Origin of the sequence: Streptomyces sp. NPDC014676, assembly GCF_043084105.1 — a bacterium.
In the GTDB taxonomy this organism is placed as follows: Bacteria; Actinomycetota; Actinomycetes; order Streptomycetales; family Streptomycetaceae; genus Streptomyces.
Genome location: NZ_JBIBZI010000004.1, coordinates 170,555 through 285,230 on the forward strand (window position 1 = coordinate 170,555; position 114,676 = coordinate 285,230).

General features: G+C 72.1%; 94 protein-coding genes and 1 tRNA gene. 47 read left to right on the plus strand and 48 right to left on the minus strand.

Going from position 1 to position 114,676, the window contains the following annotated elements; translation table 11 throughout:
* Window positions 1-65 precede the first annotated feature (65 nt).
* Together ACF1DX_RS13460 and ACF1DX_RS13465 are read right to left on the minus strand one after the other, a co-directional pair.
* On the minus strand, window positions 66-560 hold the full coding sequence (locus ACF1DX_RS13460; protein WP_391791321.1) for an LURP-one-related/scramblase family protein: 495 nt from the start codon (window positions 558-560) through the stop codon (window positions 66-68).
* Window positions 557-1,561, minus strand: coding sequence for a GlxA family transcriptional regulator (locus ACF1DX_RS13465; RefSeq protein ID WP_391791322.1), 1,005 nt, complete (start codon window positions 1,559-1,561; stop codon window positions 557-559). The genes ACF1DX_RS13460 and ACF1DX_RS13465 overlap by 4 nt, the downstream gene beginning before the upstream one ends.
* A 51-nt stretch (window positions 1,562-1,612) precedes the next feature.
* On the opposite strand from ACF1DX_RS13465, the gene ACF1DX_RS13470 reads away from it, so the two are divergent.
* On the plus strand, window positions 1,613-2,005 hold the full coding sequence (locus ACF1DX_RS13470; protein ID WP_391791323.1) for a cupin domain-containing protein: 393 nt from the start codon (window positions 1,613-1,615) through the stop codon (window positions 2,003-2,005).
* Between the two features lie 16 nt (window positions 2,006-2,021).
* On the opposite strand, the gene ACF1DX_RS13475 is transcribed toward ACF1DX_RS13470, so the two are convergent.
* The 6 genes from ACF1DX_RS13475 to ACF1DX_RS13500 all read right to left on the minus strand — a co-directional run bounded on the left by ACF1DX_RS13475 (window position 2,022) and on the right by ACF1DX_RS13500 (window position 10,422).
* Window positions 2,022-2,510 carry a hypothetical protein gene (locus ACF1DX_RS13475; RefSeq protein WP_391791324.1) on the minus strand — a complete coding sequence of 163 codons (489 nt, stop codon included), beginning with the start codon at window positions 2,508-2,510 and terminating at the stop codon, window positions 2,022-2,024.
* A 421-nt stretch (window positions 2,511-2,931) separates the two neighbouring features.
* Window positions 2,932-5,259 (minus strand): hypothetical protein, encoded by a 2,328-nt coding sequence (locus tag ACF1DX_RS13480; protein WP_391791325.1) that lies wholly within the window; start codon window positions 5,257-5,259, stop codon window positions 2,932-2,934.
* Between the two features lie 1,130 nt (window positions 5,260-6,389).
* Window positions 6,390-6,731 (minus strand): hypothetical protein, encoded by a 342-nt coding sequence (locus ACF1DX_RS13485; RefSeq protein WP_391791326.1) that lies wholly within the window; start codon window positions 6,729-6,731, stop codon window positions 6,390-6,392.
* 97 nt (window positions 6,732-6,828) lie between these two features.
* Window positions 6,829-7,080, minus strand: a complete 252-nt coding sequence (locus tag ACF1DX_RS13490) for a DUF6458 family protein (protein WP_085572917.1) — start codon at window positions 7,078-7,080, stop codon at window positions 6,829-6,831.
* An 88-nt stretch (window positions 7,081-7,168) separates the two neighbouring features.
* Window positions 7,169-8,467: a M18 family aminopeptidase gene (locus ACF1DX_RS13495; protein WP_391791327.1), complete on the minus strand. Its 1,299-nt coding sequence runs from the start codon at window positions 8,465-8,467 to the stop codon at window positions 7,169-7,171.
* 128 nt (window positions 8,468-8,595) lie between these two features.
* Window positions 8,596-10,422, minus strand: coding sequence for an acyl-CoA dehydrogenase (locus tag ACF1DX_RS13500; protein ID WP_391791328.1), 1,827 nt, complete (start codon window positions 10,420-10,422; stop codon window positions 8,596-8,598).
* 172 nt (window positions 10,423-10,594) lie between these two features.
* Here ACF1DX_RS13500 and ACF1DX_RS13505 point away from each other — a divergent pair, with 172 nt between their 5' ends.
* From ACF1DX_RS13505 to ACF1DX_RS13515, 3 genes are all read left to right on the plus strand, one after another.
* On the plus strand, window positions 10,595-11,059 hold the full coding sequence (locus tag ACF1DX_RS13505; protein ID WP_030856883.1) for an SseB family protein: 465 nt from the start codon (window positions 10,595-10,597) through the stop codon (window positions 11,057-11,059).
* Window positions 11,060-11,174: 115 nt separating this feature from the next.
* Window positions 11,175-12,167: a pirin family protein gene (locus ACF1DX_RS13510; protein WP_391791329.1), complete on the plus strand. Its 993-nt coding sequence runs from the start codon at window positions 11,175-11,177 to the stop codon at window positions 12,165-12,167.
* A 47-nt stretch (window positions 12,168-12,214) separates the two neighbouring features.
* Entirely contained in the window at window positions 12,215-12,889 is a 675-nt protein-coding gene (locus ACF1DX_RS13515) for a hypothetical protein (protein WP_391791330.1), read from the plus strand.
* A 7-nt stretch (window positions 12,890-12,896) separates the two neighbouring features.
* On the opposite strand, the gene ACF1DX_RS13520 is transcribed toward ACF1DX_RS13515, so the two are convergent.
* On the minus strand, window positions 12,897-15,020 hold the full coding sequence (locus tag ACF1DX_RS13520; RefSeq protein WP_391791331.1) for a SpoIIE family protein phosphatase: 2,124 nt from the start codon (window positions 15,018-15,020) through the stop codon (window positions 12,897-12,899).
* A 144-nt stretch (window positions 15,021-15,164) separates the two neighbouring features.
* Between ACF1DX_RS13520 and aspS the strand changes: the two genes are divergently transcribed.
* Window positions 15,165-16,928: an aspartate--tRNA ligase gene (aspS, locus tag ACF1DX_RS13525; protein WP_391791332.1), complete on the plus strand. Its 1,764-nt coding sequence runs from the start codon at window positions 15,165-15,167 to the stop codon at window positions 16,926-16,928.
* Between the two features lie 72 nt (window positions 16,929-17,000).
* Here the strand turns inward: aspS and ACF1DX_RS13530 are convergent, their stop codons facing one another.
* Together ACF1DX_RS13530 and ACF1DX_RS13535 are read right to left on the minus strand one after the other, a co-directional pair.
* Window positions 17,001-18,935 carry a glycosyltransferase family 2 protein gene (locus ACF1DX_RS13530; protein ID WP_391791333.1) on the minus strand — a complete coding sequence of 645 codons (1,935 nt, stop codon included), beginning with the start codon at window positions 18,933-18,935 and terminating at the stop codon, window positions 17,001-17,003.
* 77 nt (window positions 18,936-19,012) lie between these two features.
* The gene (locus ACF1DX_RS13535) at window positions 19,013-19,378 is read right to left on the minus strand and encodes a PH domain-containing protein (RefSeq protein ID WP_030856872.1); all 366 of its coding nucleotides are present in this window, start codon (window positions 19,376-19,378) and stop codon (window positions 19,013-19,015) included.
* A 367-nt stretch (window positions 19,379-19,745) separates the two neighbouring features.
* Between ACF1DX_RS13535 and ACF1DX_RS13540 the strand changes: the two genes are divergently transcribed.
* Window positions 19,746-21,086 (plus strand): polysaccharide lyase family 1 protein, encoded by a 1,341-nt coding sequence (locus ACF1DX_RS13540; RefSeq protein WP_391791334.1) that lies wholly within the window; start codon window positions 19,746-19,748, stop codon window positions 21,084-21,086.
* A gap of 558 nt (window positions 21,087-21,644) precedes the next feature.
* Here ACF1DX_RS13540 and ACF1DX_RS13545 read toward each other — a convergent pair.
* A complete protein-coding gene (locus ACF1DX_RS13545; protein WP_391791335.1) occupies window positions 21,645-22,550 on the minus strand; it encodes a helix-turn-helix domain-containing protein in 906 nt (301 codons plus the stop codon).
* Window positions 22,551-23,064: 514 nt separating this feature from the next.
* Here ACF1DX_RS13545 and ACF1DX_RS13550 point away from each other — a divergent pair.
* Window positions 23,065-23,946 (plus strand): helix-turn-helix domain-containing protein, encoded by an 882-nt coding sequence (locus ACF1DX_RS13550; protein ID WP_391791336.1) that lies wholly within the window; start codon window positions 23,065-23,067, stop codon window positions 23,944-23,946.
* Window positions 23,943-24,152 (plus strand): DUF397 domain-containing protein, encoded by a 210-nt coding sequence (locus tag ACF1DX_RS13555; protein ID WP_391791337.1) that lies wholly within the window; start codon window positions 23,943-23,945, stop codon window positions 24,150-24,152. The genes ACF1DX_RS13550 and ACF1DX_RS13555 overlap by 4 nt, the downstream gene beginning before the upstream one ends.
* Before the next feature lie 194 nt (window positions 24,153-24,346).
* Here the strand turns inward: ACF1DX_RS13555 and metG are convergent, their stop codons facing one another.
* Complete coding sequence (gene metG / locus ACF1DX_RS13560; RefSeq protein WP_391791338.1) at window positions 24,347-25,963, minus strand: methionine--tRNA ligase; 1,617 nt, start codon at window positions 25,961-25,963, stop codon at window positions 24,347-24,349.
* 97 nt (window positions 25,964-26,060) lie between these two features.
* Window positions 26,061-27,749: a VWA domain-containing protein gene (locus ACF1DX_RS13565; protein WP_391791339.1), complete on the minus strand. Its 1,689-nt coding sequence runs from the start codon at window positions 27,747-27,749 to the stop codon at window positions 26,061-26,063.
* 253 nt (window positions 27,750-28,002) lie between these two features.
* Between ACF1DX_RS13565 and ACF1DX_RS13570 the strand changes: the two genes are divergently transcribed.
* Window positions 28,003-30,081 carry a PhoX family protein gene (locus ACF1DX_RS13570; RefSeq protein WP_391791340.1) on the plus strand — a complete coding sequence of 693 codons (2,079 nt, stop codon included), beginning with the start codon at window positions 28,003-28,005 and terminating at the stop codon, window positions 30,079-30,081.
* 23 nt (window positions 30,082-30,104) lie between these two features.
* On the opposite strand, the gene ACF1DX_RS13575 is transcribed toward ACF1DX_RS13570, so the two are convergent.
* Complete coding sequence (locus ACF1DX_RS13575; RefSeq protein WP_391791341.1) at window positions 30,105-31,031, minus strand: LysR substrate-binding domain-containing protein; 927 nt, start codon at window positions 31,029-31,031, stop codon at window positions 30,105-30,107.
* 209 nt (window positions 31,032-31,240) lie between these two features.
* Here ACF1DX_RS13575 and snpA point away from each other — a divergent pair, with 209 nt between their 5' ends.
* A complete protein-coding gene (snpA, locus tag ACF1DX_RS13580) occupies window positions 31,241-31,918 on the plus strand; it encodes a snapalysin (protein WP_391791657.1) in 678 nt (225 codons plus the stop codon).
* Between the two features lie 120 nt (window positions 31,919-32,038).
* On the opposite strand, the gene ACF1DX_RS13585 is transcribed toward snpA, so the two are convergent.
* Window positions 32,039-33,034: an endonuclease/exonuclease/phosphatase family protein gene (locus tag ACF1DX_RS13585; RefSeq protein ID WP_391791342.1), complete on the minus strand. Its 996-nt coding sequence runs from the start codon at window positions 33,032-33,034 to the stop codon at window positions 32,039-32,041.
* A 105-nt stretch (window positions 33,035-33,139) separates the two neighbouring features.
* The gene (locus ACF1DX_RS13590) at window positions 33,140-33,583 is read right to left on the minus strand and encodes a hypothetical protein (protein ID WP_391791343.1); all 444 of its coding nucleotides are present in this window, start codon (window positions 33,581-33,583) and stop codon (window positions 33,140-33,142) included.
* Between the two features lie 116 nt (window positions 33,584-33,699).
* Between ACF1DX_RS13590 and ACF1DX_RS13595 the strand changes: the two genes are divergently transcribed.
* Window positions 33,700-34,902 carry a PP2C family protein-serine/threonine phosphatase gene (locus tag ACF1DX_RS13595; RefSeq protein ID WP_391791344.1) on the plus strand — a complete coding sequence of 401 codons (1,203 nt, stop codon included), beginning with the start codon at window positions 33,700-33,702 and terminating at the stop codon, window positions 34,900-34,902.
* Window positions 34,903-34,965: 63 nt separating this feature from the next.
* Window positions 34,966-36,048: a hypothetical protein gene (locus ACF1DX_RS13600; RefSeq protein WP_391791345.1), complete on the plus strand. Its 1,083-nt coding sequence runs from the start codon at window positions 34,966-34,968 to the stop codon at window positions 36,046-36,048.
* Window positions 36,049-36,094: 46 nt separating this feature from the next.
* Here the strand turns inward: ACF1DX_RS13600 and ACF1DX_RS13605 are convergent, their stop codons facing one another.
* Window positions 36,095-36,265, minus strand: coding sequence for a hypothetical protein (locus tag ACF1DX_RS13605; RefSeq protein WP_391791346.1), 171 nt, complete (start codon window positions 36,263-36,265; stop codon window positions 36,095-36,097).
* Between the two features lie 97 nt (window positions 36,266-36,362).
* Here ACF1DX_RS13605 and ACF1DX_RS13610 point away from each other — a divergent pair, with 97 nt between their 5' ends.
* On the plus strand, window positions 36,363-37,706 hold the full coding sequence (locus tag ACF1DX_RS13610) for a tetratricopeptide repeat protein (protein WP_391791347.1): 1,344 nt from the start codon (window positions 36,363-36,365) through the stop codon (window positions 37,704-37,706).
* Between the two features lie 65 nt (window positions 37,707-37,771).
* A complete protein-coding gene (locus ACF1DX_RS13615) occupies window positions 37,772-38,515 on the plus strand; it encodes a GAF and ANTAR domain-containing protein (RefSeq protein WP_391791348.1) in 744 nt (247 codons plus the stop codon).
* Window positions 38,516-38,600: 85 nt separating this feature from the next.
* Here the strand turns inward: ACF1DX_RS13615 and ACF1DX_RS13620 are convergent, their stop codons facing one another.
* Window positions 38,601-39,413: a hypothetical protein gene (locus ACF1DX_RS13620; RefSeq protein WP_391791349.1), complete on the minus strand. Its 813-nt coding sequence runs from the start codon at window positions 39,411-39,413 to the stop codon at window positions 38,601-38,603.
* Between the two features lie 606 nt (window positions 39,414-40,019).
* Between ACF1DX_RS13620 and ACF1DX_RS13625 the strand changes: the two genes are divergently transcribed.
* Window positions 40,020-41,723 (plus strand): alpha-amylase family glycosyl hydrolase, encoded by a 1,704-nt coding sequence (locus ACF1DX_RS13625; protein WP_391791350.1) that lies wholly within the window; start codon window positions 40,020-40,022, stop codon window positions 41,721-41,723.
* A gap of 224 nt (window positions 41,724-41,947) precedes the next feature.
* Window positions 41,948-42,712 (plus strand): Ig-like domain-containing protein, encoded by a 765-nt coding sequence (locus ACF1DX_RS13630; protein ID WP_391791351.1) that lies wholly within the window; start codon window positions 41,948-41,950, stop codon window positions 42,710-42,712.
* Between the two features lie 2 nt (window positions 42,713-42,714).
* On the opposite strand, the gene ACF1DX_RS13635 is transcribed toward ACF1DX_RS13630, so the two are convergent.
* A complete protein-coding gene (locus ACF1DX_RS13635) occupies window positions 42,715-43,086 on the minus strand; it encodes a DUF6479 family protein (RefSeq protein WP_391791352.1) in 372 nt (123 codons plus the stop codon).
* 755 nt (window positions 43,087-43,841) lie between these two features.
* On the opposite strand from ACF1DX_RS13635, the gene ACF1DX_RS13640 reads away from it, so the two are divergent.
* The gene (locus ACF1DX_RS13640) at window positions 43,842-44,222 is read left to right on the plus strand and encodes a MerR family transcriptional regulator (RefSeq protein WP_391791353.1); all 381 of its coding nucleotides are present in this window, start codon (window positions 43,842-43,844) and stop codon (window positions 44,220-44,222) included.
* A gap of 241 nt (window positions 44,223-44,463) precedes the next feature.
* Window positions 44,464-44,667 carry a cold-shock protein gene (locus ACF1DX_RS13645; protein WP_003969786.1) on the plus strand — a complete coding sequence of 68 codons (204 nt, stop codon included), beginning with the start codon at window positions 44,464-44,466 and terminating at the stop codon, window positions 44,665-44,667.
* 127 nt (window positions 44,668-44,794) lie between these two features.
* Here ACF1DX_RS13645 and ACF1DX_RS13650 read toward each other — a convergent pair whose 3' ends face one another.
* Entirely contained in the window at window positions 44,795-45,682 is an 888-nt protein-coding gene (locus ACF1DX_RS13650; RefSeq protein ID WP_391791658.1) for a serine hydrolase, read from the minus strand.
* Window positions 45,679-46,647 (minus strand): LysR family transcriptional regulator, encoded by a 969-nt coding sequence (locus ACF1DX_RS13655; RefSeq protein ID WP_391791354.1) that lies wholly within the window; start codon window positions 46,645-46,647, stop codon window positions 45,679-45,681. Before ACF1DX_RS13655 ends, ACF1DX_RS13650 begins: the two co-directional genes overlap by 4 nt.
* Window positions 46,648-46,732: 85 nt before the next feature.
* Between ACF1DX_RS13655 and bla the strand changes: the two genes are divergently transcribed.
* Window positions 46,733-47,674 (plus strand): class A beta-lactamase, encoded by a 942-nt coding sequence (gene bla / locus ACF1DX_RS13660; protein ID WP_391791355.1) that lies wholly within the window; start codon window positions 46,733-46,735, stop codon window positions 47,672-47,674.
* Between the two features lie 22 nt (window positions 47,675-47,696).
* Here the strand turns inward: bla and ACF1DX_RS13665 are convergent, their stop codons facing one another.
* Both ACF1DX_RS13665 and ACF1DX_RS13670 read right to left on the minus strand, forming a co-directional pair.
* The gene (locus ACF1DX_RS13665; protein ID WP_391791356.1) at window positions 47,697-48,017 is read right to left on the minus strand and encodes an antibiotic biosynthesis monooxygenase family protein; all 321 of its coding nucleotides are present in this window, start codon (window positions 48,015-48,017) and stop codon (window positions 47,697-47,699) included.
* Between the two features lie 79 nt (window positions 48,018-48,096).
* Window positions 48,097-48,921: a hypothetical protein gene (locus tag ACF1DX_RS13670; protein WP_391791357.1), complete on the minus strand. Its 825-nt coding sequence runs from the start codon at window positions 48,919-48,921 to the stop codon at window positions 48,097-48,099.
* Window positions 48,922-49,153: 232 nt separating this feature from the next.
* Between ACF1DX_RS13670 and ACF1DX_RS13675 the strand changes: the two genes are divergently transcribed.
* Complete coding sequence (locus ACF1DX_RS13675; RefSeq protein WP_391791358.1) at window positions 49,154-50,311, plus strand: sugar ABC transporter substrate-binding protein; 1,158 nt, start codon at window positions 49,154-49,156, stop codon at window positions 50,309-50,311.
* A gap of 74 nt (window positions 50,312-50,385) precedes the next feature.
* Here ACF1DX_RS13675 and ACF1DX_RS13680 read toward each other — a convergent pair whose 3' ends face one another.
* The 6 genes from ACF1DX_RS13680 to ACF1DX_RS13705 form a co-directional block, all read right to left on the minus strand.
* Complete coding sequence (locus tag ACF1DX_RS13680; protein WP_391791359.1) at window positions 50,386-52,707, minus strand: esterase-like activity of phytase family protein; 2,322 nt, start codon at window positions 52,705-52,707, stop codon at window positions 50,386-50,388.
* A gap of 304 nt (window positions 52,708-53,011) precedes the next feature.
* On the minus strand, window positions 53,012-54,217 hold the full coding sequence (locus tag ACF1DX_RS13685; protein WP_391791360.1) for an acyltransferase family protein: 1,206 nt from the start codon (window positions 54,215-54,217) through the stop codon (window positions 53,012-53,014).
* 338 nt (window positions 54,218-54,555) lie between these two features.
* Complete coding sequence (locus tag ACF1DX_RS13690) at window positions 54,556-55,935, minus strand: UDP-glucose dehydrogenase family protein (RefSeq protein ID WP_391791361.1); 1,380 nt, start codon at window positions 55,933-55,935, stop codon at window positions 54,556-54,558.
* A gap of 121 nt (window positions 55,936-56,056) precedes the next feature.
* Window positions 56,057-57,223, minus strand: coding sequence for a nitrous oxide reductase family maturation protein NosD (locus tag ACF1DX_RS13695; protein ID WP_391791362.1), 1,167 nt, complete (start codon window positions 57,221-57,223; stop codon window positions 56,057-56,059).
* Window positions 57,220-59,148, minus strand: coding sequence for a right-handed parallel beta-helix repeat-containing protein (locus tag ACF1DX_RS13700; RefSeq protein WP_391791363.1), 1,929 nt, complete (start codon window positions 59,146-59,148; stop codon window positions 57,220-57,222). Before ACF1DX_RS13700 ends, ACF1DX_RS13695 begins: the two co-directional genes overlap by 4 nt.
* 23 nt (window positions 59,149-59,171) lie before the next feature.
* Complete coding sequence (locus ACF1DX_RS13705; RefSeq protein WP_391791364.1) at window positions 59,172-60,548, minus strand: glycosyltransferase family 2 protein; 1,377 nt, start codon at window positions 60,546-60,548, stop codon at window positions 59,172-59,174.
* A 1,095-nt stretch (window positions 60,549-61,643) separates the two neighbouring features.
* Between ACF1DX_RS13705 and ACF1DX_RS13710 the strand changes: the two genes are divergently transcribed.
* The 3 genes from ACF1DX_RS13710 to ACF1DX_RS13720 all read left to right on the plus strand — a co-directional run bounded on the left by ACF1DX_RS13710 (window position 61,644) and on the right by ACF1DX_RS13720 (window position 64,560).
* Window positions 61,644-61,847, plus strand: coding sequence for a cold-shock protein (locus ACF1DX_RS13710; RefSeq protein ID WP_030856788.1), 204 nt, complete (start codon window positions 61,644-61,646; stop codon window positions 61,845-61,847).
* Window positions 61,848-62,078: 231 nt separating this feature from the next.
* Complete coding sequence (locus tag ACF1DX_RS13715; RefSeq protein WP_391791365.1) at window positions 62,079-63,620, plus strand: DEAD/DEAH box helicase; 1,542 nt, start codon at window positions 62,079-62,081, stop codon at window positions 63,618-63,620.
* Between the two features lie 283 nt (window positions 63,621-63,903).
* Window positions 63,904-64,560 carry a DUF1326 domain-containing protein gene (locus ACF1DX_RS13720; RefSeq protein WP_391791366.1) on the plus strand — a complete coding sequence of 219 codons (657 nt, stop codon included), beginning with the start codon at window positions 63,904-63,906 and terminating at the stop codon, window positions 64,558-64,560.
* An 18-nt stretch (window positions 64,561-64,578) separates the two neighbouring features.
* Here ACF1DX_RS13720 and ACF1DX_RS13725 read toward each other — a convergent pair whose 3' ends face one another.
* From ACF1DX_RS13725 to ACF1DX_RS13735, 3 genes are all read right to left on the minus strand, one after another.
* Window positions 64,579-65,403, minus strand: coding sequence for a DUF2182 domain-containing protein (locus tag ACF1DX_RS13725; RefSeq protein WP_391791367.1), 825 nt, complete (start codon window positions 65,401-65,403; stop codon window positions 64,579-64,581).
* A 178-nt stretch (window positions 65,404-65,581) separates the two neighbouring features.
* The gene (locus ACF1DX_RS13730) at window positions 65,582-66,781 is read right to left on the minus strand and encodes an NAD(P)/FAD-dependent oxidoreductase (protein WP_391791368.1); all 1,200 of its coding nucleotides are present in this window, start codon (window positions 66,779-66,781) and stop codon (window positions 65,582-65,584) included.
* A gap of 100 nt (window positions 66,782-66,881) precedes the next feature.
* Window positions 66,882-67,826, minus strand: a complete 945-nt coding sequence (locus tag ACF1DX_RS13735) for an RNA polymerase sigma-70 factor (RefSeq protein WP_391791369.1) — start codon at window positions 67,824-67,826, stop codon at window positions 66,882-66,884.
* A gap of 1,002 nt (window positions 67,827-68,828) precedes the next feature.
* On the opposite strand from ACF1DX_RS13735, the gene ACF1DX_RS13740 reads away from it, so the two are divergent.
* Genes ACF1DX_RS13740 through ACF1DX_RS13750 form a run of 3 tightly spaced genes read left to right on the plus strand, consistent with a single transcriptional unit; the run spans window position 68,829 to window position 73,265 of the window.
* Complete coding sequence (locus ACF1DX_RS13740; protein ID WP_391791370.1) at window positions 68,829-70,868, plus strand: flavin monoamine oxidase family protein; 2,040 nt, start codon at window positions 68,829-68,831, stop codon at window positions 70,866-70,868.
* Entirely contained in the window at window positions 70,865-72,703 is a 1,839-nt protein-coding gene (locus ACF1DX_RS13745) for an alpha-keto acid decarboxylase family protein (RefSeq protein WP_391791371.1), read from the plus strand. Before ACF1DX_RS13740 ends, ACF1DX_RS13745 begins: the two co-directional genes overlap by 4 nt.
* Before the next feature lie 52 nt (window positions 72,704-72,755).
* A complete protein-coding gene (locus ACF1DX_RS13750) occupies window positions 72,756-73,265 on the plus strand; it encodes an inclusion body family protein (RefSeq protein ID WP_391791372.1) in 510 nt (169 codons plus the stop codon).
* A 62-nt stretch (window positions 73,266-73,327) separates the two neighbouring features.
* On the opposite strand, the gene ACF1DX_RS13755 is transcribed toward ACF1DX_RS13750, so the two are convergent.
* Window positions 73,328-74,098: a polysaccharide deacetylase family protein gene (locus ACF1DX_RS13755; RefSeq protein WP_391791373.1), complete on the minus strand. Its 771-nt coding sequence runs from the start codon at window positions 74,096-74,098 to the stop codon at window positions 73,328-73,330.
* 260 nt (window positions 74,099-74,358) lie between these two features.
* Between ACF1DX_RS13755 and ACF1DX_RS13760 the strand changes: the two genes are divergently transcribed.
* From ACF1DX_RS13760 to ACF1DX_RS13785, 6 genes are all read left to right on the plus strand, one after another.
* Entirely contained in the window at window positions 74,359-75,591 is a 1,233-nt protein-coding gene (locus ACF1DX_RS13760) for a sensor histidine kinase (RefSeq protein WP_391791374.1), read from the plus strand.
* 12 nt (window positions 75,592-75,603) lie between these two features.
* A complete protein-coding gene (locus ACF1DX_RS13765; RefSeq protein ID WP_391791375.1) occupies window positions 75,604-76,278 on the plus strand; it encodes a response regulator in 675 nt (224 codons plus the stop codon).
* A 295-nt stretch (window positions 76,279-76,573) separates the two neighbouring features.
* The gene (locus ACF1DX_RS13770; protein ID WP_391791376.1) at window positions 76,574-77,419 is read left to right on the plus strand and encodes an ABC transporter ATP-binding protein; all 846 of its coding nucleotides are present in this window, start codon (window positions 76,574-76,576) and stop codon (window positions 77,417-77,419) included.
* Window positions 77,416-79,980: an FtsX-like permease family protein gene (locus ACF1DX_RS13775; RefSeq protein WP_391791377.1), complete on the plus strand. Its 2,565-nt coding sequence runs from the start codon at window positions 77,416-77,418 to the stop codon at window positions 79,978-79,980. The genes ACF1DX_RS13770 and ACF1DX_RS13775 overlap by 4 nt, the downstream gene beginning before the upstream one ends.
* A 269-nt stretch (window positions 79,981-80,249) precedes the next feature.
* Window positions 80,250-81,647 (plus strand): MFS transporter, encoded by a 1,398-nt coding sequence (locus tag ACF1DX_RS13780; protein WP_391791378.1) that lies wholly within the window; start codon window positions 80,250-80,252, stop codon window positions 81,645-81,647.
* The gene (locus ACF1DX_RS13785) at window positions 81,644-82,864 is read left to right on the plus strand and encodes an FAD-dependent monooxygenase (protein WP_391791379.1); all 1,221 of its coding nucleotides are present in this window, start codon (window positions 81,644-81,646) and stop codon (window positions 82,862-82,864) included. Before ACF1DX_RS13780 ends, ACF1DX_RS13785 begins: the two co-directional genes overlap by 4 nt.
* A 77-nt stretch (window positions 82,865-82,941) precedes the next feature.
* Here ACF1DX_RS13785 and ACF1DX_RS13790 read toward each other — a convergent pair whose 3' ends face one another.
* The 6 genes from ACF1DX_RS13790 to ACF1DX_RS13815 form a co-directional block, all read right to left on the minus strand.
* A complete protein-coding gene (locus ACF1DX_RS13790; RefSeq protein WP_391791380.1) occupies window positions 82,942-83,913 on the minus strand; it encodes a TerC family protein in 972 nt (323 codons plus the stop codon).
* A 174-nt stretch (window positions 83,914-84,087) separates the two neighbouring features.
* Window positions 84,088-85,281 (minus strand): ABC transporter permease, encoded by a 1,194-nt coding sequence (locus ACF1DX_RS13795; protein WP_391791381.1) that lies wholly within the window; start codon window positions 85,279-85,281, stop codon window positions 84,088-84,090.
* A gap of 122 nt (window positions 85,282-85,403) precedes the next feature.
* Window positions 85,404-86,126, minus strand: a complete 723-nt coding sequence (locus ACF1DX_RS13800) for an ABC transporter ATP-binding protein (RefSeq protein WP_391791382.1) — start codon at window positions 86,124-86,126, stop codon at window positions 85,404-85,406.
* On the minus strand, window positions 86,123-87,607 hold the full coding sequence (locus ACF1DX_RS13805; protein ID WP_391791383.1) for a peptidoglycan-binding protein: 1,485 nt from the start codon (window positions 87,605-87,607) through the stop codon (window positions 86,123-86,125). Before ACF1DX_RS13805 ends, ACF1DX_RS13800 begins: the two co-directional genes overlap by 4 nt.
* Complete coding sequence (locus ACF1DX_RS13810) at window positions 87,604-88,512, minus strand: hypothetical protein (protein WP_391791384.1); 909 nt, start codon at window positions 88,510-88,512, stop codon at window positions 87,604-87,606. The genes ACF1DX_RS13805 and ACF1DX_RS13810 overlap by 4 nt, the downstream gene beginning before the upstream one ends.
* Before the next feature lie 191 nt (window positions 88,513-88,703).
* A complete protein-coding gene (locus ACF1DX_RS13815; protein WP_391791385.1) occupies window positions 88,704-89,606 on the minus strand; it encodes a DUF3152 domain-containing protein in 903 nt (300 codons plus the stop codon).
* A gap of 164 nt (window positions 89,607-89,770) precedes the next feature.
* On the opposite strand from ACF1DX_RS13815, the gene ACF1DX_RS13820 reads away from it, so the two are divergent.
* The 4 genes from ACF1DX_RS13820 (at window position 89,771) to ACF1DX_RS13835 (ending at window position 93,685) form a co-directional block, all read left to right on the plus strand.
* On the plus strand, window positions 89,771-90,457 hold the full coding sequence (locus ACF1DX_RS13820) for a response regulator (protein ID WP_391791386.1): 687 nt from the start codon (window positions 89,771-89,773) through the stop codon (window positions 90,455-90,457).
* Window positions 90,454-92,106: a sensor histidine kinase gene (locus ACF1DX_RS13825; protein WP_391791387.1), complete on the plus strand. Its 1,653-nt coding sequence runs from the start codon at window positions 90,454-90,456 to the stop codon at window positions 92,104-92,106. Before ACF1DX_RS13820 ends, ACF1DX_RS13825 begins: the two co-directional genes overlap by 4 nt.
* On the plus strand, window positions 92,103-92,783 hold the full coding sequence (locus tag ACF1DX_RS13830; RefSeq protein ID WP_391791388.1) for a hypothetical protein: 681 nt from the start codon (window positions 92,103-92,105) through the stop codon (window positions 92,781-92,783). The genes ACF1DX_RS13825 and ACF1DX_RS13830 overlap by 4 nt, the downstream gene beginning before the upstream one ends.
* A 230-nt stretch (window positions 92,784-93,013) precedes the next feature.
* Entirely contained in the window at window positions 93,014-93,685 is a 672-nt protein-coding gene (locus ACF1DX_RS13835; protein ID WP_391791389.1) for a LysR substrate-binding domain-containing protein, read from the plus strand.
* Here ACF1DX_RS13835 and ACF1DX_RS13840 read toward each other — a convergent pair.
* Window positions 93,682-93,993, minus strand: coding sequence for an NIPSNAP family protein (locus ACF1DX_RS13840; protein ID WP_391791390.1), 312 nt, complete (start codon window positions 93,991-93,993; stop codon window positions 93,682-93,684). The two genes, ACF1DX_RS13835 and ACF1DX_RS13840, sit on opposite strands and share 4 nt — an antisense overlap.
* Before the next feature lie 881 nt (window positions 93,994-94,874).
* Complete coding sequence (locus ACF1DX_RS13845; protein WP_391791391.1) at window positions 94,875-95,708, minus strand: PIG-L family deacetylase; 834 nt, start codon at window positions 95,706-95,708, stop codon at window positions 94,875-94,877.
* Window positions 95,709-96,296: 588 nt separating this feature from the next.
* Between ACF1DX_RS13845 and ACF1DX_RS13850 the strand changes: the two genes are divergently transcribed.
* Window positions 96,297-96,563 carry a CopG family transcriptional regulator gene (locus ACF1DX_RS13850; protein ID WP_391791392.1) on the plus strand — a complete coding sequence of 89 codons (267 nt, stop codon included), beginning with the start codon at window positions 96,297-96,299 and terminating at the stop codon, window positions 96,561-96,563.
* Complete coding sequence (locus ACF1DX_RS13855) at window positions 96,560-97,003, plus strand: PIN domain-containing protein (RefSeq protein ID WP_391791393.1); 444 nt, start codon at window positions 96,560-96,562, stop codon at window positions 97,001-97,003. The genes ACF1DX_RS13850 and ACF1DX_RS13855 overlap by 4 nt, the downstream gene beginning before the upstream one ends.
* 117 nt (window positions 97,004-97,120) lie before the next feature.
* On the opposite strand, the gene ACF1DX_RS13860 is transcribed toward ACF1DX_RS13855, so the two are convergent.
* Window positions 97,121-97,191 (minus strand) — tRNA-Gly (locus ACF1DX_RS13860).
* A 636-nt stretch (window positions 97,192-97,827) separates the two neighbouring features.
* On the opposite strand from ACF1DX_RS13860, the gene dcd reads away from it, so the two are divergent.
* Both dcd and ACF1DX_RS13870 read left to right on the plus strand, forming a co-directional pair.
* On the plus strand, window positions 97,828-98,403 hold the full coding sequence (dcd, locus tag ACF1DX_RS13865; RefSeq protein WP_391791394.1) for a dCTP deaminase: 576 nt from the start codon (window positions 97,828-97,830) through the stop codon (window positions 98,401-98,403).
* Window positions 98,400-98,897 carry a phosphoribosyltransferase gene (locus ACF1DX_RS13870; RefSeq protein WP_391791395.1) on the plus strand — a complete coding sequence of 166 codons (498 nt, stop codon included), beginning with the start codon at window positions 98,400-98,402 and terminating at the stop codon, window positions 98,895-98,897. The genes dcd and ACF1DX_RS13870 overlap by 4 nt, the downstream gene beginning before the upstream one ends.
* 64 nt (window positions 98,898-98,961) lie before the next feature.
* Here ACF1DX_RS13870 and ACF1DX_RS13875 read toward each other — a convergent pair whose 3' ends face one another.
* From ACF1DX_RS13875 to ACF1DX_RS13890, 4 genes are all read right to left on the minus strand, one after another.
* On the minus strand, window positions 98,962-99,981 hold the full coding sequence (locus ACF1DX_RS13875; protein ID WP_391791396.1) for a Yip1 family protein: 1,020 nt from the start codon (window positions 99,979-99,981) through the stop codon (window positions 98,962-98,964).
* A 118-nt stretch (window positions 99,982-100,099) separates the two neighbouring features.
* Window positions 100,100-101,518 carry a hypothetical protein gene (locus ACF1DX_RS13880; protein ID WP_391791397.1) on the minus strand — a complete coding sequence of 473 codons (1,419 nt, stop codon included), beginning with the start codon at window positions 101,516-101,518 and terminating at the stop codon, window positions 100,100-100,102.
* Window positions 101,519-101,556: 38 nt separating this feature from the next.
* Window positions 101,557-103,008 carry a hypothetical protein gene (locus ACF1DX_RS13885; RefSeq protein WP_391791398.1) on the minus strand — a complete coding sequence of 484 codons (1,452 nt, stop codon included), beginning with the start codon at window positions 103,006-103,008 and terminating at the stop codon, window positions 101,557-101,559.
* Window positions 103,009-103,254: 246 nt separating this feature from the next.
* Window positions 103,255-104,709 (minus strand): FG-GAP-like repeat-containing protein, encoded by a 1,455-nt coding sequence (locus ACF1DX_RS13890; RefSeq protein WP_391791399.1) that lies wholly within the window; start codon window positions 104,707-104,709, stop codon window positions 103,255-103,257.
* Between the two features lie 106 nt (window positions 104,710-104,815).
* On the opposite strand from ACF1DX_RS13890, the gene ACF1DX_RS13895 reads away from it, so the two are divergent.
* On the plus strand, window positions 104,816-105,046 hold the full coding sequence (locus ACF1DX_RS13895) for a hypothetical protein (protein WP_391791400.1): 231 nt from the start codon (window positions 104,816-104,818) through the stop codon (window positions 105,044-105,046).
* A 126-nt stretch (window positions 105,047-105,172) separates the two neighbouring features.
* On the opposite strand, the gene ACF1DX_RS13900 is transcribed toward ACF1DX_RS13895, so the two are convergent.
* Window positions 105,173-107,455, minus strand: a complete 2,283-nt coding sequence (locus ACF1DX_RS13900; RefSeq protein WP_391791401.1) for a heterodisulfide reductase-related iron-sulfur binding cluster — start codon at window positions 107,453-107,455, stop codon at window positions 105,173-105,175.
* 270 nt (window positions 107,456-107,725) lie between these two features.
* Here ACF1DX_RS13900 and ACF1DX_RS13905 point away from each other — a divergent pair, with 270 nt between their 5' ends.
* From ACF1DX_RS13905 to ACF1DX_RS13930, 6 genes are all read left to right on the plus strand, one after another.
* Window positions 107,726-108,763, plus strand: coding sequence for an MraY family glycosyltransferase (locus tag ACF1DX_RS13905; protein WP_391791402.1), 1,038 nt, complete (start codon window positions 107,726-107,728; stop codon window positions 108,761-108,763).
* 93 nt (window positions 108,764-108,856) lie between these two features.
* Window positions 108,857-110,701, plus strand: coding sequence for a molecular chaperone DnaK (dnaK, locus tag ACF1DX_RS13910; protein WP_391791403.1), 1,845 nt, complete (start codon window positions 108,857-108,859; stop codon window positions 110,699-110,701).
* A complete protein-coding gene (gene grpE, locus ACF1DX_RS13915) occupies window positions 110,698-111,366 on the plus strand; it encodes a nucleotide exchange factor GrpE (protein ID WP_391791404.1) in 669 nt (222 codons plus the stop codon). Before dnaK ends, grpE begins: the two co-directional genes overlap by 4 nt.
* A gap of 36 nt (window positions 111,367-111,402) precedes the next feature.
* Entirely contained in the window at window positions 111,403-112,581 is a 1,179-nt protein-coding gene (gene dnaJ, locus ACF1DX_RS13920; RefSeq protein ID WP_391791405.1) for a molecular chaperone DnaJ, read from the plus strand.
* A 6-nt stretch (window positions 112,582-112,587) separates the two neighbouring features.
* Window positions 112,588-113,037 (plus strand): heat shock protein transcriptional repressor HspR, encoded by a 450-nt coding sequence (locus tag ACF1DX_RS13925; RefSeq protein WP_073933147.1) that lies wholly within the window; start codon window positions 112,588-112,590, stop codon window positions 113,035-113,037.
* A 265-nt stretch (window positions 113,038-113,302) separates the two neighbouring features.
* Window positions 113,303-114,418, plus strand: coding sequence for a sugar ABC transporter substrate-binding protein (locus ACF1DX_RS13930; RefSeq protein ID WP_391791406.1), 1,116 nt, complete (start codon window positions 113,303-113,305; stop codon window positions 114,416-114,418).
* Window positions 114,419-114,676: the final 258 nt, after the last annotated feature.

The window sequence follows — 114,676 nt, forward strand, 5'->3', positions numbered from 1 at the left end:
CGATGAATGCCCAGAAGGAGGGCCCGCCGCACCACGGCGGCACCAGCGGCCCCCGTCTTCCCCCGCTACCCCTCCCGTTCCTTTTCCGCCAGATGGATCACGCACACCGCCACCGCGATCAGCAGCGCCGGGTCCGCGTCCTCGCGCACGACGTCGACGGCGTAGGTGTCCCGTACGGTCAGCAGCCGCCGGGAGACCACGGCGAGCAGCTCGCCGTCGTACTCGACGGCGAACTCCCGGTCGAGGATCCGGCCGCTGACGTCCAGCTCGGTGTCACCGTCCGCCAGGGCGACCCGGTAGTGGTTGCGCAGCAGCGACAGCCGCTTGCGCCGGACCGTCGCCAGCGGTTCGCCGCCGCGCTCGATCACCATCGTGTCCCGCAGGGCGAACATCTTCTGCCGGATGTCGATGAGGACGCGCCCCTCGGTGTCCTTCAGCTCGAAGGTGTCCCGCAGCCGCATCGCCTTGCCGTCGACGAGGAAGACCTTGTTCCCGTGGTCGTCCTCGATCCAGTAGTCGTCCCCGATCCCGAGGATCCGGTCCCGCACAAGGAATCTCATGGCACGAGGGCTTCCCCGTCGGGTGTTCCGAAACGCCGCCGGTAGGCCGACGGGCTGAGTCCCGTCTCGCGCCGCAGCCGCGCCCGCAGGTTCGCCGCCGTCCCCAGGCCGCTGCGCGCAGCCACCACGCCCAGCCGCCGCTCCCCCCGCTCGATGAGCCGGCACGCCAGTGCCACGCGCTCACCGGTCAGCCACGCGAGCGGCGTCGTGCCGAGCTGCGCGCGGAACCGCCGGTGCAGGGTGGCCGGGCTCACCGCCGCCCGCGCCGCCAGGTCCGCCACCGTCAGCGGTTCGCCCAGCCGTGCCTGCGCCCACGCCAGCAACGGCCCCAACGACTCGTCCGGCACGGCCGGAACCGGCCGTTCCACGAACTGCCGCTGCCCGCCGTCCCGATGTGCGGCGAACACCAGGCGCCGGGAGACCGCGTTGGCGGTCTCGGCCCCGTGGTCCCGGCGCCACAGGTGCAGCCCCAGGTCCAGGGCGGCCGAGCTGCCCGCGGCGGTGAGGACGTCCCCGTCGTCCACGAACAGCACGTCCGGTTCCAGCAGCACCTTCGGGTGCAGCTCCCGGAAGGCGTCCACCCACATCCAGTGCGTCGCGGCGCGGCGCCCGTCGAGCAGACCCGCCTCGGCGAGGGCGAAAGTGCCGGTGCAGAAGCTGACGAGACGGGCGCCCCGCGCGTGGGTGCGCCGGATCGCGTCGAGGACCGCCTCTCCGCGCGGTACGACGTTGTCCGGCCGCCCGGGCACGACGAGGGTGTCGGCGTCGTCCACGGCGTCCAGTCCGGCCACCCCGGTCATCGTGAAGAAGCCGTGGTTCATGGGCACCTCCGGCGTGGGCGTGCACAACGTCACCCGGTAGGGCGCGTACGGCATCCCCAGTTCGGGGCGGGGCAGTCCGAACAGCTCGGTGGCCACGCCGACCTCGAACGGGTTGGTGCCCTCGTCGACGATCACGGCGACGCGGTGGGTTCCCGGAGACTGAGAGGATTCTTGCGGCATGCGCGATTTCTAGCACTGGCCCGGTGCCGACGCATCGGCGACGCTGACGGCATGGCACAGGAACCCGTCTCCCTCGACCGCGCCCTCGCCTCCTTCACGGAGCGGTGGAGCCCCCGCATCGTCACCGCCGTCAACGACTACGACGTACGCGTCGCCAAGGTGGAGGGCGAGCACGTCTGGCACGTGCACGACCATACTGACGAGTTCTTCCTCGTCCTCGACGGCGAACTGCACATCTTGCTGCGCGAGCCGGCCGGCGAGCGCACGGTCGTCCTCCCGAAGGGCTCCGTGTTCACGGTCCCCCGCGGCACCGAGCACAAGCCGCACGCCCCCGTCCCCACCGCCATCCTCCTCTTCGAGCCCACCGGCACCCTCACCACCGGCGACCGCCACGACGAGGTCCCGGCCCACGTGGACACGACGACGGGGCATGCGCTCGGCTGACCGGCGGTGCGGGGTGTCAGCCGCCGACCTGGTGTTCCACGCGGTGGCGGATGTACGCGTCCGGATGGGACCGGGCGATCCTCACCGCCGCGTCCACCAGGTCGTGCAGCTCCGGCGGATGGGCCGACTTCCACAGGGGCAGTCCGGGAAGGAGACAACGCCGGACGTCCAGGTGCTCGTTGCTCACGAACTCACGCAGCGCGGCCTCCCGCCACTCGGCCGGGATGTCCGCGTCCTCATCGGGTTCCGCCCGCTCGGCGGCATCGGGGTCCTCCGCACGTACGAGAGGCATCCGCGCGGGCAAGGCCGACCAGTACCAGGCCCGCGCGGCACCCGCCCGCTCGGCATTCGTGCCCGTTCGCAGGCAGTCGAGCAGCGCGGCCTGGACGCGGCGCTGCCCGAACGCGTTCAGCGCCGGTTCGACGAACTGACGGTTGAAGCTCGGATCGGGATCGTGGACGGCCGCCTCGATCAGCACGTCGAAAGCATCCTCGGACAGGTTCACGCCTCGGTGGCAGGCTTCACGCAACGCGGTCCGGACGCGGCGCTCCCAAGTCCATCGGTCAGAGGGATCCGGCACCGGGGGGACATCCAGCCCGAGGAGCCGGACCACGTCCGTCAGACGCCTGGAGAACGCTTCCCACTGGTCCTCCGTGCGTCCCGGCAGCGCCTGGAACTCCCGCGCCGTTCCGTCCTCGGTGGTCCCGTTCCCGTTCGCGGTCACCCGTCGCCCCCTTGCCCGTGCCGCACGCGTACGATCCCGGCCCTCGTACTACGGCCGGCAGGTCCGAAGTATGAACGATGCCGTCCTCACGTTCCCACCCTGCCGACGCGTCCGTGTCCGCGCCCGCGCCCGCGCCAGAGTCTCCGGGTCGACCGGCAAGGGCTGCTGGTCCTCATGCGCATGGGCGAGGCACGGCGGGAGCTCATGCCCCCACTTCCTCCGGATCCTCCTCGTCCTCCGGCACCGTCTCTTCCCGGGTGGCCCTCCGGCGCAGGTTCTCCACGTCCGTCTGCAGGCCGATGAGCAGAGTGTGGAGCTCGTCCAGGACGCTCACCGGGACGATGGGGGTGTGGTTGCCGACCTCTGGTTCGAGGAGGAGCAGCCGGTCGAGGGAGTCCCGGGCGCCCGTGATGCTCTGCCGCAGGACCAGCCGGTGTTCGGCGGCGCGCTGGCTGGCGGGGCGGTGCGCCGCGTGCGGTCCGTTCGGGTCCGGGGACGGGGCGCTCGTACCGGGGTCCGTGTCGTCGTGGGCCCCGCCCGGCGTACTCCCGTCTGCCTCCGCGGAACCACTTCCGGCGGCCTCCGGCGCCGAGCCGGTCACCGGGCCCGACGGGCGCGGAACGAGGGGTGTCTTCGGGGGGTGCGCCTTGAGGGCGCGTTCCGGGTTTGAGGCCCAGACGACATCCCACTGGTACAGCGTCACGGGCACCCCGTCGGCATCACGCTCGATCCGGTCGGGGCTGTCCAGGTCGACCTTGAAGTGCACGTACGGCGTGCCGGGATCGCCCTCCGTCTTCTGCTTGTGGATGAGCTGGCGCATCGTCACGGCGTTCTCCGGCAGGGCGTCGCTGCGGAACCGGTTCGCGGCCAGCGCGAGGGTCCACAGTCCCAGCTCGTTGTGCTGCTGGGACAGGTCCTCGACGACCTGGTTGACGTCGGCGCGGAACGGAACGCCGCCCTTCTCCTTGGCGGCCATGAGGGCCGAACCGACGTTCCGGGTGAGGAGCTTGTCGGCGATCAGCGCCACGCCTCCGGCCACGGCCAGGGTGCAGCGCGCGTCGGTGTCACCGGCCAGGGCGGGCTTCACCAGGCTCGTGAAGTCGTCCGTGGGGCACGGCTCCCACTCCTGGATGACGTCGGAGGTCAGGACACCGCCGTTGTTCCAGGCGTTGCGCGCCTGGGTGGTGACGTGCTTCTTGTGCGAGCGCCACGGCAGGTCGATCAGCGGACCGAGCAGTTCCGCGAATCCCTTCAGGCCCATGCGCTTGCCCCCCTTGATGGCCTTGGCCTGGTCTTTCAAGGGCTCCAGCAGCTCCGGTCGGGTCAGGGCGTGCACCAGGTAGACGCTGCGCCACAGGGCGGTGCCGGGAGGCTCGGAGCCTGCGTCGCCGGCGAACACCCTCGGCAGCTCCTCCACGGGGATGCGGCCGACGGCCAGACCGTAGACGGTCTGGAGATCGTCCTTGGGCACCAGGGAGTCACCGAGCTGGATCACGCGCTTGAGGGCACGCGTGGCGACCTCGACGTTCTGGGCGGCCGTGTCCCACTGTTTGAACTCGACGTGCACCGAGGCCAGTACGGAGCGGATCGCGTCGTCGAAGATGTCCTCGGCGGCCAGCAGGTGCCCGGGGTGCCCCTCCGCTCCGACGGCGATCTGGGCCGGGAGAACAGAGGTCTGGGCGATCTGGGCGGTGCGCGTCCCGGGCTGCTGCTCGGCGATGCCCCGGTCGAACTCCTCCCGGAGTGTCCGGCGCCACTTCTCCCGGCTTGCGGCAAGGCGCTGCCCGAACGGGCTGCCGCCCTGCGCCGCCGTTACGGCGATGTTCTTGCCGAAAAGGGAGTCCACCGCGAGCTCGGCGGTCTCCGCCGCGTCCGCGTCCGGCCCGGCGAGGACGGACCAGGCGCTCGCGAGCCGGGTGATGCCGTCCCGTACGACGAGGGCGTGAAAGGACTCGGTGCCGTCCTCGAAGGTGATCTCGACGGGGTGTGCGATGAGGTTGCGGGTGACCTTACGGGCCAGGATGGAGGGTGCGTAGCTGTTGAGCGACAGCGTGCCGTGGATGGTCTGCCACACGTGGTTCCGCAGGTGGGTGGGGTCCTGGTACCGGTAGCGCACGATGGCGCAGGGGTGGTCGGCATCCGTGATCCCCTGGACTTGGGGGTCCGGGATCTCCATGACCTCCATCCCGGTGCGGGGCTGGATGCCAGGGAGCATCTCGCTGAGGTGGACGCGGGTGACGACCGAGCGCAGGGTCGCGCCGTCGACATTCTCCGCCATCAGCAGTCCGGCGGGCTCGGCAGCGGTGGGCCGTAGCTGCACCGCGACGCCGTCGGGGCTGGTCGTGGCGCGGGCGACGGCCTGCCAGGCGGCTTCCGGCAGCAGCGTCATCGGATTGGCCCGGCCCGCCTCGACCACCTTCGTGAGGTCCGCGTCCGCGGTCGCGACCGGCAGCTCGGGCTCGACGTTGGACACCAGTACGGATTCGGAACCCCACTGCACGTTGAAGGAGCGGGGGGCGTGAACGGGCATGGGCAAGACCTCCGGATACGGGAACGGACAGGGCAGGCCGGCGAGGCCAGGGACGGGAAGTGACAGGGGTGGACCGCACAGGCCCACCGCCTGGAGGAAACTCCGGCGCCGGACAGCCGGGGCCGACGCCGGAGTCTCCTCCGGCGTCGGCCCGATGCCCGGCCGGTGACGCTCGTCGAACGCGGCGGGCGTCAGATCCGGAGGGGGCGCAGGGCACCCGGGAGCAGCTCGGAAAACCACTCCCACAGGAACCGGCGGTTGTGGGACCGGGCGTGGTGCTGGTACGCGCAGTACGCGACGAACTCGGCGGCCTCCAGCAGGCCGTCCGCTGCGGCCAGGGCATACGGCGAGCCCTGGAGCAGGTCCGGGGCTGCCGGGGCCGGGCGGGGGGGTGAGCTCGTACCAGTGGGTGACGCTCGTGTGGGCGCGGATGAGCACCAGGGCGGCCGAGCCGTCCTTGCGGTGGCGGGACGACAGCCCTTCGAGGAGGGCCGCGGTCGTCGCGGCGGTACTCATCCCGGCTCCGAGGGCGGTGCCGACCGTGGTCCCGGGCAACCGGGCGATGACCTTCAGCCCGCGCCGCAGGACATGCCGGTAACCCCACTGCTCGGCCCGGCTCGGACCGCGCTGGACCGACGTGAGGCGCGGTCTGCCCTGTCCGGCCGCGAGTTTCCTCGCGCGGAGCGTGTCACCGCGTCTGACGTTCAGCGCGGGGTCCGCGTACAGCTCCTCGCGGAACTCGTCCCAGGTGCTGACCGGGTCCTTCGACTCCAGAGCCTCGTACGACATCTGGAGCCAACCGGCGACGGCCATGTCCGGGCCGCCGGACAGGGCGACGACATAGACGCTTCGGGGTAGGTTATTCGCTTTCGTGAATGTATGGGGTATGTGATCCGTCCCGTCGCCGGCGGCGGGGGCGACAGAGTGCTTCTCGGAAGCGTTCAAGGCTCAACTCCATTGCGTGGCAAAGGATGTCGGGGAGCCTCCGCTGCAACGGCGGTGCTCGCGCGTTGCAGGCGCCTCGCTTCGCGCGCCGATAAAACTACTGATCCGAGGGGGCCTCACCAAGTTGATTCCGACATCTGACCGAACTCCGATTCATATCGGTCAGAAACGATCCAGTCCGGGTGTCAGGGGGTCAACTGGGTGCGCACTTCGGGGTAGTTTTCGAAAAGCCAGGGGAGCGGGTTCTGGCCGAGTCTGTCGAGGGCGGCGAGGGCCGTCGCGACGGCCACGGTCTGGCCGAGAGCGCTGTCCTTCTTGATCACGAATACGAGCGCGTTCTCGGACGTAGGCAGCCGCTGGGGCAGCGTGATGAGCCCGAGCTTGCCGAGCTCCTTCGCGATCTCCTCGCAGAGCTCGGCGCTCAGCCGCTGCCGCTCCGGCGCCGCGTACTTCTTGATGAAGCGCATCGAGAGCCGCTTGATGCCGTCATCTACTTCTACAGCGTGCGCGATAACGGTGAAGTCCATAACTCAGTACATTACTGAGTTACTTGCTGAGATGGCTGGGTGTTTCCTTGAAAACCTTCCTGGGTGGGACGGCCGGGGTGTGCGGGCCGCCGTGGCCCTACACCCCGTACCCGTCGCTGTACCCGTCGCGGGTGCGCGGGCGGGTGGTGTCGTCGACGACCGGCGTGGTGGGCGGTACCACGACCCGCCTGCGCCGGGCGATGCTGCTGAAGGTCGCGACGCCGATCAGACCGACGATCATGAAGATGACGCCGACCAGGTCAAGGTTGACACCCTGCATGTCCCAGTCGGTCGCGAACGTGAGGATTGCTCCCACGGCGATGAGGATGATGCATCCGCCGAGGCCCATGAGTGTCGCCTCCCTGTCCGGTGTTTCCGGTGTGGACCGGGTACCCGGGCGGGCGGCACCCATGCGCCGTCGGCGGCACGGCAGTTGACTAGCCGTCGAGGAACGCCGTCAACGCGTTCGCGAGCAGGAAGGGGTCCTGCGCGCCGCACAGTTCGCGGGCGCTGTGCATCGACAGGATCGCCACGCCGATGTCGACGGTCCGGATGCCGTGCCGGGCCGCGGTGATCGGGCCGATGGTGGTGCCGCACGGCATCGCGTTGTTGGAGACGAAGGACTGGAAGGGGACGCCCGCCTTCTCGCAGGCCGCCGCGAAAACCGCCCGTCCGGAACCGTCCGTGGCGTAGCGGTTGTTGACGTTCACCTTGAGGATGGGGCCGCCGTCGACGCGCGGGTGGTGCGTCGGGTCGTGCCGCTCCGCGTAGTTGGGGTGGACGGCGTGACCGGTGTCGGAGGAGAGGCAGACGCTGCCGGCGAAGGCCCGGGCCCGGTCCTCGTACGATCCTCCGCGCGCGAACACCGAACGCTCCAGGACGCCGCCGAGCAGCGGGCCGTCCGCGCCGGTGTCGGACTGGGAGCCGTTCTCCTCGTGGTCGAAGGCGGCGAGGACGGGGATGTGGGAGAGGCCGGAGCCCCGGCCCGCCACGGCGGCGAGCGCGGCCGTGCCGGCGTGTACCGAGAGCAGGTTGTCCATGCGCGGGCCGGCCACCAGCTCGCGGTCGCGGCCCAGGTAGGCGGGCGCTTCGACGGAGTGCACCATCAGGTCCCAGCCGGTGACCTCGCCGGAGGCGAGCCCGGCGGTCTCCTCCAGGAAGGCGATCAGGTCGCCGTCGCGCACGTCGTCGCCCATGCCCCACACCGGCTGCATGTGCCGCTGCTTGTCGAGCTTGAGGCCGTCGGCGTTGACCGAGCGGTCCAGGTGGATGGCGAGCTGGGGGACCCGCAGCAGGGGGCGGTCGACGTTGACCAGCCGGGTGGAACCGTCGCGCAGGGAGAGCCGGCCGGCCAGGCCCAGGTCGCGGTCGAGCCAGGAGTTGAGCAGCGGCCCGCCGTAGATCTCCACGGCGACCTGGCGCCAGCCGTGCGCCCCGCTGTCGGGCCGGGGCTTGACGCGCAGGTTGGGGGAGTCGGTGTGGGCGCCGACGATCCGGAAGGGGGTGTGCGCGTCCGCGCCCTCGGGGACGTACCAGGCGATGATCGCACCGCCGCGCAGCACGTACTTGCCGCCTGCCGACCCGTCCCAGGCGTCCGTCTCCGCTACCTGCCGGAAGCCCGCCTTCTCCAGCCGCTCGGCGGCGTTCACCACGGCGTGGTACGGCGTGGGGCTCGCCGCCAGGAAGGACATCAGGTCGTCGGTGTGGCCGCGGTCGAAGCGGGAGGGTGCGCTCATGGGTTCACCTTAACGAGGACGAAGGCCCGCTTCCCGGTGCGGGAGCGGGCCCTCGGGCGGGGTCCGGCTGGATCTCGTGGGGTCTGTCCGGGGAGGTCCGGGAGGGTCCCGGGAGGTCCCGGAAGGGGCTAGAAGGCCGCCTCGTCCAGCTCCATCAGGTCCAGCTCGACGCCCTCGGCGACCTTGCGGGCCAGGGTGACGCCGGGCAGGACGTTGGCCGCGAAGAACTTCGCCGCCGCGATCTTGCCGGTGTAGAAGGCGACGTCCTTGGCGGAGGCCGTCGGGAGCTTCTCGGCGGCGATCGCGGCACCGCGCAGCAGCAGGTAGCCGACGATCACGTCACCGGAGGCCATCAGCAGGCGGGTGGTGTTGAGCCCCACCTTGTAGATGTTCCTGACGTCCTGCTCGGTGGCCGCGAGGTCGGTGAGCATCAGGCCGACGATGGCCTCCAGCTCGACGGCCGCCTTGGCCAGGTGCTCGCGGGCCGTGCCGAGCTCCTCGCCGCCCTCGCCGAGCGCCAGGAACTTCTTGATGTCCTCGGCCAGCGAGTTCAGCGCCGCGCCCTGGTTGCGGACGATCTTCCGGAAGAAGAAGTCCTGGCCCTGGATCGCGGTGGTGCCCTCGTACAGGGTGTCGATCTTGGAGTCCCGGATGTACTGCTCGATCGGGTACTCCTGGAGGAAGCCGGAGCCGCCGAAGGTCTGCAGCGACTGGGCGAGCTGCTCGTAGGCCTTCTCGGAGCCGTACCCCTTGACGATCGGCAGGAGCAGGTCGTTCAGCGCGTGCTCGGTGGAGGCGTCCTCGCCGTTCGCCTCCTTGACCTGGATGGCGTCCTGGACGGAGGCGGTGTACATGACGAGGGCGCGCATGCCCTCCGCGTACGCCTTCTGCGTCATGAGGGAGCGGCGGACGTCCGGGTGGTGCGTGATGGTGACCTTGGGGGCCGACTTGTCCATGAAGTCGGCCAGGTCCGGACCCTGGACGCGCTCCTTGGCGTACTCCAGCGCGTTGAGGTAGCCGGTGGAGAGCGTGGAGATCGCCTTCGTGCCGACCATCATGCGGGCGAACTCGATGATGCGGAACATCTGGCGGATGCCGTCGTGCTTGTCGCCGATCAGCCAGCCCTTGGCGGGGTGGCGGTCGCCGAAGGTCATCTCGCAGGTGTTGGAGGCCTTCAGGCCCATCTTGTGCTCGACGTTGGTGGCGTAGACGCCGTTGCGCTCGCCGAGCTCGCCGGTCTCGAAGTCGAACTCGTACTTCGGGACGAGGAAGAGGGACAGGCCCTTGGTGCCGGGTCCGGCGCCCTCGGGGCGGGCGAGCACGTAGTGGAGGATGTTCTCCGACATGTCGTGCTCACCGGAGGTGATGAACCGCTTCACGCCCTCGATGTGCCAGGAGCCGTCCTCCTGCTGCACGGCCTTGGTGCGGCCGGCGCCCACGTCCGAGCCGGCGTCCGGCTCGGTGAGCACCATCGTGGAGCCCCACTGCTTCTCGGTGGCGATCTTCGCGATGTGCTTCTGGACCTCGTTGCCCTCCTCGAAGAGGATGCCGGCGAACGCGGGGCCGGAGGAGTACATCCACACCGCCGGGTTGGCCCCGAGGATGAGCTCGGCGTAGGCCCAGATGAGGGAGCGGGGGGCGGTGGTGCCGCCGATCTCCTCGGGCAGGCCCAGGCGCCAGTACTCGGAGTCCATGAAGGCCTGGTAGCTCTTCTTGAAGGACGCCGGGACCGGCGCGGTGCTGGTCTCCGGGTCGAAGACCGGCGGGTTGCGGTCGGCGTCGGTGAAGGACTCCGCCAGCTCGTTCTCCGAGAGGCGGGTGAGCTCCTCCAGGATGCTCTTCGCGGTCTCGACGTCCATCTCCTCGAACGGACCCGTGCCGTACAGCTTGTCGCGTCCGAGCACCTCGAAGAGGTTGAACTCGATGTCGCGGAGATTCGACTTGTAGTGCCCCATGGCGACGGCTCCGTTGGAGAGGTATCGGCGAGGCGCTGACTCCTCGCGACTGATTCACATGATTCACGTACCGGCAAGTAGCCACGATGATGCTACCCGTCGGTAATAAGAAGCAACCCCGATCCGGACATCTGTGACCCAGCCCTCCCGCCGGATCAGTAGTCTGTGCGGCATGTACGGCTACGACCAGAGCGCGGGGGCGCAGCAGGGTTACGTCCCGCCGCAGCAGCAGATGCAGGGCGGGTACGGGCAGCAGGCGCCGCTGTATCCGGAGCCGTCCGCGCCCTCGCTCGCCGACGCGGTGCGCGCGTTCACCACCGGGCAGATGGCGGCCGAGGACTTCCAGCAGGTCTTCGCCACCTCCAAGGTCTACTGCCCGCGCGGCGACAACCCCGGATTCCTCGCCCTGCACAACACCCAGCAGCCGGTGATCCCGATGTTCACCTCGCTGAAGGAGCTGCGGCGGTACGCGGGCAAGGAGTCCAAGTACTTCGTGATCACCGGCGCCGAGGTGATCGACCTGCTGCCCACGGGGTACGGCTTCGTGCTCGACATGGAGGGCGAGCACCGGATGGTGTTCGACGCCAAGGCCGTGGAGCAGATGGTCGAGTTCGCGATGCGCCGCATGTACGGCTGACCCCTGTCACCCCTGAACGCCGGGCCCGGAGGGAATGTCCTCCGGGCTTTCGTCGTTCGGGGTGGCAGGAAGTTCAATGCTCAACTAAAATGGGTGTACCCGAGGAGGTACCGACATGCCTGCAGTGACCGTCGAGAACCCGTTGACGCTGCCCCGTGTGACCGCGCCCGCCGACGCCGTGGCACGCCCCGTGCTCACCGTCACGACCGCGCCGAGCGGTTTCGAGGGCGAGGGCTTCCCGGTGCGCCGGGCGTTCGCCGGGATCAACTACCGCCATCTCGACCCGTTCATCATGATGGACCAGATGGGCGAGGTGGAGTACGCGCCCGGGGAGCCGAAGGGCACGCCCTGGCACCCGCACCGCGGCTTCGAGACCGTCACCTACATCATCGACGGGATCTTCGACCACCAGGACAGCCACGGTGGTGGCGGCACCATCACCAACGGCGACACCCAGTGGATGACGGCCGGCAGCGGTCTGCTCCACATCGAGGCGCCGCCGGAGCAGCTCGTCATGTCCGGCGGGCTCTTCCACGGGCTCCAGCTCTGGGTGAACCTCCCCGCCAAGGACAAGATGATGGCGCCGCGCTACCAGGACATCCGGGGCGGCAGCGTCCAGCTCCTCACCTCCCCCGACGGCGGCGCGCTGCTGCGCGTCATCGCCGGTGAGCTGGACGGTCACGAGGGTCCGGGCGTCACGCACACGCCGATCACGATGGTGCACGCGACGCTGGCGCCGGGCGCGGAGATCACCCTGCCCTGGCGCGAGGACTTCAACGGCCTGGCGTACGTCATGGCGGGCAAGGGCGCGGTCGGCGCCGAGCGGCGTCCGGTCCGCCTGGGCCAGACGGCGGTCTTCGGGGCCGGCTCCTCGCTGACCGTCCGCGCGGACGAGCGGCAGGACTCCCACACCCCGGACCTGGAGGTCGTCCTGCTGGGCGGCAAGCCGATCCGGGAGCCGATGGCCCACTACGGTCCGTTCGTGATGAACACCCGCGACGAGCTCCAGCAGGCCTTCGAGGACTTCCAGAAGGGCCGGCTCGGCACGGTCCCCGCCGTGCACGGCATGTCGGAGGGCGGACCCGCGGTCGGCAACAACGGCGCCTGAAGACTGCCCGGCCCCGGCAGTGAACCCGGCCGCGTACGGACCCGATGATGTCCGTACGCGGCCGGATCGTCGAGGGGGGCTGGGTACCGATGGGTGAGCGCCGGGTACGGAAGACGCTGCGACAGATGGCGAGTGGGGAGCCCGTTCGGGTCGTCAGCGCCATGGGCTCCATGAAGAAGCTCGCACGGCTCGCCTTCTTCGCCCGGCAGTTCGGATACGAGTACGCGGACGTACGACAGGGGGGCGGGGCCCAGGGCAAGGGGCTCGTGATGCTGCTCGTGCCCGACCCCGGCCCCGCGGCCCGTGAGCGGGCCGCGCGGAACCGGGCGCGGTACCCGAGGGCCGCCGACGGCGGTGAGCTGCCGCGCCCCGTGCCCGAGGAGATCGAGCTGCTCAAGGCCCGCATCGGCTACGACCTCGCCACTCGGTACACCGAGAAGCAGAGGGTGGCGCTGTCGGGTGGCGCCTTCACCGTGCTGGCCCTGGCCGTCGCCGTCAAGGTCGGCGCGCACACCACCGGGCTTGTCGTCGTCGGCACCGTCTGGGCCGCGCTGATGGCCCTCCTGCCCGTGGGGGTCATCGCCAACCGGCGCTACCGGGAGAAGCAGACCGCCGTGCTGCGGGCGGCCGGGCTGACACCGGTGACCGAGCCGGGCGGACGGGTGCGGTACGTGCCGCCGGGCGGCCGGCTGCCCGGGCACGGCGATCCCCTCGCGGGATGAGGGGAGTTCAGCGCGGGCCGGTTCCGTCCTTCTCGTACAGCTCGAACCAGATGCTCTTCCCCCTGCCGCGCGGGTCGACGCCCCAGGTGTGGGCGAGGAGTTCGATCAGGACCAGGCCGCGTCCGGAGGACGCCAGCTCGCCCGGCCGGCGCAGGTGCGGCAGGTCGTCGCCGGCGTCGGTGACCTCGATGCGCATCCGGCGGCCGTCGCCGCCGCCGGTGACCTCGGCGAGCAGCAGGGCGTCGGCGTCGGTGTGCACGAGGACGTTGGTGAGCATCTCCGACAGCAGCAGCACCGCCGAGTCCACCTGGTCCGGCGAGGACCAGTCGTGGAGGAGTTCGCGCAGTTGCTGGCGGGCCACCGAGACCCGCTCGGGCTCGGCCTGCGCCACCGTCAGCGCCGTGCGGCGCACCGGTTGATCCACCGTGTCCGGCCCCACGCCGCAGCCGCAGCCCTCGCCCTCCCGGGACAGCAGCATCATGGCGATGTCGTCCTCGCGGCGGTCGGCGAGCGGGCCGGTGGTGTGGTGGGAGGAGGGGCCGTGCACCGCATGCACCAGGGCGTCGGCCAGTTCCTCCTGGTTGCCCTCGTGCTCCTCGAGGATGCCGCGCAGCCGCTGCCAGCCGGTCTCCAGGTCGTGGCCGCCGGTCTCGATCAGCCCGTCCGTGCAGATCAGCATGGTCTCGCCGGACTCCAGGACGAAGCGGGTGGTCGGATAGTCGGCGTCCGGATCGACGCCCAGTGGCAGTCCGCCCGCCGTCGGCCGGGTCAGCACCGTTCCGTCGGCCATGCGGATCACCGGTTCCGGGTGCCCGGCGCGGGCGGCCTCCAGTATTCCGCTCACCGGGTCGACCTCGACGTACAGGCAGGTCGCGAAGCGCAGTTCGGTGGGGTCCGCCTCGCCGATCCCGTGCAGGAAGCGGGAGGCGCGGGACAGTACGGCGTCGGGGCGGTGCCCCTCCGAGGCGTACGCCCGCAGGGCTATCCGAAGCTGGCCCATCAGCCCCGCGGCCCGCACGTCATGGCCCTGGACGTCCCCGATGACCAGCGCGAACCGTCCGCAGGGCAGTGGGATCACGTCGTACCAGTCGCCGCCGACCTGCAGGCCGCCGCCGGTGGGGACGTAGCGGGCGGCGATGCTCATGCCCGGGATGCCCGGACCGAGCTCGGGCAGCATCGTGCGCTGCAGGCCCTCGCTCAGTTCCCGCTGATTCTCGGCCGTGCCCGCGCGGGACAGCGCCTGGGCCAGCATCCGGGCGACCGTGGTCAGCACGGAACGTTCGTCGGGGGTGAACGCGACCGGGTAGGCGAAGGCCGCCAGCCAGGCGCCCATCGTGCGGCCGGACACGGTCAGCGGCAGGAAGGCCCAGGACTGGCGGCCGAAGCGCCGGGCGAGCGGCCAGGTGAGCGGGTAGCGGGCCTTGTACTGCTCCGGGGAGGAGAGGTAGACCGCGCGGCCCGTGCGCACCACCTCGGCGGCCGGGTAGTCCGTGTCCAGCGGCATGTACGTGAACGGGTTGTCGTCGCCGGGCTCGTGGCCGTGGTGGCCGATGATCGTGAGCCGGTCGCCCTGCACACCGAACACGGCCAGTCCGTCCGGTGAGAAGCCCGGCATCGACAGGTTGGCCGCGACCCGCAGCACCTCCTGTGTCGACCGCGCCTCCGCCAGCGCCCGGCCCGCGTCCAGCAGGAACGCCTCCCGTGAGCGCCGCCAGTCGCCGGTGACCGCGCTGCGCCCGGCGGGCGTGCCCGGGGTGGGCTCGGTGACCTCCTGGAGGCTGCCGGTCAGGACGTACGCCTTGCGGGCGCGGTCGAAGGAGGGTTTGGAGCGGCTGCGCACCACCCGGACAACCCGGTTCTGGTCGTCCATGATCCGGATGCGTACCTCGGCGAGGGTGCCCTCGGCGACGGCGAGCTGGACCACTCCGGTGATCTCGTTCCAGTCGACGGGGTGCAGCCGGGCCCGGATCCGGGCCTCCGTGAGGGTGGCCTGTTCGGCGGGGAGTCCGAGCAGCCGTGCCGCCACGGCGTCGACCGTGACCAGTCCGGACGCGGTGTCCCAGTGCCACAGGCCGGTGTCGAGGGCGGCGAGGACGTCTCCCAGGGCGGGCAAGGGCTCACCAGTGCGCATTGCACCACCTTATGAAGAGGGTGCCGAAAACTGCCACTGTGTCCGGTCGGTAATGACGGAGAAGCGATCTCGGCCCGGCCGGTAGGCTTGGGGGAGTTTCACGTGAAACAACGACCCCGATCCACGAAGGCTGGATGAACGACGATGCATCGGTACAGGTCCCACACCTGCGGCGAGCTCCGCGCCTCTGACGTCGGCACCGACGTCCGGCTGAGCGGCTGGCTGCACAATCGGCGCGACCTGGGCGGCATCCTCTTCATCGATCTGCGCGATCACCACGGCATCACGCAGCTCGTGGCCCGTCCGGGCACCGAGGCGTACGACGCGCTGGACAAGCTCTCCAAGGAGACCGTGGTCCGCGTCGACGGCAAGGTCGTCTCGCGCGGCGCGGAGAACATCAACCCCGAGCTGCCGACCGGCGAGGTCGAGGTCGAGGTCTCCGTGGTCGAGGTGCTGGGCGCCGCCGCCCCGCTCCCCTTCACGATCAACGCCGAGGACGGCGTCAACGAGGAGCGGCGCCTGGAGTACCGCTTCCTGGACCTGCGCCGCGAGCGCATGCACCGCAACATCATGCTGCGTACGCAGGTCATCTCGGCGATCCGCCACAAGATGACCGCGCTGGGCTTCAACGAGATGGCGACGCCGATCCTGAGCGCCACCTCCCCGGAGGGCGCCCGCGACTTCGTGGTCCCGTCCCGTCTGAACCCGGGCAGGTTCTACGCCCTCCCCCAGGCCCCCCAGCAGTTCAAGCAGCTGCTGATGATCTCCGGCTTCGACCGGTACTTCCAGATCGCACCCTGCTTCCGTGACGAGGACGCCCGCGCGGACCGCTCGCCGGGCGAGTTCTACCAGCTCGACGTGGAGATGAGCTTCGTCGAGCAGGAGGACGTCTTCCAGCCGATCGAGAAGCTCATGACCGAGCTGTTCGAGGAGTTCGGCAACGGCCGTCACGTGACGTCCCCGTTCCCGCGGATCCCGTTCCGCGAGGCGATGCTGAAGTACGGCTCCGACAAGCCGGACCTGCGCGCCAAGCTGGAGCTCGTCGACATCACCGACGTCTTCGAGGGCTCGGAGTTCAAGGCCTTCGCCGGCAAGCACGTCCGTGCCCTCGCGGTGCCGGACGTGTCCGGCCAGCCCCGCAAGTTCTTCGACCAGCTCGGCGACTACGCGGTCTCCCAGGGCGCGAAGGGCCTGGCCTGGGTGCGCGTCGGCGAGGACGGCGCGCTGAGCGGCCCGATCGCGAAGTTCCTCACCGAGGAGAACGTCGCGGAGCTGACCAAGCGGCTCTCCCTGGCCCCCGGCCACGCGGTGTTCTTCGGCGCGGGCGAGTTCGACGAGGTCTCCAAGATCATGGGTGCGGTGCGGGTCGAGGCCGCCAAGCGCGCCGGCCAGTTCGAGGAGAACGTCTTCCGCTTCTGCTGGATCGTCGACTTCCCGATGTACGAGAAGGACGAGGAGACCGGCGCGATCGACTTCTCGCACAACCCGTTCTCGATGCCGCAGGGCGGCCTGGAGGCCCTGGAGACCCAGGACCCGCTGGACATCCTCGGCTGGCAGTACGACATCGTCTGCAACGGTGTCGAGCTGTCCTCGGGCGCGATCCGGAACCACGAGCCGGAGATCATGCTCAAGGCGTTCGAGATCGCGGGCTACGACCGCGAGACGGTCGAGGAGAAGTTCGCCGGCATGCTCCGCGCGTTCCGCTTCGGCGCCCCGCCGCACGGCGGCATCGCGCCCGGCGTGGACCGCATCGTCATGCTCCTTGCCGACGAGCCCAACATCCGCGAGACCATCGCCTTCCCGCTCAACGGCAACGCCCAGGACCTGATGATGGGCGCGCCGACGGAGCTGGAGGAGGCCCGGCTGAAGGAGCTGCACCTGACGGTGCGCAAGCCCCAGCCGAAGTAACCCCGGCCACGGCGAAGGGCCCGGAACCGGCACCGGTTCCGGGCCCTTCGCCGTGCGCGCGGCCGGGCGGGGTCAGGGCCGCCGGCCCAGCCGGTTCCGTACGCGCCGGGCCCGGCGGTCGCCCGCGACCGCGTCGAGGAGCCGGCGCCCGGTGCCGGCCGCGTAGGCCGGGCCCTCCAGCCGCAGCAGCTCCCCGTCGCTGACGACGGCGTACGCGACCGGGGTGTCCGCCTTCGGGAAGGCGACCGGGTGGCGTCCGTCCGCGAGGCCGAGGCGGGCGGGGAGGCGCAGCCGCACCGCCGTCCCGTCGGCGGCGGGGACCAGCTCGGCGTTCACCGTCAGCGCGGACACCGCGGCCTTGACGCGCACCGGGCCACCGGACGCCGCCGTCACGTACGGCAGCGGCAGCGACCGTCCGGCGCGCGTGTCGTTGGCGGCGGCGGCCCCGGCCGTGTCGGGGCCGAACCGGCGCTGCCGCTGGTCCAGGTCGAGGGCGAGCTGGCCGCCGGCCGTCCAGTACGGCAGCGCGAGCCGCCCACCGGTCAGCGCCGGGCCCGCGGCCGGGCTGCCCGGGGCGCCGTCACCGGTCACCCGGACCATCCGGTCGACGCCCAGCAACTGGACGAACGCCCACACGTCGTACACCCCGCGCCCCAGGGGCCCGCCGCCGGCCAGCCGCTCCGGGTCGATGCGCAGCCGCCCGGACGCGACCGGCCGGGACCGTCCGTCGCCGGCCGGTTCGAGCCGCACCTCCAGGTCACCCTCCGGGTACCACCAGTCCTCCCGGGCCCGGTCCTTGACCACGATCTCCGCGTACGCCAGCCGGAACGGATCGCGCACCTCGTACCCGTCCTCGGCACCCGGCACGCCGTCCAGCAGCTCCGGGTCCAGCCACCACCTGCCGTCCCGCTCGACCAGGACCAGCGGCTCGCCGTCCCCGCGCAGCAGGTCCAGCGTGATGTCGGCGGCCAGGCAGCCGTCCTCCCACCGCAGCGGGCCGGCCTCACCGCGCGCCTTCACCGCGCCGACGCGCTCGGCGAACGCCCGCGCCCCGTCGAAGTCACCGCTCTCCAGCAGCTCGGCGCGGACCCGCGACACCCCGGGCAGTCCCTCCCGCACGGCCGGCGGGAACTCCTCCAGCGCCACCGCGCGGGCCGCCTCGAAGCGCGGCAGTTGCTCGGCCCGGTCCTCGCGGAGGATCTCGGGCTCCCGGGCCCTGGAGAGGACCTCCACGTGGTACAGGCGGTGCAGCAGCCGGTTCTGCAGCGCGTCGATGTCGTCGGAGGGGGTGGTGCCGTCCTTGATCTGCCGGACGATCGTGCGGCAGTTGGGCCAGAACCCGTGCCGCGGGTTGAACCGGTGCCGGGTGTTGTTGCCGCCGTCGTCCCGCTTCATCCAGTAGTAGCAGGGGTAGTCGGCGAGGACCGAGATGCGCTCCGCCTTCAGGTAGGCGGCGGTGACGAAGGCCAGGTCCTCCAGGATCCACGGCCCCTCCGGGAACCGCAGCCCGTGCTCCTCGACGAAGGCCCGCCGGAACATCTTGTGCGGCGACAGGCTCTGCATCAGCTCGTCGTTCTCGATGGTGCAGGCGTCCACCGTGTGCCGGAACAGCCGCCGGGGGCGGACCATCGTGCTGGACATTTTGCCGATCACCACGTCGGCGTCGTTGCGCTTCGCGTGCGCGTACAGCCGCTCCAGCGCCTCGGTCCCGAGCTTGTCGTCGTGGTCGACGAACTGCACGTACTCGCCCTTGGCGTGCCGCATGCCGAAGTTGCGCGGCGCGCCCGGCCAGCCCGAGTTGGGCCGGGTGTGCACCTGGACGTTCGGGTGTCCTGCCGCGAGCTTCTCCAGCCGGGCCGGCGTGTCGTCCGTCGACCCGTCGTCGACGTAGATCACCTCGTACTCGTCGGCCGGCAGGCTCTGTCCGAGCAGCGACGGCGCGCACTCGTCGACGTACTGACCGGTGTTGTAGACGGGAACGATGACGCTGACCTTGAGTCCTGGCATCCTCCGGACATTACCCGCACCGTGTCCGGGCCCGGACACGGTGGTTCCGGGCCCGCCGGCGCGCGTCGTGCGGGCGGCTACCGCGCCACGAACTGGGTGAGGATCGCCTGGACCTCGTAGATGTCGACGCCCTTGGTGAAGGTCTTCTGGAGGGGGGTCGGGGAACCGGATATCCAGATCTTGAGCTCGGCGTCGAGGTCGAAGGTGCCGGCCGTCTCCACCGCGAAGTGGGTGATGCTGCGGTACGGGACGGAGTGGTACTCCACCTTCTTGCCGGTGATGCCCTGCTTGTCGACCATGATCAGGCGGCGGTCGGTGAACAGGATGGTGTCGCGGATCAGCAGGAACGCGGCGTGCACCTGCTCGCCGTGGCCCAGCAGCCGGGCGTAGTCCTGCTGTGCCTGGGCCGGGTCGACGGTGTGCGCGTTGCCGAAGAGTGCCATCGGAGCGAGTCCCCCATGTGAGTGGCGACGGCCGGATCTCGGCCGTCTTCACATGATCTTCGCAAAAGGCGGGGTCCGGGAGAAGATCTTGTCCTCTCCCGGGCCCCGGCTGTAGCGAGCGTGTTACGCGGCCGGCTCCCCTCCGATACGTGGGGAGAGGGTCGCGCCCGGCGTGGACCGCATCGTCATGCTCGTCGCCGACGAACCCGGCATCGGCGGACCAACGCCTTCCCGCTCAACGGCGACGCCCAGGATCCGATGACGAGGGAAAGGCGGGGAAGAAAAAAATCTCCGCACGCGGCAACCCTTCTCCGAGCGGCGGCCACTGACAGGACGTAACCCCGCTCCTCCCTCGTAAGGAAGCCCCGTGGCTGCTCGTTCCCACCGCCGGTCCCTCCGTTCCCGTCGTGCCGCCGTCGTCTGTGCGGCCGTCGTGGCCGCGGGCGCCGGCGCCGGTGTCTTCGTGATGAACGCCAACGCCGGGACCGTGGACCTGTACCACCAGACGCTCGCCGCGAAGGACGGCTGGGCGTCCTCCGGTACGGGCACCACCGGCGGCACGAAGGCCGACGCCGCCCACACCTTCACCGTCTCCACCCGCGCGCAGCTCGTGAAGGCACTGGGCTCGGTGTCCGACACCACGCCCCGCATCATCAAGGTCAACGGCGTGATCGACGCCAACACCGACGACAGCGGCAAGAAGCTGACCTGCGCCGACTACGCCTCCGGCACCGGCTACTCGCTGTCGGCCTACCTCAAGGCCTACGACCCGGCCACCTACGGCCGCTCCAAGCTGCCCTCCGGCACCCAGGAGAAGGCGCGCGCCGCCGCCCAGGCCAAGCAGGGCAAGAACATCGTCCTCAAGGTCCCCGCCAACACGACGATCGTGGGCGTCCCCGGTACGAACGCCGGTCTCACCGGGGCCATGCTCCAGATCCAGAACGTGGACAACGTCATCGTCCGCAACCTGACCTTCGCCGCCACCGAGGACTGCTTCCCGCAGTGGGACCCGACCGACGGCGACGACGGCAACTGGAACTCCAACTACGACTCGGTGTCCCTGCGCGGCGCGACCCACGTGTGGGCGGACCACAACACGTTCACCGACGCGCCGCACTTCGACAGCGCCAACCCGAAGTACTTCGGCCGCGAGTACCAGATCCACGACGGCGCCCTCGACATCACCAAGGGTTCCGACCTGGTGACCGTCTCGCGCAACCAGTTCACCAACCACGACAAGACGATGCTGATCGGCAGCAGTGACACCGACAGCGTCGGCAAGCTGCGCGTCTCCCTCCACCACAACGTGTGGAAGGGCATCATGCAGCGCGCCCCGCTGGCCCGCATCGGCCAGATCCACATCTACAACAACTACTACGACGTCACGCCCCTCAACGGGTACGCGCCGCAGTACAGCATCAACTCCCGTGCCAAGGCCCAGGTCGTCGCGGAGAACAACTACTGGAAGCTGCCGTCCGGCGCGAAGGCCGCCAAGCTCCTCAGCGGTGACGGCACCGGCTCGGTCAAGGGCTCCGGCAACCTCGTCAACGGCACGGTGACCGACCTCGTCGCCGCCTACAACGCCGCCTCGTCCAAGGACCTGAAGACCACGGTCAACTGGACCCCGGCCCTCACGGCGGGCCTGGAGGCCTCGGCGGGCGACCTGCCGACGTCGCTGGCGACGACGGGGGCGGGCGTGCTCAAGTAGCACCCGAGACGCGCGAGGGCCGGGAGACCACGAGCCCCCGGCCCTCGCGCACCCAATACCGCGCGGTCCGCCGCGCGCCACGGACCGTGAGGGGCCCGGGACGCCTTCCCGGGCCCCTCACGGCGTTCCGAGGACGAGCCTCCCCGACAGGCAGCGCGGGGCGGCCCCCTTGGACAGCCGTGACTACTCGTCTTCGAAGATCTCTTCGGCCGTCGGGACTGTGACGGCACGCCCGAGCCAGTGGCGCAGGATCTCGAGATCGTCGTAGCTGGTGACGCGTTCCTGGACCGCTTTCCGGGATGTCCATGCCGCGCGCTTTCAGGATGTGCAGGACGTCCTCGGCTCGGCCCTCGTCGCGGATTCCCTCGGAGAGGTCGGACTTGTAGAAGGAGAGGTCCACGGCCACCAGTTTCCTCCACAGGTGTGCGGCCGGGTGCTTGCCCAGGCCTTGTGCGATGAGTTCGACGATCGGGTCGGCGATGCTCTGCGGTGTGTCCCGCAGAACGGTCGTCATCGATGTGAGTACGGCTTCGGTGGGGCCGGGTCCTGGCCGGCTCGTCAGGGGGTCGTGGGCGTCGGTCGCCGGAGTGCGAGGCAGCCCTGGCAGTGGTGGGGGTCGGGGCCGCGGTAGGCGTGGTCGCAGGTTTCGCAGTTGCGCAGGGGGTGCCGGACGGGCGCGGGTGGTTCGGGGGCGCGGTACGGCGGGAGGGGCGGCAGTTTGGCCGTCAGGCGGTGCGCCAGGAAGGCGGCGGGCCGGACCAGGGGTTCCAGGGGCAGGCCGGCGGCCAGGGCCTCGCGTACGGCGGTGGGGGGTAGGTCGCGCTCCAGCCAGGCGGCGACGCCGGGGGCGAGGTGTTCGGCGTCGGTGGCGGAGAGCAGCAGGCGGGGGTCCTCGCGGCGGAGGCCGGCGAGGACGTCGGTGGCCGCCCGGAGGAGGTCGGGGGAGGTGTACGCGGGCTTCGGTACGGCGGGGAGGGCGCGGCGGCGTGGGGGTTCCTGCTGCGGAGCGGTGGCCGCACGGCGGGCCGGGGGCTTGGGCTTCTCGCTCGCTTCGGGGGCGGCGTCGCGTCGGCCGGGCTGGTTGCAGGAGACGGTGCGGGTGACGAGGCGGCCGGTCGGGGTGCGTTCGCGGATGCGGCGCAGGTAGCCGTGGGCCTCCAGCTCGTTCAGGGCGGCGGCGATCCGGGTCGGGCCCTCGGGGAAGCGGGCGGCCAGGGTCTTGATGTCGACGGGGGTGCCGGTGGGGAGGGACTGGATGTGGCAGGCCAGTCCGATCGCCAGCAGGGAGAGGTCAGGGTGCTGGGTGAGGTGGTTGCCGATCACCGTGAAGCGGGCGGTGTGGCGGGTGTTGTCGTGGATGACTCCGCCGGGGTGACCCTTCGCGTGGGCGCGTCGGCGGGGGTGGTTTTTCCCGTCGATACGGGACTGGGCGTGCGGGTGCACGCTAGTGTTTTGGGTGTCCATCGGGAAGCCCTTTTCTTCCTTGGTGGTCAGGCCCTCGCGGTGGGAATGGCGTTCCCGGCGGGGGCCGTTTACGTGTCTGGGGCTGTGTGCCGTGCTGCGTTGAGCTGAGCGTAGGGCAGACAACCCGTGGCATATCCACTCCAGTTGGTGATGTTCACCCGCGCGAGTGAGCGTGCGCCGTGGGCGGGAGGGGTGGGGCTTGGTGCGGTTCCTTTCTCTCCCGTGGTTCTTGGGAAAGACCGCCGACGACACCGGAACCCGACCGGGTGTGTTCCGGTTCCGGTGATGTTTTCGCAGGTCAGGATGGTGGTGGATCGAGTTCCGTCCGTACGGTCTTGCGGGGGACTTTTCGCTGTTCGCGTGACCGGGCGTGACCGGACGTGCTTACCGTTGACAGTGACGGCATCAATACAGAGGGTGACTGTCCGCAGCTTGTCGGCCGTTGTCCGGACTGTCGGAAACGGGCCTACGGGTAAGGGCGTTGCGGCACGGCGGTACGACAGAGGGGTGCGGTATGTCGGTGGACGGCGAGGCGGTACGGCTCCGGACCGGGACCGAGGAGGACGAACCGGGGTGGGAGGTGGACCCGGAGGACGAGTGGGGCGTGGCCGTTCTCACCACCGTAGGGCGCCAGTTGAAGCTACGGCGTGAGGCTATGGGCATGCGGGTCACCGACTTCGCGGCGGCGGTCAAGTACGGGGACGACCTGGTCTACAAGATCGAGGGCGGGAAGCGGATTCCCCGGCAGGAGTATCTGTGCAAGGCCGACGAGGTGTTGGGCGCGGGCGGGCTCATCGCGGCGGCGTGGGAGGACGTGAGGAAGGTCCGGTACCCGAAGAGTGTGCGGGCACTGGGGAAGCTGGAGGCGCAGGCGGTGGAGGTGGCGCTGTACAGCAACCACAACATCCACGGTCTGTTGCAGACCGAGGAGCACATGCGGGCGCTCTTCGAAGCGTGGCTTCCTGCCTACTCGGATGAGGAAACGGAGCGCATGGTGGCCGCGCGGATGGCCCGCCGTTCGATCTTCGAGCGATCACCGGCGCCGACGCTGAGTTTTGTCCAGGAAGAGGTGACGCTGCGGCGCCCGGTCGGGGGCAGAATGGCTTGGAGGCGGCAACTCGAACGCCTGTTGGAGCTTGGGCGGTTGCGGAACGTCTCGATTCAGGTGATGCCGACTGAATGCGAGGATCACTTCGGCACGGGCGGACTGATCGAGGTGCTCAAGTTTCCGGACGGCACGGCGGTGGGGCGCACCGAGGGTGCGTTCAGCGGTCGCCCGGTGTCCGATCCGAAGCAGCTCAGGATCCTCGAACTGCGCTATGGCATGATCCGGGCGCAAGCCCTCACGCCCCGGGAGTCGCGGGCCCTCATCGAGCAGATGCTTGGAGAGACATGATCAGCACCTCCACCGGCCACGACGCTTCCGCGCTGGTCTGGTTCAAGAGCAGCTACAGCAGCAGCGGTGACGGCAACGACTGCATCGAGATCGCCGCGGCCCTCGACGTGGTGCACGTTCGCGATTCCAAGAACATAGAGGGCCCTCAACTCGCGCTTACGCGCCATGCGTGGGCCGACTTCGTGGCACACGCGTCGGCAAGCTGACCCTTCACCTGGGCATCGTCCCGCACCCGGCGGCTGCCGGTACGTGCCGTGCAGATGACGATTGGAGCGATTCTCCAGGCGAAACGACGCATATGCGGTGCGTCGCCTGGAGAATCGCTCCAACCAGCGTCCTGTGACGGGGTTCGCCAGCAGCGTCCACGCCGGTTCCGGGGCCTGGACGCGCGTCATACGTCCTACGCGGTCGGCTTCTCCTCGAGACGCGGGAAGAGGACCGCGCCCTTGGTGACCGTGGAGCCGGCGGGGAGCAGGCCCCAGGTGCCGGACTCCTGGACCTTCTGGTCCGCGAGGGCGCCGAGGGAGGCGTCCGCGCCGAGGGAGTCCCAGAGCTTCTGCGAGGTCTCCGGCATGATCGGGTTGAGGAGGACCGCCACCGCGCGCAGGGACTCCGCGGCGGTGTAGAGGATCGTCGCGAGACGCGCCTTGCCCTCCGGCGAGTCGTCCTTCGCGACCTTCCAGGGCTCCTGCTCGGTGATGTAGCCGTTGACCTGCTTCACGAAGTCGAACACCGCCAGGATGCCGCCCTGGAAGTCCAGCTCCTCGCCGATGCGGCGGTCCGCCTCCGTGACGGCCTTCGCCAGGCCGTCGTGGATCGCCTGCTCGGCCTCGCCGTCGGCCGTCGACGCCGGCAGTTCGCCGCCGAAGTACTTGCCGACCATCGCCGCGACGCGGGAGGCGAGGTTGCCGTAGTCGTTGGCCAGCTCGCTGGTGTAGCGGGCGGAGAAGTCCTCCCAGGAGAAGCTGCCGTCCTGGCCGAAGGCGATCGCCCGCAGGAAGTACCAGCGGTACGCGTCCACGCCGAAGTGCGAGGTCAGGTCCTGCGGCTTGATGCCGGTCAGGTTGGACTTCGACATCTTCTCGCCGCCGACCATCAGCCAGCCGTTCGCGGCGACCTTCCCGGGGAGGGGGAGGCCCTGCGCCATCAGCATGGCCGGCCAGATGATCGCGTGGAAGCGGAGGATGTCCTTGCCGACCAGGTGCACGTCGGCGGGGAAGGTGGCCTCGAACTTCTCCGGGTTCTCGTTGTAGCCGACCGCCGTGGCGTAGTTCAGCAGCGCGTCGACCCACACGTAGATGACGTGCTTCTCGTCCCAGGGGATCGGGATGCCCCAGTCGAACGTCGAGCGGGAGATGGAGAGGTCCTGGAGGCCCTGGCGGACGAAGTTCACGACCTCGTTGCGCGCGGACTCGGGCTGGATGAAGCCCGGGTTGGCCTCGTAGTGGGCGAGGAGCTTCTCGCCGTACTCGCTCAGCTTGAAGAAGTAGTTCTCCTCGCTGAGGATCTCCACCGGCTTCTTGTGGATCGGGCACAGCTTCTGGCCCGCGTACTCGCCCTCGCCGTCGAGCAGCTCGCCGGGGAGCTTGTACTCCTCGCAGCCCACGCAGTACGGGCCCTCGTAGCCGCCCTTGTAGATCTCGCCCTTGTCGTACAGGTCCTGCACGAACTCCTGGACGCGGTCGGTGTGCCGCTTCTGCGTGGTGCGGATGAAGTCGTCGTTCGCGATGTCGAGGTGCTCCCACAGGGGCTTCCAGGCCTCCGTGACGAGCTTGTCGGCCCAGGCCTGCGGGGTGACCCCGTTCGCCTCGGCCGTACGCATGATCTTCTGACCGTGCTCGTCCGTGCCGGTGAGGTACCACACCTTCTCACCGCGCTGGCGGTGCCAGCGGGTGAGCACGTCGCCTGCGACGGTCGTATAGGCGTGGCCCAGGTGAGGAGCGTCGTTGACGTAGTAGATGGGGGTCGAGACGTAGTACGCCTTCGCCCCCTGCTTCTCGGATCCAGTGGCCGCCATGGTCGAAATCCTACTGGCCCCGGAGAGATCGGCTCACCTGCGTTTCGGGGGCGGACGGGATGTCCGTCCGCCCCCGGGCGAGGGTGAGGGGGTGCGGCTACGGGCGCCAGGCCGCCAGGACGCCCTCGTAGAGCTCCTTGTCGGTGAGCTCCAGGGGGGTGGGGCCCGCGTGGAAGAAGGCGGTGTTCTCCGTCTTCAGCTTGCGGAGGTAGTCGAAGGCCTTGTTGTCGTGCTCACCGAAGGCGACGAAGGAGAAGAAGACGGCGGGGTGGTTCTTCGCCGCGTCGGTGAGGGCCTGGGTGGCGGGGGTCTTGGCGTCCGGCGCGCCGTCCGTCTGGAAGACCACCAGGGCGGGGGTGCCGGCCGGTTCGTTCGCGTGCTGTGCGAGGACGGCCTCGACGGCCGCGTGGTAGCTGGTACGGCCCATGCGGCCGAGGCCGGCGTGCAGCTCGTCGATCTTGTTCTCGTGGTCGGTGAGGGTCAGCTCGCCGGTGCCGTCCAGTTCGGTGGAGAAGAACGTGACGTGGAGGGTGGCCTCGGTGTCGAGGTGGGCGGCGAGGGCGAGGGTCTGCTCGGCGAGGGCCTGGGCGGAGCCGTCCTTGTAGTACGGGCGCATGCTCGCGGAGCGGTCAAGGACGAGGTAGACCTTGGCGCGGGTGCCGGTGAGGTCGTGGTGTGCGAGGGCGGCGCCGGCTGCTTTGTGGGCGGTGAGGAGGGTGGCGGGGACAGGAGGCTGTTCGGTCTCGGTCTCGGTCTCGGTCTCGGCCTTGGCCTCGGCGGCGGGCTTCTCTTCTGCCGTGGGCTCCGGCTGGGCCGTGGCCTCCGGCTCGGGGTCGGTTTCGGGCTCTGCCTCGACCTCGGGCTCCGGTTCCGGCTCCGGCTGGGGGGCGGCCTCGGCTTCGCCTTCGGCCGGGGATTCGTTCCCACCCGCACCGCCCGTGCCGCTCTCGTCGTCGGGTGCGGGTGGCCCCTGTGGGGCGTCCTCGCCGTCGGCGGTCGCGGGCTCGGTGACAGCCTCGGGCTCGGGTTCGGCTGTGGCCTCCGGCTGGGGGTCGGTTTCGGGCTCCGCCTCGACCTCGGGCTCCGGTTCCGGCTCAGCTTCGGCCTTGGCCTCGGGCTGGGGGGCGGCCTCGGCTTCGCCTTCGGCCGGGGATTCGTTCCCACCCGCACCGCCCGTGCTGCTCTCGTCGTCGGGTGCGGGTGGCCCCTGTGGGGCATCCTCGCCGTCGGCGGCCGCGGGCTCGGTGACAGCCTCGGGCTTCTCTTCCACCGTGGCCTCGGCCTCAGGCTCGGCCTTGGCTGCCGGCTCCGGCTCGGCTTCAGTGGTGACCTTGGCCTCCGGCTCGGGCTCCGCTTCTGGCTCGGGCTCGGCTTCGGCGGTGGCGTCGGGCTTCGCTTCGCTCTCAGGCTCCGGTTCGGTCTCTGCCTTCGGCGCGGCTTCCGGCTCGGTCTCAGGCTCGGCCTTGGCAGCCGGCTTCGGCTCGGGTTCCTGGGTGGAGGCCGGGGGGTCGTCCGAACGGGTGGGCTTGGGGACCGCGATGTTGTCGAAGGCCGCGGAGACCAGGTCGTGTTCCTCACGGGGTTCCGGGACGGAGGCCGTGCGGGGCTCGGGGGACGGGGACGGGATCTTCGGGGCCGCGGCGGGCTCCGGGGCCGGCTCCGTCGGGGCGGGCGATGCCGGGGACGTGCTCGCCGTCCCGGCGGCGTCCGACGCACCCCCCGCTTCGGCGGACCTCGCTTTGCGTGACCGGCCGAACGCGTTCCGCAGGAGAGTGAGAATGCCCATGTGCGCAACCCTTCGCGTGAGTTGATGCCCGTCAATCCCTGGCCAGGACGGACACGTAAGGTTAGCGGCCCGCAAGGGCGATCTTGGGCAGGGTGGGGTTTGCGGAATCGTATATGTCAAGGGTGCGATTCGGCCCGGTGCAACTTCCCAGATGCTGCCGCAGGTTCACGCACCGTTCACCCGGCCGCCCGGCTACCGCACGTATGTACCCCTACGGTCACGCTGACACCACGGGTACCCAAGGAGAGAAAACGTGCGAAAGCTGCTGCCGTTGATCGGAACGCCGTCCGGTTCCCACCCCGGCGGCCGGTCCGCCATGACCTGCCGTTTCCGGTGTGGTGACGCCTGCTTCCACGAGGTGCCCAACACCAGCTCCAACGAGTACGTCGGTGACGTCATCGCCGGCGCCCTCAGCCGCCGCTCCATGATGCGCGCCGCCGCCGTCGTGACGGTGGCCGCCGCCGGTGCCGGGGCGGTCGGCGTCGCCGCCGCCCCCGAGGCGCAGGCCGCGTCCGCCGCCAAGGGCCACGGCCACCACCACGACACACCCAAGGGCGCCCGCGGTCTGCGGTTCACGCCCGTCGCGCCGAACACGAACGACGCCGTGACCGTGCCCGAGGGCTACCGGCAGAACGTCGTCATCCGCTGGGGCGAGCCCATCCTGCGCGGCGCGCCGGCCTTCGACCCGGAGAAGCAGAGCGCCAAGGCGCAGGCCGGGCAGTTCGGGTACAACTGCGACTTCCTCGCCCTGCTGCCGCTGCGCGGTGAGCGCGACCGGCAGCTGCTCGTCGCCAACCACGAGTACACCGACGAAGTCCTGATGTTCCGGGACTACGACGCCGCCAACCCCACCCGCGAGCAGGTCGAGATCGCCTGGGCCGCGCACGGGCTCGCGGTGGTCGCGGTCGAGGAGGAGCGCCGCACCGGCAAGCTGACGCCCGTCAACCGGCACCAGCTCAACCGTCGCCTCACCGCCACCTCCGAGTTCCGGCTCACCGGCCCCGTCGCGGGGTCCGACCTGGTGAAGACCTCCGCCGACCCGAGCGGCACCAAGGTGCTCGGCACCCTCAACAACTGCGCCGGCGGCACCACCCCGTGGGGCACGACCCTGCACGGCGAGGAGAACTTCAACCAGTACTTCGCCAACGGCAGCCGCGCCACCGACAAGCGGTACGGCATCGGCACCGGCGCCACCGAGCGCAAGTGGGAGCGTTTCGACAAGCGGTTCGACGTCTCCCAGGAGCCCAACGAGGTGCACCGCTTCGGGTACGTCGTCGAGCTGGACCCGTACGACCCCGACTCCACCCCGCGCAAGCACACCGCGCTCGGCCGGTTCAAGCACGAGGGCGCGACCGTGCGGCTGACGCACGACGGGCGTCCGGTCGTGTACTCGGGTGACGACGAGCGGTTCGACTACTTCTACAAGTTCGTCGGCAGCAAGAAGATGCGGCACGGCAACAGCCGCTCCGCCCGCGAGCACAACCTCTCCCTGCTCGACGAGGGCACGCTGTACGTCGCCAAGCTCACCGGGGACTCCCCCGCGATCGAGATCGACGGCACGGGCAAGCTGCCGAAGGACGGCGAGTTCGACGGCAGCGGTCAGTGGATCCCGCTGGCCACCGCCACCGCCGACGGTGCCGTCTCGCACGTCGAGGGCATGACCGCCGAGGAGGTCTTCGTCTTCACGCGCCTCGCCGGCGACAAGGTCGGCGCCACCAAGATGGACCGGCCCGAGGACATCGAGCCCAACCCGGTCACCGGCAAGGTGTACGTCGCCCTCACCAACAACTCCAACCGCGGCAAGACCGGTTACGCCGCCGCCGACGAGGCCAACCCGCGCAACGCCAACAAGCACGGCCACGTGCTCGAACTGACCGAGCGCTGGAACCGGCCGGAGAGCACCCGCTTCGCCTGGTCGCTGTTCCTGGTCGCGGGCGACCCGGAGGACCCGGCGACGTACTTCGCCGGGTTCCCGAAGGAGTCCGTCAGCCCGATCTCCTGCCCGGACAACGTCGCCTTCGACGACCACGGCAACCTGTGGATCTCCACCGACGGCAGCGCCCTCGGCTCCCACGACGGCCTCTTCGGCGTCGCCACGCGCGGCGACCGGCGCGGTGAGCTGAAGCAGTTCCTCACCGTGCCCAACGGTGCGGAGACCTGCGGCCCGGTCATCCAGGGCCGGCGGGTGCTGGTCGCCGTACAGCACCCGGGCGAGGTGGACGGGGCGACCGTGGACCAGCCGGCCAGCGCCTGGCCCGACGGGCCCGGCACGTACGTCCGCCCGGCCGTCGTCGCGGTGTGGCGCGCGGACGGCCGCGACATCGGCGTCTGACGTACCCCTCGGAGGTGGCTCGGTCAGGGGCCCGGAACCAGGTCCTGATCCAGCCACTCCCGGTACGCCGGTGCCTGCCGCGCCACCTCCCGGTACGCCTCGGCCAGATCGGGATAGACGCCCTCCAGTTCCGACTCCGTACGCGCCGCCAGCAGCAGCCGTACGCCCAGCGGGTCGCCGTGCAGCCGGCGGACCGCCGTCTCGGGGCGGGAGGGCGAGGTCGGCTGGCACACGGTGACGACCTCGCCGATGGCGACCAGGGACGCCGCCGTGTGGTAGTCCCCGTGCAGCACGCGCGGGCTGATCCCGGCGGCGTGCAGGACCCGTCGTACGGCGTCCCACTCGCCGTCGACCGCCGGGTCGATCATCCAGCGGTCGCCGGCCAGGTCGGACAGGTGGACCACCGGGCGCGCGGCGGCCGGATGGTCGGCCGGGAGCGACACGCACTGCGGTTCGCGCTCGACGAGGACCCGGATGCGCAGGCTCTCGGGGATGCGCAGGGGCGAGCCCTCGACCTCGTGCACGAACGCCACGTCGAGCTGCCCGTCGGCGACCATGCGCAGCAGGGCGTTGGCGGAGACGTCCATGTGCAGGGTGGGCTCCTGCCAGTGCCGGCGCAGCCGTCGCAGCCAGCCGGCCAGGGCCCGGCTGGCGGTGGAGCCGATGCGCAGTTGCCGGCCACCGACGGCGGCGGCACGGGCCTCGGTGACGAGGGACCGCAGTTCGGTGACGAGCGGGCGGGCGCGGCTGAGCACCAGCCGGCCCAGGGGGGTGGGACGGCAGCCGGTACGCGCGCGCACGAACAGGGCACCGCCCAGCTCCTGTTCGATGCGCCGCAACTGCGTGCTCAACGAGGGCTGGGCCACGCCGAGTTGGCGTGCGGCGCGGTGCAGACTGCCGGTGTCGGCGATCGCGCACAGCGCCCTGAGGTGCCTGACCTCAAGCTCCATGCCCTGGGAGGGTAAGGCGGAAGTTCAGCTTTCACCAGACACACAAACCCCGTCCGTTCAGGCGGAGTCGGGCGTACGCGGCCGGGTGGCCGGAGTCGGCCGATAGGCCCGTCCTATCACCGGTTGCCATCATCACAGCCGCCGCACAGGCGCACACACTCCTCGGTGACATGTGACTCGACCCCCACCGCAAGGAGTCATCGATGCGTATGCGCATGCGTGTGCCCATGTCCGTGCTCACCGCCGCCGGCCTGAGCCTCACGGCTCTCGGCCTCGGCACGGCCCCGGCGACGGCGGCCCCCGCGCCCCTCGACGCCGGTTCGTCCGCCTCGTACGCCGCCTACGACGGGTCGTCGGAGGAAGCGGCCGCCAACCGGGCCTTCTTCGAGGCCGTGCTGAAGTCGGCGGCCGAAAAGCGGGCCGCGAACCCGACGAGCGCGGCGGCCGTCACCGTCGTCTACAACGCCTCCCGGGCGCCGTCGTTCGCCTCGCAGATATCCCGCAGCGCGCAGATATGGAACAGCTCGGTATCCAACGTGAGACTCCAGGCCGGCACGTCGGGCGCGGACTTCTCGTACTACGAGGGGAACGACTCGCGCGGCTCGTACGCGTCCACCGACGGGCACGGGCGGGGGTACATCTTCCTCGACTACCGGCAGAACCAGACGTACGACTCGACGCGGGTGACCGCGCACGAGACGGGGCACGTGCTGGGTCTTCCAGACCACTACTCGGGGCCGTGCAGTGAGCTGATGTCCGGGGGCGGCCCGGGTCCGTCCTGCACCAACGCGTACCCCAACTCCGCGGAGCGGTCGCGGGTGAACCAGTTGTGGGCGAACGGGTTCGCCGCGGCGCTGGACAAGGCGTTGCAGAAGTCCTCGCGGTAGTCGGTGACCGGTAGCCGGTAGCCGCACGGTGTGGTGGCGGCCGGGGGGTGTTGCGCAGCCCGGCGTTCGCGGGGTGCTGCCGCGCCCACCCGTGCCGCCCTGCGGCACGACTGCCCGCGGTTACGCGTGCAGTGTGAGGTCGACGAGCAAGGCGCGGTGGTCGGTGTTCGGGAGGTCGAGGAAGCGGGCTCGGGTCGCGGCGAAGTCCTCCGAGACCAGGACGTGGTCGATCTGGGTGCCGAAGGCCGGGGTCGTGCGGGAGGGCCAGGTCGGGGTCCGGTCGGCGCCGGTCAGACGGGCCGCGTCGCGCAGGCCGGTGTCGAGGATGCGGCGGAAGGCCGCGTGGTCCTGGGAGGCGTTGAAGTCCCCGGCGAGCACGGTCGGGGTCTCCCGGCCGGCGGCGGCCACGTCCCGCAGCCGGCCGAGCTCCCGTTGCCACAGGTCCACCTGGCCGGGCAGCGGCGGCATGGGGTGGGCGAGCTGGAGCCGTACGGGGTGCCCGTCGACGTCGGCGACGGCGCCGGGCATGCCCATGGTGCCGGGGACCCCGTCGGTGGCGCGCAGCGGGAAACGGCTGAGGACGACCGAGCCCTCGGAGCCGCCGCCCTCCACCGCCCGCCGGTGCGGATAGGCGTCGGCCAGCTCCCGCTTCAGCGCCGCGTCGCAGGTGTACTCGCACTCCTGGACGAACACGACGTCCGGTTCCGTACGGCGTACGGCGTCGATCAGCGCGTCGGTGGCCTGCCCGAACTCCACGTTCGAGGTCAGCACCCGCAGCTCGGCGACGGGCGGTCCGGCGGGGTCGCCGGTCTTCCCGTACGGCTCGATGAACCAGGCCAGCAGTCCCAGCAGGGCCACGCCCCACACCGCGCCGGTCCACCACCGGGCGACCAGGGTGAACAGCAGCCCGGCGGCCGTGGGCACGAGCAGCCAGGGCAGGAAGGCGAGGAGCTGGGGCACGGGGGTGACGCCGTCGGTGCCGGCGGTCCGGCAGCCGACGACCACGCTCACCCCGGCGAACAGCAGCCCCGCGCACCAGGCGCCGAACCGCCGCCGTCCCCCCGTCCGCCCCGCCCCGTCCCCGGTGACCGTCGGGTCGGCAGTCGCAGTGTCCAACGTTCCGGCCTTCCGCTCGCGGGTGCGATGCCCGGATTCTCCCTCATGGACGAGGGGGCGTGGCGAGCGGTCGTGGGGGGAGGGAGGGGGCGGTGGCGCGAGGGCTTACTTCAAGCGGTGGCCCGTGGCGTCCTCGTGGGTGTAGAAGCGGTAGAACATCGTCAGGAACACTCCCGCCGCGACCACCAGGCCCAGGATCGTGGAGCGCAGGACGCCGGGGCTGGGGGCCTGGATGACCAGGAAGCCGAGCGCGCTGCCGATGAGGGCGGCCCAGAGCACCGCGTGCAGTTCGCGCCGTACCCTCGGGGCCAGGGCGAGGAGCGCCATGAACAGCAGGGAGAACACGAGGCCGGCGAAGAAGCCGTACAGGAAGTTCTCCACGGTGATCGGTCCGCCGTAGCGCCGGTTGGCCGCCACCCAGTAGCCGTACACGACTCCGAGCAGGACGGGCAGGGCGACCTTCGCCAGCCGGTGGGTCCGTGGGCCGAAGACGTCGGTCGTGCCGGCCGGCTCGATCATTCCCCGGGGCCGGGGTGCCGTGTGCGTCATGAGAGCACTCCTCTCTCCTCGCCCCCGTCCCACCAATGCACACCTCCCCGGGCCCGTCGGCAAGTGGAGAGCGGAGACCGGATGCGGGCCGCACGGCGGCGTGTTTCGCTGGGGCCGTGAGTCAGGTCAGCGGGGGACAGGGCCCGCGCGACGTCGTGCACCGGCACGAGACGCTGCGGCTGAGGGGCCGCAGCGTCGCCTGGGTGCCGCCGTTGCTGCTGCTCGTCGTCATCGTGTCCATCGACTACAACACCGGCGGCGAGTTCCGGACCGTCTCCTGGATCGTGCTGGTGCCGGGCATCGCCGCCGCGATCTGCGGGGTGTGGGGAACGGCCCTGTTCGCCGTGCTCGCGATGGCCACGTACACCGCCGTGGACAACGCCTGGCCGCACCAGTTCCAGGCGGGGCTGCCCGACTTCATCCTCGTCGCCACCGGCGGCGTCCTCGCCACGCTGGCCTGCGTGGTGCGGGTGCGCGGGGAGCGCCGCGCGCTGCACATGCGGGACGTCACCGAGACCGTACGGCGCACCGTGCTGCGCCCCCTGCCGCCGGACTGGGGCGGCCTGGAGCACGCCGGGGTCTACCTCACCGCGGACGCCCAGGCCCGCGTCGGCGGCGACTTCTACGACATCCAGCCGGGCCCGCACGGCACCCGGGTGCTCGTCGGTGACGTCCAGGGCAAGGGGCTGGGCGCGGTGGAGACGGCGTCGGTGCTGCTCGGGGCGTTCCGTGAGGCCGGTTACCACGAGGCCGACCTGACGGCCGTCGCGGACCGGCTGGAGACCCGGATGCTGCGGCACCGGGAGTACACCGCCGCCCTCGACCGGGGCGACCGCGACCGCTTCGCCACCGCCGTGCTGCTCGGTTTCCCGGCGGACCGCACCGACGTGGTGGACGCCGTCGTCTTCGGGCACGAGCCCCCGCTGGCCGTCGGCCCCGACGGCGTACGGTCCCTGCCGGCCGGCGGGGGTCTCCCGCTCGGCTGCCGCGACCTCGCCCCCGGCCGGCCACCGGTGTGCCGGGTGCCGGTCGCCGACGGTGAGACGCTGCTGCTGGTCACCGACGGCGTGACCGAGGCCCGGGACGGCGCCGGCGACTTCTACCGGCTCGCCGACGACCTGGCCCGGGCGGTGGCGGCGGACCCGCGGGTCGTCGCGCCGGGCCGGCTGGTCGCCTTCGTACGGGACGGGACGCTGCGGCACAGCCGGGGGCACCTGGCCGACGACACCACGGCCTTCGCGGTACGACGGGTCCGCGCGCCCCGCCTCTCCCGCGCGCCGGGGGGCGAAGGCCCCGAAGGGGGACGTTCACCCTACTGACACCACCCTTCGCGGCCGCAGCGGTTACCGTGCTGCCGTAGGTGATCGACAGGGGAGGGGACCATGCCCGGAACCGTGCTGCTGCTGGCGGCCTCGCCGCTGGGCCGTGGGCGGCTGGTGGACGCGGCGTCCGTGCTCCCGGTCCTCGCGGCGGTACCGCCCGCCGTGCTGTCCGGCGCGGAGACCGCGAACGTCGTCGAACTCGCCGACCCGCTGGAGCCGCAGGCCGTACTGACCCGGCTGCGCGCCGCCGCCGCGGCGCCCGGACCGCTGACCGTGTACGTCACCGGCCAGCTCCAGCTCGACCGCCGCCAGCGGCTGCCGCACCTCGCGCTGGCCCGGACGACCGCGCCCACCGTGCGGTACACCGGGCTGCCGTGGCACTGGTTCCGGGAGGAACTGCGGCTGCGTCCGGCGGGCGCGACGACGCTCTTCCTCGATCTGCACGCCGACCCGGAGACCTGGCAGGCGCTGGGCGCGCCGCGCCCGGCGGGCCCGTCTCCGCTCGACTGCGGCCCCGACAACGCCGTCTACGGCCGGGTCGCGCCCCCGCCGCCGTCCCGTCGCGGGGCCGCGGCACCGGCGTACATGAAGGCGGTCGCGACGATCCTGCGCAGCGGATGGCGTCCGCCGGACGAGGAGCTGCACCAGCAGGCGCTGACGCGGATCGCGCCGGAGAGCACGGGCACGGAGCTGCTGCTGGCCCGGCCCGGCCCGGCGCCGGGCGATCCGCACGCGGCCGTCACCGCCGCCGTGCGCTCCGGCCGGCACGCGGACGCCGACGCGCTCGCCGCGCGGCTGGAGCAGGCGGCCCGTCTGGCGCACGGGCCCGCCTCCGAGGAGGCGCTGCACTGGACGGAGGTCCGGGCGGACCTGGCGATGCTGGCCGGGGACGCGGCGCGCAGCTGCCGTGCCTGGCTGGCCGTCGCGAGCGCCCGGCTGTCCGCCGGGCAGCCGGCGGACGCGCCCGCCGTCGAGACGGCCGTGGACCGGGCGCACCACCAGTGGGGCCGGATCGGCGACCCGGCCCGTGCCCGCGAACTCGGTTCGGTCCTCGCGGAGCTGCGCGGCCGGGTGCCGGGACGGCGCGAGGGCGCCCTGGACCATGTGCGGCGTCAGCTACGGCAGTTGCAGACACAGGGCTGAGCGCCGGACGGTCCGGGGCACGGCGTCCCGGCCGGGGCGGACGTCCCTACCGGGCCGTCTCCGCCTCCGCCACCGGTGTCGTGGTCCGGTGGTCCGGCCCGGGGCCGGTGGCCTTGGCCGGACCCGCGTTGGCCGCCAGGACCAGCGCCGCGACCGCGGCGACGGCCGCGGCGAGGCCACGGGCGTAACGCTCGGTGGTGCGTGTGGGGTCCAGCACGGCGACCTCCCAACAGTGACGGGTTAAGCGTGTTTAATTCACGGTTTAACCTAGGGGCTGTCGGACGCGAACGGCAAGGGGCACTGGGGGAGTTGGCGTGGGGGAGCGGGACGAGCCGGCGACCATCGGGCGGCGGGTGCAGCAGTTGCGGGTGGAGCGCGGGCTGACCCAGAGACAACTGGCGGAGCCGGTGTACACGCCCGCGTACGTCTCCACGCTGGAGGCGGGCCGGGTGCGCCCCTCGGACGACGCGTTACGGCATCTCGCCGACCGTCTCGGAGTCGCGTTCGACGAACTGGCCACCGGACGCTCCGCCCGGCTCGTGACCGAGCTGCACCTGCGGCTGACCGAGGCGCGGCACACGCTCGCCGTCGGTGAGACGGAGGCCGCGGTGGAGCAGTACGCCGGGCTGCTCGCCGAGGCGGAGGCGCAGGACCTGGCCGAGGAACAGGCCGCCGCGCTGCTCGGACTCGGGGAGTGCGCCCTGGAGACCGGCGAACTGACCGAGGGACGCGACTACTTCGAGCGGGCCGAGGCCCGGCTCGCCGAGGCACCGCTGCCCGCCCGGGTGCCGGCGCTGCGCGGACGGGCCGTCGCCCACTACCTCGCGGGCGAACTGCGGTACGCCGTCTACCTCCTCGAGTCCACCATCGACGAGCTGAACCGGGGCGGCCTGCACGACCCGGACGCGCTGCTGCTGCTCTACGCCAGCGCGATCGGCCCGTACATGGACATGGGCGCGCACGCGCGGGCCGCGCAGGCGGCGGAGTTCGCGCTGGCGCTCGCCCCGCAGTCCGGCGACCCGGCGCTGGTGGCGCGCATGCACCGGTCGGTGGCCCGCACCCTGCTCGCCGAGGGCCGGCTCGCCGAGGCGGACGCCTCGCTGGCCAAGGCGGCGGAACTGTACCGCGGGCTGCAGCTCCGCACCGAGCTGGCCAACTGCCACTGGATGCGCGGCTACGTGTACGCGCAGAACGGCGAACTGGAGCGCGCCGAGGAGGAGATGCGCGAGGCGCTGGCGATGCTGTCGGCCAAGCGGGCGTCCCTCTACAGCAGCCAGGTGACCGTCGAACTGGCCGACGTACTGCACCGGCGCGGCAGCTCCGAGGAGGCGGCGGCCCTGCTGGAGGACGTGCTCGGCGGGCTCTCCCCCGAGCGGGGCGCGGTGCACGCGGCGGCCGCGCACCGGCTGCTCGGCATCATCGCCGAGGACGCCCGCGACGCCGAGCGGGCCGAGGAGCACTACGTGCGCGCGATGAGCCTGCTGGAGCGCGCGGGCGCGGCCGGCGACCTGGCCGACCTGTGCCGCCTCCTCGGTGACCTGCTGCGCCGTACCGGCCGCGTGGAGGCGGCCCTGGACGCCTACCGCACCGGCCTGGGCCACCGCACGGCCCCGGGTACGACCACGCTGGGCCCGGCGCCCGCCCAGCCCCCGGTCTGACCGTTTCGGGTGCGGCGGACCGGGTAGTCGGGGCTCACTTCGGGGGCGGACGGCCGAAGGAGGCGGTGGGCGTGCGGCCCGGGGACGACCCTGGGGGCGAGCCGGACAGGGACGACGAGCGGGTGCTCGGCGTGATCGCCGCGGAGCTGCGCGGCGCCGGGCCGGCCGCCGTGCCGGGGCGGCTGTGCGCGGTGGCCGTCGAGCTGCTGCCGGTGGACGGCGCGAGCGTGTCCCTGCGCGGTGACGGCCTGCTGCCCGTGCAGCTCGGCGCCTCCGGTCCGCAGGCCGCGCGTCTGGCCCAGCTCCAGGCCACCCTGGGTGACGGCCCCTGCCGCCATGTCCTGGAGGCCGGCGCGCCGGTCCTCGCCCGCGACCTCGCCGCCGCCGGCTGCGCCGACCGCTGGCCCGTCTTCGCCCAGCAGGCGCTCGGCGCCGGAGTGCGTGCCGTGTACGCGCTTCCCCTCGGCAGCGGCACCGTCTGCGTCGGCTCCCTCGACCTCTACCGCGACACCCCCGGCGGACTCACCGACGGCCAACTGCGGGTGGCCCGGCTCGTCGCCGGCGTCATGACGGTGGCGCTGACGGACCTGCCGTACGGCCTCCAGGGCGACGACGAGCCCTGGCTCAGCGGACTGGCCGCCGACCACGACCGTGTCCACCAGGCCGTCGGCATGATCATGGCCCAGCTCGGCATCGGCGCCGACGAGGCCCTGGCCCGGCTGCGCGCCGACGCCTTCGCCCACGGCCGCACGGCCCTGGAGGTCGCCCTGGACGTGGTCTCCCACCGCCGCCGCTTCGACACGCCCTGACCGCCGCCATGCTCAACAGCGACGCCTGATCCGTCGCCTGGAAGCCGGAAGTCCGGGAAGCCGGGAAACGGGGTCCCGGTGGCCGTCAGACCCGTACCCGTGCCTGCCGGCCGACGTCCGCCAGGCGGTCCGCGCCGAGCTGGGTCATCGCCTGGGTGACCTCGGGGAGGACCGGGCCGAGGCCGCCGTTGGTGAGGGTGATCGTGTCCTCGCCGACCCGGACCGCCGCGAGGTGCACGGTGAGGTACGCCGGGACTCCGCCGGACGCCTCGCCGGTCATCGTCAGCCGCAGTCCCGCCCGCGCGTCACCGGCCTTCGGCAGCGGGAGCTCCGCCACCTCGACGAGCTGGGCACCGGCCCGGGTGGTCGTCGCCTCGAACCGCTCGCACGTCTCCGGCAGCGTCCTCATCCAGTCCAGGACGCGGTCCACGTCGGCGGGCGGGTGCGCGGCGACCTGGTAGCGGAGCTGGGAGTCGTCGGAGGCGTCGTCGAGCAGGGCGGTGGCGCTCGGCCCGGCCGGCGGGCCGAACGGCTCCTCCGTGTAGAGGACGTCGAGCAGCCGGTGGCAGTCGGCGTTCTCCGCCTTCGCCTTGAGCATCCCGTCCCGCCAGGTCGCCACGCCCCGGCTCGCCGTCCACGGCTCCCCCAGGTCCGTCTCCGTGATCAGCGCCGCCCGCAACTGCTCCTCGCTCAGCGCCTGGGCGGAGGGCGAGGGCCGGGCGGCGGGGGAGGCCGCGGGAGCCGCGGGCGCGGACACCGACGGGGGTTCGGACACGCCCGCGGGCAGTGCGCGCGGCACGTCCCGGTCGCCGGCCGCGCACGCCACCGCGGTCAGCAGGGCCGTCACCGACAGCGCGGCGGCGAGGAGGGCGCGGGCGGCGGCCGGGGCATGGGTCATCGGGGTGCCTCCTGGGGGAACCGGACCGTCCACGAACGGCCGTGCTCCTACGGCACCACCGGGCCGCCCGCCCCACCAGCGCGGCGGTCCGTCCGGGTGAGCCGTCCGGAGGAAAACCGGCTCGCCCGCCGCGTGCCCCCTGTCGCCGGGCCCGCGGGCGGAGGTGCCCGGGACCGGCGAGGGCAGCCCCGGCGCCCGGGTCCGCCGGACTCGGCCAGTGCCGTACCAGGCGGTGCTCGGCGCCCGGGAGGCCGGGGGCGGGCTGCCGGCCGTGCGGCCGAGGGAGACGGGAGGCGGCCCGGTGTCCTGCCCGTGGGGGAGGTGCCGCGGCGGATCGCGGAGCGGTCGGCGCGGCGCGGCACCGGTCTCCGGGAATCCGCACAGGGCCACGGCGTGCCCGGGGGAAGGGGCTCCCCTCCGGCCGCCGGTCGAGGACACCCCCGGCTCCACGAGGGCGCCCGGTCACCGGTTCGACTGCGGCAAACGGGGGTGAAAGTGCCGTACGCCACACCCGTCAGGAATGGCTCCCCGCTGCCGGTGTGTTCGCTTTTACGGTGTTCTGGACAGATTCTCTGCCGGTACCCGCACGCACCCAGAGGAGACCGCGTGACCGACCGCACCCTCACGCCCGGCCCCCGGCCGCCGCACCCCGCCCCCGACACCACGCCCGACCTCTCCTCCAGGAACCCCGACTGGTGGCGGCAGGCCGTCGTCTACCAGGTCTACCCCCGCAGCTTCGCCGACGCCGACGGCGACGGCCTCGGTGACCTGCGCGGCATCACCCGGCGCCTCACCCACCTCGCCGCCCTCGGCGTCGACGCCCTGTGGATGAGCCCCTTCTACCCCTCCGAACTCGCCGACGGCGGCTACGACGTCGCCGACCCGCGCGACGTCGACCCGCGCCTGGGCACCCTCGACGACTTCGACGCGCTCGTCGCCGAGGCCCACCGGCTCGGCCTGAAGGTGATCGTCGACATCGTCCCCAACCACAGCTCCCACCAGCACGTCTGGTTCCAGGAGGCGCTGCGCGCCGGCCCCGGCTCCCCCGCCCGCGACCGCTACGTCTTCCGCGACGGCAAGGGGGAACGGGGCGAGCTGCCGCCCACCGACTGGCAGTCCGTGTTCGGCGGCAGCGCCTGGCAGCGGGTCCCGGACGGACAGTGGTACCTGCACCTGTTCGCCGCCGAGCAGCCCGACCTCAACTGGGGCCACCCGGACGTCCGCGCCGACGTCCGCACCACCCTGCGGTTCTGGTCCGACCGGGGTGTGGACGGCTTCCGCGTGGACGTCGCGCACGCCCTCGCCAAGGACCTCGACGAGCCGCTGCGCGACCTCGGATCCCCCGAACTGAGCGGCGAGGCCGCCCTCGCCGACTTCGCGCCGGGCACCCACCCCTTCTACGACCGGGACGAGGTGCACGAGATCTACCGCGACTGGCGCAAGATCCTCGACGCCTACTCCCCGCCCCGGATGGCCGTCGCCGAGGCCTGGGTCCCCGGCGCCCGGCGTGCCCTGTACGCCCGTCCGGACGAACTCGGCCAGGCCTTCAACTTCGAGTACCTCCAGGCCGGGTGGGACGCGGAGGAGCTGCGCCAGGTCATCACGGACTCGCTGGAGACCGCGCACGCCGCCGGCGCCTCGGCGACCTGGGTGCTCTCCAACCACGACGTCGTCCGGCACGCCTCCCGCCTGATGCTGCCGCCGGGCACGGACGAGAACGCCTGGCTGCTGTCCGGCGGCCAGGCCCCCGCCGTCGACCCGGACGCCGGACTGCGCCGGGCCCGCGCCGCCACCCTGCTGATGCTGGCGCTGCCCGGCTCGGCCTACCTCTACCAGGGTGAGGAGCTGGGCCTGCCCGAGGTCGCCGACCTGCCCACCGAGGTCCTCCAGGACCCGATCTGGGAACAGACGGGGCACGTCCGCAAGGGCCGCGACGGGTGCCGGGTGCCGCTGCCGTGGACGACGACCGGTCCGTCGTACGGCTTCGGGGCGGCCGGTGCCTGGCTGCCACAGCCGCCGTCCTTCGCCGCGTACGCCGTCGAGGCGCAGGACGGTGTCGAGGGCTCGACCCTGGAGCTGTACCGCACGGCCCTGCGCACCCGCCGCAAGCTGATCGACGGCGAGACGCTGACCTGGGCGGAGGAGACCCCGGCGGGGGTCCTGCAGTTCGACCGCGGCGACGGCTGGCGCTGCGTGACCAACCTGTCCGCCGGCCCGGTCCCCCTCCCGGCGGGCGAGGTCCTGCTGACCAGCGCGCCCCTGGAGGACGGCCGGCTGGGCCCCGACACCACGGCCTGGCTGGGCCGCTGACCCGCACACCGCCCCGGCCCCGGCCCACCGGAGCCGGGGCGGTCGGGACCGGCCCGTGACCGGCCGGCCCTCCGGCCTCCGCGCCCCTCCCGCCGTCCGGTCCGGAAGCGGGCTCCGCGCCCGCCCCACCCGTACGGCCGTTCAGTACGGGCGGCCCGCGCGGGCACCCCGGCAGAATCGGCTCCGGGGGTGTCCGTGACGGCCGTACAGGGAGCCCGCCGACGATGAACAGGTCCAGCAGGACAGCGGCGGCCGCCGTGCTGACGGCGGCCGGGATCCTCGCGGGCGCGTGGCCGGCGGGCGGGGCGTCCGCCGCCGGGGGCGCCCCGGCGGCACGCGACCGGGTCCTCTGGGACGAGGTGACGATCCCGCCCGGCCGGGACGGCATCGTGGAGGCCGCCGGGCTCACCGGCCCCGCCCTCGGCGCCGGTTCCACACTGACCCTGACCGCCCCCGCCGGGGCCCGGGCGACGGGTGTCCCCCTCGACGACCCCGGCTACCGGGGCGCCGTGGCCGCCGACGGCCGCGGCGCCGTCTACACGGCGGTCTCGGCGGAGCGGCCCTGGCGGGCGGGCACCTTCCCCTTCGTGCTGGCGGTGCCCGCGGACGCGGTGCCCGGGACCCGGCTGAACGGATGCGCCCTGCGGTTCGCGGACGCGGCGGGCACGGTCCGGGCGGCCGGCGGCTGTCAGGTGACGGTGGGGCTGGACGAGCCGGCCCTGACCCGCCCGGAGTCCGGTGTGCCGCTGGGCGCGCGGCCGGTGATCGCCGGTACGGCCCACCCGGGCGCGCGGATCACCGTCTCCGACAAGGACGGCCACGAGGTGTGCGCCGGCACGGCGGGGGCCGACGGCCGCTGGAGCTGCGCCCCCGGTACCGCCCTTCCGGACGGCCCCAACCGGCTCCAGGCCACCGCCGCCCTGAACGGCGTGAGCGCGTCGAGCGAGCAGATCCAGATCACCGTGGGGGACGCCGCCCCGGTCCGGTGACGTCACACGTGTCCGGGGCCTCCGCTGCCGAAGCCGCCGCTGGAGCCGGGCAGCCAGCGCTTGCGCTGCTGGTCCTTGCCCGTCCTGGTCGCGGAGTGATGGAGCTCGTAGGGCATGAGCCGTGAGCCGGTCCGCGACATGTCCGGCATCTCGTCCGGCTCCCGCATCTCCCGCATCTCGCGGACCGCGCCGCCGTCCGGCAGTCTCGGCTGGTCCTCCGGGGCGGGGCGGGGCTCCTCCCGGTCCATGTACCGCATCCCGACACGTACGGCCCAGATCAGCGCACCGGCCACGATCAGCCCGCCGATGAAGGCCGCGAAGACGGCCCACCGGTGCGTGTCCGCGGCCAGAACTACATACGTTGCCGTGTTCATGCTTCCGAGTATGGATGAAGAAATGAGATAAAGCGCCCGGAATGTCCGTCCCTGTCACGCGCGTGGCCCGTCCCGGAGGGCGTCCGTCGGGGCGGCATGACAGATTGCGCCCAGAGGAAGGCCGGGACGGGCCGTCGCGTCCCCACGTGTGCAGCTCGGGGCCCGTTCCCGGCCTTCCCGCCTCCGCGTGCCTTCCCGCCTCCGCGTGCCTTCCCGCCTCCGCGTGCCTTCCCGCCTCCGCGTGCCTTCCCGCCTCCGCGTGCCTTCCCGCCTCCGCGCGCCTTCCGACGTCACCGGCCTCCCGGCGCCGTCGGAATGCCCGGCGCCTTCCTCGCCGGGCGGGGGCTCGATGCCTCGCCGGCCGTCGTCGCCCGCCGGGCCGGCATCGGTGGCGCGACGCTCCACCGCCGCTTCCCCGCCCGCGTCGGCATCGGCGATGCGGCCTTCCGCGACCGGTCGGGGGCACGGCCCCGGCGGCCTCATGACCGCTCACCCGTCCGCACCTGCCGGACGTCGAGGCCTCCGGTCCGGCGGCGGCCCCAACGCCGGCCCGGGCTTCGACCGGGCTTCGGCGGTGTCCCGGCGCAAGGGGTTCCACCGCACCCGCCGGAAGCGGGCGCAGCCGTCGTACGCATCCCGGTGCAGGACATCTGCCGCCGCCGCGGCAGATTTTCCACCGAGCCGACTAGAGTTCCCCCGTGGGGAACCCGTCCCCGCGGCGGACCGTGCCCACCGTGGTCCGCGGAAAGGTGCGTATGACCTCGGAAAGTCAGCCGTACGCCGACGGCCGGCAGCCGGACCAGGACCGGCTCCCCGTCGCCGACCGGCTCGACGACGACCATTTCCCGGCCTACACCATGGGCAGGGCCGCCGAACTGGTCGGAGCCACACCCGCTTTCCTCCGCGCCCTGGGCGAGGCGCGGCTGATCACCCCGACGCGCTCGGAGGGCGGCCACCGCCGCTACTCGCGCCACCAGCTGAGGCTGGCCGTCCGGGCCCGCGAACTGGTCGACCAGGGCACACCGGTCGACGCCGCGTGCCGCATCATCAGCCTCGAGGAACAGCTGGAACAGGCCGAACGCGCCAACGAGGAGCTGCGCCGGAGCGACGTGGGGGCGGTCCACGGACGTCGTTGAAAATCTGTCCCCGCCGAAACAGTATTTCCGCTCCCGCTGAAGAAAATCTCTTTCCCTAAACATACCGCCGGTGTTTTATTCCAGTGATTTTCCTCGCTTGCCGTCGAGTTCTTCCGTGCTAGGCTGACGTCAGTTGCAGTTGTGGTTGCCAGTTTGCTACCGGGTCTCCGGGCAGGTGATCATCGCGACGATGAAGGGATTCGTAAAGTGCGAGTCCCAGCACTGTCTCAGGAGAATTGATATGGCCACCGGTACGGTGAAGTGGTTCAACTCGGAAAAGGGCTTCGGCTTCATCGAGCAGGACGGCGGCGGCGCTGACGTGTTCGCCCACTACTCGAACATCGCCACCTCGGGCTTCCGTGAGCTCCAGGAAGGCCAGAAGGTGAGCTTCGACGTCACGCAGGGCCAGAAGGGCCCGCAGGCGGAGAACATCGTCCCCGCCTGATCACTGGCGCAGGGATCGTAAGGGCAGGGGCCCGCACTTCGGTGCGGGCCCCTGCTCTTTGTTTTTCCGCCGCTTCACGCAGCTCCCCGCCGCTCCTCGTCACTTTTCACTCGCATTTCACCCGGGATCAACGCAACCGCAGCCCTTTCGCCCGCAGCGCGTCCACCGCGATCCGCGCGGCCGTGCCGATCACCGCGTCGGCGGCCGGAAGGGTGGCCGCGGTGTGCGCGGTCCGGGTGAACACGGCGACGGCGTAACGGCCCCCGTCCGGATACTCGACGACACCGACCTCGTTGCGCAGGGTCGGCAGGCTGCCGGTCTTCCCGGCGACGTGCACGTCGTCGAACGGGAAACCCGACGCCAGACGGTGCGGCCACACCTGCAGCCCCAGGATCCGCCGGACGGCCGCGCCGTGCTCCGGCGTACACGCCTCGTCCCGCCACACGGCGGCCAGCAGCCGGGTCATGTCGCGCGGTGTGCTGCGGTTGGTGCGGGCCGGGTCGAGCGCCCGCAACCGGGTGATGACCCGCGGGTCGGCGAGCGCCCGGGCCCCGTCGGGACCGGCGTCCTCCTTGACGGTGGCGAGCATCTCGCCGAAGGAGTGGACGGCGAGCGTCCGCGTGAGGCCGAGCCGGGCCGTCGTCGCGTTGACGGCGTTGAGGCCCACCCGGCGCAGCAGCAGGTCGGCGGCGGCGTTGTCGCTGACCGCCATCATCAGGAACGCCAGGTCGCGCAGGGACATCCGGACCGCGTCCAGCATGGCGGCGACCCCGGTGGGACCCGTGGTGCGCCCGGCGGGCGGGCACTCCACCTGCTCGGTGAGGTCCAGCAGGCCCGCCGCCGCCTGTTCGTGCAGCGTGACCAGGACACACAGCTTGTGGACACTGGCCGTGGGGACCGGCTGGTCCGCCCCGGCGTCGAGCTGCGCCCCGGAGTCGATGTCGAGCGCGTGCAGCCGGCCGGTGACCCCGGCGTCGGCGAAGGCCGCGTGGATGCGGGCGAGGGCGTCGATCACAGCCACCACTCCGATGCGGGGCGCAGGTGCAGCGGGCGGTTCGGTACGTCGGGGGTCGCGCCGGCGGTGGTGCGCAGCGCGTGCGTGGCCGCCTCGGCGAAGGCGTGCACGGCGGCGTCGCCGCGCCCCTTGGACCAGGCGGCGGAGTGCCGCAGCGCCGGCGCCCCGCCGGTCAGCGGACGCCACACGACGTCCGGTTCCCCGCCCTCCGGGGGCGGCGGCAGGGTGTCGCGCGGGCACAGGGCGACGGCCCCGGTGGAGAGCACCAGACCGCGTACGAAGCTGGCGCCCTGGCCGTGACGTACGGCCGCCGGGGTGAAGCCGCCCCGGGCGCAGGTGGTCAGCAGGTCGTCGTAGAGGGCGGGGGCCGCGGCGCGCGGGAACAGGATCAGGTCGTGGCCGGCCAGCGCGACCAGCGGTACCTCGTCGAACCCGGCCGCCCCGGCCGAGCGCGGCAGCAGCACCCCGAGCTCGCGCCGCAGCACCGGGCCCAGCTCCAGACCGGAGACGTCACACGGGTGGTGGACGACACCGACGTCCAGTTCGTGGGCCGCGAGCCGGACGAGCTGCTGCGCGGTGGACAGCTCGTGCAGCTCCAGCTCCAGGCCGTCGTGACGGCGCCCGAAACCGGCGAGCAGGGCGGCGACGGTCTCGCCGGAGAGGTCCGGGGGCAGCGCCGCCCGCAGCAGCCCGGTCTCGCCGTCGCGCACCCGGCGCGCGGTCGCCAGGAACGACTCGGAACGGGCGAGGAGCTCCCGGGCCTCGGCCAGCAGCAGCCGCCCCGCCTCGGTGATCGTCACCTGCCGGCTGGTCCGCTCGAACAGCCGCACGCCCAGCTCCCGTTCCAGCCGCTGGATGCGCTGCGACAGCGGCGGCTGAGCCATCCCCAGACGGGCCGCGGCACGCCCGAAGTGTGACTCTTCTGCAACAGCCACGAAGCACTCCAGGTGCCGCACCAGGTCCACGACCAGTAACGATATCGAGTGCTGATCGATCCGTGATCGATAGCGGTCTTGGACGTACGGCCTTCGCCGCTGCTGTTGTCGGCGCATGAGTCCTTACACCGACTTCCTCCCTGCCGCATCTTCCTCCCGCCGCGCGATCCTGCTGGCCGCGGCCCTCGCCCCCGTGGCGGGATGCGCCACCGGCACCCCGGCGCGCGAGCGCGGCCCGGCGGGCCCGGCACCGAGCCGCACCTCCACGCCCTCCCCGGTGGACCCCCGGAGCCTCACCGACCTGGAGCGCGAGTACGGCGCCCGGCTCGGGGTGTACGCCCTCGCGACCGGGACCGGCGCCACCGTGGTCCACCGCGCCGACGAGCGCTTCGCGCTCTGCTCCACCTTCAAGACGCTCGCGGCGGCCGCGGTCCTGGACCGGCACCCGGTCGCCCGTCTGGACCGGCGCGTCACCTACACCCGGGCCGACCTCGTCGCCTACTCGCCGGTGACCGAGAAGCACGTCGACACCGGCATGTCCCTCCGCGACCTCTGCGACGCGGCCGTACGGTACAGCGACAACACGGCCGCCAACCTGCTGCTGCGCGAGATCGGCGGCCCGCGCGCACTCACCGCACACCTGCGCGGACTCGGCGACCGCGTGAGCCGCCTCGACCACCACGAACCCGAGCTGAACGGCAACCCGCCGGGAGACCCGCGCGACACCACCAGCCCCCGGGCCGTCGCCGCCGACTACCGTGCCCTCGTCCTCGGCGACGCCCTGCCGGCCGCGAAGCGGGAGCTGCTGACGGACTGGCTGGTCCGCAACACCACCGGCGACCTGCGCGTCCGGGCCGGTGTTCCCCGGGACTGGAAGGCCGGCGACAAGACCGGCACCGGCGAGTGGGGCCGGGCCAACGACGTCGCCGTGCTCTGGCCGCCGAGCGGCGCCCCGCTGGTGATCGCCGTCCTGACCGAGCGGCCCGACCGCGAGGCCGCCGCCAGTGACGCCCTGGTCGCCGAGGCCACCCGCCGCGTGCTCGACGTCCTGCGCTGAGCCGAGGGAGCGGCCCGCGGCGTCAGTCCTGCTTGGGCGCGGCCTGCTGGACCACCTCGAAGGACCACAGCGTGGCGTCCGTGGCCGCCGGCCGGGGCTTCTCGCCCTGCGCCCCGCCATGGGCGGCCTGGGCGCGGCCGGCCATCCAGCGCTGGAAGTCCTCCTCGCTCCGCCAGCGGGTGTAGACGAGGTAGGTGTCGGTGCCTTCCACCGGACGCAGCAGCTCGAACCACTCGAACCCGTCCGAGCCCTCCACCGCCCCCGCCCGCGCGGCGAACCGCTGCTCCAGCGTCTCGCGCTGCTCCGCAGGGACCGTGAGTACGTTGATCTTGACGACGCTCATGTCCCGATTGTTCCGCAGGGCCGTTCCGGGACACGCGGCGGGGCGCGGCCCGTGCGGGCGCGGCGCCCCGGCGGGGAGGTCAGCCGAGGCAGATCACCAGGAGGCAGAGCCGCTCGGAGTCCGGCTCGGCCGCCGGTGGCGTGGACGGAGCGGAGGGGGCGGGCCGGGAGCCGTCCCCCTGGTCGGTGCCGCCGTCTCCGTCGCCGCTGCCGGTGGCCGGGGGCGGCGACGTCGACGGCGTGACCGTACCGGAACCGGAGGGGGAACCGGCGCCCGAGACGGATTCCTGTTCCGGCTCCGTGTCCGAGCGCGATCCGGAGCGGGAGACGGAGTCCGGGGAGGCCGTACGCGGCTGTGACGGCGCCGTCGTTTCCGGGACGGCGCCGCCGTCCGTGCGGGTGCCGGAGGGGGTGGTGGGCGCCGGTGCGGTTTCGGTGTCCGTCCGCCCGCGCCTGTCGTCGGCCGAGGGCGACGGGTCCGTACGGTCGGGGGAGGCGGCCGGGTCGTCGTACCGGTCGGCGGGCTCCTCCGCGCCGCCCATGCCCCGGAGGTCGGGTGCCGTGGCGGCCTGGGCGTGGTCCGTGCCGCCCCGGTCCAGGGAGGCGAGGGTCAGCCCGCCGCCGACGAAGGCGACGGCCGTCGCGACCAGGGCCCGCCGCTGGGTCTTCTTCCAGCGGACCAGCTGCCGCCGCCGTGCCGCCCGGCCCGTCCCCGTGGAGGTGGATACGGAGGCCGGCCGCGGGGCCGGGGGAGTGGCGGCGGCCTCGGGCGCGGTCGCCGTCGCCGGTCCGGGGACGGTACGGCCGCCGATGACGGCGGGCGCGATGTCGGGGGCGTAGGCACCGCAGCCCGGGCAGACCAGGGCGCCGTTCAGATGCCGGCGACACGTGGAGCAGTAGTCCATCCGCTGTCTTCCTGAGTTGACGTACCGACGCCGACGCCCGCCGGGCGAGGGATCCGGAGCAGGGGACAGCCACGCTAACGACGCTTCCGGCCCACTGTGTGCAGCCTGTGTGCCGCTCCTGCGTACATTCTCCGCGCAGTCCGCGAGAGTGCCGTGAGCATGGCTGCCGGACCCCCGCACAACGGACACAGTCACCTGGTCGCCCCGCAGCACTCGCCCGGAAGGCCCCCACGTGAACCCCCGCACCACCCCCCGCACCCGCGCCGCCTCCGTACGCCGCCCCGCCCTGCTCCCGACCGCCGGACTGTCGGTCCTGTCGGTCCTGTCGCTCACCGCGTGCGGTGTCGTCGGCGCGGCGGGCGACGACGACGCGTCCGCGTCACCGAGCAGGAGCTACGACATCACCGTGGGCCTGCTGCTGCCCGACAAGGACACGGCGCGCTTCGAGAAGTTCGACCACCCCCTCATCAGGGACCGCGTCTCGTCCCTCACCGACAAGCAGGGCGAGGTCGTCTACGCCAACGCCGAGGGCAGCAAGGACAGGCAGAGCGAGCAGTTCCGGAAGATGGTCGCCGACGAGGTCGACGTGATCGTGGTGAACGCGGTGGACGCCAAGGCCGTCGCGCCGGACGTGGAGAGGGCGAAGGCGGCGGGCATACCCGTCATCGCCTATGACCGTCTCGCCGAGGGCCCGGTCGACGCGTACGTCTCCCACGACAACGAACTCGTCGGCCAGGTGCAGGGCCGCGCCCTCGTGAACGCGCTCGGCGAGAACGCCGAGAACAGCAAGGTCGTCATGGTGAACGGCGCGCCCGCCGATCCGAACACGGCGCTGTTCCGCAAGGGCGCGCTCGGCGAACTGGACGGCAAGGTGGACATCGCCAAGTCGTACGACACCGAGAAGTGGCTGCCCGAGGTCGCCGCGGAGCACATGCGCGAGGCGGTGAAGGAGGTCGGCGCCGGGAACATCGCCGCCGTCTACTCGGCGAACGACGGCATGGCCGGTGCCGTCATCGAGGTGCTCCGGGACGCGGGCGTCACCGACCTGCCGCCGGTGACCGGGCAGGACGCCGATCTGGCGGCGGTGCGGCGGATCGTCTCGGGTGAGCAGTACATGACGGTGTACAAGTCGTTCCTGCTGGAGGCGACGGGGGCCGCGGACATGGCGGTGGCGAAGGTGCAGGAGCGGTCGATCCAGTTCGACGCGCTGGCGCGGGACGTGGTCGACAGCCCCACGCACAAGGACATCCCGGCGATGCTGGTCCCGGTGGTCGCCCTCACGCGGGAGAACATCGAGGCCACGGTGGTCCAGGACGGCGTCTACACCGTCGAGGACATCTGCGCCGGGGCGTACGCGGCGGACTGCGCGGAGATCGGCCTGACGTCGTAGAGGAAGCGGCCGGCCCCCGGGAGGAACCCGGGGGCCGGCCGCTCGGGCGGTGTGCCGTGCGAGGGACGGGGCGGTCAGCCGCGGCCGAACATCCGGTGGCTGCTGCCGAGGTCCAGGAAGACGGTCTCGCCGGTGGAGTCGCTCAGGCCGTCGTTGTCGGTGACGGCGTAGACGCGGCCGTCGCCGGCCACGGTGAGGCCCTCCAGCTTCTCCTGCGTCCAGCCCTTCGTGGCCCGCAGGTCGGGCAGCACGTCGTGGGCGAGCCGCTTCGGCAGGACGGGGAGCGTGCCCGCCGGGGCGGCGGCCTTCGGCAGGGCGACCGTGTAGATCCGCTTGACCTTCGCGGCCGGGCCGTTCAGCTTGTCGCGCTCGATGACGGCGAGCCGGTCGCCGACCACCGTGATCTCGGACAGCCCGATCCAGTCGCCGGCCGTGGTGGTGGTGCCGAGCCGGTAGCCGTACCAGCTCCAGGTGCCGGCCCGGACGTCGTAGCGGCCGAGCCGGACGACACCCGCCGGGTCCGTCTTCGCCTCGCGCTGGAGCGTGGCCCACACGATCTCGTGGCCGCGGGCGTCGGTGGTGGCGGTGACGCCCTCGAAGCCCTGCGAGCCGAGGTTCGCGGCGACGTCCGCCGGCAGCGGGACGACCTGCCGGGTGACACCGGAGCGGTCCAGGCGGACCAGCCGGTTCCCGGCACCCGTCTTGCCCTCCACGGCCAGCCAGAAGCCGCCCTGCGGACGGGCGAAGATCCCCTCGGCGTCGTAGCCGGCCGGGTTGCCGTCGGCGTCCTTGACGGTCAGCTCCCGCTTGACGACGGCCGGCTCGCGCTTGGCGTCGATCGTGAGGACGCGGGTGGTGGCGTACGCGGCGTCGGTGACGGTGTACAGCTCGTCGGAGCGGCCGGGTACGGCCGACAGGGCGCCGAGCGCGCCCCAGGCGATCGGCGCGCCGGCGGAGTCCTCGTCCGAGACGAGGGACGGCTGTGCGGGCGTGCCCTTGCCCAGGCGGAACAGGCTCACCGAGGCCCGTACGCCCGCCTCGGCGTCGTCCACCTCGCTGGAGACCGCGAGCAGGCCGCGCGACGGGACCGGCAGCAGCCCCTCGGGGCCGTTGGTCGTCGGCAGCACCTGCTTGAACACCGGCCGGGTGGGCCTGCCGATGTCGTACACGGCGACGAAGTTGCCGCGCTCGGAGCCGACGAAGGCGTACCGCACGCCGTCGTACGTGGCGATCGCCAGGCCCTCCGGCTCGGTGCCCTTGTTCTCGGAGCGGCCGTCGTCGAGCAGGCCGTGGCGGGCGGCGAGGTGCTCGAAGGTGTTGCCCGCGTCCCAGACGACCTTCCCGGTGCGGCTGTCGAAGACGCTCCAGCCGCGCGTGCCGCCCTTCCAGTCGCCCTCGTTGGCGGTGGCCAGGTAGCGGTCGTCGATCCAGCCGACGGCGTCCGGCTCGCGCGGCACGTCGGTGATCGAGCCGGTCTGGTCGATCACGTCGTCCTCGACGGTGTCGATCCCGTCGACGGAGGCGGTGCCGGCGGTGAACGCCTTGGTGATCCGCCCGGTGGGCAGGTCGACGAGGACGACGCCGTTGTTCTCCTGGAGGGTCACGGCGAGCTGTCCGCGACTGTTGACGGAGACGTACTCCGGCTCCGGGTCGGTGGGTGCGGTGATCTTGGCGGCGGCCAGTACGGGCAGCGCGGACCCGTCGGCCTTCGTCAGCGCGACCTTCCGCAGATCCCACTTGGCCGGCGAGGACCCCTTCAGGTCGACGATCCGCACGAACCCGGCGGGCGCCTGCGGCAGGTCCCCCTCCTCGCCGCCGGCCGGGGCGGCCTCCTCGTCGCGCTCGTTCTCGATGGCGATGGCGGCGTACCGCTTGTCCTTGCTCAGCGCGATCGAGTCGGGCTGCCCGCCGAGGTCGTGACCGGCCACCCGGGTACGGGTGCGCAGCGAGATGACGTCGAGGCGGCCGGAGGGCTCGGTGTAGGAGGCGCTGGTGTTCACCACGACCAGCACGTACTCCCCGACGACCGTCACGGACGTCGGCTCGTCCTCGGCGTCGCCCAGCGAGGCCAGGGACAGCGTGCCCAGGCCCTTGGGCCGGCCGGGGTCGCTGATGTCGAGGAAGCCGATCCGCCGGGCGACGGCGTCCGTGTAGACGAGCGTGCGGCCGTCCTCGCTGGTCGCCGAGATCTCGGCGACGGTCTCGGAGGCGGGGTCCTCACCGGTCGGACGGTTCTGGAAGACGGGGTAGGTCGCGGTGCGCTCGAACGCCACCGGCCGGTGCCGGCCGTGGTCCGCGCCCTTCCCGTGACCCGCGTGCGCCACGCCCGCGCCCGCCAGGGCGCCCGCGGTCACGGCCAGGGCCGCGAGCGCGGCGTGGGTTCTCTTCGGGAGCATCGTTCCTCCGGTGTGATCCACTGCGGAGCCGGATCGTCGCAGCCGGGGGCCAGCGCGGGCCGATGCCCCGGTGAACAACGGGCGAACAGCGGGTACGTCGGAGGCGGTCCGGTGAGCGGACCGGTAACGCGGGCCGTCCCGGGCCGGGGCCCGGTGCGCGCGTACCGTCCGCGTCCCGGCCGAGGGCGGCGGCAGGTGGTCGGATCCGGGCCGGTGCGGGGCGGCGGCAGGTGGTCGGATCCGGGCCGGTGCGGGGCGGCGGCAGGTGGTCGGATCCGGGCCGGTGCGGGGCGGCGGCAGGTGGTCAGATCCGGGCCGGTGCGGGGCGCCGGGCCCGGCGCAGGGACGGTGCCTCGATGGCGTAGTACGACAGCAGGGCCAGCAGGACGGTCAGCAGGGCCGTGGCCGGCAGGAGTCCGTCCGTCATGCCGAGGGAGGCCAGCAGACGTACGACGGGGTAGTGCCACAGGTAGATGCCGTAGCTCAGGTTGCGGCCCACCCAGGTCAGCGGCGTGAGGGAGAGCAGCCGGGAGAGTCCCTGGGCGGGGCGCAGTTCGAGGGCCGTGACCAGGACGGCGGACAGGACCGCCACCAGCAGGAACCCGACGGTGTACCAGCAGGCCGTCCAGGGGCCCGCGCCGGCGGTCACCGGCATCCGCCAGGCCACCAGCGCCAGCAGGCCCAGCGCCGGCCAGACCAGCCGGCCCGCCCAGGTGCGCAGGCCCGCCAGCCGGGGATCGTCGGCGCGCAACCGCGCCAGGACCACGGCGACGAGGGCGCCGGCCAGCAACTGGTCGGCGCGGGTGTCGGTGCCGTTGTAGACGCGGTGGACCGCGTCCGGGTGCCACAGGGCGAAGCGCCACAGCACGGGCAGCGCGCACAGGGCCGCCGTGCAGAGCAGCACCGTGCGGGCACGGGCGTACCGCAGCAGCACCAGCAGGACGAGCGGCCAGAACAGGTAGAACTGCTCCTCCACCCCCAGCGACCAGGTGTGCGCGAGCGGCCCCATCATGTCGCCGTACGGTCCGGACTCCGTGGCCCGCACGACGTTGACCAGGAACAGCGCCGAGAGTCCCGCCGCCGGCAGGGAGTTGTCGAAACCCCACAGCGGCGTGGTCACCGACAGGATCACGCAGACCGCGCACAGGAACAGCAGGGCGGGGACGAGCCGCAGCCAGCGCCGCCGGTAGAAGGGGAGCAGGGCGACGCCGCCGGTGCGGGCGTACTCGGCGAGCAGCAGCCGGGTGATGACGAAGCCGCTGATGGTGAAGAAGAGGTCCACGGCGACCGAGCCGCCCGGCAACGCGTCCGGGGTCACGTGGTAGACGAGCACCAGGGCGACCGCCACCGTCCGCAGCCCGTCCAGGCCGTTCACCCGCCCGCTGCGCGCCACCGCGGACGGGAAGCCCCGGCCTTCCGTGACGGTGGGTCTGGCGCGTCCGCGCGGCTCCGCCGCTTTCGTTCCTGTGCCGGATTCTTCCGCTGTCGCCGGGCCCGCTTCCTGCGCCATGAACGAGATCGCTCCCCGCTGCCGATTACATGGGAGTAACTCGTTCCGCCTGTCCAGAAACCGCGGACGCATGCCTGTTCGGCCCCCGGTCGCCGGGTCGGCGGACCGAAGACCACGCGGGTGGACCACGCGGGACCGCCCCCGCCGTCCCGCGCGCGGGCGCCGCTCCGGGGGAGGCCGACGGCACGGGCGAGCGGGACGGCGGGGGCGGCCGGGGACCACGGGGAGGTGCGCAGGCCCACGGTGCGCCGGGCACGGACCGGCCCCGGGCCACCCGGCCGGGGCCGTTCCTTCGGCTTCCCGGCGCGCCGAGCCCGGGGGCCGGTGCGCTCAGACGCTCACGGGCGGCCGAGGGCGCGGTACTCCCAGCCGGCGGCGCGCCACCGGGCGGGGTCGAGGGCGTGGCGTCCGTCGACGATGCGGCGGTGGTGCACGACGGCGCCCATGGCCTCCGGGGCGATCTGGCGGAACTCGTTCCACTCGGTGAGCAGCACGACGACGTCGGCGCCGGTGGCGGCCGAGATCGCGTCGGTGCCGTAGTCGAGCTGCGGATGACTGCGCCGGGCGTTCTCGGTGGCGGCCGGGTCGACGACGGTGACGTGGGCGCCGAGCCGGTGCAGGGTGGTCGCCACGTCGAGGGCCGGGGCGTCGCGGATGTCGTCGGAGTTGGGCTTGAAGGCGGCGCCGAGGGCGGTCACCCGGACCCCGGTGAGGTCGCCGCCGGCGAGCTCGCGGACGAGGTCGACGGTACGGGCGCGGCGCCGCTTGTTGATGTCGTCCACCTCGCGCAGGAAGCCGACGGCCTGGCCGACCCCCAGCTCCTCGGCGCGGTGCGCGAAGGCCCGGATGTCCTTGGGCAGGCAGCCGCCGCCGAAGCCGAGACCGGGCCTGAGGAAGCGTCCGCCGATCCGGTCGTCGTACGCCAGGGCCTCGGCGAGGCCGGTGACGTCGGCGCCGGTGGCCTCGCAGACCTCGGCCATGGCGTTGATGTACGAGATCTTCGTGGCCAGGTAGGAGTTGGCGGCTACCTTGACCAGTTCGGCCGTGGGCAGGTCGGTGACGACCACCGGGGTGCCCCGGTCGATGACCGGGGCGAAGGTGGCGCGCAGCCGCTCCTCGGCCCAGGCGGAGGTGGTGCCGAAGACCAGCCGGTCCGGGCGCAGGGTGTCGTCCACGGCGTAGCCCTCGCGCAGGAACTCCGGGTTCCAGGCGAGTTCCACCTCGTCACCCGCCGGCGCCAGGTTCCGGACCAGCTCGGTCAGCCGGGCCGCGGTGCCCACCGGCACGGTGGACTTGCCGACCACCAGGGCGCGCCGGCGCAGGTGCCCCGCGAGTTCGGTGACCGCCGCGTCGACGTAGCGCAGGTCGGCGGCGTCGGAGCCCTGCTGCTGGGGCGTGCCCACGCAGATGAAGTGGACGTCACCGAAGTCCGCGGCCTCCTCGAAGGAGGTGGTGAACCGCAGCCGTCCCGAGTCCAGGGCCTTGGTCAGCAGCTCGGGCAGGCCGGGCTCGAAGAAGGGGACCTCGCCCTTGCCGAGCCGTTCGATCTTGACCGGGTCCACGTCCACGCCCAGGACGTCGAAGCCGAGGGCGGCCATGCAGACGGCGTGGGTGGCCCCGAGGTAGCCGGTGCCTATGACGGTGAGCCGGGGGGCGGCCTCGGCGGTCTCGCCGGCTCTCGGTCCCGCGGTGTCCTCCGGGAGGGTGGTGGCGTCCATGATCATCTCCAAGCGTGTCCGGGCTCTGGGCGGGGGCGGGGTTTTCGGGTGCGGCGGGCCGCCGCGGTGGCCCGCCGTGCGGCGGCCCACCGCGTGACGGGCGGGGAAGGGGGGAGGGGCGTCAGCCGGCGCAGTCCGTGTTCGCGAGGCCCTCCGCCGCGCCTGTGGCCTTGTTGTCGCAGGTCAGCTTGTTGCCGTTGTCATCGGGCGTGAAGCGGAATCCGTAGCCGGGGCCGTCCACGTGGGCGGTGTTGCCCTTGAAGGTGTTGTCCTTGCCCCAGCCGTCGAGGATCTCGTGCGTCTGGAAGCCGTCCTCGGTGCTGTGGCGGCCGGTGTTGAAGGAGATCGTCCAGCCGTTGCCCTTCACGTCGACCCACGAGTCGTTGTGCGAACCGGAGAGGGCGGAGCCGTCGAAGGTGTTGCGGGTGAGGACGCCGCCGGTGGTGCCCTCCTTGATGTCGACGGCCTCGGCCGTGACGGCGCTGATGTGGTTGCCGCTCACGACGTTGCGGTCGCTGTTGTCCGGCTTGCACCGGGTGACCGTGCACCAGTTGGACTCGGCGGTGCCGATGTACACGCCTTCGCCGAACTTCGGCTTGCGCAGCCCGGTGTCGCGGACGGTGTTGTCGCGTACGACGTTGTCCGAGCTGAAGTCGCGCAGGTGGATGGCCTCGTCGCCGATCCGCTCCACCGTCAGGCCCTGGATGACGGCGTGCTCGACCCGGTCCGCCATCACGCCCTTCTGGCCGTTGCGCACGGTGAAGCCGACCAGTCGCCAGTGGTCGGCGCCGTCGAGGTGGAAGGCGTAGCCGCCCTCGATGTCACCGGCGTCGATCACCGCGCCGGGGCCGCCGCAGACCCAGATCGGCCGGTCGGCGGTGCCCGCCGTCTCGGCGGTGAACCTGTCCTCGTAGCTGCCGTCGGCGAGGTGGATGACGTCACCGGGCGCGGCGTCGTCGAGGGCGTCCTCCAGCGACGCGGCGTCGGTGACCTCGACGGTGGCCGCGGGACAGGTGACCGCGTCGGCGGACACCCCGGCCGAGCCGGTGGCGGTGGCCCGCGGCGCGGCGGCCGGGTCCTCCCCGGTGGGGATCGGACCCGTGGCGAGCGCGGACGGCTCCTCGGGGGCGCTGCTCCGGGCGGCCGGGGCCGAGGCCGTGCTCGCCGAGCCGGCCGCCGGGGGCGGGGAGTCCCCGCCCCCGGCGGCGGTCAGGGCCACGATCAGGGCCACGACCGCGACCGCGAGGGCCGCTCCCGCGAGCCACACCGCACGGTTTCCCGCGTTCATTCGGCCATCACCGGAACCCGCTCCTTCTCCGCTTCCGCTTCCGCCCCCGCCGGGGCGATCTCGCGCAGATGGTGTTTGGGCAGCGGCGCCTTGTCCAGGTACGGGTGGGCGCCGAGCGTGCCGTGCTTGCGGCGTCCGCGCCGGCCCAGGGCCGCGGCGAACAGGATGAGCAGCAGGATGCCCGTCCACAGCAGGGTCATCGGGCTGGCGTAGTGCCGGAACTTCACCCAGAACGAGCTGGTGTCGTACCAGGCGAAGGTCTGGTTCTCCTTGACGGTGAGGTCGCCGTGGGCCCGGGTGGTGTCGATGGCGCTGGGGCCGACACCGGCGACGACGTTGTACGAGACCGTGGAGCCGCCGATGCCGCCGACCAGGGAGATGCCGTGGTTGCCGGCCTCCTCGACGGTGTTGCCCCGCACCTCGGCGACCGAGTCGCGGACGTAGACGGCGGTGTCGGCCCGCTCGACGATGTTGCCGGTGACCTTGGCGCCCGTCACGCCGTCGCGCACCGAGATGCCCTGCCGGGACTGGCCGATCAGCCGGTTGCCGGTGACGGCGACCTTGTCGGCGTCCTTGCGGACCACGATCCCCATGTCACCGCCGGTCACGGTGTTGTCCTGCACGCCGACGTCCGTGCCGCCGACGACCTCGATGCCGTAGTGGCCGTTGTCCTCGGCGGTGCTGCTGGAGACGGAGTTGGAGCCGTAGCTGCTGACGGACTGGCCGGAGGCGGAGGGGCCGTGGGCCAGCGGCTGGCCGCTGACGGTGAAGCCGTTGCCGCCGTTGCCCAGCGACTTGGAACCGGTCACCCGCACCTGCTGGGTGGCACGTGCCATCACGAAGCCGTCGCCGCCGTTGTCCCGCGCCGTCGTGTTCTCCACGATCGCGTTGACCACGAAGCGGTGCAGTACGAGGCCGTCCTGCCGGCTCTTCTCGATGGTGGTGGACTCGACGGTGACCCCGGTGGCGCCGGAGGCGAACAGCCCGTACACGTTGCCGGAGACGGTGGAGTGGCTGATGTCCGCGGACACGTAGGACAGTTGGGGGGTGGTGAAGCGGCTGTCCGGGGTGGCCAGCTCGCCCGACGGGCCGGTCAGTACGCCGCTGCTGCTGAGCCGGCCGTCGTCCTCGTCGGTGAGGGCGTCCGGGCCGCTCAGACTGCCGGTGTTGGGCCGGTCGGTCCCGGTGAGGCTGAGCCCGCCGGTGCGCCCGCTCCAGAAGCCCAGGTCGGAGACGTCGGCGTAACTCATGGAGAACTGGCCGCCGATGGCGCGGATGTACGCGCGCCCGTCCCGGACGTCGGTGTCCGGCTTGTTCTTCTGGGGGTCCCAGCTACTGATCTTGACGTGCGCCTGCGCGGCGCCGTCGATCGTGATCCGGCCGCCGAAGGAGACGATGGAGACGAAGCCCTGGCGGTTGCTGGCCAGGCGCAGGTTCAGCCCGCCGGGGTTGGCCAGCCGCAGCTTGGCCCCGGAGTTCAGGTAGATGTTCTCCGTCAGCAGGTACGAGCCGTCGGATTTCCGTACGAAGGTCTGCGGCGCGAGCTCCAGGAGATCGGCGACGGTGTACGGCTTGCTGCGCCGGGTCAGGACGAGGGTGTAGCCGCCGGTGGTCTCGGTCCGGTACGGCTTCGTGTACCGCTGGTCCTTCAGCGGGGCGACCGCGGACACCGCGCGGACCTGGTCGAGCCGGTGGTCCTCGGCGGTGACCAGTGCCGCCTGGGTCTCGGACTCCTCGGCGGTGAACCGCGTCCCGGCCGGGTCGTCCTCGCCGGCGGCCGAGGCGGGGGCGGCCGGGGTGAGCAGGAGCACGGCCGCCATGGGCAGGGCGACGGCGGCGGTGCGCAGGGCTGCCGGGCCGAGGTACCGGGTGCGGGGCGGGCGGTGGGGGTGGTCCATGCGGTCCATGAGGTTCATGTGACTCATGCGGTTCAGGTGGTTCAGGTGGTTCATGACGGGAAAGCCCCCAGACCGGACGTGGCCTTGGCCGACGTGGTGGCCGCGGCGGGCTCCATGGCCGCGGCCGGCGCCATGGCCGGCTCCGCGGCCGCGGCGGTGGCCGGTGCCGCGACCGGCGTCGTGCCGCCGAGCGACGCGGAGTTCTGGCCCTCGCCGCCGATGGTGTCGCTGTTGCGGGTGAGCCAGCCCTGCTTGTTCATGGTGATGAAGGCGTACAGCTTGATCGGGAGCGAGATCATGACGACCACGACCGCGAGCAGCGGCAGCAGGAGCAGCTCCTGCGGGTGCCTGCGCAGGTGCGAGTAGCCCCGGACGCCCCGCCCGAGGAGCAGCCAGATCAGCACCAGCGCGATCCCCCGCCCCGTCAGTTCGAGGCGGCTGAGCAGGAGGTAGCCGAGGGCCATGCCCATCGTGACGGGGGTGAGCAGGATCTGCAGCACGGTGATCTTGGTGACCAGCGGTGCGCGCCACAGCCAGCCCTTGTACAGGGCGGTCAGGTAGCAGCGGTAGGAGTTGCGGCTCCAGCGCACGCGCTGCTTGACGAAGGCCCGGAAGGAGGAGGGGAACATCGACAGCGCGCGGGCGGAGGACTGGTGGACCGTCTTGTAGCCGGAGGCCAGCACCAGCCAGGTCAGCCGGCCGTCGTCGCCCGCGACGCACCGGCGGCCGAGGAAGAACTCGTCCTCGAGGTTGGTCAGCACGGGGGTGATCGCCGCCCGCCGGTAGGCCGCCGTACGGCCGGAGAGGCAGGCGACGGCGCCGGCGCGGCCCATGGCCGGGACGTAGTCGTAGTAGCGGAGGTTGACCAGCCAGTCCGCTATGCGCCGCCAGACACTGGAGCGGCGCTGGTAGACGTTCTGCTGGGTGCCGACGCCGCCGACCGTGGGGTCGGCGAAGGGCATCTGCACCGCGTCGAGCAGTCCCTCCTCCCAGCGGGTGTCGGAGTCGACCAGGACGACCACTTCACCGCTCGCCGCCCGGATGCCCACGCCCAGCGCCGAGCGCTTGCCGCGGTGCTCGAAGGCCAGCACCCGTACCCGGGGGTCGGTCACCAGCGAGAGCCGGCGGATGACCTCGTGGTCCGCCACGTCCGGGACGATGATCACCTCCGTGGGGTTCTGCGCCAGCCAGGTCTCCAGGCAGTCCAGGAGGATGTCCGGGTCCTCCCGGTAGGCGGGCACCACGACCGAGGTGGTGGTGCGGTAGTCGTTCACCACGGGCTTGGCGAACCGGGACAGCACCGCCCGGTACAGCCACAGGCCCCACACGAAGACGCCGGCGATGCCCAGCGGCATGACGTCCCGCCAGGACGTCTCACCGACGGCTTGCACCAGCCATGACCAGAACGCGTCGAAGAAGCTCGACATCAAAGAGGGCCCCCACCCAGTAAGCGACCGGAACGAGCCAACGTGCGTCGGGAACGGCACTTGGCTGAAAGGAATCTAGGGCATCGGACACGAATCCTTCACATCCGATGCGTAAACTTCACATGATGTGAGACGCCCCTCCGGGTGCGGGGGCGCCATGCCGTCACTTCGGCGCCGGTGAGCGCGTGCTGACGTCCCTCAGGGGTGTGGTGTCGGGTTCCTCGCGGGCCGCGGCGCGGGGGTCCCGCGTCAGGCGCACGCAAGGATCTTCACAACTCCTCCTCGTATGAGGAGCTTCATGATTCAACTGCATTCGGTCGAAAGGGAACCCTCTTTGCTCTTTCGGGACCTGTGATGCGCCGTCAGACGTGGTGGGCGTCGACGGTGAAGTCGTCGAGCGGGCCCGGGAGTCCGGCCGGATCTCGGGTCGGACCGGCCGGGGCGTGGGCCAGTCGCGGCGGGTGTCGCGACCGGACGACGTGCCCGGGGCTGTTCGGTCCGGCGCCGGACGGCACCGCCCCGTGCGCGCGGGAGTGACCGGACGGCACCGCCCCGCCTTCCCGGACCGCGGACACGATCCGTGCCGCCGGACGCGGAGCGAACGCGGGCGGCCAGGACATCCGGAACCGTTCGGGATATCCGCGGGGACCAGGAATGGGCCCAGGACCCATTCCCGCTCACCGATCAGGAAGGTATGCGGTGGGGAAGGGGCCGGTCCGCAGCGCCGGGGTGATCGGCAGGACCACCGCCGGCCGGTCGCGGAGGGCGGACCTGACGAAGCGTCACGCACCTCCGGAGGTCTCGAAGCCGCCACGATCCACGCCTCCGAGGGGAGTCGTACCGCGGCCGCCGCGCACCCGGGATGTGACCTTCACGTCCGTGACAGGGGGAATAAGCGCCGGACGCGGTACGTATTCCCAGGTCACCGACAGGAGGCAGAATTTGCGATCACGCGGGGTCGATCGCACCGTGCTAGTGTCGGTATCAGTTGCAGGTGTGGTTGCCAGCGGGTTCATTTCCTACGGGTTGATCATCACGGCGACACGGAATTCACACAGGGTGAATTCCCGATACCGCCTCCGAAGGAGAAATGACATGGCTACCGGTACCGTGAAGTGGTTCAATCCGGAAAAGGGCTTCGGCTTCATCGAGCAGGACGGCGGCGGCCCCGACGTCTTCGCCCACTACTCGAACATCGCCGCCCAGGGTTTCCGTGAGCTGCACGAGGGCCAGAAGGTGTCCTTCGACATCGCACAGGGCCAGAAGGGCCCGACGGCCGAGAACATCGTTCCCGCCTGATATCGGCGCCGACGCGTACTTCGCAGCCGGGGCCCGCACCTCAGGGGTGCGGGCCCCGGCTCGCTGCGTTTCCGACCGGTGACGGGGTGGTTCCACCACGTCACCGGTCGGTGACGTATTCTCCGTCGGCCCGGCTCGGCCCCCATCGACTTCGGCTCGTCTCGAGATTCTCTGCGCCGCCCCTGTGCTGCGGGAATTCCTTGGTACGCGCCTCATCAAGGAAGGTTCCGCATGAAGCGTGCCCGCACGTCCCGCACCCATGACCGTTCCGGGGGAGGCTCCGGCGCGCCCCGCTCGGGCGCCCCCCGCTCGGGCTCCCCTCGCTCCGGGGGCCCGCGCCGCTCCAAGGGTTCCGGAAACCGGCCGGCCGCACGGCCCGTACAGGGCGAGTTCACGCCGCCGGAGACGATCACACCCGCGCTGCCCGCCGTCGAGTCGTTCGCCGATCTCGACATGCCCGCGCGGCTGCTGGACACGCTCGGCCGCGAGGGCGTGACCGTGCCGTTCCCGATCCAGGCGGCGACGCTGCCGAACTCCCTGGCCGGCCGTGACGTACTCGGCCGGGGCCGTACGGGCTCGGGCAAGACCCTCGCCTTCGGCCTCGCCGTACTGGCCCGTACGGCGGGACGGCGGGCCGAGCCGCGTCGGCCGCTCGCCCTCGTCCTCGTCCCCACCCGCGAGCTCGCCCAGCAGGTCACCGACGCGCTCACCCCGTACGCCCGCGCCGTGGGCCTGCGGCCGGTCAGCGTCGTCGGCGGGATGTCCATCGGCCGGCAGGCCGGTGCGCTGCGCGCCGGGGCCGAGGTGGTCGTCGCGACGCCCGGACGGCTCAAGGACCTGATCGACCGGGGCGACTGCGTGCTGGACGACGTCGGCGTCACGGTCCTCGACGAAGCCGACCAGATGACCGACATGGGCTTCATGCCCCAGGTCACCGCCCTGCTCGACCAGGTGCGCCCCGACGGGCAGCGGATGCTCTTCTCGGCCACCCTGGACCGCAACGTCGACCGCCTGGTCCGCCGCTACCTGACGGACCCGGTGGTCCACTCCGTCGACCCGTCGGCGGGCGCCGTCACCACGATGGAGCACCACATACTCCACGTGCACGACGAGGACAAGCACCGGACGACCACCGAGATCGCGGCGCGCGACGGCCGGGTGATCATGTTCCTCGACACCAAGCACGCGGTGAACCGGCTGACCAAGCACCTCCTGAACAGCGGTGTCCGCGCCGCGGCCCTGCACGGCGGCAAGTCCCAGCCGCAGCGCACGCGGACCCTGGCCCAGTTCAAGAGCGGCGACGTGACGGTGCTGGTGGCGACCAACGTCGCCGCGCGCGGCATCCACGTCGACAACCTCGACCTGGTCGTCAACGTGGACCCGCCGACCGACCACAAGGACTACCTGCACCGCGGCGGCCGTACGGCCCGCGCCGGGGAGTCCGGCAGCGTCGTCACCCTGGTGACGCCCGGTCAGCGCCGCGAGATGAGCCGGCTGATGGCCTCGGCGGGCATCACCCCCCTGATCACCCAGGTGCGTTCGGGCGAGGAGGAGCTGAGCCGCATCACGGGCGCCCAGGCCCCCTCCGGCGTCCCGGTCGTCATCGCCGCGCCGCCCGCGGAAAGCCCCCGCGCCACGTCCTCCCCCTCCCGCAGCCGCCGGGGCCGTCGGGGCCGCGCCGGTCAGGGCCGTCCCGCCGGTCAGGGCCGTCCCGCCGGTGAGGAGGGCCGCCGCAGGACACAGCGACGCCCCGGCTCCGGCCCGGCCGCCTAGCACCGCCGGGACCCTGAGCCCGAGCCCCCTGCCGGCACGCGCCGGCAGGGGGCTCCGCCGTACCGCCGTACCGCCGCCTCGTCGCCAGAAGAACCTCACGCGAGCACGGTGCTCCGAAGCGAAGGGCCGTCCGGTGCGGCGGGGGCACCACGGGCGGGGTTCCCCCGCCGGGCGGCGAGGTGCAAGCTGGAAGGGAGGCCGCCTCGTCATCCCGGGTGCGGGCTCGGGACACGCGGTCTCGCCGCTCCGAGTGGGCCCCTGGGCCCGGCAGGAGGAAAGCGAGATGACAGAGCAGGCCACCACCGTTACGCGCTGGCACCTGGCCGGCGACTGGTTCGACGTGTGCAAGTGCGCCATACCGTGTCCCTGTACGTTCGCCCAGCCCCCGACCTACGGCGACTGCGAAGGCGTGCTGGTCTGGCACATCCGGGAAGGCACCTTCGGCGACGTGCGGCTCGACGGTCTCAACGTCCTGATGCTCGGCTCCTTCACCGGCAACCCCTGGGCCGGTACGCACACCGATCCGTACGCCGCGGTCTTCCTCGACGAACGGGCCGACGAGCGGCAGCGCGCCGCGCTCGGAACCGTCTTCGGCGGTGAGGCGGGCGGATGGCCCGCGCAGTTCGGGGAGATGTTCCACCCCGAGATGCGCGGCACGGACGTCGCCCCCGTCCACGTGGAGATCGACGAGGACCTCGCGACGTGGCGGGCGGAGATCCCCGGCCGGGTCACGGCCGAGGCCGAGGCGCTCACCGGCCCGACGACGCCGGACGGCGCACGGGTCCAGGTGCACAACGCGCCCGGCGCCGAGGTCGGGCCGGGCCAGGTGGCCACCTGGGGCCGGGCCACCACCGACCGCGCCGACGCCTTCGGCTTCTCCTGGGAACGCTCGGGGAAGTCGAGCAAGCACTTCCGGTTCGACTGGAGCGGGCCGGAGTGAGGGACCGGGGCGGTCCGCTCACATGCCGGGCATCGGGGTCAGGCCGGGCAGCAGCCAGTCCTGGAACAGGGCGAGGACGGCCAGGACGAGGAACGCCACGCCCACGACCCGGGCGAGCAGCGGACCGCGGGACCACAGCTTCTCCACGAAGATCACCACGGCCAGTCCCGCCATCGCCGCCACGTTCATCACGCCGAGCGGGATCAGGACGGCCATCAGTCCCGCACAGCAGCCGACGCAGTAGGCGCCGTGGTGGACGCCCACCCGCAGGTCGCGGGCCGGCCCGCGGAACGCGGCGTACCGCACGAGCTGCCCCATGGGGTCGCGGCAGTGCCGCAGACAGACGCTCTTGAGGGGGCCGAGCTGGTACAGGCCCGCGAGCAGGAAGGCCACCGCACCGAGCCGGCGTCCCGCCGTCGGGTGGTCGTCCACCAGGTCGCCGGTGAGGGCCAGGGCCGCGTAGGCGAGGACCCCGAAGGCGGTCCACACGAGCAGGTACCCGCCCACGAACCCGGCGGTGCGCGCGACCCGCGCCCGGCCGGAGGAGCGCCGGCCGATCCCCCGCACCCAGGTGAGGGCCACCGGTGCCATGGACGGCAGCATCATGGCCGCCGTCATCGTCACCCAGAGCGGCAGGAACAGCGGCAGCGCCGTCCCCATCGTGCCGGGCCCGACGCCCATGTCCCGGGCCTGCCCGACGGTGAGGACCCAGGCGGGCACCGCGATCAGGGCGACCAGGAACCAGGCGACCGCGAGCTCCCGGGCCGGCAGCAGACCTCCGCCCGCCCCGGTCGGCGCGGCCGGCCGGGCGGGAGCGAGGGGGGAAGTCCGGCTGTGGCGCATCGGTGTGTACTCCTGCCGCTGTCTCCAGGACAGCACGCGTCCCCGCGCACCGCGACCTCGCGCCGCGCGGCCGGGGGAGCGCGGCGCCCGCCCCGGTCGGGCAGGAGCGGGTACGCGGTGCGTCCGGTGTGTGGCCACGCCACCCCACCGGACGCTCCCGCACGTACCCCCGCCGTGTTCAGGCCGCCGGCCTGAGCGGGGTGGCCGGGGCGGCCGGGGCGGGGACCAGGGCGCGGCGGCGGACCGGAACGCCGAGGGTCGGGTGGGCCACGCCCCAGGCGGCGCCCTTGCAGACCAGTTCCTTGTAGAGGGCGGCGAGGCGTCCGGTCAGGGCCGCGTCGACGGAGCGGTCGTCGGCGGTGACGTACTGGATCAGGCCCTCCTTGCGGCCCAGCGAGACGCACTGGTTGAAGTAGCGCAGCGGGGTGTCCGGGAGCTTGCCGCCGGTCAGGCGGGCCGCGATGGCGTCGGCGGCCTGCCAGGCGGTGGGGACGCCCGAGGCGCACGACATCCGCAGCGGCTTGTCGCCGGGCCCCTGTACCAGCGCCGCGTCGCCGACGGCGTACACCTCCGGGTGCGAGACGGAGCGCATGGTGGCGTCGACCACGATCCGGCCGGTGCCGGTGGTCTCCAGGGTGGTGGCCCTGGCGAGCGGGTGGACGGCGAAGCCGGTGGTCCACAGGGTGACCGCGGCCGGGAGGGAGCGGCCGTCGGCGGTGGTGACGTGGTCGGCCCCGACGGCGGTGACGGAGGTCCGTTCGTGCACCGTGACGCCGAGCCCGTCGACGACCTTGCGCAGGTGCCGGCGGCCCTTGGCGGAGAGCCAGTCGCCGAGGTCGCCGCGGGCGGCGAGGGAGACGTCGAGGTCCGGGCGGGACTCGGCGATCTCGGTCGCGGCCTCCAGGCCGGTGAGTCCGCCGCCGACCACGACCACGGACCGCCCCGCCTCCAGGCCGGCCAGGCGCTCGCGCAGCCGGAGGGCCCCGGGGCGGCTGGCGATCTCGTGGGCGTGTTCGGCGGCGCCGGGGACGCCACGGGTGTCCCAGCCGCTGCCGAGGGCGTACACGAGGGTGTCGTACGTCAGCCGCCGGCTCCCCCCGGTGTCGTCGGTGACGGTGACCGTCCTGCGGTCGGCGTCCACGCCCGTCACCTTCGCGACCACCGGTTCCACGCCGGTGCCCGCGAACATCTCGCCGAGGGGGCGGGGCCTGAGCTCCTGGCCCACGGCGAGCTGGTGCATGCGGACGCGTTCGACGAAGTCGGGCTCGGCGTTGACGAGGGTGATCGCGACGTCTTCCCGGCGCAGCCGCTTGGCCAGGCGTCCGGCGGCGACGGCTCCGGCGTATCCGGCTCCGAGGACGATGATGCGGTGCTGCATTTCCCTGCTCCTGTCGTCGGCTCTTCGGCGGGTCGCCCCTTGAACCGGGCGGCCCGCCGTTTCCTGACAGGAGTGGATTGTGACGTGCGTCACATGGCGCTCAGAAGGCGATGAGCAGGGGTTCTCCGTGGTCGGCGGCCGCCCAGAGCCGGGTCGCGCGCTCCAGCTTGTCGGGGTTCACCTGGCTGCGGATCGCGGTGATGCCCTCGGGGGTGACCGCGAAGCACATGATGCCGACGATCCGGCCGTCGACGACCGCCACCAGGGCGGGGTCGCCGTTGGCGGTGGTGGCGTGGACGCCGGGCGAACCGCCCACGAGGTCGCGCTTGGCCTTGCCCGGCTTGAACAGGCCCCGCATGAACGTGGCGACCGCGAGCGCGCCCTCGAACGCCTTGGCGCGGGCCGGGACCTTCCCGCCGCCGTCGCCGACCGCGACGGCGTCCTGGGTGAGCAGCCGTACGAGCGGCTCGGTCCGGCCGCTGGTGGCGGCGGCGAGGAACTCGTCGACGACCCGCCGGGCGGCGGCCTCGTCGATCTCGGTGCGGGCCTTGCCGTCCGCGACGTGCTTCCTGGCCCGGTGGAAGATCTGCTGACTGGCGGCCTCGGTGAGGTCGAGGATCCCGGCGATCTCCCGGTGCGGGTAGTCGAAGGCCTCCCGCAGCACGTACACCGCCCGCTCGTTGGGGGAGAGGCGTTCCAGCAGGGTGAGGACGGCGTACGAGACCGACTCGCGCTGTTCGGCGGTGTCGGCGGGGCCGAGCATCCGGTCGCCGGCGAGCAGCGGCTCGGGGAGCCACTCGCCCACGTAGGTCTCGCGCCGGGCGCGGGCCGAGGTGAGCTGGTTGAGGCACAGGTTGGTGAGCACCTTCGTCAGCCAGGCCTCGGGGACCTCGATGCGGCCGGTGTCGGCGGCCTGCCACCGCAGGAACGTCTCCTGCACGGCGTCCTCGGCCTCGCTCGCGGAACCGAGCAGGCGGTAGCCGATGGCCTCCAGACGGGGCCTGGAGGCCTCGAACCGGTCCACGTCCTCCACGGTCAGGGCCATGCTCCGGATCCTAGCCCGGCCCGGTCCCCGGGGGCGCGGGCGGCGGCTTCGGACGCCCGCCGGGACCCCTGCGGAGAGCACCTGGCGATCCCGCCGGGGACGAACGGCGTCCCGAGGCCGCTCCGACGCGCACCGGAGAACGGGCGTTTCCGCCGCTCGACGTACTGACGGACGATCGCCCACGCCGCTCCGCCGCACGATCCGGCGCACCGGCGGGAGGTCGCCGCGTCTTCGCGATCGAGCACGGCGAACCGGACCGGGCCGATGCGGCCCCTCTCAGGTCCTCCGTGGAAACACCGGGAGCCGGCCGGGCGTTGTCGCGGATTTCGGTGATGAGAAGCGCACCGTCGCTTGAGGTGCTTTCCCTTCCCGAATCCCGTGCGTCGACGGCATGAGACCTCAGGTCCGTGATCCCGGGGTTCGTCTCCGGAATGGCTGAGGAGGGGCGGGCTCGCGCGCCGCGCATTGCGTTCATACGACTCCGGACCGGGACGCCTCCGAAACGGCGCGGCTCTTCCGGTGAACCGTGTCCGGGCGTGGCCGTGGCCGCGGACGGCGTGCGGGGCGCGGGGCCTGCACCGATGCCGGCCCCTGCCCCGTGCCGGTGACGGACTGTCAACCGGCTTGCGAAGCCCGGACGATGCCCTTCGCGCCGTGCCGCCGCTGCCTCCCGCGTCGGCGTCCGCGGCACTCGGAGGGCCGACGGCGTCGAGCGAGGCCGCGGCGGCGACGGCTCGGCGGAAAATCGCCGTTCCGGTTCCCTTTCCGCCCCGGCCGGCCGGCGTGACCACCGTCATCGAGACATCAGGATTTCCGCATTCCATAAATGGATTATCGATTCGGCTTCGTTTCTTTTTCCCCATCCGTCCCTGGTGAACCTGCCGTCCGACAAGGACGATCCGAGCAAGTCGAATTTACGTCAAGCGGTGCGATCGGTGTTTTTTGGACTTTGTTTTCCGGAGGGAACGGGAAACCGTTTCTCCATCTCTACGATCTGAAACCATGACCGACATTCCACGGGAAAACTCCGCCACCCGTGCGCGCTGGCAGACCTGTCTCCGACTTGCCCGCGAACTCCTTCTCGTCGGCCCGGACGGCAAGGACCTCAAGCTCGACTACCTCCACACCCTGATCGACACGGGCCACCTCGGCCCCACCCGCCACCCGCGCAAGAAGATCCTGATCATCGGAGCCGGCATCACCGGCCTCGTCGCCGGCCGCCTGCTCAAGGACGCCGGCCACGACGTCACCGTCCTCGAGGCCAACACCGGCCGCGTCGGCGGACGCATCAAGACCTTCCGCGCCACCGAGCACCACCAGCCCTTCGCCGACCCCGCCCAGTACGCCGAGGCGGGCGCCATGCGGCTGCCCGACTTCCATCCGCTCGTCCTCGCCCTCGTCGACAAACTCGGACTCGGCCGCCGCCAGTTCTACAACGTGGACGTGGACCCCTCCACCGGCAGCGGCCCCGACGTCCCCGTCCCCCCGGTCACCTACACGTCCTTCACCGGCCGGACCTGGACCTACGGCGACGACAGCCCCGACTTCCGCGAACCCGACAAGCGCGGCAACTCCTGGATCCGCGCCAACCGGGTCCAGGTGCGGCGGGCCGACTACGCCACCGGTCCCGAACGGATCAACGAGGAGTTCCACCTCACCGACGACGAGGTCCGCGCCCCCGTGGTGAAGATGGTCGACGACGCGCTGGAGAGCGTGCGCGACCACTACTCCCACATCGTCGACGGAAAGCGCGTCGACAAACCGTTCGACGAGTGGGTCGAGGGCTGGGCCCGGGTGATCCGTGACTTCGACGGCTACTCGATGGGCGGCTTCCTGCGCGACCACGCCGGGCTCAGCGACGAGGCGGTCGAGGCCATCGGAACGCTGGAGAACATGTCCTCCCGGCTGCACCTCTCCTTCTTCCACAGCTTCCTCAGCCGCAGCGACATCAACCCCGGCGTCCGCTACTGGGAGATCCCGGGCGGCAGCTGGCGCCTGCCGGACGCCCTCCACCAGGGCCTGCTCGACGAGGTGCGGCTCGGCCACCGCATGATCCGCCTCGAATACCACGACCCCAGCCGCGACGCCGACCCCGAGGGAACCGGCGCCGTCGGTCCCGACGGCTGGGGCGTGGCCGTGCAGACCGTCGCCGAGGACGACCCCCAGGCCCCGCCGCGCACGTGGACCGCGGACCTGGCGATCGTCACCGTCCCGTTCTCCGCGCTGCGCTTCGTGGAGATCGTCCCCTCGATGTCGTACAAGAAGCGCCGCGCGATCATCGAGACGCACTACGACCAGGCCACCAAGGTGCTGCTGGAGTTCAGCCACCGGTGGTGGGAGTTCACCGAGGACGACTGGCACGACGAGCTGGAGAACATCGCGCCGGGCCTGTACGCGTACTACCGGCACAGCGGCGGGGCGGACACCGCGCCCCGCATCACCCTCCCCGATCCGGCCGCCGGCCTGCTCGGCGCCGCGGTCAAGGACAACGGCGTCACCGAGGAGATGCGGCGGATCGACGGCGGCCTGCCGCTGCGCGGCCCCGCCGTCCGCCCCGCCACCCACTGCTTCGGCGGGGGCTCCGCCGCCGACAACCCCAACCGGTTCATGTACTACCCCTCGCACCGGGTCGAGGGCAGCACCGGCGGTGTCGTCCTCGCCTCGTACTGCTGGTCCGACGACGCCGCCCGCTGGGACTCCATGCCCGACGCCGAGCGCTACGTCTACGCCCTGCGCAACCTCCAGGCCCTGCACGGCCGCCGTATCGAGGTGTTCTTCACCGGCCGGGGCGCCACCCAGTCCTGGGCCCGCGACCCGTACGCCTTCGGGGAGGCCGCCCTCTACACCGCCCACCAGATGACCAGCTTCCACCTGGACGTCTCCCGGCCCGAGGGCCCCGTCCACTTCGCCGGGGAGCACACCTCCCTCAAGCACGCCTGGATCGAGGGAGCCCTGGAGAGCGCCGTCCGCGCCGCCGTCGCCGTCCACCGGGCCGCGCCGGTCACCGTCCCGGGCCCGGACCGGGAGGAGTACGCGTCGTGATCGCTTTCGACCCCGGGTGCACGGTCGCCCGCCACCTCGCCCTGCGCCTGGCCGAGCTGGGCATCACCCACCTCTTCGGCGTCCCCGGCAACCACCTCGGCCCGTTCCTGACCGCCCTGCGCGCCGAGGGCGACATCGAGTGGGTCGGCACCCCCACCGAGGGCGGTGCCGGACAGGCCGCCGACGCCTACGCCCGCATCCACGGCATCGGCGCCGCCGCCGTCACCTACAGCGTCGGCGCGTTCAACCTGCTCAACGCCTGCGGCGGCGCCTACGTCGAGCAGGTCCCGCTCGTCGCCGTCAACGCCTCCCCGCCCTACGAGCAGTGGCAGAACCAGCGCGCCCTCGGCCTGCTGACCTCCCACATGAGCCCGCGCACGGAGAGCAACCTGGACGTCTACCGGCAGGTCACCGTGGACGCGCAGGTCATCTCCCACCCGGGCCTGGCCCCCGGCCGGATCGACGCCGCGCTCACCGCCTGCCTGACCGAGCGCAAGCCGGTCTACCTGGAGGTCATGGAGGACCTGTGGGACGAGCCCTGCGCCGCACCCGAGGCGCCGATCGTCCCCCGTGAACGGCCGCTCGGCGCCCGCGGCCGCACGATGCTGGACAACGCCGTCCACGCGATCCTCACCCTGATCGAGGAGCACCCAGGGCCGGACGGCAGGCCCCGCCCGATCGTGTGGGCCGGCGAGGAGACCGACCGGTTCCGCCTCGGCGGACCGCTCACCGACCTGGTGGAGGCCACCGGGGTGCCGTTCTGCACCACCGTCGGCGCCAAGGCCGTACTCGACGAGGACCAGCCGCAGTTCCACGGCGTCTACAACGGCCACGCCAGCCATCCGGACGTGCACCGGATCTTCAAGGACTGGGCCACCTGCCGGATCGGGCTCGGCGCCTGGTCCACGTCGAAGAATCTCGGCGGCGAGCAGTGCGTCGGCACCGACTGGGTGATGGCCGCGCACGGCGGTGTCAGCGTCGGCACCTCCTACTTCCCCGACGTACAGCTCGGACACCTGCTGCCCGCCCTCCAGGACGCGCTGGTCAAGGCCTACGGATCCGGCGGGCTGACCGCCGACTACTACGCCGAGGCCCACTCCCACCACGGAGCGTCCGGGCACCGCCCCGCCACCCTGGGACACCACCGGGCCTCACTCAGCGTTCCCGGCTCGGTGTCCCGTCCGCCCGAACCCCTCACCTACGACGGCGTGTTCGACCGGATCAACCACTTCCTGGGCGAGGAGACCCGGGAGGACTGGACGGTCGTCTCCGACGCCGCGTTCTCCCTCATCGGCTCGATGAACCTGTCGCTGCCCGCGGGCGGGTTCCTGTCCCAGGTCAGCTGGCTGTCCATCGGCTGGTCGGTCGGCGCGGCGACCGGCGCCGCGCTCGCCCCCGAACGCGCGCCCGCCCGTCCGATGGTGTTCGTCGGCGACGGCGCCTTCCAGGAGACCTGCCAGGAGATCTCCACCCACACCCGGCTCGGGCTGCGGTCGGTGGTGTTCGTCATGGACAACGGGCACTTCTACGGCATCGAGCAGATGCTGGTCCACCCGTCCTACTACGCCGGACGGAACCGTCCCGAGCCGGACTTCTACAACGTCCTCCACCCGTGGCACTACGACCGCCTCGCGGCCGTCTTCGCCGGCCGGGACACCCCGGCGAACGGCGTCCACGTCACGGACACCGCCGAACTGGACGCCCTGCTGGCCCGCCTCACCGACCCCGCCGACCCGGTCAACGCCGGACCGCTGCTGGTCCGCGTCCGCCTGCACCGGCACGACTACCCGCGGGCGATGGCGTACAAGGTGCCGAAGCCCCCCGCGACCGCCTGACGGGCCGCCCGGCCCGTCAGGGAGCACGACCCGTATCCGAAAGGGGCAGGACATGGCCGAACTCAACGTGCTGATCGCGTTCGACGCGGCGACGATCGTCGAACGCAACCCCGGCGCGTCGAAGAACCCCGACGCGCCGACCTACGTCGACCAGAGCCTGATCTACATGACCACGCGCCAGGACCACATCATCGGCACCTCGGGCGCCGAGCTGAACCTCCGGGCCGAACCCGGGGACAGCGTCAAGTGGCGGGAGACGACGCTGTCGCTCGGCAGCGACTACAAGGCACTCCTGTACCGGTACGTGAGCAGCGACAACGACCACGTGCTCATCAGGACGCCGGAGATCGAGGTGGTCGACGGCGTCTACCCGATGCCGCAGGAGGGGAGCGAGGGCACGCCGGCGTTCACGACCCAGGAGTACGAGGACCACTACTGGCGGACGACGGTCAAGCGGACCGGCAAGGTCGTGTACCACTTCTACTTCCAGATCCTGGACCGCCACCGCAACCTGAAGGGCTACTTCCAGTGGGACCCCTTCATCACCATCGAGCGCCCCTGACGGCGGCCCCCGGGTGAAAACCGGTCCCTCCGTGACGTGGCGGTCGCGGAGGGACCGCGGGCTCAGCGCACCGGGAAGCCGAAGGTGTAACCCTGCTCCTCGAGCCAGGGCAGGACGCGGCGCAGGGCCTCGACGGTCTGGGCGCGGTCGCCGCCCGCGTCGTGGAAGAGGACGGTCGGCCCGCCCGGGATCTCCCGCTGGACGGTGGCGACGATGGCGTCGGCGCCCGGCTGCTCGAAGTCCTTGGTGTCCACGTTCCAGCCCAGCGGGCGCATGCCCCGGGAGGCGGCCAGTTCGCGGCTGTAGGGGGTGAAGGCCCCGCCGGGGGCGCGGTAGTACATCGACCGGACGCCCCCGGACGCCTTGACGATCATGCGTTCGGCGTCGAGGATCTCCTTCGACTGGTAGGCCTCGGACTTCTTGTCCATGGCGGTGTCGTGCGACACCGTGTGGTTGCACAGCCGGTGCCCGGCCGCGACGACCTCCTTCACGAGGTCCGGGTGGGCCTGGGCCTGGATCCCCGTCACGCAGAACGTGGCCTTCACCCCGTACTCCCGCAGGATGTCGAGGACTTGGGGGGTCCACGCGGGGTCGGGGCCGTCGTCGATGGTGATGTTGACGCCGCGCGCCCCCGCGTCCGAGGCGTGCGCGATGCTCACGTCGACCGGCTCGGCGTCACCGCCCGGCGCGGCGGACGCGGTCGCCTTCGGCGGGCCGCCCACGGGACCGGCCTGCGCGGTCCACACCGAGGCGCCGACGGCGAGCACCGTCACCCCGAGCGCCGCCCCGACCAGCTTGCCGTACCAGCCCCGCCCGCCGCCGTGCCGTGCCATGTCCGTCCCGCCCTCGCGTAGTTGTCCGTCGGGCCCCGGCCAACCCGAACCCACCTGACATGACGGAGCCCGGTGCCCTCGGGATGCGTCCGTTACCGATCACGGACAATGCCGGGGGAGTTCGCGGACAACTCGACGAGCGGCGGCCGGCGGCGGACCGGCCCGTAGTGCGTACGCACCAGGGGAAGACGGCGGCGGAGGACGATGCCCGGCGGTCGCGCGTCTCCTGACGCCGTCCCGCGGCACATAGGCTGGTGTCCATGACCCCAGTGGAGGAGGAACGCCCGCGCGCGCTGCTCGCGGGGGCCTCACGGCGGTGGGTGCGGGTGCTGCCCTGGGCGCTGGCGTTCGTGCTGTGCGTCGCCCTGCTGCCCACCACCATCGTGGTCCTCACCGCCGACTACGGCCTGAACGGAGGCGTCGCCGGCGGGCTGGCCGTCGCGCAGGCCGCGCCGCTGCTGCTCGCCGTCGTACGGCCGCTGCGGGCCTGGTACGTGGTCGTCGTCGCGGACGTGGCCGGGGCGCTGGCCCTGCGCGCCGTCGACTTCGAGGAGCGACTGCTGTGGCCGTTCCCGCCCATGGAACTCGTCGGGTACGTCGCCCTCTGCCTCGCCCTGGGGCTGCGCGAGCGGAGCCGGACGCTGGTGCTGGTGTGGCTCGCCACGGCGGGCGCCAATGTCGGCCTGGGGTTCGTCGCGCCGCACGGCTTCGGGGCCGAGGAGATGCTGTTCACCATCCTCGGCGGCGTCGCGCTCCTGCTGGGCGGCGTGCTGCGCGAGCGGTACGAGGTGCAGCGCAGGCTGGTCGAGCAGGAGACGATCAGCGAGGCCGAGCGCGGCAGGCGGACGCTGCTGGAGGAGCGTGCCCGGATCGCACGCGAGCTGCACGACGTGGTGGCGCACCACATGTCCGTCATCACGGTGCAGGCGGACACCGCGGAGTACCGCCTCGACAGGCTGCCGCCGGACGTACGGGAGGAGTTCACGTCCATCGCGGCGACCGCGCGGGAGTCGCTCGGCGAGATGCGCCGCCTCCTCGGTGTGCTGCGGAACGAGGAGGCGCACGGCGAGCTCGTGCCCCAGCCGGGCCTGACGCAGATCGGACAGCTGGTGGAGGCGACGGCGAGGACCGTCGGGCCGGTGGAGTTCACCCCCTGCGACGTCGAGGTGTCCGAGGCGATCGGCCTGTCCGCGTACCGGATCGTCCAGGAGGCCCTCGCGAACATCGTGCGACACGCGCCGGGTGCCCGTACGCAGGTGTCGCTGTCGGTGACGGAGTCCGATCCGCGGTGCGGTGAGCGGCTCACCGTCCTGGTCGTCAACGGACCTCCGCCCCAGCCGCCCGACGGGCCGCTCGAGGCGGGTGGCACCGGGCACGGGCTCGTCGGCATGCGCGAGCGGGTGCGGCTCGTCGGCGGCAGTCTCGACGCGGGGCCGCTGCCGGACGGCGGCTTCCGGGTCGCCGCCCGACTTCCTCTGAACCCCCTCGACTGAAAAGGACCTCACGTGACGACGCGCGTCATCATCGTCGACGACCAGGCCATGGTGCGGGCCGGCTTCGCCGCGCTGCTGGCCGCCCAGAGCGACATCGACGTGGTGGGCGAGGCCCCCGACGGCGCGCAGGGCGTCGAGCTGAGCCGGCGTACCCACCCGGACGTCGTGCTGATGGACGTGCGGATGCCCGAGATGGACGGGCTGGAGGCCACACGCCGCCTCCTGGAGCCGGCACTTGGTGTGACTCACCGGCCGCGCGTCCTGATGCTCACCACGTTCGACGTCGACGACTACGTCTACGAGGCGCTCCGGGCGGGCGCGAGCGGCTTCCTGCTCAAGGACGCGCCGCCGGCCGACCTCATCGCGGCGGTCCGCGTCGTGGCCTCGGGCGACGCGCTGCTCGCCCCCTCCGTGACGCGCCGCCTCATCGCGGACTTCGCCAAGCAGCGCCCCGCCGCCCGGGGCAAGCCCGCGCTGCGGCTCAAAGGCCTGACGGAACGCGAGACCGAGGTGCTCACCCTGGTGGCCCGCGGCCAGTCGAACGGGGAGATCGCGCAGACGCTGGTGCTGGCCGAGCAGACGGTGAAGACGCACGTCAGCCGCGTCCTCACCAAACTCGGCCTGCGCGACCGCGCCCAGGCGGTGGTCTTCGCCTACGAGTCGGGGCTGGTGGCCCCGGGCGAGTAGGACCGGTGCTGTGGGCGCGTCCCGTCACAGGACACCGAGGGGAGCGACGCTCCGGGCGACGCACCGCGTAGACGCCGTTCCGCCCGGAGCATCGCTCCCCCGTCGTCCGCGCGGCGGGTACCGGCAGCCGCCGGGCGGAGGCGCCGACAGCATCCGAGGAGGACCGCCCCCGCCTCTCCTCCCTCCCCTACCGGGGTAGCACCCCCACATTGGCTCCCCGGTATGACGCCCGGCGCACAGCCGTCCCCGCACTCTTCACCCGTCACAGAGAATGCGTGTACGAGGGAGACGGGACATGAGGCTACGCAGGAACAAGCGGCAGAAGGCGGACCACCGGCCGGAGGTGGACCACCGGCCCGGGGTCCCGGCCGTCACGCCCGGTCTCGCCGTCGAACTGCGCGACGTCCGGCGGCAGTACGGCCGCGGGGCGGGCACGGTGCACGCCCTGGCGGGCGTCGACCTCGCCCTGCCGCGCGGCACGTTCACCGCGGTCATGGGCCCGTCCGGGTCCGGCAAGTCGACCTTCCTGCAGTGCGCCGCCGGGCTCGACCGGCCGACCGCGGGATCCGTGCGCCTCGGCGGCACGGAGATCACCGGCATGAACGAGAACGAGCTCACCGAGCTGCGCCGCAGCCGGCTCGGCTTCGTCTTCCAGGCGTTCAACCTGCTGCCGTCGCTGACCGTGGAGCAGAACGTCCTGCTCCCGATGCGCCTGGCCGGGCAGCGCCAGGACCGGCACCGGGCGCAGGCGGTGCTCGCCCAGGTCGGGCTCGCCGACAAGGCGAAGCGCCGGCCCGGCGAGCTCTCCGGCGGCCAGCAGCAGCGCGTGGCCGTCGCCCGCGCCCTGGTCACCAACCCCGACGTGATCTTCGCGGACGAACCCACCGGCGCCCTCGACACCGGCACCGCCGCCGAGGTCCTCGGCCTGCTGCGCAACGCCGTGGACGCTCTGGGCGCCACCGTCGTCATGGTCACCCACGACCCGGCCGCGGCCGCCTGGGCCGACCGTGTGCTGTTCCTCGCCGACGGTTCCTTCGCCGGCCGCCTCGAGCGCGGTTCGGCGGAGCGGATCGCGGCACGGATGGCCGTGCTCACCTCGCGCGCCTCCCACGCCGGTGCGATGGCGGGGGCCGCGGCATGAGGCGCCCCAACGGACTCGCCCGTGAGGCCGTCCGCTTCAAGCCCGCGTCCTTCGCGGGGACCTTCCTCGCGCTGCTGATGTCCGCGCTGATCGTCTCGGCCTGCGGAATCCTGCTCGAAACCGGCCTGCGCGCCTCCGTGCCGCCGGAACGGTACGCGAACGCGCCGGTCGTCGCGGCGGCGGACCAGAACGAGTACGTCGTCACCGGCAGCGGCGAGGACCGCGAGGAGGAGGCGACGCCCCTGCCGGACACGGCACGGATGGACGCCGGTCTTGCGGCGAGGGCCGCCGGGGCGCCGGGTGCGGCCACCGCCGTCGCGGACTTCACCTTCCCGGTGCGCGTGACGGACGACGGCTTCCCGGTGCGCACGACGGACGACGGCTCCGGCGCCCGCGCACCGGCCGTTCCGGGCGGTGTGCTCACCGCGCACGGATGGGGCTCGCACACCTTCACCGGCACCTCGCTGACCACCGGCTCCGCGCCCCGCGAAGGGGAAGTCGTGCTCGACGCGGGCACGGCCCGCGCCGCGCACACCGCGGTCGGTGACACCGTCGTACTGGAGACCGCCGCCGGGCGGCGGGACTTCCGCGTCGCCGGCCTCGCCGAGGCCGGCCCCGCGGAGGCCGCCCGCGACTCCGGCGAGGCGGGCGGCCCGGCCTGGTTCGCCGACGCCCAGGCCCCCGTGCTCGCCGGGCATCCCGGCAAGGCCGACGCCGTCGTCGTGCAGGCGGAGGACGGCACCGGCGCCGAGGCCCTCGCCGGCGCCGTGAAGCGGGCCCTGGCCGGCTCCGGCGTCCAGGTCCACACCGGCGACGACCGCGGTGCCGTCGAGGACCCGGGCCTGGGGTACGCCAAGGTGACGCTCTTCGGGATCGGCGGCTCCTTCGGCGGCATCGCCGCCCTCGTCGCCGTCTTCACCGCCGCCGGGACCGTCGCGCTCTCGGTCGGTCAGCGGGCCCGCGAATTCGCCCTGCTGCGCGCCGTCGGCGCCACCCCGCGGCAGGTCCGCCGCGCGGTCGCCTCCGAGGCGCTGCTCATCGCGCCGCTCGCCGGGATCGTCGGCTGCCTGCCCGGCATCGGGCTCGCGCACTGGTGGTTCGGGCAGCTCCAGGACCGGGGCGCCGTCCCGCGCGCCGTGGACCTGCACGTCTCCGGGCTCCCGCTGCTCGCCGCCGTCGTCATGGGGCTGCTCACCGCGCTCGGCGCAGGCTGGATCGCCGGACGCAGGCCCGCGAAGATCAAGCCGGGGCAGGCACTGTCCGAGGCGTCCGTGGAACGGCTGCGGCCCGGCCCGGTCCGCACCCTCCTCGGCGTCGGCGCCCTCGTCGGAGGCGCGATCCTCACCGGTGTGTCCGCCCGCTCCACCGGAGACGACGCGGCCGGCGCCGCCCTCGGCGTCGTCATGCTCTTCATGCTCGCCGTCGGGCTGCTCGGCCCGCTGGTGGCCCGGCTGTGCGCCGGCCTGTTCGGCCTCCCGCTGCGCGGCGCGGGCCCGGCGGCCGGGCTCGCGGCCGCCAACTCCCGTACCCACGCCCGCCGCCTCGCCTCCGCGATCACCCCGATCGTGCTCGCCGTGGCCTTCTCCTCGACCCTCGTGTTCATGCACACGAGCGAGACCCACGCCGCCGACAGGCAGCTGCGTGCGGGCATCACCGCGGACCACGTGGTGACGGACCCGGCCGGGCTCCCGGTGGACGCGGTGGCACGCGCCGCCCGCGCACCGGGTGTCGAGGCGGCCGTGGGGCTGCTGAACACGCAGGTGCTCGTGCCGACCGGTTCCGGCGAGTTCAAGGCGCTCCAGGGCGCGGCCACCCAGGGCGTCACCGGCTCCGGCGCCGAGCTGGCGAAGGTGCAGGACCTGGACGTACGCGACGGCAGCCTCGACCGGCTCGGCGAGGGCCGCATCGCCATCGACAGGACCCTGGCGACCTCGGCGGACGCCGGCGTCGGCGACCGGCTCCCGCTCCACCTCCCCGACGGGACGGAGGTCAGCCCCGAGATCGTCGCGGTCTACGGTCGCGGCCTCGGCCTGGCCACGGTGACCATGGACCGGGCGTCCCTGGCCGGGCACGTCACCTCGGGCTTCGACAGCACGCTCCTGGTACGGGGCGGCTCGGAGAAGTCGCTCACCGCCCTGGGCGAGGTCACCGACGCCTCCGGCCACGCCACCGAGCAGAGCCGCGACGCGAGGCTGGGCGCCTGGATGAACAACACCATGGCCGCGGTCCTCGGCGGGTTCGCCGCAGTGGCCGCGGTCAACACCCTGGTGATGACGGTCCTGGACCGCCGCCGCGAGCTGGGCACGCTGCGCCTCGTCGGCTCCACCCGGCGTCAGGTGATGACGATGCTCCGCTGGGAGGGCCTGCTGGTCGCCGCGGTGGGCCTGGTCCTCGGCTCCGCGATCGCCGCGGCCACGCTGATTCCGATGATGAGCGGCGTGACCGGTGACATGCCCTACGTGCCCCCGCTGCTGTACGGGTCCTTCGCGGCCTCCGCCGTCGGCCTGACCCTGCTCGCGGTCACGCTGCCGGCCCGGGCCGCGCTGCGCCGCTGGTCCTAGCCCGTCCGGGGCGGCAGCCGGCATCACATCGGTCCGCGTGCCCGGTCCCCACCCTGTGCCCGGTCCCCACCCCGTGCCCGGTCCCCACCCCGTGCCGGCTTCCACCCCGTACCGGCTCCCGGCTCCCGTCTCCCGGACCGCGGAGCAGCGCACACCGTGCCGCGGCGGCCCTCGCCCGCGTCCGGCACGAGCCGCGGGGCGGCAGCGCCACACGCCGTGCGCGCGCCCCGCCGCTTCTTCCTCACCCGGCAATGACGGAAAGGACACTCATGACCACAGCCCCGGCTCCCCCGGCCACCCTCGGGAAGGCCGCTGTCGGAGCCCTCGGCCTCCTGGCCCTGTCCACCGGCGCTCTGGAGTCGGTGGTGTCACCGACGATCCCGCTCCTGGAACGCGAACTGGACATGAGCCAGTCCGAGGGAGCACTGCTCAGCATCGTGCTCCTCGTCACCGGTGCGCTCATCACGCCGTTGGCGGGCAAGTTCGGCGACCGCTACGGCGGGAAACGGGTCCTGATCCGGCTGATGGCGGTCGTCGCGGCCGGCGGCACGGTGTCCGCCCTGGCCCCGAACCTGCCCGTGCTGCTGCTCGGGCAGGTGCTGCAAGGGGCGATGGTGGGCGCGCTTCCCCTGTCGTTCATCGTCGTGCGCAAGAACCTGCCCCCGGGAGAGTCGAAGGTCGCCATCGGGGTGGTCAGCGGACTCTTCGTCGGAGGAGGGATGGCCGGCATGCTGTCGGCCGGGCCGGTGGCGGAAGAACTCTCCCGGCACTGGATGTTCGCGCTGCCCACGATCGCGGTCATCGGGGCCACCCTGCTCGTGAACAGGCTCATGCCGTCCGACCGGCCGGGCGGATCGGACCACGCCGGCATCGACTGGCCCGGCCTGCTGCTCCTGAGCGGGATGCTGGTCACGCTCATGCTCGTCCTCGCGCTGGCGCCCGAAGCGGCCTCGCGCCCCCTCGTGCCCGGCGCCCTCGTCGTGCTTCTGGCCGTCTTCGTCACCGGTTGGGTGTCCGTCGAACGGCGTGCGGCCTCTCCGATGATCGATCTGCGCATGCTGGCACGGCCCGCGATCTGGAAGGCGTGCGTGCTGACGTTCGTGATCTGTCTCGGCACCTCGATGGCGGTCTATCTCGTGCCGCAGCTGCTCGACGAACGCGGCGACGGGTACGGATTCGGCGCCGGCGCCACCGAGATCGGCCTCTTCCTGCTGCCCGGCGCCGTCGCCGCGACGCTGGCCGGGCCGCTCGGCGGGATCGGGGACCGGCGTTTCGGCTCGCGTGCCGTGGTCGGCACCGGTGTCGTCATGATGGCCGTCTCCCTGGTCGCCCTGGCGTCCGTGCACACCGAGGTCTGGCACCTCGTCGTCGGCAAGGCGCTGATCGCGCTGGCCAACGGCTTGTGCGTCACGGCGATGATGACCAGCACCGCCACGGCCGTCGAGGCCGAGGACACCGGCATCGCCACCAGCCTGATCCTGGTGAGCCGCGTACTCGGTTACGCCGTGGGCGGGCAGCTCGGTGGTGCGCTTCTCACCGCCGCGACCCCTTCCGGGTCGGAGGTCGCGGCCGAATCGGCCTACGTCACCGGCTTCGTCATGGCCGGCGTCGTCACGTCGCTGGCCCTGTTCGTCACTCGCACCCTGCCCAAAGGAGTCAAGGAATGACCCTCATCGATCAGCCGACGGATGTCCGTGGCACGCCGAGGCGCGAGGTCCTGATATCCGGGGCCAGCATCGCGGGGCCCGCCCTCGCGTTCTGGCTGAACCGCTACGGATACGCGGTCACGGTCGTGGAGAAGGCGCCCACCCTGCGTGGGGGCGGCTATCCCATCGATGTGCGGGGCACCGCACTGGAGGTCGTCCGGAGGATGGGGATCCTGCCGCGGCTGCGGGACGCGCACATCGACCTGCGCCGGCTGACCTTCCTCGGCCCGGACGGCGGCGAGGTGACCTCCCTGCACCCGCATGCCGTCACCGGCGGCGTCGCGGGACGGGACCTGGAGGTACGGCGCGGGGACCTGGCCGACGCTCTGTACACGGCGGTCCGTGACGACGTGGAGTTCCTGTTCGACGACTCCATCGACACCCTCGACCAGACCGACCGCGGGGTCGACGTCACCTTCCGCGGGGGCGGCAGCCGTACCTTCGACATGGTGTTCGGTGCGGACGGCATGCACTCGCGCACCCGGGAGATGCTGTTCGGCCCCGAAGAGCGGTTCCACCGCTACCTCGGCTACTGCTTCGCCGTGTTCACCATGCGCAACACCTTCGGGCTCTCCCACGAGGCCGTGATGTGGAACACCCCGGGCAGGGCCGCGGCCCTCTACGCCGTGGGGGACGACGACGAGGTGCACGCCTTCCTGAACTTCGCCCGGCCGGAGCCGCCCGTGGACGCGTTCCGGGACCCGCGGGCCCGACGCGACCTGGTCGCCGAGGCCTTCGCCGACGCGGGATGGGAGGTGCCGGGCATGCTGGCCGCCCTGCGCGAGGCGGAGGACCTGTTCTTCGACGGGGTCGGCCAGATCCGCATGCCCCGCTGGTCCAGCGGCAGGGTCGCGCTGGTCGGCGACGCCGCGTACGCGCCCTCGTTCCTCACCGGACAGGGAACCAGCCTCGCCCTCGTCGGCGCGTACATGCTCGCCGGCTGCCTCGCGGACCGGGACCATGTCGCGGGCTTCGCCGCCTACGAACGCGACACCCGGGAGTTCGTGACCGTGAACCAGGGGCTGGTCGGCCAGGGCGGTGCCACCCTCTTCCCCACCACCGCCCAGGCCCTGGAGCAGCGGAACGACAGGCTTCGCGGCCTCGGTGCCATGCCCCCGGCGGAGGGAAAACCGGCTCATACGGCGCTCGCCCTGCCCGAGCCCCCGCGCCCGGTATGACCGTCGAGCCGGGTCGGGCCCCTGCCGGCCGGTGGATCCCTCCACGACCCGCGTCGCACCGGGCACCCCCTTCCGGTTCAGGGGCCGGCCGCCGGCGGTGCGTCCTCGTGGCCGGCGGGCGGGGGACGCAGCAGGCTGAGCGCGACGGAGACGCTCAGGACGGCGGCGATGACGGCGAGGCTGAGCGGAGAGGGGATCTCGGGCACGGCGGGGCTGATGATCTCGTGGGACGCCTGGAGGATGAGCTTGACGCCGATGAAGGCGAGGATGAGCGCCAGGCCCTTGCTCAGGTACCGGAACCGGTCCAGCAGGCCGGCGAGCATGAAGTAGAGGGCGCGCAGGCCCAGGATGGCGAAGGCGTTGCTGGTGTAGACGACGAAGGTGTCGTTGCTGACGGCCAGGACGGCGGGCACGCTGTCGACGGCGAAGACGAGGTCGGCGGCCTCGATCGCGGCGACGACGGCGAGCAGGGGGGTGGCGACGAGCCGGCCGGCCTCCTTGACGAAGAAACGGGCGCCGGCGTAGTCGTCCCGCACGGGGACGACCTTGCGGAGCAGGCGTACGGCGATGCTCCTGCCGGGGTCGAAGCTGTCCTCCTCCTCCTTGAGGATCTTGTAGGTGCTGTAGAAGAGGATGGCGGCGAAGACGAACAGGACGGCGGTGAAGCGGCTGACCACGGCGACACCGGCGGCGAGGAAGACGCCCCGGAAGACCAGGGCGCCGAGGACGCCGAGGAACAGGACGTGGTGCTGGTAGGCGCGCGGGACGCGGAAGTAGCCGAAGATCAGCGCGAAGACGAAGAGGTTGTCGACCGAGAGGCTCTTCTCCAGCAGCCACGCGGTGGTGTACTCCACTCCGGCGGTCGTCCCGACCACGAGGAAGACCACGGCCCCGAAGGTGATCGCCAGTCCCACCCAGACCCCGCTCCAGGCGGCGGCCTCCCGGAACCCGATGACGTGGGCCTGCCGGTGCGCGAGCAGATCGACCGTCAGGGACACCAGTACGGTGACGGCGAAGACCATCCACAGCCACAGCGGAACGTCGTGCACGGGTCCGGCCCTTCGAGCGTGGTCGACCGGCGGTCTCCCTCCGAGTCTGGTGCACGGGGCGGCGGGTGTCTCCTCGGCGCGCTCCCCCGGCCGGCGGGCCCCGCTGCCGCCGGCCGGACCGGATCACGCCGCCCCGGCGGCGGCCGGCCCGCCCGGCCTGCCCGCGGGGCACGCCTACGCGCGCAGGGCGTCGACCGGTTCCATGCGGGAGGCCCGCAGTGACGGGTAGAGGCCGGCCAGGAGCCCCACCAGGGCTCCGGCGACCGGGGCTCCGAGGGCGAGGCGGACGTCCAGGACCGGTGTCCACTCCTTGACGGCGGAGACGGTCACCACCACGACCATGCCCAGGGCGGCGCCCACGACACCGCCGAGGAGCCCGATCGTCGTCGACTCCACCAGGAACTGGCCGGCGACCTGACGCCGCGAGGCCCCGAGGGCGCGGCGCAGTCCGATCTCCCCGGTCCGTTCGATGACCGTCACCAGCGTCACGTTGGCGATGCCGATGGCCCCGACCACCAGCGAGACCAGCCCGAGGATCAGGAACAGGCCGTCGACGTCCCCCTGCACCCCCTTGCGGGCCTCGGCGGGATCGGCCGGTGCCTTCACGGTCAGGGAGGCCTCGGCTCCGGGGGCCAGCGCGATCGGCGCCTGGCGGGCGACCTGGCCGGCCGCGCCGAGCGCGGTGTTGATCAGCACCCGGGTCACCGTCCCCAGCCCCATCCGGTCCGCGGCCGTCGTGGGCGGCAGGATCACCGCCGTGGCGAGCTGCTGTTCCCGCTCCACTCCGCCGAGTATCCCGATCACCGTGTACGCCTGGCCCTCCAGGAAGACCGCGGGGGCGTCCTCGACCGAGCCGATGCCGAGGAGCCGCGCCGCCTGGTCGCCGAGGACCGCCACCCGGTCGTGCCGGGCGATGTCCCCGTCGTCGAGGAAGCGTCCAGTGGTCATCCCGCCCCGTACCGCGGCCGGCAGCTCGGGGGACGCGGCGACGACGGCCATGGTCCGGCCGCCGGTCTCGCCGGGAGCTGCCACGTGGTGGGCGCGTACCTCGACGCCCGCGGTCTCCCGGGAGTCGGCGATCGCCGCCACCGACTCGACCCCGGCCAGCCGGCGCACCGCGTCGACCCCCGACCAGTCCACGAGCGGACCGGAGCCGGCCGAGGCCACGGAGGGCACCCCCACCGTGACCGAAGTGGCGGTCAGGGCGTCGAACCGGCCCACGATCTGGTTGCCCGCCGTGGACGAGACCCCGATGGTGATGACCAGGGTGGTGATGCCCAGGACGGTGCCCAGCGTGGTCAGGGCGGAGCGCGTCGGGCGGGCGAGCACCCCCGCCAGCGCCTCGGCCCACAGGTCCCTGAAGTCCATCCAGGGACGCTCGACGGTCCCCCCGGTCTGTGCTCTTCTCCCGGTTCGTGCGATCCGCGCGGTCCCCCCGGCCCGTGCCGTGCCCGCGGAAGCCGCGGCTCGCGGGGCGCGTGTCCGGGGCCTCATCGGTGCTCCTCGGTGAGCCGTCCGTCGCTGATCCTCACCCGTCTGTGGGCACGCCCGCTGACCGCCTCCTCGTGCGTGATCACCACCAGGGTCATGCCCTGCTCGCCGAGCCGGCCGAAGAGGTCCAGCACCGACTCGGTGTTCTCGCTGTCGAGGTTGCCGGTGGGCTCGTCGCAGAGCAGCAGGGCGGGTTCGCTCATCAGCGCCCGGGCGATCGCCACCCGCTGTCTCTCACCGCCGGAGAGCCGGTCCGGCTCGAAGCCGGCCCGGTGCGCAAGACCCACCCGTCGCAGTGCCCGCTCGGCCCTGGCACGGCGGCCGGCCCGGCCGCGCCCGGGGCGCGGCCGGCGGTAGGCCTCGGCCAGCATGACGTTCTCCTCCACGGTCCGGTACGGCAGCAGGTGGAAGGACTGGAAGACGAACCCGATCCGGCTGCCGCGCAACGCGGTGCGCTCCAGGTCGCCGAGCGCGTTGGTCTCCACCCCGTCGAGCCAGTAGGTGCCCGAGGTGGGGCGGTCCAGCAGCCCCAGGGTGTTGAGCAGCGTCGACTTGCCGGAACCGGACGGGCCGACGACCGACAGGTGCTCGCCGCGCCGCACGGTCAGATTCACCTCGCGCAGGGCGTGCACCGGCGGTTCGGAGCCGAAGGTCCGGCCCACGTCGGTCAGCCGGATGACCGTGTCCGCGTCGGGCACGGCGGGCGACGGCGGACCGCTCATCGTCCGACCACCACCTGGTCGCCGGGGTTCAGGGCGGCACCGGACGACGGGGTGACCTCCACCTGACCGTCCGCGGAGAGCCCGGCCTCGACGGGGACGTCCACCGCCTCGCCGCCGCGCACGACCTCCACCCGGGCCTTCCCGTCGGCGGACGTGTGCAGCGCGGCGAGGGGCACCGTCAGCACCTCGCCCTCCGACGAGCCCACCTCGATGGTGACCTTCGCGGATTCGGCGGCGTTCTCGGCCAGTGTCCCCGCCGGTACGGAGATCTGCACCGGTACGGGAGCCGAACCGCCGTCGCTCCCGCCGTCCGAGGTCTGCTGCCGCTTGCCGTCGTCGGCGGGGTCGTCCTTCGGCACGTCGTCGCCGAGTGCCACCACCTCACCGTCCGCCTTCGTGCCGTCGGTGGTCTCCACCCGGGCCCGCATGCCCTTGTGGAGCAGCCTGGCGTCGTCGGCCGGGACCACGGCCCGCACCACGACCTTGGAGCCGGTCACCGTGGCGACCGGCCCGGAGGGGGTGTCTCCCGTCTCCACGGACACCTTGTCCAGCCGGGCCGGCAGTTCCGGCAGGAAGACCACCTCACCGGCGGGGACCTCGGTCCCGTAACCGGCCCGGAAGGCGGAGAGCGCGGCGTTGGCCGCGTCCAGTTGCTGCCGCGCCGACTCGAGCCGCAGCTCGGCGGCGGCCCCACCGGTGCCCGAGCCGCCTTCGGAGCCGCCGCCGGATTCCCCGGAGCCGCCGCCGGGCTCCCCGGAGCCGCCGGTTCCGCCGCCCGGGTCCCGTGCCTCGAGGAGGGCCTGCTGCGCGGTGGTCACCGCCGCTTCGAGCGTCCCGAGCTGCTGCTTGTCGGCGACGGTGGGCTCCATGGCGCGGTAGCCCTTGCTCTCGTACCAGCGGCTCACCGCGGCGGCGTCCGACTGCCCGTACGTCCCGTTCGCCGAACCGGGGGCGAAGCCCAGCCGGGTCAGCGCCCGCTGGAGCTGTTCGACGTCGTCCCCCGAGGCGCCGGGCCCCAGCGTCCGGTACATCGGCACGGTGCCCCGCAGCACCAGCACCGGCCGCCCGCTCACCTGCATCAGCACATCGCCCTCCTTCACCTCCGCCCCGGCCACCGGTGCCCTGGTGACCCGCTGGGCGACGCCGTCGCCGGCCCCCGCGTCGCCGGCCCCGGAGTCCGGGGAGCCGACGGGCCCGGCCAGGGTCACGCTCCGCGGCGAGTCGAACTCCACCGAGCCCTGGGCCACCACACTCGCGGTGAGCGAGCGCCGCTCGACCGCGACGGTGACGGGACCGGCTTCCGGCGGCCGGTGCGCGGCGGCGGCGTCCGCGGGGGACTGCATCCGCGATCCGGCGCACCAGCCGCCCGCCCCGACCAGCGCCACCGCGGCGACGACGACCGTCAGCTGTCCGGAACGGGTGCCGACCAGCCTGCGGAACCGTCCGGAACGGGTGCCGGCCGGCTCGGGGCGGCGTCTCACCCGGCACCGCCCCCGCTGGTCGGGGCCTTCAGGAACTTCGGGAAGTAGGCGGCCCGGAACTCCTTGCCGCACTCCAGGTCCCGCATCGCCAGCTCGATGTCCTTGGTGAGCAGCGGGAGGGCCTCCTCCTTGCCCAGGGTCTCCTGGGAGTTCCCGTCCTCGTCGACGCCGGCGACGACACCGGCGCCGGCCGGAGCGGAGCCGAGCGCCTGGAGCTTGACCATCTCCCCGATGCCGGTCGGCTGCGTGGTCGTGACGGGGATGCCCTCCTTCCTCAGGCACGAGGCGTACGACTGCGCCAGCGCGACCAGCTTCGGATCACCGTTGAGGGCCTGTGCGTTGGCCTGGTTCCGGTTCTCGGTCTCGGTGCCCCGCTCCTGGGCCGACGCGGAGCCGTAGACCTTCTTGTCGGCCTCACCCTGACAACCGGTCCAGTTCTTCTCACCGGCCTTCGGGTCGGGGAAAGCGCCCAACGCCTTGTCGTACGCGGCCTTCTGCTCGGGGGTGAGCGTGGCCACGTAATCCGCGTTGGGTGTCTTGTTCGAGTCCTGTCGGGCGGCCGGGCCGGCGTCACCGGGGTAGACGATGCCCGCGTAGACGCCGAAACCGTATTTCCGCCGGTACTTCTTCGTCAGCGCGTAGTCCGCCCCGTCGGTGGCCCAGGAGGCGGCGGGATCCTCGGGGGGCACGGGGGTGTAGGTGAACCCCTGCTTCTTCATGCAGGCCGCGATCGCGTTCTCCAGGAGGTACTGCTTCTTGAGGTCGGCGTTCGCGTCGGCGGGGATGTCGAGCTGTCCCGACGATCCTGCCGTGGTCTTCCCACCGTCCGACGCGGGGGACTCCGAGCCGGTGCCGGTGCCGGTGCCACAGGCCGCCAGCAGCGGCAGCAGGCTCACCGCCGCCACCGCGGCCAGTCTCCGGACAGTGCGGGATCGAGTCATGTACTTCCGTCCGATCGAGAGGGAGGGGGTCTGCCCGGGGGTGCGGCAGAACGCGGAGTTCACCGTGGCGCCGGCAGTTCATGGCCCTGGGGTCGGTACATGACCGGGCTGTAACGGCCGGCCGCCGTGACGGCCGGCCCGGGGGCCGGCGCCGGTCATACGGGCGGCCCGGTGACGAGGTCACCGTTCTCGTCGTAGGGCCAGGCGTTGGCGACGCATCCGTGCAGGCCCTTGATCTGCTGCATCATCACGGGGGCCAGTTGACCGGCACCCCCGCAGGTCATGTGCCCGTGACCGAGGAAGTGCCCCATCTCGTGGTTGATGATCAGCGCCCGGTAGTCGTGGATCGGCCCGTCGAAGGTGGGCGAGCCCTTGACCCAGCGCTTGAGGTTCACCACCACCCCTCCGGGGACCTCGCAGTTGTACTCGCCGCCGGTGTCCTGCTGGATGCCCGCCCAGCACAGGGCGTCCGCCGTCGCCGGTGTCGCGATCCTTATCGTGATGTCGTGCGGCGATCCCGCGCCCACCAGTTGGAACGCGTTGTCCGGGTCGTGGGTCCAGCCGCGCGGGGCGGCGAGTATGTCGGCGATCTCGTTCGCCGCCTGGGACGGCGAGACGTCGAGGCCGGTCTCGACCTCCACGACGTAGCGCACCGGGCGGGAACCGCTGCCCACCGTCTTCCCGCCGGCCTGCGCGGTGACGAACGTCCCGCTGCCCGTCGGAGGGACGGCGATCTCGGTCCGGCTCGCGGAGGGGGAGGGAGAGGGGGAGGGAGGCGGCGTGGGCGTGGTGGGGGTCGGGGTGGGAGCGGGAGTGGGGGAGACGTGCGTGCTCCGCGGGGACGGCGCACCGCTCGGCGCGTCGCTCCGCCCGCCTTCCAGGACGTACGCCGCCAAACCCAGCAGGCCGACGGCCACCAGCAGGCCGGTCAGCAGGTTCCGTCCCCGGCGGCGCGGCCGTCCCCGGCGGCGGGAGGACCGGCGCCGGCGGCCGGCGCGGTGACCGGCCGCGGTGCTGCCGGCGGGGGGTGCGTATCGCCGCTTTCGTACCGCATGCATGGCAGGTCAATCTGGTGATTCCAGATGATCGCGATGAGCCGGTGACATCACGGAAGGATAACGGCGCCCCGCGTTCCCCGGCCCGTGTGATCGTTGTGTAACGGCGGTCGGAGAGGGGCATTCCCCGGAGCGGTCACCTCATCCGGTCTGCCTACACTGCCGAAATGCCACGGGTTTTGATTGTCGAAGACGACCAGGACGTCCGCAGGGCCGTCCAACTGGGTCTGCGGCACCAGGGGCATGAGGTCCTCGGCGTGGGAACGGGCGAGGAGGGGCTGGAACAGCTCCGCCCCTTCCGGCCGGACGTCGTCGTGCTCGATCTCATGCTGCCCGGCATCTCCGGCCTGGACGTGTGCCGCCGGATCAGGAACCGCGACCAGGTGCCGATCATCATGGTGACGGCCCGGGGCGACGACGTCGACGTGGTCGTGGGACTGGAGACCGGCGCGGACGACTACGTGGTGAAGCCCGTGCAGGCCCGGGTCCTCGACGCGCGGATACGGGCCGTACTGCGCAGACAGGACGCGTCGCTGCCGGACGGCACCCGTCCCCGGGCGGAGACGCACGGCGAACTGGTCGTCGACCGCGCCGGGCTCGTGGTGACGCACCGCGGCGAACCCGTCGCCCTCGCCCCCTCCGAACTGCGGCTGCTGCTCACCCTGTCGGCCTCGCCCGGCCAGGTGTTCAGCCGCCAGCAGTTGCTGGAAGCGGTCTGGGAGCACAGCTACCACGGTGACATACGGCTCGTGGACGCCTGTGTGAAGCGGCTGCGCAACAAGCTCGGCGAGGGCAGGAATCCCCGCTACGTGCAGACCGTACGCGGATTCGGCTACCGCTTCGGCACCTCATGAGCGACCGGAGGACCGCGCGGACGCGAGAGACCACCGGCGCGCGGAGGACCGTACCCGGGGCCCACACGGCCACGACCGACGAGACCCCCGCCCCCGTCCCCGCCCCCTCCGTACCGGGTGCCGGCGGCCCCCGGCGGTTCCTCCGGGCGGCCCTGGCGCGCGTCCCGCTCCCCCTGCGCGGCCTGCGCCCCCGCCTGCTGGCGTCCTTCGTCCTGGTGGCCATGGCCAGCTCCCTGGGCACCGGGGCCCTCGCCTTCCGCGAGGCGCGCACGGGGGTGCTCCAACAGAGCCAGGACACCGTCATCAACCGGTTCCGTACGAGCATCGACGCCGTCGCGCCCTACATCTCCTTCCCCCCGGACCAGTCGGACCTCCAGTCCGCGGTGGACCAGGTGCTGTACGCGAACCGTTCGTCGGGCTGGAAGATCATGGCCACGTACGACGGCCACCGGGCCTACGCGCCGAGCGCCGGTTTCGTCGAGCTGAGCCCCGAACTGCTGCGGTCCGTCCGGGACAAGCGCGCCGCGGTGTTCCAGCGGATGAACGTCGACGGGCGTCCCCGTCTCGTCGTCGGCATGCCCGTCACGTACACCTCGGGCGAGAGCGGCGAGGGCACGGAGCCCAGGCTCTCCGGGCTCGTGATGTTCCTGGAGGTCCCGCAGACCACCGAGGAGGGGTACGTCGAGGCCATGGTCAGCGGCATCGAGCGGGCCACCCTGGTGGCCCTGTGCCTCGCCGTCGTCCTGGCGCTGCTCGCCGCGAGCGGCGTACTGCGCCCCGTACGGGCGCTGCGCCGGGCGACGCGCCGGATGGCCGCGGGGCACCTCGACGTCCGGCTGGACGTCACCGGTTCCGACGAACTGGCCGACCTCTCCCAGTCCTTCAACGAGACGGCGGCCGAACTGGAGCGAACCGTAGCGGAGTTGCGCCGTCTGGAGGCCCAGGGGCGCCGCTTCGTCGCGGACGTCTCCCACGAGCTGCGCACACCGCTGGCGGCGATGTCGGCGGTCACCGACGTGCTGGACCCGAAGGGGGAGGAGGAGAGCGAGACCGGTGAGGCGCTGCGGCTCATCAGCGAGGGAACGAACCGGCTGAGCGGCCTGGTGAACGACCTGATGGAGATCTCCCGCTTCGACGCGGGGGCGGCCGAACTCAACCGGGACGAGATCGACCTGGCCGAGTCCGTCCGGCGCACCATCGCCTCCCGGTGGCGGGAGGGGCAGGTGGAGACCCGGCTGCCCGGACCGGGTGTGCTCCGCGCACGCGTCGATCCGCGCAGGCTCGACGTGGTGACGGCCAACCTGATCGGCAACGCGCTGCGGCACGGAGCGCCGCCCGTACGCCTGACCATGGGGGTGCGGGAGGACGAGAAGGGCACGGCACGGGTGGTCATCGAGGTGACCGACAACGGACCGGGGATCCCCGAGGAGGCCATGCCGCACATCTTCGAGCGGTTCTACAAGGCGAGCACCTCACGGGCCAGGAGCGAGAGCAGCGGGCTGGGTCTGGCCATCACGGCGGAGAACGTGCGCCTGCACGGGGGGCGCATCCGGGCGGCGAACCTGCCCCGGGGCGGCGCGGTGTTCACGGTCGAACTCCCGCTGCACCGCGACGACACCGATGCCGAGGCCGGCGGGGGCACCCGGTGAGGGGCTCACGGACGACAGTGCTGCTGTCCGGGTTCACGGCCGTGGCCGCGCTCGCGCTCACGGCGTGCGGAGTCCCCCCGTCCGGTGTCATCGAGGCCGGTGCGCCGGCGAGCGGCGTGCTCTCCTCCGGCGCACCGGCCTCGACGCCCGCCACCGTCTCCCTCTTCTTCCTGCGCGACGGGGACCTGACGCCCTACCCCCGCCGGATCGACGACGCCGGGGACCTCGGGGCCGTCGTACGCCTGCTGTTCGAGGGGCCGGCCGGAAACGAGACCGCGACGGCCACCACGGAGCTGCCCCGCCTGACGGACGCGCCACAGGTGGTGACCGTTTACGACGGCACCCTCTCCGTCCGGCTCCCCGGCGAGACGGAACCGCTGAGCCGTCGGGCCATGCTCCAGCTCACGTGCACGGTGAACCACGCGGCCCCGTCGGTCCCCACCACCGTCTCCCGCACCGAAGCGGAAGCCGAGGCGAAAGCCAAAGCGGAAGCGGAAGCGAAAGCCAGAGCGGAAGCCGAAGCCGACGACGTCCCCGGGCACGGTGCCGCCGTGCCCGGAGGCCTCCAAGTGACCGGGGACGGATGGACGATGACACAGCCGGACCACGCGTGCCCCGTCGCGTCCGGCCCGCAGGAGCAGCCGGAAGCACCGCCCCGGCAGTCCCCCTCCGGCTGACCACCGCCCAGGAGCGGAACCGGCCTCCCCGACGACCTCCCTCCCGCACTCGAGCGGCTTCCCGGCCACGGTTGTGCCGCGGGCCACCCAGTTGTGCCACTGCGATCCTGGCGGTTCGGTGGAACCGCTGCCGACCGTGATGATCCGTCCTTGCGGGCACGCCGTGGGCACGAGCGGCGCAGGCCGGCGGGCGGAGCGCATGCGCGCACGCCGACCGGATCCTCGCCGCCGTGCAGGAGGCCGAGAGCGCCGTCGCGGCGGTCAAGGGCACGGTCGGCGCCACCGCCACGCTCGCCGCACTGCCGTCGACCGTCGCCCGGATCGTGGTTCCCGCACTGGACGAACTGGGCTCACAGCACCCGCGGCTCACCGTGACCTGTCTGGTCGCCGACCAGGCGCAACTACGGGAACTCACCCTCGGCACCGTCGACGTGGTGCTGGGGCAGCGATATCACCACCTGCCCGATGCCACCCCCCGCGGCATCGAGATATCGCCGCTGCTCGACGATCCGCTGCTCGTCGTCACCTCGGCCGGCCGAGCCGACGAGCGGCCCCTCGCCCTGGGAGAACTGGCCACGCACGACCTCGCCGTACCGCCGCCCACCACGGACTGCGGGCAGGCCATCCTGCGCGCCTGCCACCAGGCCGGCTTCACACCCACGACGCGCTACGTCACCGCCGACATCGCCGCCCAGCTCACCCTCGCACGAGCCGGACTCGCCACCGCACTCGTCCCCCGGACCGCCATCGACCCGGACACACCCGGAATCCGCACGGTGCCCATCGAGGACCGCCCGATCCGGCGCCTGCTGTTCGCCGCGACGCGTCACACCGAGACCGTGAACCCGACGACCGCGGCCGTCATCGCGGCGCTGCGCACAGCCGCGAGGCGGCCGGGCTAGGCCAGGTCGTCGAGCGGTCGCAGGAAGCGGCGTTCGTAGCGTTTGATGCAACGGCTCCGACGAGCCAGTTCGAATGCTTCCTGGCACTCCGGGTCGGACATGCTGTCCGTGCGGTACTGCTCGTACGCGGCCAGACCGGGAAAGGAGAAGAGGGCGTAGGCGATGTCGCTGTCGCCCTCGCTCGGCAGGAAGTAGCCGTGGTGCGTCCCGCCGAAACGGTTCACGAGCCGGACCCAGCGGCGACCGTATTCCTCGAAGTCCGCAAGCTTGTCGGCGTCGATCTCGTACTTCAGATGAATGGTGATCACGCCCGCATGATGCCGTGTGACGGTGCGGGCTCGACGACAACCTGTGTGATCGCGCACCTCGTCCCGGGTTCCTGATGCCCGGAACCGGGACGGCGCCCAACGGAAGCAAGAAAAACCATCGACATTCCGACGGCCACAGGTCCGACGCCCGGCCCTCAGTGAGGTCGACGACATGGCGAACGTGGCCCTGGCCTCCGACTGCGACACCGACGCGATCCTCACCCTCGACCACCGCGGCTTCCGCGCCGTGCGTCCCCCGGACCATCGCCTTCCGCTCCGAGGCGGGGTTCCTCACTCCCGAACGCCCGCCGCCGCAAGGGGCTTCGACCACCGCTGCAGTCGCGGTGCGCGAAACAGGTGCTCGGTGTCGCTCCTGGAACAGCGGGCTGAGGGTTCTCACCGCATGAACCTCACGGCGGCCGACATGAAACCGCAGCCCATCGGCATGCTTCGGCGAGGAGAGCGGTGACCGTGCAGCGCCCACCAAGCACTCGTGCCCTTCGCGTGCCCGATCTTCAGCTGTTCAATGGGCCGGAAACCACTGAAGAGACTCCGATAACGCAGAAGCCCCAGACCACTGACCTGGGGCTTCGAGAAGAGCGGGTGACGAGAATCGAACTCGTGCTCTCAGCTTGGGAAGCGACGACGCTTGCGCAGCCGGACACTTCCGGCCTGGCCGTCTGCTTCCAGCGTGACCCCTGCGGGCGCAGGACCGCACCGCTGTTGACCGTGGTCGACCCGTCGTGCGGGCACGCCATGGGCACGCCGCCGACTCGAAGGCGCGGGAAGTCCTTCCGGGAAGTACCGCCGAAGCGCTGTGAGCGACCCGCTCGATCGCGCCGTGCGGGCGATGCGCTTTCCCGGCCGGTCCTACGGGCGGATCAGCGCAGTCCGGCGAAGAGATCGTTCTCGGGCAGGGCCGCGCCGGTGGCGTCCTGGACACGTACGAAGGTCTCCACGCCCATCAACTCGCCGAACCTCTCCTTTCCCATCTTGAGGAAGAAGATGTTCTCGCCCTGACTGGCATGCGCGGCCAACGCGTCGAACTTCTGACCGCTGAACGCGGTGGTGTCCACCCACGTGGTGATCTCATCGTCGGGGAGGCCGATCTCGGCCATCGCGGCGGCCTCGGCAGGGTCCGGCTCCGGCATGTCCGGATGAAACTCGCGCATGATCTCGCCGAACCGTTGCATCCCCGAGCGGGGCATCGTGGTCCAGTACACCTTCGGTGTCAGCGCGGTCATCTCCAGCGCCGCCATCGTGATGCGGTGGGCTTGGATGTGGTCGGGGTGGCCGTAGAAGCCGTTCTCGTCGTAGGTGACGACCACATCAGGCCGGTAGTGCCGCATGAGTTCCGCGAGTCGGGCCGCGCCTTCCTCCACGGGGGTCCGCCAGAAGGATCCGGGGGCGTCGTTGCTCGGCCAGCCCACCATCCCGGAGTCGGCATAGTCCAGCATCTCCAGATCGCTGACCTTCAGGACGTCACAGCTCGCTTCGAGCTCTTGACGACGCATCGAGACGACCGCCGCCGGATCGTGCCCGGGCTCGCCCGGCTTGACACCCCCCGGCCCGTCACCGCAACCGCCGTCGGTACACGTCACGAGAACCGTGCGGATGCCTTCCGCCGCGTACCGCGCGAGGACACCTCCGGTTCCGGTGGCCTCGTCGTCGGGGTGGGCGTGTACTGCCATGAGCGTCAAGGGCCGGTCAGTCATGAAACAGTCCTCCTGCGGATATAAGTCCTGGCCCGAGTACGCGGCGGGCGTGCCGCGATCCTGGAGCTCGGATCCTGGTGGGGCGGACGACCTCGCGGCCTCGGTGCTCCCGCCGTCCGGCGCCGGCCCCTCGGTCGGTGCAACCGCGCCGGACGCACCGGCTGTTCCCGGCGCGGCCACTCGGCCTTCGAGCGTCGGCGTTCAACGAGACCGGGGGCAGGCGCGACCTGCACGTCTCAGCACCACGTCGGATTCGGCTTCCGTCCGGCACCAGTTGTGAGATTCCGATCGGTGCGCGGGCCCGGGGATGCGCAGAGCGGTTGAGCGCGGCAGTCGCAGTCGCACATGGCTGCCGGGCCCTCGCCTCGGCTCGGAAGATCGCAGAATGTGGGATCACCCCTACGGACTTCGACCTCCACGAGAAGTGGTTCGGCGCAAGAGGCGGCGAGCACGATGCGGTGCCATGGCTCAATGCCTCACACCCATGGCGGGCGCGGCCGGTTCCGCCGTCTGCGATTGCCGCATCCGATGAACCGAAGGACCAGGCACACGTGTGTGTCAACCTGGTACATGGACTACCCTTGGTACATGTCCATGAAGCGCACGAACGTCTACGCCGACCCCGAAGACCTGGCGATCATCAAGGAGGCCGCGAAGCGTCGGGGGATAAGCGAGGCCGAGATCATCCGCCAGGGCATCCACCTCGCGGCCATGGCGAACAGGGTCTGGGACGAGCCGCTGTTCTCGCGCACCTTCGAGGGGACAGGCCGCACGCTCTCCAGGCCGGAGGTCCGTGACGCGGTCGCCGACGCCGTCCGCCGTGAGACCGACCCGGATTCCGGAACCGCCGCGTGATCATTGTCATCGCCGACACGTCCGGCCTCCTGGCGGCCCTGGACTCGGCTCACCCGGAACACCGGGCGGCGAACGAGGCGATCATGACGGCCGGCCTCCTGGTCATGTCCCCGCTGCTGCTGGCCGAACTGGATCACGTCGCCACGCGCGAGCTCGGCAGGGAGGCCGCCCTCGGCGCGGTCGACGACCTCCGGCGCTGGATGAGCCGGGGACGTGTCGTCATGCCGGAGATCACGGAGGACCACCTGGGCGCCGCCCAGTCCGTCCGCATCCGCTACCGTGCGCTGGACCTCGACCTCGCCGACGCGGTCAACGTGGCGCTCGCCGCCGACTACGACACGGACGCGATCCTCACCCTCGACCGCCGTGACTTCCGAGCCGTACGCCCCTTGGGCCACCACAAGGCGTTCCGGGTACTCCCCGACGATCTCCCGCTCTGACCCAGGACCCTCCGCAGCCAAGCACCCACTCACGCAAGGGACATGTGGTCCCGCGACGTGAGCGGCCTGGCACCCAAACAAACAAGCCCCAGACCGCTGACCTGGGGCTTCGAGAAGAGCGGGTGACGAGAATCGAACTCGCGCTCTCAGCTTGGGAAGCTGATGTTCTACCATTAAACTACACCCGCGCAAGATCCCGACCCCGTCGAATCGACGGTGTCCGGACGCTTGCTCACTCTACCCCATGCCGGGTCCCCGGTGTTCAGGGATGCTGCCGGTACCTGTCGCGCGGGCGACGATTGGAGCGTTTCTCCAGGCGAAACGGCGCATATGCGGTGTGTTCCCTGGAGAAGCGCTCCAATCGGCAGGCGGTGACGGGGTTCGCCCACGGTGCCTTCGGGGGGGGGCGGGGGCTGACTCTGTTTCAGGGCGTGGATGCGGCTGCGGGGGGCATGCGTGGGGGCGTACCGTGAAGGCGTGGTGCGCGGGCGGGGTGCCGCCTGGAGGGGTGTTCCTTTGATCCCGTAATGTGGCTTTTGGCGTCAGGGCAGTTGGCCGGACGCGGCCTCTTGGGGAAGGGACTCTTGGACTTGATGGAGCGCACCGTCGTCCGCTGTGCCGATGGGCACGTGTTCACCGCCGCCTCGTTTCCGATGCAGCAGGCCGAGCGACTCGGCCCCGGCCGGCTCCTGCGGTGTCCGCGCTGTGCGCGGCTCCGCAGTGTCGTGCCGGTGAGTCTTCAGAAGCGGTAGCGGCGGTAACGGCGAAGGCGCGCGGGGCGGCCGATTGTGGCCGTTCCGCGCGCCTTGCGTATCCTCGGGCCCGTGCTTCTCTCTGACAAGGACATCCGGGCCGAGATCGACGCCGGACGGGTGCGTATCGATCCCTACGACGACGCCATGGTGCAGCCGTCCAGCATCGACGTACGCCTCGACCGCTACTTCCGGGTGTTCGAGAACCACCGGTACCCCCACATCGACCCCTCCGTCGAGCAGGCGGACCTGACCCGGCTCGTGGAGCCGGAGGGGGACGAACCGTTCATCCTGCACCCCGGTGAGTTCGTGCTGGCCAGTACGTACGAGGTCATCACGCTCCCCGACGACCTCGCCTCGCGGCTGGAGGGGAAGAGCTCGCTGGGGCGGCTCGGGCTGGTGACGCACTCCACCGCCGGGTTCATCGACCCCGGGTTCTCCGGGCACGTGACCCTCGAACTCAGCAACCTCGCGACGCTCCCGATCAAGCTGTGGCCCGGTATGAAGATCGGGCAGCTGTGCATGTTCCGGCTCAGCTCGCCGGCCGAGCACCCGTACGGCAGCGAGCGGTACGGGTCGCGGTACCAGGGGCAGCGGGGGCCGACGGCCTCGCGGTCCTTCCTCAACTTCCACCGGACGCGGGTGTGAGCGGCATGCGGGAGAACCTGAGCTACGAGCAGTTCGGGGTGGCCGTGCGCGACCTCGCGCAGACGATCGCCGACGACGGGTACGAGCCCGATGTGGTGCTGAGCATCGCGCGCGGCGGAGTCTTCGTCGCGGGAGGGCTCGCGTACGCGCTGGACTGCAAGAACATCCACCTGGTGAACGTCGAGTTCTACACCGGGGTGGGGACGACTCTCGAGATGCCCGTCATGCTCGCGCCCGTGCCCAACGCCATCGACTTCACCGACAAGAAGGTGCTGATCGCGGACGACGTCGCCGACACCGGCAAGACGCTCAAGCTCGTGCGCGACTTCTGCCTCGACGCCGTCGCCGAGGTGCGCAGCGCCGTGATCTACGAGAAGACGCAGTCGCTGGTGAAGTGCGAGTACGTCTGGAAGCGCACCGACGAGTGGATCAACTTCCCGTGGAGCGTCCAGCAGCCGGTCGTCAGGCGGTCCGGGCAGGTTCTCGACGCCTGAGGGCGGCAAGACAAGAAAGAGGGGGCTCCCGGTGTCGGGAGCCCCCTTTTCCTGTGCGTCCGTGTCAGAACGTGCCCAGCTTCACGATCGACAGCAGGGCGACCAGCTGGATCGCCGAGGCGCCCAGGGCCTTCGGCCAGGGGAGGTCGTGGGAGCGGCTGACCATGATCGTGAGGAGGGCGCCGGCCGCCACCCAGGTGGCCCAGCCGAGGATCTGGACGAAGGAGGCGTCGCCGCCGGCGAACATGGCGAAGACCAGGCGGGGCGCGTCCGTGAGGGACATGATCAGCATGGAGAGGCCGACGGTGGGCTGCCAGGCGCCGTTGCCGCCGAGCTGGCGGGCCAGGGTGTGGGTGACCACGCCGAGGATGAAGGCGCTGAGCACCATCGCGACGGCCGTCGTCAGGACGATCGGGATCGCGTTCGAGAGGGTCGCGTTGATCGCGTCCTCGCGGGCGGTGTCGAAGCCGAAGACGGCGAGCAGGCCGTAGAGGAAGCCGACGATGAGGGCGGGGCCCCACATCGTGTAGTCGCGCATCTGGTGGAACGTCTGGGCGGGGGACAGGACGATGCCCTTGAGCAGGTCCTTCCAGCCCAGGCGGGGGCCGGCCGGGCCGGCGGGCGGGGCCGCGCCGGGGTGGTAGGCGTCGCCCTGGTGGTAGGGGTCCTCGTTGATCGAGAAGGCCTGGGTGTGCCCCGGGTTGTTGGCCGCGTACGGGTCGTGCGGGGCGCCCTGGGCGCCGTGCGGGTACGCGCCGTCGCCGAAGTACTCCGGCTCGCCGTGACCGCCGGGTCCGCCCGGTCCGCCCGGTCCGCCGTTCGTCTGCGGCCAGCCGCCGCCACCGCCACCGCCGTACGACGGCTGCTGCGGGTACGGCTGCGGTGCCTGCGGGTAGCCGTACGACGGCCCCTGCGGCGTCTGCTGCCCGTGCGGGGGGTGTTGCGGTCGCGCGTGAGGAGCGCCGTTGTTGTTCCGGCCGCGTCCGATCCTGAATCCAGCCACGTCCTCGAACGTACCTGGTCCCGGACGGCCGTGTGCCGGGCCCCGGCGTTCGGGCCCGGCTTTGCGGCCGAGCTGTGACATCCCCTAAGGGGACGTCAGGCGGGTCGTCCGTCCTCCGGAGGGTTCCGGGGCGGCCCGGTCCTACGGAGGACGGAGACCCGTGTCGGCCGGGGAGGGCGCCGCCGGACCCGGGCGGCGCTCAGCCGCCGAGGACCGAGCCGAGGTGGGGGGTGCCGGTGGCGGACACGCCCGTCGTGCCCGTGCCGAAGCTGAGGGAGCCGGTGGTGACCGGGCCGGCCGCCGAGCCGCGCAGGGACCAGACCGAGCCGTCGCCGGAGTTCTCGCCCGGCGCGGACACGGACAGGTCGGCGCGGCCGTCGCCGGTGTGGTCGGTGAGGACGACGCGGGTGCCGAAGAGGTCGCCGTCCTCGGAGGCGCCGGGGACGCCCGCGGTGTTCTGGGTGTAGTACTGGGCGCCCCCGGTGGTGAGGCCCGAGGCGGAGCCGTACAGGACGGTGACGGCGCCGGCCCCGTTGTTCTCGCCCGCGGCGCCGACGGCGAGGTCGGCGTAGCCGTCGCCGTCGACGTCACCGAGGGCGACGCCGCCGCCGAAGCGGTCGCCGGTCTCGGAGGCGCCGGGGACGCCCGCGGTGTCCTGGGTGAGGACGAGCGGGGCGCGGCCGGCGTCCAGGCCCTCCGGGCCGCCGTAGACCACCGTGACCCTGCCGCCCTTCGCGCCCCCGGCGTCGGCGGAGGTCTCCCGGTCGTTGCCGACGGCGAAGTCCGGGTGGCCGTCGCCGTCGATGTCGCCGGCCGCGGAGACGTACCCGGCCGGCATCCGCTGCAGCCAGTCCGTGTAGTTGCCGATCCGCAGGTCGGCCAGGGAGGTGGCCGCGTCGCCGGTGTGCTCGTCGCGGCTGTGCAGGGCCAGCGGGCCGCGGCCGTCGCCGGGGACGTCCGCGGAGGTGAGGTGGGTGACGCCGGGCGAGGAGGGGCCGTACTGCGAGCCGGAACCGCCGTTGTGCGCGCCGGTCTTGGTGATCGGCCCGTCCACGACGGACAGGGTGACCGGGCCGGTGGAGCCGACCGTGACGTCCGTGTCGCCGTCGTCGTCGAAGTCGCCCGTGGCGAAGGCCTGGCCGTAGTGGTCGTAGTCCGTGTCGAAGAAGCTGAAGAGGGAGCGGGCGCCGGACAGGCCGGACTTCGAGCCCCAGACGACGACGGCCGTGCCGCTGCTCGTGTCGCCGGTGACGTCCTCGCCGGGGACGCCGGCCAGGAGGTCGGCGTAGCCGTCGGCGTTCAGGTCGGCGGAGGCCACGGCGGCACCGAAGGCGTCGCCGGCCTCGGCGGCGCCGGGGATCCCGGCGGTGTTCTGGGTGATCAGGGTGCGGGCCGAGGTGTTCGGGCCGCCGGCGCCGCCGTACACGACGGAGACGGCGCCCGCCTTCGCGTGGCCGTCGACGGTGGCGTCCGGGGCGCCGACCGCGAGGTCGGTGCGGCCGTCGCCGTTGAAGTCGTACGGGACGGCGGCCGTGGCGGCGTGCGCGGCGGGGGCCGTGAGGGCGAGCGGGGTCAGGGTGGCCGCGGCGAGGGTGATCGCGGCGGTGCGCAGGCGCATGGGGGACCTCGGTGCGGCGGGCGGGAGCGGGCGGGGGGTCACTGGGCGATCGTCCAGGCGAAGTCGGCGCCGCCCTGGAGGGAGACACCGCGGGCGGAGAGGAACAGGGCGCCGGAGGTGGTGAGTCCGGAGGCGGTGCCGCGCATGACGGTGATGGCGCCGTAGCCGTTCTCGTAGCCGGCGCCGGTGACGAGGTCGGCCTTGCCGTTCTTGTCGAGGTCGACCAGGCGGACGGAGATGCCGAAGGCGTCGTTGGTCTCGTTCGCGCCGGGGACGCCCGCGGTGTCCTGGGAGTACTGCTTGGCGCCCTTGCCGGTCAGACCGGAGGCCGAGCCGTACAGGACGGTCACCGTGCCGGTGTCCGGCGTGGTGCCCAGGTCCTCGCCCTGGGCGCCGACCGCGATGTCGGCGTAGCCGTCGCCGTTGACGTCGCCCGCGCTCAGCGCGGAGCCGAACAGGTCGCCGTACTCGCCGCCGCCGGGCACGCCCTCCGTGTCCTGGTGGATCACGGTCGGCTTCTGGTCGGGGTCGGGTCCGTCCGGGCCGCCGTACCAGACGGTGATCTGCCCGCCCTTGTGGCCGTTGACCGAGTTGCCGTCGCTCGGGTCGCCGTAGTCGCCGAGGACGAGGTCGCCGTAGCCGTCCTTGTCGACGTCGGCGATCACGCCGTCGGAGCCGTCGGCGTGCGGCAGTTCGACGAGGGCGTAGTCGGACTCGGGGTGGGCGTCCCAGTTGTTCGGGTCGTGGCGGAAGTAGCTGATCTCGCCGGCCGGGTCGCCGTCGACGCCGAACGGGTAGACGCGCTCGTCCTTCCGGTCGCCGGTCAGGTCGCCCGCGAACACCTCGTAGGTGGAACCGAGTTCGCCGACGCCCTGGTGGCTCAGGGGGGCGCCGGTGCGGGTGAAGGGGCCGCTGTGGAGGTGGGTGTGGCTCTGGCCGGTGACGGTCACGTCCGTGTCGCCGTCGCCGTCGAAGTCGCCGGTGGCGATGCCGGAGGAGTAGCCGCCCCACTCGGCGAGGCCGGACGGCTGGGGCAGTCCCGAGCCGCCGGACAGGCCGGACTTGCCGCCCCAGACGACGGTGACCGAGCCGACGCCGTCGCGGTCGCCGATGGCCTCGTACTGGGAGCCGACGACGAGGTCGGAGTAGCCGTCGCGGTCCAGGTCGGCGGCGGCCAGGCTCTGGCCGAAGCGGTCGCCGCTCTCGGCCGCGCCCGGGATGCCGGTGGAGTTCTGGGTGATCACGGTCTTCTTCGCGGCGGAGACGCCGGAGGACGAGCCGTAGAGCACGACGACGGCGCCGGCGCTCTGCACGGAGCCCACGTCGGCGCTGGACGCGCCGATGGCGACGTCCCGGTATCCGTCGCCGTTGAAGTCGCCGGCCAGGCCGGAGGCGGCGGCGGCCGAGGGGGCCGACAGGGCGAGCAGGCCGCCGGTCAGGGCGACGGCGGTGGCGGTGGCCAGGGCGAGGCGCGCGGGGCGCTGGTGCATGCGGGGTTCTCCTGCGAGGGCCGGACGCGGGTGGCGTGCCGGAAGGACGAGAGGGAGGAGGGACGTGCCGTGGTGGTGCGGGTCGGCGTGCCGTGGTGGTGCGGACGCGGCGTGCGCGCGCGGCGCATGATCGAGAACCGTAGAGGTCCGGTGCGCGCGGTGCGCGGGATTTTCGTGTGCCGCGGGCCGGGACCGGCGGTGAGCGCCGGTCCCGGCCCGCGGCGGCGGCCGGAACGGTCAGCCGTGTCAGCCGTTGACGTGGAAGCCGAACATCGGGTAGCCCGCCGACGACAGGCCGACGGTGCCGAGGCCGATGCCGCGGCCGGTGGCGTTGATCTGCAGGCCGTCGGAGTTGAAGGTGACGGCGTAGCCGTTGGAGTCGTTCTCCCACGGCAGGCCGACGGTCAGGTCGGCCTTTCCGTCGCCGGTGACGTCGGAGAGGAGGACCTCGCCGCCGAAGCCGTCGCCCTTCTCGTTGCCGCCGGGGACGCCCGGGGTGTCCTGGTGCAGGGACTGGGAGCCGGTCTCCAGGAGGCCGGTGTCCCCGCCGTAGAGCACGGTGACCATGCCGGCGTCCTCGAACTCGCCCAGGTCCTCGCCCGGCGCGCCGATGACGAGGTCGTCGTGGCCGTCGCCGTTGATGTCGCCGAGGGAGACCTCGTAGCCGAAGTTGTCGCCGGTCTCGTTGCTGCCGGGCACGCCGGAGCTGTTCTGGTTGACGCGCTCGATGCCGTCGGGGCCGTACGACGTGCCGTAGACGACGTCCACCGACCCGCCCTTGGCGGTGCCCGGGGTCTCCGTGCTGGGGTCCCACGAGTTGCCGATGACGATGTCGCCGTAGCCGTCGTCGTTCACGTCGCCGATGTCGGAGATGACGCCGGCGGGGAGCTTCTGGGCGCCCGAGGCGGTGACTCCGGAGGAGGAGCCGGGCAGCCAGTAGTTGGCGTTGTACGAGTAGTCGCTCCCGCTGTCGCCCTCGAAGCCGTCGACGACCAGGTCGGTGCGGCCGTCGGCGTCGGTGTCGCCGGGGGTGAGGTTGAAGATGTCGGTGCCCGGGACCTTCAGGATGGGCGCGGTGATGGTGTAGCGGCCGCCGGTGGAGCCGGACTTGGTGAATCCGCCGCGGTAGACGTCGATCTTGTTGATGTCCGAGGCGATCGCGAGGTCGGCCTTGCCGTCGCCGTTGTAGTCGCCGGCGGCGACCACCTGGCCGAACCAGTCGTGGACGGAGCGGGTGGGGTCGGACACGGTGGTGCCGCCGGAGAGGCCGCCGGAGCCGCCCCACAGGATGACGACGGTGCCGCCGTTGGCGTCGGTGCCCGCGTCCTCGCCCGGGGCGCCCACGGCCAGGTCGGCGTAGCCGTCGCCGTTGAAGTCGCCGGGCGCGGTGTGGGCGCCGAACTGGTCGTCCTTCTCGGCGGCGCCGGGGACGCCCGCGCTGTCCTGGGTGAGGGTCTGGATCTTGCCCGCGCCGGCGCCCTGGGGGGAACCGTAGAGGACCGTCACCGCACCGGCGCTGCCCTTGCCGCCCACGGAGGCGAGGGGGGCGGTGACGGCGACGTCCCGGTAGCCGTCGCCGTTGAAGTCGCTGTCGATGCCCGAGGGGGCGGCGGACGCGGGGCCGGCCAGGGCGACCAGCAGGCCGCCGGTGAGGGCGGCCGCGGTGGCGGTCGCGAGAGCGGTGCGGAGGTTCTTGTGCAAGGAGGTCTCCTGCCGGTGTGCGGGACGGTCGCCGGGAACGGTCGTCCACGGGTCATGGGGCGCCGTGTTGCCCGTGTTTCGCCCTGAGTTGTCCTGAGGTTCACGGGTGATCGCCGATCAGGAGACCTTCGAGCGGACCCGAGGGTTGTACGTGAACATGACGGAATGGAGAAATGAGGGAACGGTGAAGCCGGGGCGGGTGCGGAGCGGATCCGGTGGCCGCTGGACGCTGCTGCCCGAAGGGCCGAAGAACCCGGCCCCGGCGATTGCCACCTGCTTCTTCGGGCCGGCGCCGGCCCGGTCGGCCGACGGGCGAAGCCGGGCGCGGTCCAGATGACCGAGGACGGCCGGAAAGGGCGTGAAGCCCGTCCCGTACGGCAGCGCCCCGTCGCCGGCCGGAGCCGGGACGGGGCGCTGAAGGGTGCGGGGCGGGACCGGAGGGAACCGGTCGCCCCGGGACGGGTTACTTCACCGGCTCCGGTTCCGGAGCGCTCTCGCTCTCCTCGTCGCCCGCCGGGCCGGCCGGGGTCTTGACGGACTCCAGCAGGAGCTGGGCGACGTCGACGACCTGGATGGACTCCTTGGCCTTCCCGTCGTTCTTCTTGCCGTTGACCGAGTCGGTCAGCATGACCAGGCAGAACGGGCAGGCGGTGGAGACGATGTCCGGGTTGAGGGAGAGGGCCTCGTCGACGCGCTCGTTGTTGATGCGCTTGCCGATCCGCTCCTCCATCCACATCCGGGCGCCGCCGGCGCCGCAGCAGAAGCCGCGCTCCTTGTGGCGGTGCATCTCCTCGTTGCGCAGGCCCGGGACCTTGCCGATGATCTCGCGCGGGGGCGTGTAGATCTTGTTGTGGCGGCCCAGGTAGCACGGGTCGTGGTAGGTGATGAGGCCCTCGACCGGGGTGACCGGGATCAGCCTGCCCTCGTCGACCAGGTGCTGGAGGAGCTGGGTGTGGTGGATGACCTCGTAGTCGCCGCCGAGCTGCGGGTACTCGTTGCCGAGGGTGTTGAGGCAGTGCGGGCAGGTGGCGACGATCTTCTTCGCCGACTTGGGCTTGGCGGACTCGGGCGTGACCTTGCCGTCGTCGTCCATCTCCTCGCCGAAGGCGGCGTTGAGGGACATGACGTTCTCCATGCCGAGCTCCTGGAACAGCGGCTCGTTGCCGAGGCGCCGCGCGGAGTCACCGGTGCACTTCTCGTCGCCGCCCATGATCGCGAACTTGACGCCCGCGATGTGGAGGAGTTCCGCGAAGGCCTTGGTGGTCTTCTTGGCGCGGTCCTCCAGGGCGCCGGCGCAGCCGACCCAGTACAGGTACTCGACCTCGGAGAGGTCCTCGATGTCCTTGCCGACGACCGGGACCTCGAAGTCGACCTCCTTGGTCCACTCCAGGCGCTGCTTCTTCGCCAGGCCCCAGGGGTTGCCCTTCTTCTCCAGGTTCTTGAGCATCGTGCCCGCCTCGGACGGGAACGCGGACTCGATCATGACCTGGTAGCGGCGCATGTCGACGATGTGGTCGACGTGCTCGATGTCGACGGGGCACTGCTCGACGCAGGCGCCGCAGGTGGTGCAGGACCACAGGACGTCGGGGTCGATGACGCCGTTCTCCTCGGCGGTGCCGATCAGCGGGCGCTCGGCCTCCGCCAGTGCCGCCGCGGGCACGCCCGCGAGCTGCTCCTCGGACGCCTTCTCCTCGCCCTCCATGGTCTTGCCGCCGCCGGCCAGCAGGTACGGGGCCTTGGCGTGCGCGTGGTCGCGCAGGGACATGATCAGGAGCTTGGGGGAGAGGGGCTTGCCGGTGTTCCAGGCGGGGCACTGCGACTGGCAGCGGCCGCACTCGGTGCAGGTGGAGAAGTCCAGCAGGCCCTTCCAGGAGAACTGCTCGACCTGGGAGACGCCGAAGACGTCGTCGTCACCGGGGTCGGTGAAGTCGATCGGCTTGCCGCCGGACGTCATCGGCTGGAGGGCGCCCAGGGCGGTCCCGCCGGTGGCCTCGCGCTTGAACCAGATGTTCGGGAAGGCGAGGAAGCGGTGCCAGGCCACACCCATGTTGGTGTTGAGCGAGACCACGATCATCCAGATGAACGAGGTCCCGATCTTGATCATGGCGACCAGGTAGACCAGGTTCTGCAGCGCGGCGACGCTCAGCCCCTTGAAAGCCAGGACCAGCGGGTACGACGCGAAGTACGCGGCCTCGTAGTGGTCCACGTGGTGCAGCGCGCCCTCCAGGCCGCGCAGCACGTAGATCGCCAGGCCGATGGTGAGGATGACGTACTCGACGAAGTACGCCTGGCCCGCCTTGGAACCCGCGAAGCGGGACTTGCGGCCGGGGCGGGACGGCAGGCTCAGCAGGCGGATCACGATGAGCACGGCGATGCCGAGCACGGTCATCACGCCGATGAACTCGATGTACAGCTCGAACGGCAGGAAGCCGCCGATGACCGGCAGCACCCAGTCGGCCTCGAAGAGCTGGCCGAACGCCTGGGCGAGGGTCGGCGGCAGGGTCAGGAAGCCGACGGCGACGAACCAGTGGGCGATGCCGACGACACCCCACCGGTTCATGCGGGTGTGGCCGAGGAACTCCCGCACCAGGGTCACACTGCGCTGGTAGGGATTGTCGGTCCGGGCGCCGGCCGGGACCGGCTGGCCCAGTTTGAAGTACCGGACGAACTGGCCGATCGCGCGTGCGAGCAGCGCGACGCCGACCACGGTCAGGACCAGCGACACGATGATCGCGGCGAGTTGCATGGGGGCTCCTCGGGCCTGCGAGGGTTTTCGGGGAGGAAATTTCCGGGCTTCCGCGGGGGCTCCACTACGGCTTCCCCGAGATTACTAAGCGGTAACTTATGCAGTCCGTTCGAGATTACCCCCATCTCCGGTCGCACTGTAGCCGGGCACGGGGTGATCTGAATCGCTCAGGGTCGCCTGTGGCGGCACCTCCGGGGCATCCCGGATGGCGTCCGGGATCCGATCGTGTTATTCACGCTAAATCGGTCCATACGCCCCTAACTTATATCCGTGCTCTACGGGATCGCCGCCGCCGCCACCTCCCTGCTGCTCTCCGCCCTCCTCGCGGAACTGCTGCGGGTCCCCGCCCTGCGCCTGGGAATCGTGGACCGCAGACGCCGTCTGGCGCTGCCGCTGTCCGGGGGAACGGCCGTCGTGCTCGCGACCGTGCTGGTGGCGGGGCTCGGCGACCGGGCGGGGTACGCCCCGCTCGGTACCGGGATCGGGCGGCTGCTGGCCGCCGGGGCCTGGATCGGCGTCCTCGGGCTGGCCGCCGACGTGTGGCGGCTGCGGTGGTGGGTCCCGCTCGCCGGTACGGCCGTGGCGGCGGCGCTCGTCGTGCCGTACGCGGAGACCGGGGTGGTGCGGGGGGTGCTCGCCGTGGGGTGGGTCGTGGCGGTCACCGCCGCGTTCCGGGGGCTCGACCACGCCGACGGGCTGGCCGGCACCGTGGGGGCGGTGACCGCGTTCGGGGTGGCGGCCTGCGCGGCGGCCGAGCTGATGGACGGGATCGCGGTCCTGCTGGGCGTGCTGGCCGCCGCGCTCGCCGGGTTCCTGCTGCACAACTGGCATCCCGCGCGGGCCGGCCTCGGGGCCGGCGGCTCGCTGTTCACGGGGTTCGTGGTGGCCTCGGCGGCGGTGTTCGTGCGGGCCGGGCAGGGAATCGGGACCGGTGCCGGGGTGTTGTTCGCCCTGACGGCCGTGGTGTGCGCCGACGCCGTCCTGGTGGTCCTCGCGCGGCGGCTGTCCCGGTGGCCGCTGACCCGCGGCCGGCCGGACCACCTCGGGCACCGGCTGCGGCGGCTCGGGCTCGCCCCCCGCGCGGTGACCGTCCTGCTCGGCGCCGGCGCGCTGGGCGGGGTGCTGGTGGGGGTGGGCGTGCACACCGGACGGGTGTCCGGGGGTGCGGTGGTGTGGGTGGCGGCGGTCGCCGCGGTGGTCGTCCTCGCGCTCGTACGCCTTCCCATCACCCCTGTTTTCCGTCCCCGTCAACGATCTGCCGAGGTGTCACCGCAGGTCAGCGAGCGGTTGCGCGTAAGGAACGGATAAGAGTTGAGCCTGCTCGACTCAGCTCTGTTGACCCGGCGCCGGGTGTCATGCATGCTTGAGTCCGTTCCACTCAAGTCAGCTGGAGGAATCGAAATGGCACGTGCGGTCGGCATCGACCTGGGCACGACTAACTCCGTCGTCAGCGTTCTGGAGGGCGGCGAGCCCACCGTCATCACCAACGCCGAGGGCGCCAGGACCACGCCGTCCGTCGTCGCCTTCGCCAAGAACGGTGAGGTGCTGGTCGGCGAGGTGGCCAAGCGTCAGGCGGTCACCAACGTCGACAGGACCATCCGGTCGGTCAAGCGCCACATGGGCACCGACTGGAAGATCGAGCTCGACGGGAAGCCCTTCAACCCGCAGCAGATCAGCGCCTTCGTGCTGCAGAAGCTGAAGCGCGACGCCGAGGCGTACCTGGGCGAGAAGGTCACGGACGCGGTCATCACCGTCCCGGCGTACTTCAACGACGCCGAGCGCCAGGCGACCAAGGAGGCCGGCGAGATCGCCGGTCTGAACGTGCTGCGCATCGTCAACGAGCCGACGGCCGCCGCCCTGGCGTACGGCCTCGACAAGGACGACCAGACCATCCTCGTCTTCGACCTCGGTGGCGGTACCTTCGACGTCTCCCTGCTGGAGATCGGCGACGGTGTCGTCGAGGTGAAGGCCACCAACGGTGACAACAACCTCGGTGGTGACGACTGGGACCAGCGCGTCGTCGACTACCTGGTCAAGCAGTTCCAGTCGGGCCACGGCGTGGACCTCGGCAAGGACAAGATGGCGCTGCAGCGTCTGCGCGAGGCCGCCGAGAAGGCGAAGATCGAGCTGTCCTCGTCCACCGAGACCTCGATCAACCTCCCCTACATCACCGCGTCCGCCGAGGGCCCCCTGCACCTCGACGAGAAGCTGACCCGCGCCCAGTTCCAGCAGCTGACCGCGGACCTGCTCGAGCGCTGCAAGACGCCGTTCCACAACGTCATCAAGGACGCCGGCATCCAGCTCAGCGAGATCGACCACGTCGTCCTCGTCGGCGGCTCCACCCGCATGCCCGCCGTCGCCGAGCTCGTCAAGGAGATGACCGGCGGCAAGGAGGCCAACAAGGGCGTCAACCCGGACGAGGTCGTCTCGATCGGTGCCGCGCTCCAGGCCGGTGTCCTCAAGGGCGAGGTCAAGGACGTCCTGCTGCTCGACGTCACCCCGCTGTCCCTCGGCATCGAGACCAAGGGCGGCATCATGACCAAGCTGATCGAGCGCAACACCACGATCCCGACGAAGCGCTCCGAGATCTTCACCACGGCCGAGGACAACCAGCCGTCGGTGCAGATCCAGGTCTACCAGGGCGAGCGCGAGATCGCGGCGTACAACAAGAAGCTCGGCATGTTCGAGCTGACCGGTCTGCCCCCGGCGCCGCGCGGCGTCCCGCAGATCGAGGTCTCCTTCGACATCGACGCCAACGGCATCATGCACGTCACGGCGAAGGACCTCGGCACCGGCAAGGAGCAGAAGATGACCGTCACCGGCGGCTCCTCGCTGCCGAAGGACGAGGTCGACCGGATGCGCCAGGAGGCCGAGAAGTACGCGGAGGAGGACCACGCCCGCCGCGAGGCCGCCGAGTCCCGCAACCAGGGCGAGCAGCTCGTCTACCAGACCGAGAAGTTCCTCGCCGACAACGCGGACAAGGTTCCCGGTGACGTCAAGACCGAGGTCGAGACGGCCGTCGCCGAGCTGAAGGAGAAGCTCAAGGGCGACGACTCCGCCGAGATCCGCACCGCCACGGAGAAGGTCGCCGCCGTCTCCCAGAAGCTGGGCCAGGCCATGTACGCCGACGCCCAGGCCGGGCAGGCCGCCGGCGGCGCGTCCGCCGGTGCCGGTGAGGCCAGGGCCGACGACGACGTCGTCGACGCCGAGATCGTCGACGAGGACCGCAAGGACGGTGCGGCGTGACCGAGGAGACCCCGGGCTTCGACGAGCAGTCGCAGCAGCCCGACGTCCCCTCCGACGAAGCCGAGCCGAAGGCCGCCGCCCAGCCCTCCGCGGAGGAGGCGGCGGCCCCGGCCGGGGACACGGGCCAGGAAGCGGCACTGGTGGCCCAGCTGGACCAGGCGCGCACGGCGCTCAGCGAGCGCACGGCGGACCTCCAGCGCCTCCAGGCCGAGTTCCAGAACTACCGCCGCCGGGTCGAGCGCGACCGGATCGCCGTGAAGGAGATCGCCGTGGCGAACCTCCTGAGCGAGCTGCTCCCCGTGCTCGACGACGTCGGCCGCGCGCGGGAGCACGGCGAGCTGGTCGGCGGCTTCAAGTCCGTCGCGGAGTCGCTGGAGACGATCATCGCCAAGATGGGCCTCCAGCAGTTCGGCAAGGAGGGCGAGCCCTTCGACCCGACGATCCACGAGGCGCTGATGCACAGCTACGCGCCGGACGTCACCGAGACGACGTGCGTGGCGATTCTGCAGCCGGGGTACCGGATCGGCGAGCGCACCATCCGCCCCGCGCGGGTGGCCGTCGCCGAGCCGCAGCCCGGCGCGCAGACGGTCAAGTCGGACGAGGAGAGCACCGAGGCGCAGGCCGACTCGGAGAACAAGGAGAGCGGTGGCCCGGAGGAGGGCTGACGCAGGAGCTGACGCAGGGAAGGAGGGACGTCGGGGATGAGCACCAAGGACTTCATCGAGAAGGACTTCTACAAGGTCCTCGGCGTCCCCAAGGACGCCACCGAGGCCGAGATCAAGAAGGCGTACCGGAAGCTCGCCCGCGAGTTCCACCCGGACGCCAACAAGGGCAACGCCAAGGCGGAGGAGCGGTTCAAGGAGATCTCCGAGGCGAACGACGTCCTCGGCGACCCCAAGAAGCGCAAGGAGTACGACGAGGCGCGCGCGTTCTTCGGCAGCGGAGGCTTCCGCCCGGGGCCGGGCGCGGGCGGCGGCTCCTTCAACTTCGACCTGGGTGACCTCTTCGGGGGTCAGGCCGGCGGCCAGCAGGCGGGCGGCTTCGGCGGCGGCCTCGGTGACGTCTTCGGGGGCCTGTTCAACCGCGGCGGCGCGGGTACCGGTACGCGCACCCAGCCGCGGCGCGGCCAGGACATCGAGTCCGAGGTGACGCTCAGCTTCACCGAGGCGATCGAGGGCGCGACCGTCCCGTTGCGGATGTCGTCGCAGGCGCCCTGCAAGGCGTGTTCGGGCACCGGTGACAAGAACGGCACACCGCGCGTGTGCCCGACCTGCGTCGGCACCGGCCAGGTGGCGCGGGGCTCCGGCGGCGGTTTCTCGCTCACCGACCCGTGCCCCGACTGCAAGGGCCGCGGTCTGATCGCGGAGGAGCCCTGCGAGATCTGCAAGGGCAGCGGCCGGGCCAAGTCCTCGCGGACCATGCAGGTGCGCATCCCCGCGGGCGTCAGCGACGGCCAGCGGATCCGGCTGCGCGGCAAGGGCGCGCCGGGCGAGCGCGGCGGCCCCGCCGGCGATCTGTACGTCGTCGTGCACGTCGGCGCGCACCCGGTGTTCGGCCGCAAGGGCGACAACCTCACCGTCACGGTCCCGGTGACGTATCCCGAGGCCGCCCTCGGGGGCGAGGTCCGGGTCCCGACGCTGGGCGGTCCGCCGGTCACGCTGAAGCTGCCGCCGGGCACGCCCAACGGGCGCACCATGCGGGCGCGGGGCAAGGGCGCGGTCCGCAAGGACGGCACCCGCGGCGATCTGCTGGTCACCGTGGAGGTGAGTGTTCCCAAGGACGTGTCGGGGAAGGCTCGTGACGCGCTGGAGGCGTATCGCGAGGCGACCGCGGACGACGATCCGCGGGCGGAGCTGTTCCAGGCCGCGAAGGGAGCTTGATTTCAGATGGACGGCCGTCGACGCAATCCGTATGAACTGACCCAGGACACCCCGGTCTACGTCATTTCGGTGGCGGCCCAGCTTTCCGGCCTGCACCCGCAGACGCTGCGGCAGTACGACCGGCTGGGTCTCGTGTCGCCGGACCGCACGGCCGGCCGGGGCCGCCGTTACTCGGCCCGTGACATCGAACTGCTCCGTCAGGTGCAGCAGCTGTCGCAGGACGAGGGCATCAACCTGGCCGGAATCAAGCGCATCATCGAACTGGAGAACCAGGTCGCCGCCCTCCAGGCCCGCGCGGCCGAACTGGAGAACGCCCTGGACGGGGCGGCCGCGGCGATGCGTCAGCGCGAGGCCGCGGTGCACGCCTCGTACCGCCGTGACCTGGTGCCCTACCAGGAGGTGCAGCAGACCAGCGCGCTGGTGGTGTGGCGGCCCAAGCGGCAGCAGCCGGACTGAGGCGCCGGCCCGGAGCGCCGCGGGAGGCCCGGAGGTTCACCGAACCTCCGGGCCTCCCGGCTTAAGCACAGGTGCGTGTGTGACTATCGTATGGCTGCGTGTCCAGATGATTCCCGCCGGACGTCCGCAGGTCTCTCACGAGTTCGGCGCACCGTGCCGTGTTTATTTCGTTAAGTGGCCGACCTTGACTCCGGCGGGGGCTGAAGCGTTGGCTTTTCAGTCACATGGGCCGCAAAGCTGAGCCCACGTCCGAAACGCACCTGAAGTGAGCCCTCGCATGCGTCGTATCGCCATATCCGTGGCCGCCACCGCCATGTCCGTCACGCTCGTCGGATGCGGCGTGCTCAACGCGACGGGGAGCAGCGACGACGCGAGCCCGACCAAGGGCGAGGACATCACCGTCGGACTGCTGCTCCCGGAGAAGGCCAACACCCGGTACGAGCAGTTCGACTACCCCATCTTCAAGACGAAGGTGGAGTCGCTCACCAACAAGAAGGGCAAGGTCGAGTACGCCAACGCCGAGGCGGACGCCGGCAAGCAGGCCGAGCAGATGCAGCAGATGATCGACGACAAGGTCGACGTCATCGTGCTGGACGCGGTCGACTCGCACGCCATCGCCGACAGCGTGCAGAAGGCCGACGACGCGGGCATCCCCGTCATCGCCTACGACCGGCTCGCCGAGGGCCCGATCGACGCGTACATCTCCTTCGACAACGAGCTGGTCGGCGAGGTGCAGGGCCGTTCCCTGCTGGAGTCGCTCGGGGAACCCGGCATCACCGACAAGATCGTGATGATGAACGGCTCGTCGACCGACCCCAACGCCAAGCAGTTCAAGGCGGGTGCGCTCTCCGAGCTCAAGGGCAAGGTGACGATCGCCAAGTCCTACGACACCAAGGACTGGAAGCCGGAGAACGCCCAGGCCAACATGGCCGAGGCGATCGACGCGATCGGCGCGGGCGACATCGAGGCGGTCTACTCCGCCAACGACGGCATGGCGGGCGGCATCGTCAAGGCGCTCAAGGCCGCCGGCGTGACCGAGCTGCCCCCGATCACCGGCCAGGACGCCGAACTCGCGGCGGTGCAGCGCATCCTCGCCGACGAGCAGTACATGAGCGTGTACAAGTCCTACCCGGACGAGGCCGAGAACGCCGCCGAGATGGCCGTGGCGAAGGTCCAGGGCAAGGACATCCAGTTCGACGCGCTGACCCGCGAGCGGGTGGACAGCCCCACCGTCAAGGACATCCCGGCGCAGCTCGTGCCCGTGGTCGCGCTGACCAAGGACAACATCGAGGACACCGTGGTCGCCGACGGGATCTACGACGTCTCGGACATCTGCACCGCGGAGTTCGCGGCGGCCTGCGAGGCGATCAAGCTGAAGTAGCCGCCCCTCCCGTCGATATCCGGCCACCCACCGGCCCTCCGGCCGGTGCCGGACCTCGGGTCCGGCGCCGGGATCAGGCCGGGCTCGCGGGCCCTGGCACCGTGCCTCGTCGTGTTGTCGTCGGTTGCCAGGGCTCCGCCCTGGCGCCCTCCTCCGCCTTGCGACGCACGGCACCAGACCCCGCTCCCTGATCCGGCCTGATCCCGGCTCCGGACCCTGCCCGTGTTGCACAGCCGGTTCCGGCCGCGCATAGTTGCG

Coding starts and splice junctions, on each gene's coding strand:
- ACF1DX_RS13845 (WP_391791391.1), bottom strand. CDS start 95,708: ATGACTGACCGGCCCTTGACGCTCATGGCAGTACACGCCCACCCCGAC.
- ACF1DX_RS13885 (WP_391791398.1), bottom strand. CDS start 103,008: ATGCACCAGCGCCCCGCGCGCCTCGCCCTGGCCACCGCCACCGCCGTC.
- ACF1DX_RS13815 (WP_391791385.1), bottom strand. CDS start 89,606: ATGCATGCGGTACGAAAGCGGCGATACGCACCCCCCGCCGGCAGCACC.
- ACF1DX_RS13750 (WP_391791372.1), top strand. CDS start 72,756: ATGGCCGAACTCAACGTGCTGATCGCGTTCGACGCGGCGACGATCGTC.
- ACF1DX_RS13795 (WP_391791381.1), bottom strand. CDS start 85,281: ATGGACTTCAGGGACCTGTGGGCCGAGGCGCTGGCGGGGGTGCTCGCC.
- ACF1DX_RS13535 (WP_030856872.1), bottom strand. CDS start 19,378: ATGGCACTCTTCGGCAACGCGCACACCGTCGACCCGGCCCAGGCACAG.
- ACF1DX_RS13640 (WP_391791353.1), top strand. CDS start 43,842: ATGACCTCGGAAAGTCAGCCGTACGCCGACGGCCGGCAGCCGGACCAG.
- ACF1DX_RS13695 (WP_391791362.1), bottom strand. CDS start 57,223: ATGAACGCGGGAAACCGTGCGGTGTGGCTCGCGGGAGCGGCCCTCGCG.
- snpA (WP_391791657.1), top strand. CDS start 31,241: ATGCGCATGCGTGTGCCCATGTCCGTGCTCACCGCCGCCGGCCTGAGC.
- ACF1DX_RS13505 (WP_030856883.1), top strand. CDS start 10,595: ATGTACGGCTACGACCAGAGCGCGGGGGCGCAGCAGGGTTACGTCCCG.
- dnaJ (WP_391791405.1), top strand. CDS start 111,403: ATGAGCACCAAGGACTTCATCGAGAAGGACTTCTACAAGGTCCTCGGC.
- ACF1DX_RS13780 (WP_391791378.1), top strand. CDS start 80,250: ATGACCACAGCCCCGGCTCCCCCGGCCACCCTCGGGAAGGCCGCTGTC.
- ACF1DX_RS13495 (WP_391791327.1), bottom strand. CDS start 8,467: ATGAGCGCACCCTCCCGCTTCGACCGCGGCCACACCGACGACCTGATG.
- ACF1DX_RS13550 (WP_391791336.1), top strand. CDS start 23,065: ATGTCGGTGGACGGCGAGGCGGTACGGCTCCGGACCGGGACCGAGGAG.
- ACF1DX_RS13770 (WP_391791376.1), top strand. CDS start 76,574: ATGAGGCTACGCAGGAACAAGCGGCAGAAGGCGGACCACCGGCCGGAG.
- ACF1DX_RS13670 (WP_391791357.1), bottom strand. CDS start 48,921: ATGGACTACTGCTCCACGTGTCGCCGGCATCTGAACGGCGCCCTGGTC.
- ACF1DX_RS13735 (WP_391791369.1), bottom strand. CDS start 67,826: ATGGCCCTGACCGTGGAGGACGTGGACCGGTTCGAGGCCTCCAGGCCC.
- ACF1DX_RS13925 (WP_073933147.1), top strand. CDS start 112,588: ATGGACGGCCGTCGACGCAATCCGTATGAACTGACCCAGGACACCCCG.
- ACF1DX_RS13900 (WP_391791401.1), bottom strand. CDS start 107,455: ATGCAACTCGCCGCGATCATCGTGTCGCTGGTCCTGACCGTGGTCGGC.
- ACF1DX_RS13705 (WP_391791364.1), bottom strand. CDS start 60,548: ATGTCGAGCTTCTTCGACGCGTTCTGGTCATGGCTGGTGCAAGCCGTC.
- ACF1DX_RS13545 (WP_391791335.1), bottom strand. CDS start 22,550: ATGGACACCCAAAACACTAGCGTGCACCCGCACGCCCAGTCCCGTATC.
- ACF1DX_RS13465 (WP_391791322.1), bottom strand. CDS start 1,561: ATGCCGCAAGAATCCTCTCAGTCTCCGGGAACCCACCGCGTCGCCGTG.
- ACF1DX_RS13460 (WP_391791321.1), bottom strand. CDS start 560: ATGAGATTCCTTGTGCGGGACCGGATCCTCGGGATCGGGGACGACTAC.
- ACF1DX_RS13590 (WP_391791343.1), bottom strand. CDS start 33,583: ATGACGCACACGGCACCCCGGCCCCGGGGAATGATCGAGCCGGCCGGC.
- ACF1DX_RS13755 (WP_391791373.1), bottom strand. CDS start 74,098: ATGGCACGGCACGGCGGCGGGCGGGGCTGGTACGGCAAGCTGGTCGGG.
- ACF1DX_RS13565 (WP_391791339.1), bottom strand. CDS start 27,749: ATGGGCATTCTCACTCTCCTGCGGAACGCGTTCGGCCGGTCACGCAAA.
- ACF1DX_RS13510 (WP_391791329.1), top strand. CDS start 11,175: ATGCCTGCAGTGACCGTCGAGAACCCGTTGACGCTGCCCCGTGTGACC.
- ACF1DX_RS13730 (WP_391791368.1), bottom strand. CDS start 66,781: ATGCAGCACCGCATCATCGTCCTCGGAGCCGGATACGCCGGAGCCGTC.
- ACF1DX_RS13820 (WP_391791386.1), top strand. CDS start 89,771: ATGCCACGGGTTTTGATTGTCGAAGACGACCAGGACGTCCGCAGGGCC.
- ACF1DX_RS13520 (WP_391791331.1), bottom strand. CDS start 15,020: ATGCGCACTGGTGAGCCCTTGCCCGCCCTGGGAGACGTCCTCGCCGCC.
- aspS (WP_391791332.1), top strand. CDS start 15,165: ATGCATCGGTACAGGTCCCACACCTGCGGCGAGCTCCGCGCCTCTGAC.
- dnaK (WP_391791403.1), top strand. CDS start 108,857: ATGGCACGTGCGGTCGGCATCGACCTGGGCACGACTAACTCCGTCGTC.
- ACF1DX_RS13555 (WP_391791337.1), top strand. CDS start 23,943: ATGATCAGCACCTCCACCGGCCACGACGCTTCCGCGCTGGTCTGGTTC.
- ACF1DX_RS13680 (WP_391791359.1), bottom strand. CDS start 52,707: ATGCTCCCGAAGAGAACCCACGCCGCGCTCGCGGCCCTGGCCGTGACC.
- ACF1DX_RS13825 (WP_391791387.1), top strand. CDS start 90,454: ATGAGCGACCGGAGGACCGCGCGGACGCGAGAGACCACCGGCGCGCGG.
- ACF1DX_RS13775 (WP_391791377.1), top strand. CDS start 77,416: ATGAGGCGCCCCAACGGACTCGCCCGTGAGGCCGTCCGCTTCAAGCCC.
- ACF1DX_RS13720 (WP_391791366.1), top strand. CDS start 63,904: ATGACAGAGCAGGCCACCACCGTTACGCGCTGGCACCTGGCCGGCGAC.
- ACF1DX_RS13725 (WP_391791367.1), bottom strand. CDS start 65,403: ATGCGCCACAGCCGGACTTCCCCCCTCGCTCCCGCCCGGCCGGCCGCG.
- ACF1DX_RS13485 (WP_391791326.1), bottom strand. CDS start 6,731: ATGGACTTCACCGTTATCGCGCACGCTGTAGAAGTAGATGACGGCATC.
- ACF1DX_RS13710 (WP_030856788.1), top strand. CDS start 61,644: ATGGCTACCGGTACCGTGAAGTGGTTCAATCCGGAAAAGGGCTTCGGC.
- ACF1DX_RS13500 (WP_391791328.1), bottom strand. CDS start 10,422: ATGGGGCACTACAAGTCGAATCTCCGCGACATCGAGTTCAACCTCTTC.
- ACF1DX_RS13760 (WP_391791374.1), top strand. CDS start 74,359: ATGACCCCAGTGGAGGAGGAACGCCCGCGCGCGCTGCTCGCGGGGGCC.
- ACF1DX_RS13785 (WP_391791379.1), top strand. CDS start 81,644: ATGACCCTCATCGATCAGCCGACGGATGTCCGTGGCACGCCGAGGCGC.
- ACF1DX_RS13875 (WP_391791396.1), bottom strand. CDS start 99,981: ATGTCACAGCTCGGCCGCAAAGCCGGGCCCGAACGCCGGGGCCCGGCA.
- bla (WP_391791355.1), top strand. CDS start 46,733: ATGAGTCCTTACACCGACTTCCTCCCTGCCGCATCTTCCTCCCGCCGC.
- ACF1DX_RS13600 (WP_391791345.1), top strand. CDS start 34,966: ATGCCCGGAACCGTGCTGCTGCTGGCGGCCTCGCCGCTGGGCCGTGGG.
- ACF1DX_RS13470 (WP_391791323.1), top strand. CDS start 1,613: ATGGCACAGGAACCCGTCTCCCTCGACCGCGCCCTCGCCTCCTTCACG.
- ACF1DX_RS13635 (WP_391791352.1), bottom strand. CDS start 43,086: ATGAACACGGCAACGTATGTAGTTCTGGCCGCGGACACGCACCGGTGG.
- ACF1DX_RS13880 (WP_391791397.1), bottom strand. CDS start 101,518: ATGCGCCTGCGCACCGCCGCGATCACCCTCGCCGCGGCCACCCTGACC.
- ACF1DX_RS13620 (WP_391791349.1), bottom strand. CDS start 39,413: ATGACCCATGCCCCGGCCGCCGCCCGCGCCCTCCTCGCCGCCGCGCTG.
- ACF1DX_RS13715 (WP_391791365.1), top strand. CDS start 62,079: ATGAAGCGTGCCCGCACGTCCCGCACCCATGACCGTTCCGGGGGAGGC.
- ACF1DX_RS13530 (WP_391791333.1), bottom strand. CDS start 18,935: ATGCCAGGACTCAAGGTCAGCGTCATCGTTCCCGTCTACAACACCGGT.
- metG (WP_391791338.1), bottom strand. CDS start 25,963: ATGGCGGCCACTGGATCCGAGAAGCAGGGGGCGAAGGCGTACTACGTC.
- ACF1DX_RS13480 (WP_391791325.1), bottom strand. CDS start 5,259: ATGCCCGTTCACGCCCCCCGCTCCTTCAACGTGCAGTGGGGTTCCGAA.
- ACF1DX_RS13850 (WP_391791392.1), top strand. CDS start 96,297: ATGTCCATGAAGCGCACGAACGTCTACGCCGACCCCGAAGACCTGGCG.
- ACF1DX_RS13685 (WP_391791360.1), bottom strand. CDS start 54,217: ATGGCGCAGGAAGCGGGCCCGGCGACAGCGGAAGAATCCGGCACAGGA.
- ACF1DX_RS13740 (WP_391791370.1), top strand. CDS start 68,829: ATGACCGACATTCCACGGGAAAACTCCGCCACCCGTGCGCGCTGGCAG.
- ACF1DX_RS13690 (WP_391791361.1), bottom strand. CDS start 55,935: ATGGACGCCACCACCCTCCCGGAGGACACCGCGGGACCGAGAGCCGGC.
- ACF1DX_RS13700 (WP_391791363.1), bottom strand. CDS start 59,148: ATGAGTCACATGAACCTCATGGACCGCATGGACCACCCCCACCGCCCG.
- ACF1DX_RS13575 (WP_391791341.1), bottom strand. CDS start 31,031: ATGGAGCTTGAGGTCAGGCACCTCAGGGCGCTGTGCGCGATCGCCGAC.
- ACF1DX_RS13490 (WP_085572917.1), bottom strand. CDS start 7,080: ATGGGCCTCGGCGGATGCATCATCCTCATCGCCGTGGGAGCAATCCTC.
- ACF1DX_RS13665 (WP_391791356.1), bottom strand. CDS start 48,017: ATGAGCGTCGTCAAGATCAACGTACTCACGGTCCCTGCGGAGCAGCGC.
- ACF1DX_RS13800 (WP_391791382.1), bottom strand. CDS start 86,126: ATGAGCGGTCCGCCGTCGCCCGCCGTGCCCGACGCGGACACGGTCATC.
- ACF1DX_RS13630 (WP_391791351.1), top strand. CDS start 41,948: ATGAACAGGTCCAGCAGGACAGCGGCGGCCGCCGTGCTGACGGCGGCC.
- ACF1DX_RS13515 (WP_391791330.1), top strand. CDS start 12,215: ATGTCCGTACGCGGCCGGATCGTCGAGGGGGGCTGGGTACCGATGGGT.
- ACF1DX_RS13645 (WP_003969786.1), top strand. CDS start 44,464: ATGGCCACCGGTACGGTGAAGTGGTTCAACTCGGAAAAGGGCTTCGGC.